This window comes from Snuella lapsa (assembly GCF_039539345.1).
Classification (GTDB): Bacteria; Bacteroidota; Bacteroidia; order Flavobacteriales; family Flavobacteriaceae; genus Snuella; species Snuella lapsa.
Genome location: NZ_BAABCY010000007.1, coordinates 1 through 84,025 on the forward strand (window position 1 = coordinate 1; position 84,025 = coordinate 84,025).

Below are 84,025 nucleotides of genomic sequence, written 5' to 3' on the forward strand. Positions count from 1 at the left end.
ATCATTGCAGGATCTCTCAAAGTGGCACTGTTTGACCGAAATACGTGGCATGGTCACGCCGAAATAGCCAAGATTTAAAATTTCATTAGCAAGTTTAGAATTAATTCACTTCAGCAAAGTTGCAGAAGAATGTGAAAAATACTTATCCCTTTCTTTGGAAACAGAACTTATAACTAAAACCACAGAGGGTTCACCTCATAAATCAATTACTAATTTTAATAAAGACCTGGAAACAGGCAACAGCAAAATGAAAACAAATCGAGAAGTTAAAATCAAAGCCGCAACAGTTATTGGTATCAATGTAACTGCTGGGGTATTGCATTTAGGGTTTCAATCTATGGCAGATCTAATCTGCTATGGTGAAGCTAAGCTCATTGAACAGATTAATGTCTTTGATAAGACAGTAGAGGAAATTATGAAAGCCCGAAAGGATAAAACTCTGGAAACCCAGCAATATCTTCTAAAGTCACCACAAAAGGCAAAACAAAAAGCTAGTCAATTCTATTGCCGGTTCAAGGAGATAAAGGACAAGGCAAAGTCAGAACATAATCAATTTCAAACCTCGTAACCATGATACTATTTAAAGAAGAGTTGAGAGAGATAATGAAGTCTCCTCCTAAAGAGAATAAACCGAAAAAGAAACCAAGGTTTAAATTAAAGAAAGCTCCCAAGGTAAAACCCATATCATTTACTAAAGGAGCTTTACTATTTATTGGGCTTTGTTGGTTTGGTATGCTATTAAGTGCTGCCATTGCCACCTATGTATTCTTTGGTGTTGCAACCTTGGCTGGATTAATAGCAATTGCCGAAAGCAATACTTATATAAGGCATTGCATCATTAAGAGTAATAGATTGGTTGATGTCCTAATCTTCTTATTGACTATTTACTCCACTTTAACACTAGGAGTAACCATTACGGCTTCTTTAACCATAGCTGGCTTAGGCTATTCTCTAGTTTATGCACCATATTTAAGGTCGAGATTTAAATAATTTCATATTAATTCAAATCATTATGGAATCAAGTGAAGAAACACAAGTTATCTACTTATTGGAATCAGTAGATCTTGTTAGAAAAACCGGTGTCCTCAAAATAAAGGAGGATAGAAAGTATGCACATTGGATTAAACTTAAAGTTTCTATTTCACCTCTTTTAATTTACAGAATTAGAAAGAAGAATTATAGAGGCTTAGGGCAAAATAAAGCCTTTATAGGCTGTGAATACAAGAGCAGCCTGAATAGTATAAAATATTATGAAAACCCGTTTAGACTGGTTGAATTCGCTCCAGATGAGCATTCAGACATTCCATTAAATTATAGATTGGAATTAGTATTTGAAATGCTTTCCGAAAAGATAGAAAGATTGAACGCTTTTCATAAACCAGTGGTAGTGGGGTATAAGAATCGATTTTTAAAACCATCTCAATATATCCGATTCATTCAAATACTTGTTACCAAAAAGCAATCAGAGTGTAAATGGAGGCTTTCATCTGTAAGTTAAGTTAGAAATTATTTTTAATCGCCCTCTCTCTTAACTATTCCACAGTCCCTTTTAAGCAAATTGACTTAGGCATTTAACTACTAATATTTTTGATAAAGCATGGTTCGGTATTGACCATTCTGTTCAAAAGGTTGTCAAAAATGTTTTCTTTCATGACGCTTCTATTAAAGCGATAACAATATTCGTCCAAATAATCTTGTAGATCATTTACATGATGATGTACTCCTCTAAGCCATGCCTTGAGGTTCATAATGGCTCGATGTAATTCAGGAAAGTTTTTCCCTTTCTTTCCAGAATATATTTGTGTTAGCTTGCCAAAATCCTTTTTCAAAGGTTGATATCCTGTCCATTTATCAGTTGTAACTTCAGCCTCTGTATCAATATGGTCTTTCATAAAAGCTCCAAGATTTTCTGCATTCGCTTTTTCAATCACTCTGGCATAGATCCTGCTAATTCCTTTCTTTTTCTTCTCAATGCCTACTACCACTAGCTTTTTGTTGTGGTTCAATCTCCCTCTAACCCCAGTTTCTTGACCACCAAAAACAGCTTCGTCAACTTCTGCTTTCCCAGTAATAGGATAGTTTCTTGAGCTTTTCATAGCCTTCATTACTTTACGTTTAAAAGACCAGCATGTCTTTTGTCTTAAATCTAACTTACGGCTCAATTCGGTAGAAGTAATGCCCTTCTTATTAGTGCTTACAAAATAGACAATGTAAAATGCTTTGAGCAGATCAAACTTAACTTGATGGAATAAGGTGTTCGCGGTAGGAGATTCAACATAACGACAAGATGTGCATTGACGCGAATGTAAAACTTTACCTGAACAACTATGATGATGACCACATTTTTTACAGCTAAAACCATTTTCCCATTTAAGATCTGAGAGGTACAACAAGCAATCTTCCGAACTTGAAAAACGCTCTTGAAATTCGAATAAGGATAGGCTTTTGAATCTTTGCTCCATAAGTTTATGTATTAATCCCTTAAATTTACTCATATTATTAATATTTACAAAACGCCTAAGTCGATAAGCAAAAATAGCTTTAAAAACAGCTATATTTTAATCAAATATTTGGCATAACACCCCTATGGTGGTTGGTGTTATCTAATTTTGACATATAATTTTGTGGATATATGCTTAATTAACTACCCAAAAAGGCATGATTTTAGGTACTCTTATAAAGATTTTAGGTTAGATGAATACTGGGCTAAGCGACCCCTTAAAGATTTTAGGACGAATAACAATCAAATCCAATTATAATGATAACAAAAACAATTCAAATCAATGAGATCACTTTTGATGAATTAGCAGATAAAGTTGCTGATAAACTTTTGATTAAAATTGAGGATTACCTTAAGCAACTGCACGAGGATCAAAGCGATGTTTACATGACTCGTTATGAAACAGCAGAATTCTTTAAGGTCGATATCTCAACAATTCATAACTGGTCAAAAAAAGGCAAACTAAAATCTTACGGATTTGGACATCGTGTCTATTACAATAAAAAAGAACTAATTGATCAGATGCGTGCAAATCAATTAAGTTAAAATTCAAAGTTTACACCTCTACTTACACCTGAAAATAAAAACCCTTGTATATCAATCGATACCAAGGGTTTAAGCGGAGAAAGAGGAACTATCCGTATAATCAATTTTATGAGGTTTTATAAGGGTTAAAAGAAGATGAAAAATTTAGTGACTCCGAATTAGCCCCTTTTTATGAAAACTTTAACATTTATACTGTTATTTGGTAGAATTTACCTTCATTTGATGCCTTTCGGATTCAAATTTACCGATTTGATAGCTACTTGAGAAATAATGTTATTTATTATCCATTTTTGTCATAGAGACAGAAAATAATATATCCATCCAATATTCCCGAAAGCTAAACGTCGCAAAATATTTGCGTTCAAATTTATCTGCCTAAAAAATCGGTACCCCCAGAGGTTCCCCCAATTTTTCACTTAAAAATTTGAGACAAAATTTTGTCTTCCGTTTGTGTTGTGCTCAAATATTGTTTAACATAAAAATTTCATTATCATGGAAACAAAAGCAAAACAAAACGGAACAGCAAAAAGACAAAATGCAACCGTAAACAAGGAAGTCCAAAAGAAACTGACCGAAGAAGCCATCGGTAAAACCGTAGTCCTGGAAAAAAAGCCAACAATTGAAAAGCCTGTTATCAATCTGGATGACCGCATCCAAAAGTTTGAAAAACTTAGAGGGTTAGCCACCCAACGGGAACGCCTGACACAAACATTGAGCGAACTGACAAAATTTAATTATAATCAAAGTGGTTCAGCTTCGTTCCACATCAGGGACTCCCATAATCTGGAATTCAAGACCACCAATACCAATCTGATCAAATTGGTCACGGAACACCTTCAGTCCACTTTGGAACAGCGTAAATCAGAGATAGAACAAGAGATCGTGCAATTTGAACTCTAAAGCACTTAAACGCTACAACCCTAAAGGCCTGCTCGCAAGAGCGGGCTTTCTTTTTTCAATAACTAAAAAAATACCATCATGGAAAACCCTAAACTATTACAGCTCGATTTTGGTTTCGACACCAATCCTGTCCAAAATAAAAAAAACATAAAGATCAATCCCAAAAAAGCAAAACGAGATTTTGTATTTGAATTAATGGATGCCCTAACAAGCCCAGTTATCATATACAGTACAGCATGGCAAGATGCCATACCAAAAGATTTATTGAAAAAAATCACGATGAGCCGAATGCTATGCCTTATGAAAGGCGAGAAAATGGCATCCGTTACGGAAACAGTGGCCTATATGATGCCAAGAACCTTCGAAGCCCCCATGTCTTCAGAATGGTGCAATATCTATACATGGTGCGGACTGCAATATGCCACGCAATTTAATAGCGAAAGCAAAAGTATGGTAGAAGCTATGGAAGATATAGCTCCGAAAGAACTATCTAATTACGAACAGACCCTTTTAAACCGACTGAGACTTTGGATCTATGAAAAACGGCGTAAAGCATTAAAAACGTCCATGAAGAATGATAAACTAAAGAAACTGGAAACTCCAGAGATAGAGCAAAAATGCCTATTCCACTGATTACAAGATTTAAAGGAAATCGGAAAGCCAAAACCCAAATGGCCTTAACCGCACTATCGGCAAAACCTTCTTGGGGTTTTGCTCAATACTGCTGGGACATCCGGATTTTGCCTAGGACAATTTTAAGGGGTTTTATAATAAAAGAAGCCTTTAGTTGTTTTTCGGGGCATCGAAAAACAGGCAGTGCATAAGCATTTCTAGTTTAAGCCCATCCACTACGCTCGCTTAACTTCCCGTACGCTCCCTTGCGGACAGGCTTAAAAGAACCTGCTAATGCCCTATGGAACTTGTCAAGACCATGGCAGGTTTTAGGAAAAAATAAGGTTTCTGCCGCCTTGTTTTTAGCCCTTCGGTAAAAATGACGTTGCAGACACTCCTGATTTTTCCCTAAAAGTCTTGACAAAACCCACTTCGTTTATTGTGCTGCGCACGAAAGAAATCATACAACGCACCCCTTAAAATTTAGAGCAACCTAAATCGAGAAAGGGAAATTATTAACCCGTCTGCCAAAAGTGGACATTTAAAAATCTTTTATCATGAGTACATTAAAGAACAAAGTACAGCTGATTGGAAACGTAGGACTGGATCCTACCATTACAAACCTTGAAAACGGCAAGAAAGTAGCCCGCCTGTCATTGGCGACCAATGAACATTACAAGAACGGACAGGGCGAAAAACAGACCGACACCAATTGGCACACCATTATCGCCTGGGGCAAGACTGCCGACATCATAGAAAAGTATGTTGCCAAGGGCAAGGAAATCGCCGTAGAGGGCAAACTGGGCACAAGAGCCTATGATGACAAGGACGGTAACAAACGCTATGTAACCGAGGTCATCGTATCGGAAATCCTATTGTTGGGAAATAATAATTAATCTAAAAATATAAAGAGGGCATACCGTGGAAAAGTGCTGCCCTCTTTTTCATCATTCACGTTAAAATCTAGAACAATGAAGAACAAAGTTAACGAAATACGAATAAGTTACCGAGAAAAATTGAGCGTTTCAAAATCCGCTTCCATAAATAGCTCTAAAGATGCAGCAAAATTACTGTTCGGCAATTGGAACAAACAGACCATAGGACTGAACGAAACCTTTAAAATATTGCTGTTAAACAACTCTAATAAAGTCAAGGGCATTTATCCACTCTCTACAGGTGGCATTACGGGAACCATTGTCGATATCAGGATTTTGTTTGCCATAGTGCTAAAAACACTTTCGGTGGGTATCATATTATCGCATAACCACCCTAGCGGCAAACTAAAACCCAGTGAAGCCGATACCAAACTGACAAAGAAAATCAAATTGGCAGCAGAACTTTTGGATATTAAGGTACTTGACCATTTGATTATTACCCCGAATGGAGAGTACTATAGCTTTGCAGATAACGGGGATCTATAATTTAAAACAATAGAACAATGGTACATTTAAATTATAACAACCTCGATGAAGCTACCCAAGAACGTTTGCTTAACATGTCCAAAAAAGATGTGGAAAAACGATTTGGAGAACAGCTTAAGAACTATGCCAAGAAGCATTATGTAAATTACCAAAGCCTTTTGGAAGAAGAAGCCATACGGAATTTGTACAATTACAAATATGTTTTCAAAATCTAAAATTTAAAACCAAGCACTAAAGACCTTTGGTAAAAAAATCAAAGGTCTTTTCTTTTCATGAGCCCACATCTGACATCCATTTCAACCCATTTTGAAAAAATCATACAATTCGATATCAAAACGGTTCATTTGGCAACAATCCACGTTTCATGGTTACCGTTTAAAACAATACCTTTAAAAGACGCAGGTAAGCTTAAAAAAGGGCAATCTGATTTTTAATCAGGTTGTCTGAAAATTTTTGTCCCTGCGGGACGAAAAGGAGAAGCAAGAGGGTAGCGTGCTTTCGCACCGCTACAAATCTCATTTACTGCGTAAAGCCTTTATTTATAAAGGTTTTAAAAGGTTGGGTAAAAAGAATAAAAAAGGTGATTTGACGCAAAAACGCTCGTAACCCCTATAAAATTGTCATTTTTTGCGTCAAAAAGAGCCAGAAAATAAAATTATGGACACATTTTCTACTGTACGATTTAAAATTAAGGTTGCCAACAGGTTCAGAAAGTTCTCTATACAAGTTGCCCGTAACCATACCGAAGCCTTGGAATTAATGCTGGACTTTTTTGAGATACACGAGTTGTCCCCAACGGATTCCATCGATGGCAACTTACGATCCATCGAAATACGGATCAAAAAAAGGATAAACAACGCCATAGCCATTATAAAGAGCATAGAACAGAGTCAGACCCTACCAACAGCAGCTATGCTTCAATCCCTGTTCGAACAGCAATTGGAGCAGGGAGATGACGACGATTATTTGGGCGAGCATTTGGAATACATAGAAAAGAAATTTGAGCATGTCGAAACGGGAGAAGAAAAATTATTGGTAGAGACCACTGTTCCCAAAATCAGGTATGAACGATTGGAAGAAAACATGAAAAAGCTAAAAGCTGATTTCAATTACGTTCTAAACAAAGTAAAAATGGTCAATAGCCCTTTCGGGAAAGGTTACCTAAAGCTGGAGATCACACCAGAAGAACTTGAAAAATATAATCGCACCATAAAAAACCCGTAAACTTATGTATATAGCCATCAGTAAACAGCACCAAGGAGAAAACTTTAGCGGCAGCGTCCGCGATTTTGTAAACTATCTTGAAAAAGAAAACCAGGAACAAAGTTTGGAGCAACATGAGTATTTCTTTGATCAAAACAACGACCGGATAAACGCTGAAGAAGTTATCAAAGAAATAGATAACAATACCACAAAGCTTAACAAAAAAGACTCCAAGTTCTATTCCATGGTGGTCAGCCCCTCTCAAAGCGAACTAAAGGCCATTGACAATGATCCCGAAAAATTGCGCCAATACGTTAGGGAAATGATGAAGGATTATGCCGCCTCCTTTTACAGGAACAAGGCCGTTACCGTAAACGATATAAAGTACTATGCCAAGATAGAAAAAGAGCGTACCTATAAAGGTACGGACAAAGAAATCCGGGAAAACCAGCCCTATGCCACAAAAATACTGGAGCTCAAAAAAGAAATACGACAGATAGAACAAGGTAAATCAAAAGAACAAATTAAGACCATTAAAAAAGAGATAGAACGTCTGGAACGTGAAGCTCCACATAAAATTGACGGCAAACGCATCGTACGGGACATGAAAAAAGAAGGCATGCAAAACCATATCCATATTATCGTAAGCCATAAGGACGTGACCAATACCTTTAAGCTGTCCCCATTATCACAACATAAAGAAGCCGAGACCATTTTAAATGGCAAGACCATAAAACAAGGCTTTAACAGGGACAAGTTTTATGAAGCCGCAGAAAAGACCTTTGACAGAACCTTTAACTACAAACGGAACTTTATGGAAAGCTATAAAGCAAGGAACGTTTTGGACAAAGATCCCAAACGTTTTCTGGCCATGATAGCAGGGTTGCCAACAACAGAAAAACAGGTAGCACTCAAAACACTTTACAAAGCAGGCGTAAAAGTACCGACCATACCAACGAATAAAGTACAACTGGCCTATAAAGCCCTGATGAGGCTCAAAAGAGGCGTGGAAACCGCCATCAATTCAGGTTCCATAGGCATTTAAATCCTAGTATTATGACAGATATACCAATATATACACTGATAGCATCGTGGAGCTTGGGAGGGCTTATCTCCTATGTGACCATTAAATATATCCGACAAGGATTTTTAATGATACTGTTAAGCTTGATTATAGCTACGATTATTATAAACCATAAAGTAGGATTTCTATTCCTGTTAAAAGCCATGATGCTAATGGTTTTACCATTACAATTTATTAATGTCGTTATTTACGCCTATTGTGATCCAAATGCTAATGACCAAGACATTAGAAAGGAATATAAAGTAACCATGAGGACCAAGGGCAATAAATTAACCTTGGAAAATATTCGAAGAGGCATTTCGGTAATAGCCTCGGCAGGGAGTGGAAAGACCGAAAGCGTCATCTACAATTTGATGGAACATTTTAAGAAGCACAAGTTCTCTGGGGTGATCCATGACTACAAGAATTTTGAGATTACAGAAATGGCCTATCCCATGTTCCAAAACGGAAGAAACCAGTTCCATATTGTATCCTTTGATCCCATATATAGTAGGGTGAACCCCATAGCCCCTAAATACCTACCAGATGAAGAAAGTGTATATGAGGTTTCAAGAGTCCTTTTGGAAAACCTATTGGAAACCAAAGAATCTGATGACAACAGTACCTCACGGTTTTTTAAGGATGCCGTGGAAGGGCTTATAAGTGGGCTCATATGGCGTTTAAAGACGGATTATCCTGATTATTGCACCATTCCGCATTTGATAGCTCTTTACCAAGAGGTAAATACCAAAGGGTTAATAAAATTTCTAAAGGGTAACTTGATTTCCAAATCCATGGCCGATGCTTTCATCAGTGGCGTGGGATCGGAGCGACAAACTGCAGGAGTAAAGAGCACCCTGGCCAATGCCTTTAAGAAGATCAGTACGCAAAGGATATTCATGGTGCTTTCTGCGGATGATATCCCCCTAAATATTAACAGCCCAGAAAACCCGTCAGTTATAGCTGTAGTCAATAACCCTAAAAAAGATGCCTCGCTTTCACCGGTCATTGCCACAATCATACACACCATTACCAAACAAATGAGCGAACGGAACCAACTGCCCTCATTTGTACTGTTGGAAGAGGCTCCGACCATTAGGTTGCCCAACATGCACCGTATACCCGCAACGTTGCGGAGCTACGACATAGCCACCGTTTATGTGATGCAGGATAAGATACAGAACGATATGCTTTATGGCGAAAAGGCTAGTAAAGCCATACTCAGTAACCTTTCCTATCAGTTCTTTGGAAAAGTAAACGACCCTGATACCGCAAAATATTACGAACGGTTCTTTGAAATTATAACGAACCCAACAAGAAGCGTCAGTAAGGGCACAGGGCTGTCATGGGAAGCTCGGGTAACGAAGGGAGAACGGGAAGTGCCCAAACGCAGGGCAGAAATCTTTTTTAGGCTGAAACAGGGGGAATTTGTTGTGTTTGCAGATGGAAAGGATAGAAAGGTGCAATTTAAACGTCCTAAAATACAAAGAGAGTTAGCTTTACCAATTATTTTAGCCCAGCAAGATTTAGAAAGTAATTTTGCTAAAATACATGATGAGATAAAATCTATATTTAAATAGTATGGATCATTTGCCTAAAAACGGATATTGTAAAAAGAATCATCCAAAGCTCTTCAACAGCACATGCAACTGTAAATAAAACGTACCAGTTCTGAAGTTTTTTTTCTTTTCAAAATGTAGATTTATTATTTCACCGAACTTGGTTTTTTGTTCCAGCTTATGGATAAGTCTGACCATGTTATTGTAATCCCCCTCTAGAGTAAATTGGTAAGTATTTATGGTAATATCGTTATTTACAACCTTGTGGGGTTCTAAAAAATGAACCACTTTAATGTTCGTACTATCGGCAAAAGTATTGATGGATTTTAAAAGGTTATTTTGAACGGAATTCCCCTGTAACTGGTATTTGGTAAGTAGAGAATCGTAATAATGTTGTTTTTGTTTTAATAAGGACATTTGTCTGGGAGCATTCTTATATAAAGCTTCCTGTTGTTTTAAATCCTTGTAGGTAACATTGAGCTCTATGGTTTTTGAAATGGCCAATTGATAGCATAAGGTCAAGGTTAATAAAAAACCAAGTAGTAACAGTATGATTTTAGTTTTGTTGGTCATTTGTTATATCTAGTTTAATACTGAAATCGGAGACGGATTCAGAAACGTCTTCATAGTTTGCTATATTGACCTTATCTACCCAATTAAAACTTTCAAGGTTTGTCATCCATTTGGAAAACGTGCTACTGTCATTAGATATACCGGAAATGACGATTGTATGGCGATCCACTTCGATAAGCTGGTCTTTCTTAATACGCTTTAGTATTGGTTGGTAATTGAAACCTGACAACAATATGGTACTGGGCAAACCTTGGATGATCGCATTAAGGTAAAACGCACTTTTGGATTCGCTGCTTTTAAGCATGTCATCAACCATTTTTTCCGATTTGCTAATCTGCTCGTTGAGTTCCAGAACTTTTTGTTTGGCTACTTCATTAACCTGGGAGGTTTGCTGTAATGCATTCACCGAATTAAAATAGTGGTTAAAAATAAAGAAATTGATCAGCAGAAGTCCGAGAATAAAGATCGCTGCAAATTTTAGAAACAGCGTGTAAAACCGGGTATATTTGTAGTTATTATTCAGCGATTGTTGTAACGCACCGGCATTGGTTACCGAAATGCCATGTTGCAGCACCAAATCTAACGCACCGGCTAAAGACAGTAAGTGGTTGCTGTTTATCTGTAAACCGTTAATATAGTAGTCTATTGTTTCTGGGCTAGCAACCTTATCAATAGCGCTTATCACACTTTCCTCTACAGCAATGTGGGCATTAGATGTGGTAATGCTTTCGGTGTTTATAAAGTTACACAGTCCGGAAACAATTAAATTGCCCACGGATATATTGATTACGGGAAGTCCTTGTGCCTTATAGGTTTCCAGTAGGGTTTCAATGTAGGCCTTTCTACAAATGGATACAAAGTGTACTATTCCGTATGAAATGACCTCATAATAAAAATCCTCCAGGTTGATGTTGGGAAAAGCACCATAAGCTAGTTTACCAGCATCGGTTTGTGTGCTTTCCAGGCGTTTGGTTAACACATTATCATTGTTAATAGTGAGAAAAATGTGTTGCTTTTTGGGAAGCTTGGTAGCCAGTATTTCAAGGGAGGTCTCTTTAAAGGTGTCGGACACATCAATTACCTTTTTAGACTTTTTGAGCAGGGTTGCAAAAATAACATCCTTTCCATTTTGGACAGTATGTTCAACGCCACAGAAACGATTTCCAAACGTAAGATATGATTTGAACTGACTCACCATTAGTAAATAACTGTGGGTTTAATGAGTACGGTCAATTTTGCTTTGGAATCGGTGCGCTTGCGACTACTGAACAACCATTTAATAACAGGAATTCGTGACAAAAACGGGACGCCGGAACCGGAATCGTTCTTCTCCTGTTCTTCCAGACCTCCAAGTACCACAATATCCTGATCCTGCACCCTGATAATGGAGCTGAACTCCCTGGAGCTTAAATCCGGTGGGGCGTCGTCTGCAACACGCAGTCCGAAACTGGATTGTACCACAAAAATATCGAGGGTTACCTGTCCGTCGCCCGATACCAGCGGTTTAATGGTAAGCCCCAATTCGGCATCAATAGGTTCGTAATTGGTAATTTCGGAGGTTTGTGGGTTATCGGTACCGTAAATGTTACGTTGTGTCACCGCATAGTAAGATGTTTGTCCGTTTGAAAAGGTAGCCCGGTGCCCGTTTAATGTCGATAACTTGGGAGTTGACTTTATCTTTACGTTGCCGTTATTTTCCATGGCCTTTATGGTAGCAAAAAAATTGGGAACCACTTTTCCTAAATTAATATGTCCGAAGCCATCAAAACCGTTAAGAACTTTATTGATCGTTTTGGCACCTAGAGTCAGATTCGTTGTCGGGTAAATACCGCCTTTTGTTTCCACAGGTTCATCGCCAATACCCCAGCTAACACCTGATTCAATGGAGGCATTCCGGTTTACTTCAATAAGCATGACCTCAATAAGGATAACTGGCACGGGTTGGTCTATTTTTTTTATGAATTTTTTGAAGCGTTCTATTTTTGCGGCAGTTCCCGTAACATAAAAGCTATTGAGTTCGTAGTCAATTGTAACTTCTAGGTCTTGTTGTATCTCTTCCGGTAGTATACTTAACAAAGCTTCGACTTTACTACCCGAATCGCTAAACCCACTCTGGTAATTCATGTTGACAGGTTCCCGGTTGTTCCTGTTTATACTTAAGTTAGTATTATATTGTCCATTGGAGTTGTTATTGTAGGAGTTATACCTGTTATTGTTGTACCCACCATAACTACCGTACCCCCTTCCATAGCTTCCATAAGTTCTTCCAACGGTTCTGTTTCTACCGGTTCCACCGGTTGGATCGGACAGCAGCTCTACCGAGCGATGTTTTAGGTGTACAATTTCGACCGTACGGACACTCAGTTGGTTTTCGGTTCCAAAAAAGTAGACGTTGCCTTCTTTTTTAAAGGTAAACAAGCCAGGGCCCATTGATGTGGGGTCGGTTTGGGATTGGTTCTGGGCATTTCTGTTTTGATTACCATTGTTTTCACGCGAAGTTGTAGGGACGTATCCTGTTCCTGACTGCGATTCGAATATCTTGATCAATATGTCGTCGAAGCTTATGGATTTGGTCTTAAAAGTGGCCGCACCTGCCATGGATAAAGGGGTGGCCGTAAAAATATCAATATCGAGATCGGCACCAATGTCATTAACAATATCGGCTATGGGGGTATTGGTAAAATCCACTTCCAAAAGTTGTTTGTCAGCATCCAGTATTTTATAGTTTAATCCCGATCTTCTTCTGCCGGATCGCGATCTGGCATTGGGCTTGTTTGCATCGATTACGGCATTATCTTCAAACACATAAAAATGATCCTCTGTTTTTTCTACCAGTAAATTGTTTGCCAGGGCCAGTTTGTCCATCGTAGCTTCAAAAGGGGTGTCTTTGGTGTAAAAGGTGATGGATCGGCTTTCCATCCCGGGCGTGAATACCAAGTTTTTACCACTTTCGTCCATAATGCGCTTAAAGACATCGTACAATTTGTCGTTTTTGGCATCGATACTAATGCTTTCGTCAGAGGGGTTGAATTGCACGGGTATGGTATGTGGCTCGGGCGTTACCACCGGAGGCGCATATTTTTTAATGGAAAGGATATTTCCCGTAAAATCAATGGTCAGGTTATATTCTTTACATAGAAACACCAGTAGGTCGGCTACTGTAACATTTGAGAAGTTATTAACGATACTTATTTGGTTGAGATCGGGTGCAAGATTCATATTAACCTTATGTAAATTAGAAACGGCCAGTAAAAAATTGGACAGGCTAATATTGCTTACGTTGATCTCTGTTTTCACCTGTTCGGATAGTCCAGAAGTATCGACTGACAAAATCTCCAATTGGTTCTTAATGGTCTCTATGCGCTGGTTATGCCCAGATTGTGAAATCCCTAAATAACAGGTTAATAGCAATATATATAGTAAATACTTCATGAACGGTTCTTAAATTTTTAATCAATTAGCAGGGCATAGACTTCCTCCACAGAAGTGATGCCTTGCTTCACTAAATTAATGGCGTTGTGCTTTAAAGTTGAAATATGATGCTCATCTAAATAATCACCGATTTCAAGGTCGTTGTGTTTTATATGGGGTACCAGTGCTTTAGTAATGGGGATGATTTCGTAAATGGCCTTACGTCCCGCATATCCCGTGTGATAGCATTCAGAACATCCCACAGGTTTAAAATGGGTCATTAAATCCGCTGGGATACTAAAGTGTTCCGGGAAGACCATTTTGTTTACAGGAGTTTCCTGTTTGCATGAATTACACAGCTTCCTGACCAGGCGTTGTGCCACACTGATATTTAAGGTACTGGCTATGAGAAAAGGTGGGATACCCATATCGACCAATCTGGAAATGGTGGCCCAGGCCGAATTGGTATGAATGGTCGATAGTACCAAATGTCCGGTCAGGGCAGCGCGGATGGCCATATTGGCTGTCTTAACGTCCCGTATCTCACCCACCATGATAATATCAGGATCCTGACGCAGGAAAGTCCGAAGGGCACTCGAAAAGTCCAGACCTATATTCTCCTTTAGCTGAACCTGGTTAATACCTTCTAGGGTATATTCTATAGGGTCTTCAATCGTCACAATGTTGGTTTTGTCATCGTTAAGTAATTTTAAGGTGGCATATAATGTGGTTGTCTTTCCGGAACCTGTAGGTCCCGAGATCAACAAAATCCCATTGGGGTTTTTAATCCCTTCACTATAGGTTCTCAGTTCCTTTTCCGTAAAACCTAGATCCTTGATGTCAATATGATTGGCATCCTTGCTCAGGATACGCAATACCATTTTTTCACCATGTAGGGTTGGCAAGCTCGATACTCGGATATCAAACTCGTCCTCCTGTGCTTTTACCGTGATGCGCCCATCCTGTGGTAAACGTTTTTCCGAAATATCCAAGCCCGCCCTGATTTTGAGTTTGTTGACAATAACCGGGTATTCCGCCAGGGTAATGACAAAGTGCTCTTTTAGTTTACCGTCCAATCGAAAGCGCACACGGCATTTGTGTTCATAGGGCTCGAAGTGTATATCACTGCTTCCCATATCCTTCGCGGACAATAAAAGCGTTTCCAAAAAATCATTGGTATAATGCAGGCTTTTGGTATTATTGGTATCCCGCTTTCTAAAATTACTGGAAAGATACAAATTGATATTTTCTGGTGTCTCCGGGATCAATTCGATCTGTTTGCCAAATACAACGCGCAATTCGCGCTTGAGGTCTTCGGAAGGCGTCTCTGATTTAAAAGTCAGTGTACCGTTATGTGCCTGTACCGGTACAATCTTGTAGTGATAGGCCTGTTCACTACTTAATAATTGCAACAAAGGGGTTGGTATGTTATAACTATCGGTCATGTCATTAAAATGTATAAACAATGTTTCCGTAGCCTGACCAAACGATCAAATGACTGATTAAAAAAAACAGGCTCATATAACCGGCCAAGGGTACGGTTACCCCTTTTCGTCCTTTGGATAAGTACAAGTGCAATATTAAAGAAAACACCAAGGCCGCTACAAATAAGGTGATGAACGATAAAGGTGCAAAGGAAACAGAAAGCCCCATAAATAATAGTAAATCCCCTAATCCTATGACTTTTAGAAGTCCTGTCCTGAGTTTTATTCTTGCGTATACCATAATAACAAAAAGAAGGCTTAATATAAAGACAGTGTTCATCGCGATGGAAACCATAAATAGTGTCCGCTCAGAAGACTGATAAAAAAGGATACCCCCAAAAACAGCGATCAAAGGAAACAAGAACCAATGGACCAATCGTTCTTTATAATCCTGAAAGAAAACTATTAGAAAACAGATTGTCAAAAAAAGCTTTACAAGAGTCATATCAATCTTTTATCAGTTGTTTGGGGGTTCCGTTCTCGTCTATTTCCCATACGTTAAAAATGCCATCTCCATCAAAATCGGTAATGGCCGTCGCTTTGGCTTTGAACGTATTGTTATCGGCACTTACAATCTCATAGGTATAGTTGCTGGTACCGTTTTCGTTGACTGTTTTGGGCGCTTCAAAATCGATCTCGATCAAGTCATGGCTATATTTTGAGTACATATACCTATAGGAGGTCTGTGAATTATAAATATACTTGAGCTGTGTTTGGGCCTCAACACTCTTTGTCTTGCTTATCAAGGGCATTAAATTGGGCAGTGCCAATAACAATAATATACCAATAATGACAAGAACGATTAAAATCTCTTGGAGGTTATAGGCGTGGAGTTTCGCTGATTTTATTTTAGGTTTCATGTGTTTTTTGTTTAGATATATCCTTTTTCCTTGGCAATTTGAATGAGTCTTTTATCGCCTTTGCCTTCCACGTCAAAGACTTCCTTTAAATGCCGTTTCCGTTTTTCTACACCACCCTTAGAGAGGTTTACAAAGTTGGGGAGGTCTTTGGTCCTTGTCCCCTTGGATAACTCGTACAACAAAAGCCTGTCAATGTTATCAATGACGAAATCACTCGATATATGTTTCCGGATTAAATTCAATATGGTATTACTATAATAAGGGGGGCTATCCACAACTTTCATTATGGCCTCGACCAGGGTTTTATATCCTATATCGCTCTTTATTAAAAAACCATCCGGATTGATGGTGTGTAAAATATTATTGAGCCGATAATTGTCATTATTGGAAGTGTATATGATAATCTTAATTTTGTTAAAGTAGTTTCTTAACTCCATGGCAATATCCTCCCCGGAGAGAATATGCATATCTTTTGATGCCGGAATGTTAACATCCACTAATGCCAGGTCAAAAGGTTTACCAAGAACGGCCTGTTCGATCTTTTGAATCGCAGCATCGCAATCTAAAGCTATATGAAGTTTAAAGTCCTTATCATGGTCTTCGCTCAGTTGTTTGAAAATTTGCTTTAACAGATCGGTTATTAAAGGTTCGTCCTCTACTATTAGTACATTAATTGTCCCCATATTTAGTTTCTCGTATCAAGGCTGTAAATATCTTTCGAAAATAGGCATTTCAAAGTGTCTGCCGGTAAGCTTAAAACTTACTTTAAGTAAGGTAAAACCTTAACTCACAGTAATGTATATTCTTTCAATGAGTGCTTTTCTATGGTAATCTGCCTACAAAAAAGCTTACTTAAAGTAAGGCTTATATGCTATTTTTTATAATAATCGACACACTTTAGCTTACCAATTGTAATAGGATAGCTTACCAGATTCTCACAAGCTCCCAATAATTTTACAGGGTATTAAACAATTAAAACCATATAATAAAATGGAAATAATTATGTCCTCTAAACCCAAAATACCCAAAGCGCTACTACTTATCATTTTTTGCCTGCTTACAACCGTACGCATGTTATCGCAGGGCGTACCGGAACTACCCGCGGTTATTGCCCCGACACCGGCTGTTGCCGAACTGGGCAAGTACGGTACCTACCCCGTATCCATGAATACGGGCATCCCTAACATTAGCTTCCCATTGTTTGATGTGAGCGTGGCAGAGATCTCCCTGCCCTTTAGCCTGTCCTACCATGCCGGAGGGATCAAGGTTAACCAGGAAGCCACCGAAGTGGGCCTTGGCTGGAGCATTAGTGGGAACATGGTTATACACCGTAATGTTCTGGGAACACCGGACGAAGCGACCCAGGGCAATTTTAATATGGCTGTAATGGATATAAACGATTATTATGACAAATGTTCACATGCATCTTCAGAAAGAGAGGAAGATTATTATGAACTTAAAGCAACAGCTGACGGAGCGGGAGAAGATTCCAGACCCGACATGTTTAACTACAACATTGCCGGTAAGTCCGGACAGTTTATCTATGCTTCTGACAGATCCTATATGACCTTTCCTTACGAGCCCATTAAAATAGAACGGGATGTTTCAGGGAGCAACTACTACTTTGCTATTACCGATGAAAAAGGCACCAAATACAGGTTTAGGGATATCAATAAAATTCTTATCGATGATAATCCAAGCCCAAAGACGTATCATATTACAGATTGGTACCTTACAGATGTTATATCACGTAACAAACAGGATACCATACATTTCGAATATGAAACGTGTGGATATGTTAAAGAACAAAAAGAGTATTACCAGATTATGGGTAGGGCATTAGAGTTTAGTGGCTCCACATTGGTACCAGTGCAAACCTCTCCTTTAGAGGATATTAGTTACTCCAACATTGCCCAAGAAGAGATGAGAATTAAAAGGATAACCTATCGCAACGGCGAAGTAGTTTTTAATTATAATACGCAGCGATTGGATCGACCACAAACTTCCGCAAAAATGCTAGACGACATAAAAATTTATGACTCCAATGGCATACAGGTTAAGGAATTCCATTTTTCCTACAATTATTTTACAGCCAACTTTACCGGCTCTTCCGGATATCCTGACATTGACAAGAAGCGGCTCAAACTTTTGGGGTTCTCGGAGGTATCCATTGCCCAACCTAATCTGAAAAAAGAACACACTTTTGATTATGAAACAGCCATTAGCATACCACGCAAAGGCAGCTTTGCCCAAGATTACTGGGGTTATTTTAACGGCAAGGCAAATAACAGCTTAATTCCGTCTGTTACCGTACAGGGAAGTGATTTCTATCTTAGTAACTTATTTGAAAAAGCAGCATATTACCCTAACCCGAATGTTACCGACCAAAACACCACCTGGAGTATTGGTTCTGCCAACCGCGCGGTAGATACCAGTAAGATGCGTATGTGCATGCTCAAAAAAATAACCTATCCCACAAAAGGGTATACCAAATTTGAGTTTGAACCCCACGCCTATACTTCCGAACTAGGAGGTTCTCCTACTACAGTGTATGGTGGCGGGTTACGGATAGCAAATATCAAGAACTACCTGTACGATGGAACACTGGCCTCATTTGAGGAATACCGTTATGGCATCAATGAAAATGGACTGGGAGAAAAGCTCTTTGACGAGGAATTATTCTTTAAAAATTATGACGACTACACCTTGGAATCCTGGGAAGGACCACTTAGTGGATCAAATCGTGCTTGTGCTAATTGGGTAGCTGCCTGGCAGCGTAAGTACCTGGGCATAGATGTCTACGCTTCAGTCAATTACAATGGAGGTTCTCTGGTTTATAAAGAAGTTAATCATTACCAGGGAACAAATCCATCAAGCTTGTTAAAAACCAAATATGAATACAACTTGGTTTCTGAAACTACTCTAACCGGAATTTACCAACCTGAGAATTACTTTAACAGTAGCAACTATGGCAGCTTATGTCATTCATGGACGGACTCACAATTATTAACCAAGACTACCTACAAAAAGAATGGGGCCTCTTACACCCCTGTACATCTAGAAGAAAACACTTATAGTACTATTTTCTCGAAAAATGATTACGGATTGTTGGTTAAAGAAAGGCAGCGTTACATAGAACCTACAACCTATAGTCCCCCATTATGTGAAAGTTATGGTCCTGGTACAGCAGGCGATCCCCTTTTTATAATTGCTGGTCAGTTCTTTTATAAAAGCCGAGCCTACCGAATGACCCAGAAAAAAGAAACGTCCTACCTACCAAGTACATCCGACGCAGTGGTGGTAACCAGCACCATGGGCTATGGCAACACGACCCATATGCAGATGACCACATCGACCACGACTAGCAGCGACGGAAAAACCACGATCAACAAGATGTTCTATCCCAACGATATTACCTCTACCAATACACTTCTGGGACCAACATTGAGCAGTCCCCAAAAATTGGCCGTAGACCGGCTAAAAACCACCGGGGACCTGCACCGTCTTATCACACCGGTACAAACCGAGGTTTACAGTGACGATAACAGCAACGGAACGGCCGAAACGGGCGAGTTAGTAGCATTGCAACGTACCGACTACAAAGACTGGGGAGGCGCCCTGGTCCTGCCGGAAGCTATCGGCACTCTTAAAGGGGCCTATAACAGCAGTACCAACACCTTGCAGGATCGCATTGCCTACCATAGTTATGATAGCTTTGGTAACCCTATTGAGGTAAGCAAGGCCGACGGTTCGCATATCTACTATGTTTGGGGCTATAACAAGCAGTACCCCATTGCCAAGATCGAGAACTTTGATGCCTCTATAGATATGACCCCTACGATCCAAAACCTGATCGCTTCCGCTCAGGGTGCTTCAAATGCTGATGACGACACCTGTCTGGATGGAGAAAGTTGCGACGAAGCCAATCTACGGGGTGTCCTGGGTACATTAAGAAATGCATTGCCAGAAAAATCTTTAGTAAGTACCTATACCTACGATCCTTTAATAGGCATTACCAGCATGACCGATCCCAGGGGCTATACCACCTATTACCTGTACGATGGCTTTAACCGTTTGGAATACGTTAAAGACAATCAGGGCAAGGTGCTTAGCGAAAACGAATACCATTATAAAGGCCAATAATTAAAAACCAACACAACAAGATGAAAACGATACAAACCCTGGCACTGCTATTTGTGCTTAGCATAACTTCCATACAAAACCTTACCGCCCAGACGGTCGAAGCACAACTTACAGGCAACTGGAAGCTGGATTACACCGCTACCTATAACCATACAAGTACAGCCATGCGTGCCAAATTGGATGCTTTACCGCTTGAAACACGCAGCAACATAACATCGGCTTACCGTAACCGGACAATGACCTTTAAAACGGATAACAGTTTTGTTATGACCCTTGCCGACGGCAGGAAGGTTACCGGTTCCTGGGCGCTTGACCAGGCCAATAGCCTTCTGGAGGTAACCACACCCAATGGCAAGGTATTTAACTATAAGATAAACAGCCTGGACAGTGCTCTGCTGGTTATTGTTCTTGAAGCCCAGAAAAGTGCCAATGCCCTGTTTCCTGAAATGCATTTTACCAAAATACAAAACTAAAAACCATGAGAAAGACAAACACCTATATACATACACTACTGGTTACCGCATGCTTTCTTTTAACCCTTAACCTGTGGTCGCAAACCTATTATATTAGCGGCCCCACATCGGTAAGTTCGGGTCCCACATATACCTATACCGTCATGGACCCTACTTATAACGGGATCTCGGGTATTAACTGGAACAACACTTACGGAACCATTTCGCCAGCTTCGGGGAACAGTGCAAACGCCACTTTTTATAATGGCAGTTCTGCCACGATCGCTGCAGACGTTTACGATAACATGTTTAATTACCACCTGGCAACCCTTGCTGTGTCCATTAGTTCCGGTGCCCCGTCGACACCCCCGGCACCGACCATCCAGAGTACCAACTGCGGGAATACGGTTCTGGCCAGGAGCACACCGCCCAGTGGTGTGACCTATTACTGGCAAAGCAGTAGCAGTGGCACCAGTACCTCCAACTCTGCCAGTACCATTACCAAGACCAGTAGCGGCACCCAATACCTCAGGGCCCGCAACAGTGGCGGTACCTGGAGTACTTCCTCCAGCAGCAAGGCCTATACCGTTACCCAGCCCACCATCTGGTACCAGGACCAGGACGGCGATGGGCTTGGCGACCCTGCCAATACGCAATCGGCCTGTAGCCAACCAGCGGGATATGTGTCCAATAACAGCGACCAGTGCCCCACACAGGCGGGAAGCTCGGGGCACAACGGCTGTCCACTTAGCGACGAGAACTACGTCTATTCCATAAACTATCAGGAGGCCTATACCGAAGCCCAGTTGGTATCTGCTCCCAACAGCGACAAAATAGAAGCGGTTACCTATTTTGATGGCCTGGGCAGGCCCATGCAAAGCGTGGGTATCCGAGCCGGAGCTGATAAATTAAGGAATAACCTCATTAATTGGGAGGACAACTGGACCCTCGGCAGTGGTTCGGCACCATTCTTTGATCAAAATGGGGCGACCTCAGAGAACGAACGGGTAATGGGAACAGATGCCTATGGCAATACCTCCATGCTCTGGCGCTGTGGCAACGATAGCAGTAGTAATGGAGATGGAGGATGGAACTCCAAATATATGTCCGTAGACCACACCGTGGGTTACAGGTATACCGTATGGGTCAAACGTACCGTGTCGCAAAACGGAACGACCTATCACGGTACCCATAATGTGGCCAACCTTAGTGGTACGTCACAATCGAACCCCTACTTTTGGTCTGGCGACACCCCACAGTTAAACACCTGGTACCTGATAGTAGGCATCATTCACCCCAGCAATTATGCCGGTGCCGATACCGGGGTTAGCGGCGTATACGATACCAATGGGACCAAGGTGTTGGATGGCAACGAATTTAAGTGGTTGTCCTCTACGGTCACATCAAACTTCAGGAGTTATCTCTACTACAGCACCGATGTTAATGTCCGGCAGTATTTTTACGACCCCATCGTGCAACGCCTCGATGGCAACGAAGCCTCCATCACAGATATTATAGAAGGGCATATAGGTAAGGACATTATTACCCATACGGGCTATGACACCTATGGCCGACAGGATGAAGAGTATTTGCCCTATACTGCCAGTAGTAACGGTGGGTTATATCGCAGCAGTGCCGAAAGTGCTACCAAATCCTTTTATGATGCAGCTCAATATGAGGCCGATTTTCCTGGGATGAGCACCGCCACCATCAATCCGTATTCTGAAAAGCACTTCGAGGCCTCGCCGTTAAACCGTGTCCTGGAGCAAGGCGCCCCGGGCAAAGACTGGCTGGTCAACAAAACAAGCGATACCGACCGTACTATTAAATTTGATTACCAGACCAATACCGCCAGCGAGGTGCGCTTCTATATGGTGAGCCTGAGTTTTACCAACAATACCTATACGCCCACGCTTACAGGGGGCAGCACCTATTATGCCGCCAAGGAGCTTTATAAGACCGTGACCAAGGACGAGAACTGGACCAGTGGCACCAACCATACCACCGAGGAGTTCAAGGACAAAAAGGGACGGGTAGTGTTAAAGCGCAGCTATAATAATGGGGCACATGACACTTATTATGTATACGATAAATTTGGGAACCTCACCTATGTATTGCCTCCCAAGGTGGTGCACGACGGTAGTATCTCTGCCACCGAACTTGACGAGCTGTGCTACCAGTACAAGTACGACCACCGCAACCGCCTGGTGGAAAAGAAAATCCCCGGTAAAGGCTGGGAGTATATTGTCTATAACAAATTGGATCAACCGGTACTTACACAAGATGCCAATCAGCGTGTGCCTGCCACAGACCAATGGCTCTTTACCAAGTACGATGCCCTTGGCAGGGTGGCCTATACGGGGCTGATTAACAATAACAGCAGCCGTACCAGCCTGCAAAGTACCGTTGATGGCATTGCTACGCCCTGGGTAACCAAACTGGGCTCGGCAACGAGCATAGCTGGCACTACCATCTACTATAACAACGGTGCCTATCCGACCAGTATTGCCGAAATACATACCATTAACTATTACGACAACTATACCTTCGATAAGGTTTCCGGGAACTCCGAGTCCTCCTATGGGATTACCCCCATTACCAACGTTAAGGGACTGGCCACAGGCAGTAAGGTGAGGGTATTGACAACCAACGAGTGGATTACCTCGGTAACCTATTACAACGCTAAGGCACAGCCCATTTACGTGTACAGCTTTAACGATTACCTAAACACCACCGATAAGGTAAAAAGCAAATTGGACTTCACAGGTAAAGTGGAAGAGACTACAACGACCCACGCCCGAACCAGCTTTAGTACGGTAACCACCGTTGATACTTTTACCTACGATCACATGGGGCGCTTGCTCTCTCAAAAACAGAAGATCAACAGCCTGGCGGACGAGCAGATCGTACAGAACAGTTACGACGACCTGGGACAGCTTATTAGCAAAGGGGTTGGTGGTAAGGCCACCCAGGGCAGATTACAAAATGTAGACTACAGTTATAATGTAAGGGGTTGGTTAAAACAAATTAACAACCCGGGAAGTCTGGGGAATGACCTCTTTGGGTTTAAGATCAACTATAACTCTACCGAAATGGGAGTTTCTGGTGTAGCTGCACTGTATAACGGGAACATAAGTGAGACTATATGGCGCTCGGCTAACACCGGATCCTATGGCAACAGAAAGAGGGGTTATGCTTATCAGTACGATGCCCTAAACCGTATAACTGCAGGGCAATTTAGACGGGCAAACAGTGCAGGTGCCAGTTTTAACGAGGACACCAACAGTTATAATGTAACTGGTATACAATATGATAAGAACGGGAATATAGAATTCTTAAATAGACGAGGCGTTGTAAACAGTTCTAATAGCATTGGTGATATGGATAAGTTGGCATACGATTATTTTCCGAATACCAATAGGTTACGATCGATTGACGAGCTAAGTGGGGGTAATACGACCTATGGGTTTAAAGACGGTAGTACCGCATCCCAAGAGTATTATTACGATACCAATGGCAACATGCTGTCCGATGACAATAAGAAGATAACCAGCATCTTGTACAACCACTTGAACTTGCCGACCGAGGTAAAATTTGAGAACAACAGCAACAAAAGGGTCACTTATGTCTATGATGCTGCAGGCATAAAGTTGAAAAAATCGGTATACAACAACAGTAGTACGCCAACGACTACCACGGACTATGCATCGGGCTATGTCTATGAGAACAACGTATTGCAGTTCTTTAACCATCCCGAAGGTTACGTTGACGTGGCAGGTGGCTATAAGTACGTGTACCAATTTAAGGATCACTTGGGAAATATTAGGCTCTCTTATATGGACGATGACAATAGTGGTAGCGTGGACAGTTCCGAGATCATCAAGGAATCGAATTACTATCCATTCGGGTTAAGGCATTTGGGGTACAATAGCAATGTGTCATCATTCGGCAACAGCGTGGCCAAGCGGTATATGTTCGGTGGCAAGGAATATCAGGACGACAATGTTGGCGGCAATTACCTGAATTGGTACGATATTACGGCACGTAACTATGACCCTGCATTGGGTAGGTGGATGAACTTAGACCCGTTGGCGGAGCAGATGAGAAGGCATAGCCCTTATAATTATGCGTTTAATAATCCAATAAGTTTTATTGACCCAGATGGAATGGCACCATACTGGATTAATAATGGTGATGGCACATGGACAGCAGAAGCTGGTGATAGTGCTTCCACATTGGCAGAAGACGCAAATATATCTTTTGAACAAGCCAAAAAAATAATGGCTAGCACTAAGAAAGAAAATTCTTCTTTGGGTAATATGGGAACATATATTGATCCAAAGGATGGTGTAGAGAAATCAGCTGTAGATGAAGGCGATGTTGTTGTCGTTGGAGAAATAGAATCACATGATGCTGGAGATATTAGAATAGTTTCTGATGATGCTGATGTTGAAGAAAGTGACCTTAGTAATTTTAACACTGGAGAAATTGAGAAGGACAGGACTAATGAAAAAAAATTAGAATTAATATTAGAAGTCTCTAGGTTGATTACGCCTGACCCATTGGATATTATTCTAAGAGGAGCAGGAGATATTACAGCACCTAAATCAAGTCGTAGTAATACAAGAACGACTAGTCCAGCACCTTCTACAAAACAACAACAAACACAACAACAAACACAACAACAAACACAAATACAAAAACAAGCAAGAAGAAAAGCAAAAAAGACTCTTAAGACAGGAAAGAGACAATAGATATCATTAAATAGTCTAGTAAAAATACTGTATCGTTTAATATGATGCAGTATTTTTGTTATGTAGTCTATTAATTTCGAACTAAAAGGTGCATAATAAGAAAACAATTGTATCATTAATTATTTCAATAGCTTTTTTATTGGGGAGCTTTTTATATCTTAGGAAAAGAGAAATAAATTATACTCCAACGGCATATGAAAAAGAGCTAATTAGTTATTTTAAAGAGATAGCCTTACACTCTGAATATGACGACAACCCTAATAAAGTAATCAAGTGGGCAGAACCAATGGCACTTTATATAGTAAAAGAAGAAGAGTTTAAGCCTCAAATGTCCTTTGTAAAAAAGACTATAAACGAAATAAACCTATTAGCAACTGATGGATTTAAAATAGTATTAACCGATAATCCTTTAAAGAGTAATTGTATTCTTTATTTGTGTAAAAAAAATAAAGTTGCTGAATTAGACCAATATTTTTACGAAATGCTAAACGATGGTATAGATTATGACATTTCTGGTCTTGCATATTCTGAGTTTGCAACAAATACAAATATCATAGACAAATCTTTAATTTTCATAAATTCTGAATACTCTTTGAGTGTTCAAGAATCTACAATACTAGAAGAAATAACACAAAGTTTAGGCTTAGCGTTTGATTCTAAAGTATACCCAAACAGTATTTTTTATAAAGATAAATCTAAACAAAAAAATAGAGTAAGGGAATATTTACAATTAGATAAAGACGTTATTAGATTATTATACCATCCCAAAATGAAGCCTGCACTAGATTCATTTGAAGTAAATAGAGTAATTAAAAGAATATTGAAATCAGAAAAGGATTGAATTTAGAACTTGACTATGCTTATTTTCTATAATAGTCTTTAGTTTTTTAACTGTCCCTTTGTTGTTGTTTGATCAACAGGAAGCTTAGAATTATAATAATACTTATTCCGATTACTAATAATCCATATTTAAATAACCCTGTGAGGATAAATGCAGCAAATCCTTTATAGCGAAATTTATTCGCTTCTTCAACGAGCTCAGGTATTATGTTAGAATTCTCCAAAAAGAAATAGCAGACAATACAGAATAAACCAATTATGTATAGTCTAACTATTTTTAAATTCTTTTTATTCATTAGTTTTTCTTCAATATACTGCGACAATCTGGCTCTTATGTTAAACTAGCCAAACTTAATAAGCATTAAAAATAGTGAATTTTGGTGATGCGGTGAATTAAGAGCATGTAAAAAAAATAAACGCATAAATAATCCATTCTATATCACACACACCATAAAAGGTCTAGGTCTAAATTAGTTAACCAATTAATTACTTAAAACATAAAGCAGGTATATTTCTATACCTGTTTTTCTTATGTTTTAGAGAGTAAAAACTCAGAAAATGCCATTTTGTAACTTACTGACAATCAGTAAACTAATTTTTTGCATGTGCAATTTTTGTAATTTTCTAATAATCAAGTATTTGAGTTGAAAAAGGTTGCTATAGTGCAACCTAGGAGTACATGTTATATAGGGCGTACTTTAATAACTTTAATTTGTGATGGTTTTAGGCTTACGAAGAGTATGCTTTTTTGGTCTTATGGTAACTTATAGCCATATCTATTAAGTCGTAAATTTTGGCTTTTTCTTCGTTAGTAAAACTCTCAATGTCCTTAATTTTTTGCAGTAGTTCCTTGTCCATTATTATATCATCCCCGCCAATCAGGAAATCAATAGTAACACCAAGCGCATCTGCTATGGCCTTAGCTGTATCAATTGAAGGCTTAATCTCGTTACGCTCGTAACGTCCAATGATAGGTGCAGACGTACCAACTTTTTTAGCAAGTTCATCCTGCGACCACTTTAGTCGCTTCCTTAAAGACAATATACGTTCTCCAAAAGTCATATAAAAGTATTGTAAATAACCTGTTTTAAGGGTTTAGAGCAAATGTAAGTCACTTATTAGTGTTAAACAAGTCAAATAAATGTTGTTTTGTTAGAACCTATTTATTAGTTTTGTTACCAATTGGTACTAAAAAATATTTTTTAACAATGCTCAACACATCCAACCCGAACAACTACGAGTACACCACCAAACATTTAGAAGTCCACATTTTAGGGGGCATCAAGACCACAAAGCTCGAAACCCTACGCATCACATTAAGTGTGCAGAAACCCAAACAGCATAATGTGTTACGCCATAGCATTGACCTGTACAACGACAACCAAGTAGAAAAGTTGGTGCGTAAAATAGCAGAACGCCTCGAAATAGGAACAAGTATAGCACGTAGAACGGTACAGGATTTAACGAAGGAACTTGAAAATTACCGTTTTGTATTGTTGGAGCAATCGCAAGTTACAGCCACAGGAAAACAACTAACGGCTACGGAAATAAAAAAGGCGGAAGCGTTTTTAAAATCTAAAGACCTATTGAGCAAAACAAACGAGCTTATTGGCAAAAGCGGCGTTATAGGCGAAACCACCAACAGGATTTTAATGTACCTGATATTTACGAGCAGAAAAACCAATAACCCATTACATTGCATCAGCTTGGGAAGTTCCGGAGTTGGTAAGACACATTTACAAAGTAAGGTTGCAGAACTCATCCCGGAAGAAGACAAAGTAGAAATAACCGTTTTAAGTGCCAATGCCTTTTATTACTTCAACCGCACAGAACTACAACACAAACTTATTTTAATAGAAGATTTAGACGGCGCAGAATCCGTACTCTATCCACTCAGGGAGCTACAATCCAAAAAGCGTATCACAAAAACCGTGGTACATAAAGATACCAAAGGCACAACCAAAACCATACACCTAACGGTCGAGGGGCCTGTAAGTGTAGCAGGATGCACCACACAGGAAAGCATTTATGAAGATAATAGCAACCGTAGTTTTTTACTGTACATAGATGAAAGCACAGAACAAGACCAACGCATAATGAACTACCAGCGGAGAGCCTCCGCAGGCAAGATAGACAAGCAAGGTCAAACGGATGCCGTACAATTACTGCAAAATGTACAACGATGCCTAAAGACGGTTACCATCATAAATCCTTATGCAGAATACTTGGAACTCCCACAAAGTGTGTTTAAACCACGGAGAACCAACAGCCATTATTTACAGTTCATTGAAGCCATTACTTTTTACAAGCAATACCAACGAGAAAAGAAATATGACGAGCAAACAGGCGAGGAATATATCGAAACCACCATCGAAGATATAGAAGAAGCCAACCAACTTATTATAGAAGTGTTATTGCGAAAATCCGATACCATTACAGGAGCTTGCAGAAACCATTTAGAAAACTTGAAACAGTATTTAAAAGAGAACAATCAAACAACCTTTACCAACTCTGAAATCCGCAGACGGTTACGCATCAAGGAAACGACCTTAAGGCGGTACAACAAACAGTTGTTGGAAGAGAATTATATACAAAGAGTAAAATCTAAAACTAAGAGTTACTGTTTTGAAATCGTGGACGTGGACGAATACAGCAACCTCAAAGAGCAGATAAACAGCGCATTGCAAAACTGTATCACACAGATAGAACTCGCCATATCGCCACAAAGTCACCACGGGCAAAATGGCGAGGTTAAAACAAAGAAAGCCAGTTGATTACATGCAACTCGCCACAAAATCCCAAAAGTATAACCAAGTGAAAAAACTAAAATTAAAAAGCAAAACGTATAAAGCCCTTTTAGTGTCCTTTAAGGACTGGTTGGATATATTGGGTTATAGCAAGGGCATTATAAAATACTCACCTATTTTTTTACGGGAGTTCTTTTACTGGCTAGAACAGAACGGGCATACCAACATAACCACAATCACACGAAAGGACATTACAGATTACTACCAATATTTAAAGCAAAGACCCAATGAAAATTATGGTGGAGCGTTAAGTAACCCATCCTTGAATGGTCATATCAGCACACTCAAACGCTTTAACGAATACCTGAAAAAGCACAATGCTAAAAGCCTGTCCATACACCTGCGTTTTGAACGTACCGACAAGCTGAACGAAACCGATATACTGACCCAATACGAAATAAAAGAGCTGTTTAAAGCAACGGATTACACAAGCCCATCACGGAAATTTAGGTTACGGGATAAAGCCATATTGGTAGTACTGTACAGTTGCGGACTACGAAGAAACGAAGCAGTAAACCTGAATCTTAACGATGTTCTTTTTGATAAAGAGCGTATCGTGGTCAGAAAGACCAAGAACAACAGGGAGCGTTATGTACCAATCAATCCGTACAACCTGCGAATACTGGAAGATTATATTTACGATGCCCGACCAGAGTTCTACAAAGCCAACCAAAGCGAAGCATTGTTCGTAAACTCGCAAGGTGGCAGATTGGGCGGTATGAGCTTTAAACTGCGGTTGCGTATAATCATAAAAGCTGCAAACGATAGCGGGATTACAGAAAAGCGCATCACGCCCCACAAATTAAGGCACAGTATAGCAACACATCTGCTCGAACAAGGCGTAGCCATAGAAGCGGTCAGCCAGTTCTTGGGGCATACCTCTTTAGAATCCACACAAGTATATACCCATTTAATCAAACAAGAACTATGAGGTCGAGAGCCTCGACACGCAAACATTAAACCTATATTATGGAAAACTACGAAGCATACCTATTACAGAACCAGTACAGCCAAAACACGGTTACAATCCACAAAAGGCGTATCAAGCGTTTTAAAGGTTGGCTCAAAAATTATGGCATAACGGCACAGGAATTAAGTTACAGCAACCTCTTGAAATACGCCAAATATTTACAGACGGAAAAGAAATATGAACGTTCCTCTACCAACAATGAACTGCGAGCGGTCAAGCTCTATTACGATTACCTGATGGCCAAAGGAGACATGATGGAGAACCCTGCCGAGGATATGGCCATACGTGGCAAACGTATCAAGGTGTTAAACAACCTGCTTAGTGAAGAAGAACTGGAAGACCTTTATTACAGTTATGATATTGAGCATCACGACACCTTTTTCAAGGCCACCAAATTACGGGATAAAGTGGTGTTGGGCTTTATGGTATTCCAGGGCATCACGGAAGTGGAGCTTTACCATTTACAGGAAGAATACCTGCAACTAAGCAAAGGAAAAATAGATATACCAAGTACCAGACGTAGCAATGCAAGGACTATAAAATTGCAACCTTGCCAAATGATGGACTTAATGAACTATACCAGTTCCACGAGGCAATATCTAGCCAACAGGATAAAGACCACCAATAACGAACAACTCATTTTTGGAAGCACATCACAGATACACAGCATAGCGCACAGGATTATAAAAAACCTAAAGCAGTACAACCACAAGGTAACAAATGGTTCACAGTTAAGGGCAAGCCTTATAGTAAACTGGCTATCAAAACATAACCTTAGACAAGTACAGTACCTAGCAGGGCATCGTTACATAAGTTCTACCGAAAAATACGTACAGGACGATTTAGAGAACCTGCACGAGATAGTAAACAACTTCCACCCAATAAGTTAAAAAAGCATCCTATGAAAACATATATCAGAAGTCCATAGAATTAAAGAAAACACCGTACATTTATCTCAAACAGTTACAAAAATAAATTACAATTTTTGCCCGTAGGCTACGAAGTGGGAATGCGAAAGCTCCAAACGCTGTAACTGGCGTGAGACTTCTAAGGCTTACGGGTTTTATATTCTCAAAATAGTTACAAAATGAATCCACACGAATTTAAGTCAAGGTATGGCCATACCCTGCAAACAGACCCCGAGACCAAACAGCATTATATAAAACTACCAATCAGCAACTTGAACGAGCTTGCCTATATGCACGAATCGTTACTTGAAAATATATTGCTGTTAACGCAATTAGAGAAAAGGCACTATAAAAGAGAACAGTTGCAAAGCGTGATGTACTGGCTCTGTAAAATTGTTTTACTTAGCTATCCGCATGATGAAATTAATGGATTAACCGAATGGTTGAAATCTGAATAAACTAAGTCCACGCAAAGCAAGTCCAATATTATCGTTCCTCAAAACCCTCTGTACTTGCTTTGCTTCCTATCCTCGCTCCGCCCAAGCTATGTTTACATAATTGGCATTATAATACTGCCGACATCATCCACGCCGAACCAAAGCCGTAGTTATAATGGAAATTATGTAAAATATCCGCTAATCCGACGCACAAATACGAACTGAAAAAGGACAAAAATTAATACTTCAAGATGTGTGCGTGTGGCCACAAATAGCCCAAAGCATTACGGGACGTTCAATCGGCACTTTGCCTATCATTTTAAAAAGCTGAAGATTGCCGTTGCGCTCAATAATCCACTTCTTAAATCTTCATCTTTTTAAAACGTTTGCTTCCGATGCAAACGTTACGATAATAGTTAAAAAAGAGGCTGGTCTGTGCGGTGGATTTTTAACTGTTATTGGAATGCAACAAACGAAGTGCGTTAGTGCGCCAGAGTGAGCAAAAGCGTCGGAAGCTCGGGCGAAGGGAGTATTTTACATAAAACTGGTTATAGCTACGCCATTGACGGTGCGAGGAAGTACTATAACCCGTTTTATGTAACTTGACGAGGGAAAGGGAGCAAGTAATATACAGGGGTTTTTGAGGCACGAGAATATTGGATATTACTTGCGTGGGAATAATCATAAAAACCATATATTTACGGGTAACAAAACGTTCTTTAAAATATTTTTTAAGGGTTCGCCCTGAAAAAAAGCGACCGAGTTTTTATTTTTTGTATTAGCTATGATACTAATGGCAATATGTTGCGGGATTACAACAAGGGTATTTCATCGAATATTGCATACAACCATTTGAATTTACCGACCAACGTCCCATTGAGCGGAGGAAATATTTCCTATATTTACGATGCAACAGGTATAAAACTTAAGAAAACAGTGAGTAACGGAGCCACCACGGTCTATGCTGGCAATTATGTTTACGAAAAGCCCTACAACAGTGCCGAGACCTTAGAATTCTTTAACCACCCTGAGGGCTATGTGGATGCCGTAAATGGTTATAAGTATGTGTACCAGTACAAGGATCACTTGGGGAATGTTAGGTTGTCCTATATGGATAGTAATGGAGATGGACAGATTACTGCTTCTAGTGAAATTTTAGAGGAGAACAATTATTATCCTTTTGGCTTGGAACATAGGGGTTACAACAAGGACAATGTTCTAAGCACCAATATAGCACAGAATTATAGATACAATGGGAAAGAGCTTAACGATGAGTTAGGTCTTGACTGGTATGATTACGGTGCTAGGAACTATGATGCTGCATTGGGTAGGTGGATGAATATTGATCCGTTGGCTGAGCAAATGCGAAGACACTCACCTTATAATTATGCGTTTAATAATCCATTGCGTTTTACTGACCCAGATGGAATGGCACCAATTGATGAAGTTGATGAACCTCAAAATCTTGACCCTTTTGGTAATGAATATGGCGATGAAGGTAGAGATTATGATGACCCTGTTGATTTAGGAAAAATGTTGGGAGATGATTTCTTTAATAACAGACCCGGGTATTATACTGAAAGTACAGGAGATGATGATAATTCTGGTTCATCCGAAGAAGGAGGGGAAGATGAAGATTGTTGTGGTGGAAATTCAGAATCCACGCAGATTTTAGGCTCGACATATTTAGTATGGAATGCCGATGGAACAACATCTTTAGCAAGTATGACTCCTGTTAGTTTATTATCATTAGTTGAAGAATCTTCTTCTGGATTGTCATGGAGAACTCCAGTTGGAGCTGGCTTGGTTTTATCAGGACAACCTCTATTAGGCAAAAGATTCATCACGAAAGCATTTGGTAATGCTCCTGCTGCTTCTAGGGGAACTTCCTTGGCTTCAAGATTTTTTAGCAAAGTTTTGCCTTTTAACTCTCCGGTTAGATTACCTACTTTAAATGGAGGTGTGACCACTCCATTGAGATGGACAAGAACTAAATTGGTTGGTAGATTCGTTGGTAGATGGATTCCATTTGTAGGATGGGGGTTATTAGCATATGATGGTGCTAGCATGTTGTATAATGCAAAACCCATGGGGATTCAAAATCAGACTAGAAATGGTTATGGTAAAAAGCCTCATGAAAGGACGTACATAAGGAGATAAAATTATTACTAGTTATTATTTAAAATTTTTAGTTAATCATCTACGAATAAACTCAGATTTAAGAGGTATCTTTGAATAAGGATACTTAGTCTATAATAATGTCGAATTAGTGAAAAAGAATCAGATTATTTTAGTAAATGAAATATTAGTTTGTATTATAATTTAGTAGTAATAGGATAAATGTTAGAAAAAGTCTTAAATAAAAGGTGGTATAATAGATTAAATAAAATTTTTATTAATAGACAACCATTCAGTAAAAGTAATTTTATTAATGAAGTTCTAGCAGATGATTCGTTAAAAAAAGAGTCGATAGAAGTTGTTTATGACTATATTTTTGAATATTTACCACAAACCTTAGATAAGAATTTATATCCTTCTGATGATTTAATTAATGATTATGATATAGATGATGAAGATATAGGAGATATAATGATTAAAGTTTTTAAAAAATTAGGATTGAATTTCCCCAATGTTAATGAACAAACAATGTTTTACGAACAATATGGGGATAAGTTAACTATCCTTCAGATGATTAAATTTGTTGAGTTTTTTAGACGTAATAGAGAAGACTAACGTTTAAATTTAAGGTAGTGTCTCAAATGGTCACGGTATAAATTAGTTGGTACACTATTATTTTATTTTAACTATTTGATTACAAGTAAAATACATTAAATTTAAAAATATAAACAGGTATACTTAGGTATGCCTGTTTTGTTTTAAAGCTCCCAAAGTCTTTAAAACAGATACTTATGGAACCCTCTTGGGTTAGATTAGTGGATACTTGACCCGTGTCAACCTTACCAAAAGTAAGGTTTTAGCTTATTAGTGACTTCCAAAAAACAAATACATTTACCGATATAGATAACAATTTTTTATGGAATGTAGGAGATGCCAAGGGAAGTGTAATAAAAATGGTTGCCAGGTCGATGGTGTACAACGCTATTATTGTCGAAACTGCAAATTAAGTCAACAAAAGACCTATACCTATAAGGCCTATAGGGCATCGACAAATAGAAAGATTCATACCTTATTGATCAATAGTTGTGGCATCAACGATATTTCAAGGATATTGCAAATTTCAAGACACACCGTAAGGAAGCGGCTTTTACAAATGGCCAGATCCCTAAAGCCTTTAAAAACCCATGCTTCTTATCAAAACTATGAAATGGACGAAATGCACGTCAAAGTATTGGGCATGGGAGATTATTGCTACCTAAGCTATGCCATAAACAGGAACACAAAAGAAGTCATCCATTTTTGTATTGGCAGCAGAACCTCCAAGCAACTGTATGAGATAGTACATAAAGTGTTGCTAATGTCCCCCAAATATATTTATACGGACAAATGGCTTCCCTATAAATCCATAATCCCTAGCCAAATGCACCGTTTCGGCAAGATTTTCACAAACCGTATCGAGAGGTACCATCTTAATCTACGTACCCATTTAAAGTGCCTTTCCAGAAAAACAATTTGCTATCCTAAAAGTATAAAAACTCTAGAAGCGATGGTGAGTCTATACTTTTGGGGACATACCTTAGATTTAAAAACATTATAAATGACACATCCCTTCAAAACATATAAAGGTATTTTTTATTCTGCTCTAGTAATTATTTCGTTTGTCATATTACATTCATGTGGTTCAATGCCAATAAACCGGGAAGTTCAAAGAACAACGACCCAAAGCGTCCAAATGGGAAGTGTGGCAAGTTCTAAAGATTTTATGTTACAACAAGCATATAATACTGCTGCTATTCCGGAATACGAAAAAAACATTAAGGTAGCCGTATCCATAATTCCCTTTTCCAAAACAACACACAAATCTTTTTTAAACGCCCGAAGTAGACAATCTTCTAATGTTACTATCCACTACGTGGATTCACTGGATAGTAAACCCACTTACGTACATTTAAAACTCTCTGACCAAATATCTATAATAGAAGCCTTAAACGACCAAATTAATAAAGGTGTTAAAGACTATTTGAGCTTAAACCCGGATGCGGAAGTCATTACAGGCGTGTCCATGGCATTCAATGAACCAGAAATAAAGAGACTTACAACTGCCGAATCGGTATTCCTGGTAGAGACCGAGCCGAAAGTCTATGCCCTACAACTTATAAATGAAAATGCGGCACCTCAATATATAAAGTTTAATCAAGGGGTTGTATTTGCGTATAATTCCTCCAACTGCTGTTGGCAGGAAAACAAAAAACATCGCATTAATATTATTGATTTGGTGGGCCAATACGATAACTGCCCTAACAGAACTTACCGTTCCGCCCATAGGGCTAAAAAAAGAATCAACTATTATAAACTATAAGACAATGAAACATATATCCATTTTGCTTTTGTTCATGGTCATGATTGCCTGTGATGATATCATAGAAGTAGAGGACATCTCCAATGAATCCGTCGTGCTCTTGGCTCCAATCAATGAGGCCGTTTTGGATACGCTTGGCACCACCTTCACCTGGGAGCCCTTAGCGTTCGCTGATAGTTACCTCTTACAGGTAGCCACACCGTCTTTTGAGAGTGCCTCTAAAATTGTGATAGATACCACCATTACCAAGACCTCCTTTAGCAAACTACTAAAGGTTAATGCCTACCAATGGCGGGTAAGGGCTGAAAACAGTGGATATCATACCGATTATAGCAAACAAAGTTTTAGCGTTGAAAAATAAAACCAAAACATATGTGCTTATTGTCTTGGTCTTGTGCATTTGGGGCATTATAGGCTATAGGGTTCTTTCGGCAATAAACCCCAATGCGCCACAAATAGCACAACAAAATATGGAGGTTCAGTTCACTCCAAACACCATTAAGGAAGCAGACAACTTTTCCGTTCAAACAGTGGAACGGGATCCGTTTTTGGGCACCCTTTATGTAAAAAAAGAAAAAAAGCAAGTGATACAGCGACCTGTTACCAAAAGTATCACTTGGCCTGATGTCATTTATCATGGCAGTATCTCCACACAACACAAACAGATTAAAATGTTCATTGTGTCCATAAATGGGTTACAACAATTCGTAAAACCCAAACAAACTATTGAGGGTATCAAGCTCCTAAGAGGAACATCCCAATCCATTGTAATAAGCTATAAGGGGCAAAGAAAGACCGTTCAAAAGATATGAGAGCCTTAAAGTTAAAAGCCGGAGCCTTACAATTTACCATGTTCGTGGTGGTGATTATTGCTTTGTTATTGGCGGCTTTTACCATTCTTGTCCATACTCATAAGGCATTCAGAATTCGAACGGACTTTGTTGTTGGAACTGTAGATGTGGTTAATAACACTGTAGATCAGATGCTTATTAACGATCCACAATCGAATAAAACCCAATTTCTAACTAACGACCAAGGTTATGAAATAAACATACATAATGATCATTGGGGACTGTTTAATAAACTGAGTGTAGTTTCAAAACTCAAGAACAGCACATTTAAAAAAATAGCCCTTGTGGGGGGCTCTCAACCAGAAATCAATAAAACGGCTCTTTATTTAGAAGAACAAAACAAGCCCCTCGTCGTGGTGGGGAAGACACATATACAGGGTGATGTCTATTTGCCCAAACAAGGAGTCAGAACCGGTAACATCTCGGGGCATTCTTATTATGGCTCCCGCTTAATCTATGGAAGCAACAAAACCAGTAATACGCTTCCTGACATTAACCCAAACATTTTAAAACATCTGGAAGGTATGACCGAAACGGTCAAATCCATTGCCCCGGAACAATTCATTGATCTGGGAAAGGACAGGATTTACCAAAACTCCTTTTACGATCCCGCTAAGGTCATTTTCAGTCCCATGGCTATCGACCTGTCTCGTGTATCGCTTACAGGCCATATACTGGTACAATCGGAAACCAAGATTGTTGTCGATCCCACGTCCCAATTAACGGATGTTATTTTAATGGCACCGGAAGTGGAAATTAAACTCCATTCCAAAGGAACGTTCCAGATATTGGCTAGTAGGGGAATTACCGTTGGTAATGACTGTACGTTAAGTTATCCCTCAGCCCTGATCCTGATTGAGGACAAACAGGTTAATAAACAAACACAAAACACGGAAGATACTCCATATATTAAGCTCCATAAAGGGGCTATGGTCAAGGGCGAAATAGTTTATTTGGGAAATTCAAAAAACTATCGATCACAGGTTTTTATAGATGATGGGGCAACAGTAGTTGGCGAGGTTTACTGTAATAAAAACGTGGAGCTATTAGGCTCCATTTACGGCAGTGTCTATACCAGTGGCTTTGTTGCGGCCCAATCGGGCTCTGTATACCAGAACCACATTTATAACGGTACCATTCAGGTTGACAAACTACCACAGGAATACGTAGGATTGTTATTTGAAGACCATATTAAAAAAGGCATAGCAAAATGGTTGTACTAAAAAAGATACGGGCCTCGACCCTTATGGAAACCTTGGTCGCTACTGTATTGCTTGTGGTCATTTTTATGATAGCAAGTATGATATTGAACAATTTGTTCTCAAATACCATAAAGGGTAATACCAGGGAGATGGACACCTACCTGAATGAACTGGAATACCTGTACATAAACAACAAACTGGCACTGCCCTATACAACAGATTATAAATTGTGGTCTATTACCGTGAACTCCCATTTGGAACAGAACAAACCCATGATTGTTTTTGAGGCGGTGGATCAAAAGACAAAACAAACCTTAAAAAAAGAGCGTATTGCAATCTAAGGCCAAGATATCGGCATTTACATTAAACGAGTTGATCGTCGTTATCATTTTAACGAGCGTCATTGTCGGAATGGGCTTTTCCGTTTTGACATTGGTTCACAAGCATATGTATGGCATCCAGGCTAATTTTAACAGGAACACTGAACTTAGCAAACTTGAACAATCCCTATGGCTGGACTTTAACCGCTATTCCAAAATAACATACGATGCCCTAGAAGATAAACTGACCTTTACCACTGCGATAGATACAACCTCCTATACATTTACGGAAAGGGGGATTGTTAAAGCACTGGACACTTTTAATATCCGATTACAGGGAAAAACGATGTTCTTCGATGGCAATAGCGTAGGGAACGGTACCATTGACGCATTGAAATTAAAAACATCTAAAAACTTTCAGCAGCAGGAACTGCTTGTATTCAAGAAGAACGATGCAACCTTATTCATGAACTAATGGCATTTCAACTGGACAACATAAAGACTACCGATTCCCAAAGGGGCAAAAACGCGAAAAAAAAGGAAGAATCTTTTTTAAAGCAGGAAATAAACCTGTTCAACAAGGCCTTTCCCAACAAGGTAAAAGAAGATTTCTATACAGAACTTAGCGTACTTTTAAAAGCCGGTATTTCATTAAAGGAAGCTCTGGAACTCATAGAAAAGTCCCAAAAGAAAAAGCAGGATACAATGATACTGCATACCATATCCAAGGACATTGTTGCTGGGCAGAGCCTTTCAAGCGCCATGAAAGCCCATAAACATTTTACCGACTACGAGTACCATTCCATAGCCATAGGTGAAGAAACCGGGACATTGGCCCAGGTTATGGAACAACTGGGCGAATTTTATGCCAGAAAAAATGAACAGCGCAGAAATCTGGTCAGTGCCCTGACCTACCCCATAATCATTTTGAGTACGGCCGTTTTGGTGGTATTCTTTATGTTGCACTATGTCGTCCCGATGTTCCAAGATATTTTTAAGCAGCAGGGCGTGGAATTGCCCGGGATTACAAAATTCATCATCAGGATCTCTGAATTTGTTAAGGCCTATGGGTTGATATTGGTTCTTATGGTATTTGGAGTGTTTGGCTTACAGACCTTTTTAAACAAGAAAAAACGGTTCAAGCAGTTAAAGGACCTGTTGGTCTTTAAACTGCCCTTTATCGGAAACTTTGTCAAAACGGTCTACCTGTCCCAGTTTGCACAGGCGGTATCCCTGTTAACGGCCTCCAAGGTGCCAGTGGTCAACAGTATCCAGCTCGTTAAGCAGATGATCAATTTTTACCCCTTAAAGCAAGCCCTTGAAACCGTCGAGGGTCATATTTTGAAGGGAGAATCCCTAAGCAATAGCTTAGGCCAGCACAAATTGTTCGACGATAAAATGATTGCCTTGGTCAAGGTTGCGGAAGAGACCAACCAAACGGAGTATATTTTCGAAAGGCTCAATAAGCAATACCATACCCGGGTGGAACAACAGTCCAAAATGCTGTCCACCTTAATGGAGCCCTTCATCATACTCATCGTTGGTGTCCTGGTTGGGATCATCCTGATTGCCATGTACCTACCGATGTTCAAGTTGAGTAGTGTTATGGGCTAAGTTAACAAAAGAAAAACCATGACTATGGATGAAGAAAAAACAAATTATGTGTTATTGACCAGCACAGATGTTATGTTATTATATTAAGCATCCATAGGTCGATTAATGCTGTCGGGCAATTATGATTTTTTGGTCTACCCGTTTGCCGATTTGAACGAAGTCATAAATGACTTAGAAAATGGGAGTATTTTAGAATCATAGATGAAACCTCTTATGCGCAATTGCATGGAAACCTTTATGTTAAGTTCAAGGAACTTTTGAAAGGATATCAAGTTATTCAGAAGTTGGTTATATTGATTCTCACCCACTTTATGTTCTGTGTTTAAAGAATGAATATAGGATTTATTGACTGCACAATTAATTGAATATGTTGAAGAAAAGACTTTTATTGTATAGTTATACAACCATAAAAGTTTGTAAGAATTCATTTAATCTTGTTTTTTTAACAAATCATCAGAAAAATTATATAAATATCAGTGAATTTTACTTCTTTTGACTGATAATGAGTAATATATAATTTAATTTTACATATTTTCAAATAAAACAGGTTTAAAATAGTCGATTCTAGTATTGGGGTATCTAGGATGGTAAAGTGATTTTAACATATTTATAATATGAGGTATACCCCAAATATTAAAATCAAGCATCTCTGTCTCCTTATAGCTGTATTTCTAATACTTCAGGCTTTTCACGGAAACTATGCACAGGATTCCCTTTCCAATAAATCATATCAAGAACTGAGCAAGCTTTCAGATGATGCCTTTTACAATGGGGATTTGGAACGACTTTCCATTTACAGAACCTATTACCTTGATAAAGCAAAAACAGAGAACAATAATCTGGAAATGGCCCGTGCCTACCAATATTTTATTACCTGGGAAGATTTGGAAACAGACCTAAAATATTGCGATTCCGTGATAAAGGTTACCAAGGACAGTGACCATGAAGCCTACCCGACCAACGGCTATTTGCTCAAGGCCAATATGTATTATTATGGTTCTGATTTCGAAAAGGCCCTGGACAACTATATCATTGCCAGTGAGTGGGCTGACGCTAAAGGTTATAAACCGTTACAGATTGAAGCTTCAATGGGCATTGCCGCTATAAAGAACATCTGGGGTCTCCACGAAGAAGCATTGGAAATCTACAAAACCAATTATTTGGACGTAACAAGTACCACTGACTACATGGCAGACCGTTACGAGGATTATATACTGTTTGCCAATAATTTGGCCCTGTCCTATATCCGGAACCAAAAGCCTGATTCAGCCTTGGTCGTATCAAGCAGAGCCATGTCACATGCAAGATCAGTAAACGATAGTCTTTCCTATTATGATCTTGGAAAAGTACAGGCCACGGCCAACTATTACCTAAAGAAATACCCCCAGACCCAGGATTCTCTGTTAAAATTCCTGTCACACTATTCAGGGCTAACGCGTTCAGATAGTTATTACATGTTGGGTAAGATAGCCGACTACCAAAATGATCATGCCCTAAAAATGGATTATTTCAAAAGAATAGATTCGATCCATCAAACGATCGGGGATCCATTTCCCGAACTAAAAGAGGTATACAACGAACTGTACAAGGATGCCGGTAATAAAGGGGACAAAGACCGGCAGCTGTACTATATCGACCAATTAATAGCAGTTGACAGCACATTGGATATTAACTATGCAACAGTTAACAATAAAGTGCGTTTGGAATATGACATTCCCAGATATAAAAAAGAAAAACGGCTGCTGACAACCGAATTAAAAAATAAACGGCAACAATTACAGATATTGACCATAGTTTCGTTTATAATATTGGCAATACTGCTAGTCTATATTAACCACAGGCATCGCAAATTCAAAAAGCGATTGCAGCAGCTATTGGACAATGACCCTGTTGAAACGACCGAACCGAAACCCAAAAAAGAAAAACCTGCCCTGGACATATCCGAGCATATCATAAATACCGTTTTGGAGCAGTTAAAACAGTTCGAAGCCGATAAAGCCTATCTGGACAAGGATATAACGCTCAGTTCGCTGGCAAAGGACTTCAATACCAATTCATCCTATATGTCTAATATCATAAATCATTACAAACAAATGAATTTTTCAAGCTACCTAAAAGACCTACGGATCACCTATGCCATTAACAGTATCAAGAAAGACCACCAATATCTGAAATATTCTATTAACGGACTGGCCGATGAATTTGGGTTTATAACGGCGGACTCCTTTTCAAAGGCTTTTAGGGAAAAGACAGGGATCAAGCCCTCTTATTTTCTGGGCAAGTTAAGGGAAGAGAACAATACATAATTCCCCCCAATTTATAAATGCAGGGCACAGTTACAAGGATTGCAAGAAGTGCTTTGTTACTTTTAACCTGAAATTAATCCAATAAATATTAAATACCATGAAGACAAAAACAAAACAACAACAATTATCATTAAAACACTACCAAAAAAATGAAATCAAAAATCCCGAAACCATTTTAGGAGGTGTTGGAGATGGTCCAATTGAAAGGGACAAAATTAAAAGGGCAACAAGGAGATAAAATGTTTTGATTAATACAGAAATACACTTTTAAAGATGTTTTTCTACATAAACTACCTTCACTAACTTTCCAAATATGAAATGCACTAAAATACTTCTTTGCATAATAACAATAACCTTTTTGGGTTGTTCAGGGTTTACCAAGCAAAAACATTTTCAGGATTATCCGCGAACCGATAAATCTTCAACAGAAGATAGCTATTACGGTACGATAATCAAGGATGAATACAGGTATCTGGAACATTTAAAAGATACTGCCGTTGCCCAATGGTTCAAAGATCAGGATGTCTATGCAGAGAAGTATTTGAACAATTTCCCTGGTCAGGAACAGATAGCTAACCAAATCAAGGGTTACCATAGTGAAGGCCAGCCATCGGTTTCCAATATCAAATATTCGGATAACGGACATGCCTTTTTTCTGAAAAGTGAAGGAAACAATTTGGTTCAAAAACTGTTCTACAGGGAGTCAAATAGCTTAGCTGATATTGAGCTTTTTGATCCCTCAGGATTCCAAAAAGACCTGAACCGAGAGTATACCATAAGTTATGTGCAACCATCCTGGGAAGGGCAATATGTGCTGTTATCCCTATCCTATAACGGTATAAAAGGATCGGAACTTATTACCATAGATGTAAAGAACAGGAAACCATTACCGGAGATCATTACCCATGCAGAACCCGAATACTATCTGGGCGTTTCATGGCTTCCCGATTCCAGTGGCTTTCTGTACCTGTACATTCCTGTATTGGATCCGGACAATGAAGCTTATATGCTAAATTCCAGTACAGTGTTGTACAAATTAGGGGAAGACCCCGAAAAGCGGCATGTCGTGTTTTCGGCGGAATCGGACCAGTACATCACCCAGGAAGATATCCCAATAGCCAAAGTGCTGTCAAAAAACGATAAGTATATCATAGGGTACAAAGCCTCATCGGAGAATTATTGGTCGGCCTATTACACAACCATGGAAGATTTAGCTACCGAAACAATGCACTGGAAACCTTTTTATGGCACCGATGAAAAGATTTTTGCTGACTACGGCTTCTTTATGGAGGCTGCATTTGTTTTCGTATCGGGCAAAAATGCCGATAACCGCACCATATCAAGTTTTGACTTAAAAACGGAACCCCCATACCAATCCAAGGTTTTAGTGCCAGAAAAAAAAGACGAGGTGATCAATATATTGAACGTAGCCAATAATGCCCTGTACTTTACCACCTCCAGATTTGGGGTAGAAGCCAATCTGTACGAATATAAAAATGATCAGGAAACCAAACTTAAACTGCCATACCAGGCAGGAGCCATTGACCTTTACAGCAGTTCAAAAGACAGTCCAAACCTTTATGTCAATATCGATGGATGGACTACAAACTATACCCGATACATCTTCAGCGGAGGCACGTTTAGCTTGGACCCTTTATCAAATAACAGAAGTTATCCGGAATTTGACGACCTCGTAGTAAAGGAAATTCAGGTCGCTTCGCATGACGGTGTCCAAGTGCCCCTGTCCATAATTCACCAAAGCGATATGGAATTTAATGGGCAAAGCCCAACACTAATATATGCTTATGGAGCCTATGGAGAGTCTCTCACACCATACTTTTCGACCATATTCCTTAATTGGGTGAAAAACGGAGGGGTGCTTGCCGTGCCCCATATCCGTGGTGGTGGTGAAAAAGGAGATTCCTGGCATGAACAGGGCATGAAAACGACCAAACCCAATTCATGGAAAGACCTTATTACCTGCACCGAATACCTGATTAGCAATAAATATACCTCACCCGAAAAAACCGTATTGTACAGCAGCAGTGCCGGAACCGTTGCCACGGGCATGGCCATGGTAGAACGACCAGAGCTGTACAAGGTGTTCATAGCAGAAGCCCCTATGCTCAATCCGTTGCGTAATGAAGCCAGAAGCAACAATGCCAGCAATTATTTGGAGTACGGCACTATAAAAGATTCCTTGGAATGTATGGGACTCATCAAAATGGATCCCTATGTCAATCTAAAGCCCAATACCGAATACCCGGCCGCCTTGATCATTGCAGGGTATAACGATTCCCGTATAGACCCATGGATACCCGGTAAATTTGCGGCTAAACTGCAAGAATGCTCTACGTCAGGGCTTCCCGTTTTTTTGGACGTAAACTATAACGTAGGCCACGAGGGCGGGGATACCTTTGAGGAAACTATAGCCACCTATTCACGCATGTTCGCCTTTGCCTTCTGGCAGACCGACCATAAGATAAAAGACTAGCCAAGTGTTCCCTAATTATGTTCAATTGGATGCCAAAGACTGTGGCCCCACATGTCTTAAAATTATAGCTAAGTATTATGGCAAGACCATTTCAACACCTAAACTTAGAGAGCTTTCAGAAACCACAAGAATAGGGAGCAACCTTAAATTTTTGGCACGGGCAGCCGAAACCATTGGTCTAAAATCGCTACCTGCAAAAATAGATTTCAACCAACTGAAAGGTGCGCCATTGCCCTGTATCCTGCATTGGAACAAAAATCACTTTGTCGTATTGTATAAGATCAAAAAGGATACCTGTTATATTTCAGACCCGGCACAAGGCTTGATAAACTATAACAAGCATACATTTTTGGAACGTTGGATTGGAGCCAATGCCAACGACCATACAGAACAAGGCGTGGTTTTACTATTGGAACCAACATTGGATTTTCAAAGCGATACCGCTTCCACTAAAGAAAACCCTTTAAACTTAGGTTTTATTTCAAAATACCTGATCCGTTATAAACCGTTTTTAATACAGTTAGGTTTTGGATTGCTTGCAGGAAGCCTGTTGCAGCTTATTTTTCCTTTCCTGACCCAGAGTATAGTTGATGTAGGGATCAAGAACCAGGATATGCCCTTTATATACCTGATATTGGTAGCCCAGTTGTTTTTGTTTGTAGGACGAACCGCAGTAGAAGTTATCAGAAGCTGGATATTGTTGCACTTAAGTTCACGTATCAATATATCCATGCTCTCTGACTTTTTCGTCAAGCTCATGCGTTTGCCCATCGCATTTTTTGATACCCGCTTGACAGGAGATATATTACAACGTATCAATGACCATGAGCGTATAGAAAAACTATTGACCACATCTTCGCTACAAGTCTTATTTTCATTGGTCAATCTTTTGGTATTTGTACTGGTGCTTATCTATTATGACCTATCCATATTTATGGTGTTCTTAATAGGAAGCCTGATGTACCTGGGTTGGATAATTCTATTCCTTAAAAAACGAAAAACATTGGATTATGAGGAGTTTGAGCAGACAGCCGATGAACGCAGTAAGGTTATAGAACTGATAAGCGGTATGCAGGATATAAAACTGCATAATGTAGAACAGGATTTTCGTTGGGATTGGGAACATGTACAAGCACGATTATTTAAAATATCAATCACACGAATGACCTGGGACCAGTACCAAAGCATCGGTTCTTCGTTTATCAATGAACTAAAAAACATCCTGATCACAGTTTTGGCAGCAAAATTGGTCATAGAAGGCAGTATTACATTGGGAATGATGTTGGCCATAAGCTATATCGTGGGGCAACTAAATGCACCCATAGTGCAGCTTATAGATTTTCTTAAGGATTTACAGGATGCCAAAATATCTTTAGAACGTTTATCCGAGATCCACAGTAAAAAAGATGAAACGGATTTAAAAGACCTGCCCCTAAGAGAGCTAAAAAAATCAGATATTCTATTAGAGGACGTTAGTTATAGATATCCGGGAGTAGAAGTGCCAACACTAAAAGAGCTGCAACTGACCATTCCAAAAAACAAGGTTACTGCCATTGTGGGTTCCAGTGGTAGTGGAAAGACAACGCTCATGAAACTACTCCTAAAGTTTTATGAACCCCAAAAAGGACAGGTCAAAATAGGAAAAACTCCATTGGCACAATTATCACCTAAGTTGTGGAGAGACTATTGTGGCGTCGTGATGCAGGAAGGTTATATTTTCAGTAACACTATCGTTAGAAATATTACGATGAGCGAAGCTGATATAGATCAGGACAAATTGCGAAAAGCAGTAGAAATGGCCAATATCAAGAATTTTATAGAAAACCTCCCTTTATCTTACAACACCAAGATAGGCGTAGAAGGTATGGGACTTAGTACAGGACAAAAGCAACGCATACTTATTGCACGGGCTATATATAAAAACCCGGAATATTTATTCTTTGATGAAGCCACATCGGCATTGGATGCTAAAAACGAAAAGGAGATCATGGAAAACCTAAATACCTTTTTTAAAGATAAAACGGTTGTCATTATCGCCCATCGCCTGAGCACCGTAAAGCATGCAGATCAAATCGTCGTATTGGAAGAAGGCTGCATAAAAGAATTAGGAGACCATAAAACATTGACCGCCCAAAGAGGACGGTACTATGAGCTTGTAAAAAACCAATTGGAATTGGGCCATTAATAAAAATGAAGACACAGGAAAAGGACATAAAGAATATGGTTATTAGAAGCGAATCCCTGAACGATATCCTAAGTCGTGTACCACCAAAGCTTATACGTTGGGGGAGTCTTCTGTTTTTAATGCTCATTATCCTTATGCTGTTCCTTTCATGGCTGATAAAATATCCTGATGTTATCACGGCTGAAGCCTATATGACCACAGCAACACCACCACAAAAGGTATATGCAAAAATAACAGCCCGAATCGATACCCTATTAGTGACGGATAAGCAGCAGGTAAATAAAAATACCATATTGGCCATTTTGGAAAATACTTCTGACAATGAAGATGTACTGTATCTAAAATCCATTACAGATACCATTACAATCAATAAGGACCAGATACTTTTTCCATTTGAAACATTGCCCATTTTGTTTTTAGGCGATCTGGAACCGCAATTTGCAGCCTTTGAGAACAGTTATTTTCAATATATTATAAATCGTGATTTAAAGCCACATAACGAAAAAATAGCAGCCAATAGCTTTGCACTAGTAGAACTAAACCATCGTCTTAAAAACTTGGTAAACCAACAAGCAATCAATAAAAAAGAAGTGGAGTTTATCAAAAAGGATTTAAAACGGTATGAACAATTATTGGAAAAAGGGGTTGTCTCACAGCAAACCTATGAAGACAAACAAATAAGGTATTATACAGCTTTGCGGGGTTATGAAAACACGAGTCTTATGATTTCCCAACTAAGCGAATCCTTAAACCAGACCAAAAGCAGTTCAAAAGATATAGGCTTTAACAAACAACGTGAAGAAACACGGTTGTTAAAACAAGTATTATATACATTCAGGGAATTGAAAAAGGCCATAAAGGATTGGGAACTGACCTATGTGTTAAAATCAAACAATACAGGTGTTGTTGAATTCCTGGACTATTGGAGCCGTGGACAGACCCTTAAAGAGGGTGAATTGGTATTTACCGTTTCACCAGAAAACATTCCATTTTATTTAGCAAAACTAAGGACACCAAAGACCAATGCCGGAAAAATAAAAATAGGCCAACAGGTAAATATTAAACTAAATGATTATCCAGATTATGAATTTGGTGTGCTTAGAGGGCAAGTAGAACGTATCTCCAATGTCTCCAATACAGATGGCACCTATGTGGTAGATGTCAGAATCCCCAGAGATTTAAAAACTACCTATGGCAAGCTTATAGACTTCAAACAAGATATGCAGGGAACAGCGGATATTATTACCGAAGACCTAAGATTGATAGAACGTTGTTTTTACCAGTTTCGGGAACTTTTCTCCAGATAACCTTACCGTTCAATTGCCCATATACTTTTAACTACGTTAAACTCACTGGTTATACGTTGGTTTATAAATCAAAAGAAAAGATTCATAAATCGGTATCAAAAGCCCTTTTTAAAATAGCATTTTATGACGAATTTTAACAAATAAGTACAAATAAAAACAAATCGTGACAAATTAAATTGCGATGGTTTTTTTGGGTATTATGTTGACTTTCAAAAATATAAAATGGATATTCCCTCACTCATAGCCAATTTTCAAAAAGAGATACAGGATGTAGAACATTCAGAATGGGACATTATAAAACGATCCCAAAAGGCCATTGCATTGAGCCGAAAGGTGCTTGTAGGGCTTAAAACGGAATTGGCAAGGAAAGATTTTGGTTCCATGGACCAGGAAATACAATTTTTTAAGGTAACCAAGCAAATTCCGTTAACCAATCTCATCTATTATTTGGAATGCTATGCGTTTGAGGCACACTTTCCCAAAATTGGCGAAAAGCAACAGCAAAAACATATAGCAAAGACCAAGGATAAAATACAGATGTTTTTCAACAGGCATGCTGAGTTTATCAATTACATGGGCCAAGGATGTGGCCATTTGGATATTTGGTATTTTACCAGGCAAACTAACAATGACATGAAGGTTGTCCCCGAACAGGATTATACCTTTGACATGGATTTTAGCGCCCCATATGATATGCTTTTGGGAAAGCTGTACGCCTACGAACGTTTTATCAAATACTTGGAAGGGCGATTAGGGAAACAAGAGCAAGAGACGACCATAGAAAACCTAGGCGAACACTATAACTTAAAATGGACCTCAAGCAAAACGGCATTGACCGAATTGATCTACGCCCTGTATTATAGCCGTGCCATTAATCATGGGAATATAGATAAAAGGGACATAGCCATGGTCTTTCAAAAACTTTTTAACCTCGATTTGGGCGATTTCTACAAAACCCTATCAGAGATCAAATCCAGAAAGAAAAGCAGAACCCGATTTTTAGATGAACTTTCCATGGGCTTTATATATGAAATGGAAAAATCCGAACGATAATCATTTCAAAAAACTGTTAAAAAACAACCGAGTACGGTACTACTCTGGTTTTTGTATTTGCACAAAGCCAATCCTGTTTTTTGAGCATTTTTATATCCAATATTAGCCTTGTTGACAATCAAACAGCACCAAAACCATACAAAAAATAAAATGTTAAAATTTCACCGAGGTCGGGTGATATGGTGAATAAAGTCCAACAAAGCAAAACATCTTTGTCGAACGAAAGTCAAATCAAGGTAAAAAACACCTTTTACCGCAGTCCCCGCGAAAGCGGGGACCTTTTAAAAACAAAAACATGTCAGCAAACATTATTACAACCGAAGACCTTATGGAATTTAAGATTGAATTACTTGATGGGATCAAAGAGTTACTGAACAGCCAACAAGGCAACCATAACAGGAAATGGTTAAAATCACCTGAAGTCAGGGAACTTTTGGGAATCTCACCAGGCACGTTACAGAATCTACGGATCAATGGTACCATTCCCTATACCAAAGTAGGAGGGGTGCTGTATTACGACTACCATGAGATCATGGAAGTTATGGAAAAGAACCGTGTACATAATAAATTCTAATTACCATTTTGGAAGACATCAATTATATCAAGCACCTCAATAAGGTGTTTATCCATATTTCCAAGGACTCCAGGTTAAACCCCACCCATATCAGCTTGTACTTTGCATTGTTCTATTTGTGGAATGTAAACTTTTTTCGGTACGAGTTCTATATTAATCGTGATGATGTTATGAAACTCTCAAAAATTGGCTCAAGGACCACCTACCATCGCTGTATAAAAGAACTGAACCATTGGCGTTATTTTGAATACTCACCATCACACAATGCATTTCATGGGAGTAAAATAAGGATGTTCAATTTTTGTACCAGTGGTGGACAAGCAGTAGACTCCAGCCAGACTAAAATTTGTACCAGCGATGGACAAGCGCTGGTATCTATAAACAAACATATACAAACAGAAACAAACCCAAAAAACAATAACAAACAGCCAAATTTTAAAAATTCAAATTTTCAGGATTTGAAAAACGGATACAAACAACAAGATGTTGACCAATATTTGGACAACTTAAAGACCAGTTCCGATAAAAATTATGACGATCCCCTATGATTAAATCCAGGCCACATATCATTACAGAAGGAGCTATGGAATATGCACTCGGTACCATAAAAGGCAATCAAATTCTCTATGATTTTGATAAAATGCTAATCTATTTGGAGGCTAAAGGTAAACTGTTATTCGATGAAAAATTTAAAATCTATAAGGAAGACCGAACCATTCTCTATAAGCTATGTCTGTATATTATTCAAGATGAAAAAGCTTGTAAAGAACTTGGAATTGACATTAACAAGGGTATTTTGCTTTCCGGCCCTGTGGGCTGTGGCAAAACATCTATGTTACGATTGTTAAAATATTTGGTGCCCCATCGTAAGCCTTATGAAGTGGTGCCAACCCGGAACATCGTTTTTGGCTTTAATCATATCGGTTACAAAACTATTGAGGATTATGGTAATACCCAGTTTTTTTGTTTTGATGATTTAGGAGTCGAGCCTATTGGCAGGCATTATGGCAAGGACTGTAATGTAATGGGCGAAATTTTATTATCACGTCATGATTTATTTTTAAAAAATAAAATTAAAACACATGCAACAACTAACCTCAATGCAGCAGAGCTTGAAGAACGATATGGTAGTCGGGTTAGGTCACGGATGCGGCAAATGTTCAACTTGATAAGTTTTGATGCCAAGTCTATTGACAAAAGGTGTTGAACATTCACGAGTACCTTTAAAAACAATAAGGATGACACGAGCTAATTGTTCAATTTGGTGGCTTTTGATAAGGCGAGTAAGGATAAGAGAGTGTAGTCCTGAAAAATGTAATTATAATTGTGGAAAAACGTAAGAAATTATGCTGAAATTTTAGTATTTTTATTTACGATTACAAAATAGAGTAATGTTAGAGAGCGTAATGAGTATTCATTAGCTTTTTTTATAAATAATACTAAAAATAACTTGAAAAGGAATGATGTTTTCACCTGAAGACTTTTTATCAAATTTAAAAGAAAACCCTATTGATAAACATCAGTTTTGGAGAGATATAAACAAATTTTATAAAGAAAATAAAATACAAGATTCTCAGCTATTTGTAAGCTGTTTTTCAATTTTCAATGAACTTTTCAAAACTGATTATGCAAGTGGACAGTTTTATACTTGGCTTGAAAAATATGCAGAATCAAATCTCAAGTCTGCTGAAGAAATTAAATCAGAAATAGAACGTAACCCCTCAAGGGATACATATGAATTTTGGATCAGTATTGTATTTGGGTTGTCAAAACTTGGAAAAGATTTTGAAAATGAGATAATAGACAATATTAAAGCTAATGATGGATATAAGATTTCTGTAGGACTACGTGCCGCCACAATTATAGATTCTAAAGACAAATTATCTTTATGCGAAACTATTGATGCCTTAATAAATTTAGATCGGTGCAAAGAGCTTTTTGATGAAATTGATTGGGCTTACCTTATGAATTTTTATACTCATCATTTACATAGATATCCAAAGTTTGATAATCGAATACGCGAACTCTGTGAAATTGACTCTTCATATATTTATTCTGCACTTGCTCGTGCTTTGAATTCATATATAGAGTTAGGCAAAAATGAAGAGCTTTTTTACTTTTCAATTAAGCACCTTGCAAGGACTCCTCTTGAATATTCAGGTATTTATAATACTTTAAATTTTTCCCTTGACACATATTTCGAGTCTGACCCAGAAGTAATTAAATGCTTACTCGAAAGCTGGATTGATTATCACTTGCCAAGCGCTAATGGAATGGAGGTATTGGAGCACCTTTTAAACAATTTCAATGATAAAAACCCAAAATATTTTCATTTGCTCATTTCAAATTGGCTACTTAAATCACATAACTACGGTCTTGCGGTTCAGTTTTTAATAAGTGAAATCAGGTCAGGAAGAGATGCCTTGAAGCTCGATGTTAATTTGTTAGAAAAATTGAATGAGCCAGACACTATTTTATTGACTTTGAGAATAATTGGCTTCGCTTGGGATAAAGATGTAATATACGGAATGCTATTACAAATATTGGAATCAAATCTAGACTCCCAAGAAGTTATAAATAATACTGCTAGTTTAATATATTCCGAGCTGCTTCTTAATTATCCTTCATTGATAAAAAGGCTTAAAGAAGAAAAAACATCTAACAAAATATATAAATCTATAATTGATCAAATTATTGCAAGAGCAGATGAATACTTTGAAAGACTTAGTGGTCTTCCCGTTTATGACGAATTCAAGCCATCGGATAAAAGACTGATTTATTATAATAAAATTCAATTTAAAGGTTTGGGTGGTGAGGCACTTGAAAATAGAAAATCATCTTTTTTAGATTTTGCAGATAAAACTCAACTAAGAGCAGGCAAAGGTTTCTTTTCCAAAACCGAATATGGATATTCTAATGTCATGGAACCGAAACGAATTTCCCACTCTATGGAAATGCCTCGATTAGAATTTATAGACCCAATAGGGCAACAAGCAAAAAGACTACATTTCAGATACATTTCAAAGGATGAACTTCATAATTCGTGAGTATATATCAATTTTAAAAGAAGATGGAGAGTTAGATTCACTACTAACTGATTTGTTTTTCGAACAAGGTTTTACAATCAAGTATAAACCTGAAAAAGGTAGGCAATATGGTGTAGATATATTGGCAGAAAAGAAAGAAAAAGGAAAAACTTCTGAATTAAAAATCGTTACTGTAAAAAGGGGAAATATTAATCGCAATGCCTGGGATGGAAATTCAAACGCTGTTAAACAATCCATCGAGGATATCATTGATACTTATATTCCAACTCATTTGACTAAAAGGGAGCAAAAACTTCCGATAACTATAACCCTCTCGACCAATGGTAATATTTCTCAAAATCTAAATTTGGTGTGGACTTCATTTAAAGAGAAGTATGCCAAAAAGAATATTACAATAGATTTTTTGGGTATTGATGATATCTCAAGTCAAATAAATGAGGAGTTTTTATTTGACACATTACTTGATAGTGAAAATCAAGCCTTGTTTAGAAAAACATTGGCTTTTGTGGACTTAACCGATTATCATTTCCACCACTATATCAAGTTATTAGACAACCTTTTAAATGCGATACCATCAAAAAAACGTGACCTTCAAAAATTACTCCGCTTAATAAAGCTCTTACTGGATTTAATGTTTAAGTGGAGTGAAGACTTAAGGAATTTAAAGTCAGCCGTTACACTCAGCCATATTACATTATTGAAATCTTATAGTTATTTATTAAGAGATAAAAAAATGGATCTCAAGTATGTTCAGGAAGAGTACTTTAAAATTTATAATTTAAGTAGATTAATCGCAGTAGGGTATTTTAATAAAGTAAGTGACCATTATTTTGTAGAACAAAGTATTCAGCGGTATTCAAGAAATCATTTCGAATATGGGTTAAGAAGCTGGGAAGAGCTAGGTATGATTTCTTTATTAGGACATTTTGAGATACAACAGTATTGGGTAAATCTTCAATCAAAAAACGAGGAGGGACAAAGAATATTTTTGGGTTCTATGTCGAATGTAAGCAAAGCTTTAATAACTTTTATTGATGAAAACCCGTCTTTGAATTATCCCCTTTATGATGACCATTTAATAGAATTTAATTTAGCAATGCAGTTTTTAAGAATGTATCAAAAAGATGAATTCTGTCTTAAATGGATAAATAAAATTTTAATATCACTGCACAACCAATATCGCATTAAAAACTTGTTTCCTTTATTTAGACAAGACTATGAAAAATTAGTAGATATCTATTTTGGTAAATCTGAACAAAAATTGGAGTCATCAATGTTGTTTGCTAATATTTTTGATTGGTGTGTGATATTGAATTCCGAAGATACCTACAATAAAGTAGTAGAGCTAATTAATTCATTGGAAGAAAAGATAAGTATTCAAACTTGGTATCCAACATCGGATACAGTAGATATTTGTTTAATGGAGAATTATAGCCGTAAATCTGGGAATGTTTTCTCATTTAAAGAAATTCCTTCATTTCAAGAGTATAAGAAGACTTTGATAGAACTAAAGGAGAAATTCGTAAAAGCAGAAGAGTTTAATCCTTTTGCTTCCGGTCTGGAAGTTTTGCATCACATTTCATCATTTCATTTTAAGGAGCTTCCTTTACCTTATTTTGCTCATCGTTATGTTGAAGATTAATATATTTTTTAATGACATTGTAAAAATTAAATTTATTGAGTAATAATTCTTCAAATATAGGTCCACGAGATTATAAAATCTCAGAAATAAAAAGACTTTTCGCCGAATCAAATAATCAATGTGCTAAGCCAAATTGCCATAGATCTTTAATAGCTGAAGATAATATTACAGTTATTGGAAAAATATGTCATATTGAAGCTGCTAATAAAAATGGTCCGCGATTTAATGAGGATATGAATAATGACCAGAGACGGTCATACGACAATCTAATTTTACTATGTGATGAACATCATCGTATGATAGATAATCCACAAAATGAATCTAAATACAAAAAAGAAAAATTACTGGAATGGAAACAAAACCACATATCTGAAAATAGATCTTCTTTATACAAAATTTCAATTGATGATATCCAAAAGTTTATTGAAGAAACGAAGAAATATTATCAAAAGATTGATAGTCTAGATGGTCCATACCAGCCAAGGGTTTCTCTTGAATATGTAGAAAGAGGTATAGAATCAGAATTAACTCAAGTCTTAAAAGAAAATAAAGTGCTTTTACTTACTGGAGTTTCATTTTGCGGTAAATCTCAAACAGCCTTTAATATTGCAAATGATTTTTATAAGGATGGATATTTATTTAAAAGAGTTTTAAATACTCGTGATGCAGCTTCATTTCTAGAGTCAACAGGTACAAATCGCATCTGTGTACTAGAAGACCCATTTGGTCACGCCTTTGGTACTGAAAAAAAAGCAGAACTGAAACTTGTTAAGGATATGCTTGAAGCTTTGTCCCCAAACAATCTTTTAATAATCACTTCAAAGAAGGAAATTATTTTATCTATTAATAATCAAACTAAGTTGGAGGACTGTAATATCAAGGGACATAAATGGTTTGATCTGACATCAACTGATAAATCATTTCTTTTAGATGTATGGAAAGGGCTTACCTTAAATTCAGAAATTTTAAGTGAGAATATTACTCAAGTCGAAACCCTAATTATAAACGAAAATGAAATACAAGCAGGCCAATTAGCCTACCTTTCAAAAAAAAAAGAGCTTCAATTCAAAATTATGCAAGCACAAGAACTTTATCAGTTAGCGCAAATTGATATTGATGATATATGTAACGATATTTTGAATAATAGAGATTATAGTTGGAAAATATTGTCAATACTTGGTTTGGGAGCAAATACAAGAGATGGTCTAACATTACAAGATTTTGATTACATACTTCAATCAAATAAGTGCACATTATCATTAGAAAAGCCTGATAGGGGTACTACTTTGAATCCATTAGAAATGGATGCAGCGTTTATATTACCTAGTTATAAAACGGCTTATAATAATATATCGCAAATAGAGTCAACATTAGAATATCTAGAACAAAGTGGATTTATCGAATTTGAGAATGAACAATTTGTGTTTCGGCACCCACATTATCAAGAAATCGGTAAGAATATTTTAAAGAAACTCTCACGTTTAAAAAGAAAGGATTTAATTGTATGTATATCAAACTTATTAACTTGTTTGAATCAAGAAAGTGCCTTTATATGCGCAAATAATCTAAAAGTAATTTTCAAATATTTTCAGGAACACCAAGAAATAATTATTGAGAATGCCTATCAAGTAAGTGAACGAAGTTTTTTTCCAAAGGTTTCAGATAATTGCGTATTGTTTTTATTGAATGTTTATGATGAAACCCTTATGGAAACCTATAGGTCAAAGATGGTTTTTAGACTACAAAGCAAATCTGAAGAGTATGGCATACTATTTCAAAACCAAAAACCCTATAGATATTCTAGTGCCGGTTTCTTCGAGGGGCTTGATTTATTGTCAGTTGAGCAGTACGAAGCTAGTATTGAAAGCATTATGAGGGATGAATCGTTGAGCCTTAAAAATATTTGGGGTGGTTTATTAACAATAAACAATAGCAGTTTAAAGCCAAATGTAGAATTTTTAGAGTACGCCTTTAAGAGTAATGAGGTATTTGTTAGAAACCTTTGCGCATATATATATTTTCTTAATTTAAAAGAACTGTATGATTCTTATCTCAAGGATAAAATTTTAACTGATGAGCATCCGAGTGTAATTTTCTTCGCATTGAAAGGTTATTTTCAAGGTCTCCACCAAAATGGACTTTCTATAAATAAAGAAATTAGTAAACGATTCGAGCATTTTTTTAAATCCGATAAAATATTTTGCATTAGAGCCAGTACATTGATGACCAATTTTAATACTGATTATGCTAATGATAGCATTAATTGGGAAAAAATTCCAAGAGATAAGCATGTATGGCTCTGGCGAATTTGGGCTAAATATTTCGTTCAGTTTTTAAAGGTTTTTCCTAAAGATGTCACTTACTTTCATAATGCTCGTTTTTCAGGAACAATGAACAAGGCTAAGGATATGGTTTATCCTAGACAAGGACAAATGATATCTAAGTATATGCTAAAGCGTTTAAAAGAAATTTCAAAAACTAGAATACTCAATCATTTTGAAATGCATTTAATTGAGTTTTTCATTATTTCAACATCAGAAGAACCTGAATTACGTAAAAAATTATTCAAAAATTTCTTTGACAGTAAACTGCCTACATATTTTGTTGGGTATAACCTTGTTTGGACGTTTGGAGTTTGGGATAGTCTTACTCATTCTGAAAAGGAAATAATAGGTGAAACCATCAATGATGGCAGCAGGGTAGACAGAATATGGCTCCAAGCTATGATATTAAACAATCAATTCTTACCACCACCACAATTAATAGAAGTAATTTTTGGGAATTCAGAATTTTTATCTCAAGATGTTTCCATCATAATTAATCAAATTGACAAAGACCTTTTAAATAAAGTTATTACTGTTTACCTAGGTAAAGAAGATGTATTTGAGGAATTAGGTGTTTCCAAAACAAGTGATAAAGTTAGAGATATTGTTTATTATATAGCTGCTAACCACCTGCCTATTAAGTATGAAGATTGTTTATCTTCCTTCTTATTACATTTTATTAATGGTATTAGAAGGGAAGAACATGAAATGTATAAGAATATATGGAAGAAAACTTACACAGTGGCTGAAAACAAATTTAAATTACTAGACACAGTAATTAGAAATGTAGGTAAGTCATCTTTCTGTTTTAATGAAACAACATTTTTATTTGAAGTCATTATCAAATATCATTTAGAGAAAAATGAAGCTGAAAAATTAGCAAAAATACTCGCAGATAATTTTGAATACCTATGCTATTCTTCCACTGATAAAGACCTTTTTCGGGTATTAGATTTTCAAGAGTTTCTTAAGACAAATCTGATTCCCGAAATGAAAAATCAGTTTGAGATTTTTGGTTTGTTACTTAGTCTTAAAGAAAGGGAGTTTGTACCCAATGAACAGGAACAAATAGTTGAAAAGATAACGAATATTACAAACCAAGAGGATGTAAAATTGTTGTCTATTTTTCGATTAATAAATGATCTGGAACAATCAAATACTTTGGAGGATGAACTTTTAAGAAAGTTACAACAAATTCCAGATAACATAAGAGAGAAACAGAAGGAGTATTTTCATATAAAAGCAAATACACAAAAACTTGATGGCTTTATAAATAATTACAATGTCCTATCCGTAAAATTATAAGTAAAAGGCTTAAGTAATAATATCAGTAGTTGGGAATGCTTAGTGTTAGTTATTTGCTCGGTTCAAATTACAAGGACAATTTTTTATAGTCACTACCTAATCCATGATATTTAGATTTGCCCAAAAACCAAACACATTTTCAGCAGTAAAATTGCAAAACAGACATTTTTGAGCGTCGAGCTATTGAAATGTTTTCGAGTTATTAACATACTCATTTCAATTTTTAATACAATTTGATGCCAATTGATACCATTGGAAATCAATCCGTTATAAATAATATTTTATTAACAAAATACTGAATATCAGCATCTTAAAATACAATATAGTGTATTTTTCAATCCCGATAGTTATCGGGAAAAAACACGTAAAATTTAAAACCATTTTGACATGAAAAAATCACTATTACTGACCGCCTTATTACTATTAGCTTCCAATACCATTTTTGCACAGATCGGAGGCATTGAAGATTCCGTTAATGATGTATCCGATACCATCAGGGCCATCTTTCCCATTATTTTAGGCGTTATCTTCCTAATAGGCTTCCTGTTTAATGCTGGGCATTTCTTTGGAGAAAATGCCGACCTCAAAAAAGGTATTACCCGAGTGCTCGTATTTGTGCTTATAGCCGGAGCAGTCGTAGGTATCTTTACTTACCTAATAGGCATCGTAGTCTAAACCGACCTGCCTGCCGGCAGGCAGGTAATCGGCATTTAACAAGTTATCTACAAAGACTGTGAAGAAATACCAAGTCTATAAAGATATCAGAAAGCGTGCAATGATAATGGGCTTGCCCATTTCATTGTTCGCTCTGCAAATGACTGCCGTCATCGGGTCGTTACTATTTATCATCTTTTCCTTTAACCTTTTGGTCATCATTTTGGTATTCCTCTTTAATGGAGGCCTTTATATTGCATTGACACAACTGACTAAGTATCCAGCCTTACTGCATTTTAAAAAAGTATTCCCAACAACCATCAGTAACAAAAAGGCCTGCATCGCAAGCATTTTGGCAAACCATGAGAACCCAAAAAAATATGAAGAAAATTAACCTATCCGCATACCATCCTATCTTAAACATCGAAAAGCATATCATATTTGCCAGTAACGGTAATGTGGTATTATGCTATAAAGTAGATTTACCAGAAATCTACTCGCTATCAGAAAAGGATTTTGAAGACATACAAGGTTCATGGTTCCAGGCATTTAAATCCCTGCCGACAAGTACCGTCATCCATAAACAGGACATTTATCAAAAAAAGAACTATACCGCGGATAAATTACCAAACAACACCTTTTTACAGAAAGCTACCCACAACCATTTTAAAGGCCGTGGCTGCCTTCAACACAACAGCTACCTGTTTTTTATCCTGCCATTGGATAAAGCCTTGAACGCCTCCAAGTTTACCAATCCGTTCCGCAAAGTAGAAAAGGGCATCCATAAACAAATGGATCATAACGTACAGGAGTTTATAGCGTCTGTAAATGATGCTGTTTCGTTCATTAATAATAGTAGGAAGGTATCCTTGAAACCTCTAAACGAAAATCATATACTAAATATATGCAATACATACTTTAATGGTTTTAATGAAGGCTTTACAACCGATATTCAACTAAAAGGAGACTCAATAGAAATCGGCAACAACCATTTTGATGTGCTGGCAGTAAACAGTGAACTGTGCTTCGGTGATGTAGTACAGAGCAGCAAGACCAACGACAAATTTACCTCAGACGATTTTACCTTCCACCAAGGCTTTATAGATGGGCTGGGCTTGAACCTGAACGAAAACCATATCATTAACCAAATCATTTATCTAGATGACAAGCACAAATGGCGAAAACTACTGGACAAGAAAATTGAAGAGCTTAATAAAAGCTCCAACTTCGGAACACAGAACAAGGTCATTCAAAAAAAGATTGAGTCTATTGTTGCTAAAATTAATGAAGACGACAGTTCAAGAATTATACGCGGGCATCTCAACATTGTGTTTTGGTCCCAAGAAGCCCAGCAGCTAAACCATATTGCTTCGAAGATTAAGACCGAGTTCAAGGAACTGGACATTATCCCTCATTACCCAAAAGGCGAGGAACGGAAACATTATTTTTTAAATTCCTACCCATGCTTTGCATCCAATTTTTCCAATGAAGATCTGTATGTCACCGATTTAAAACATGCCCTGTGCCTATATATCAACAATAGCAATTATAAGTCGGACGAACAAGGTATCATTTTCAATGACCGACAATATAACATTCCCGTATTAAAGGATGTTTGGGACGAACGTAAAAAACGAATCAAAGCACGGAACTTTGCCATTTTCGCCCCAACAGGAGAAGGAAAATCCTTTTTGGCCAACAACATATTACGGCAATATTTTGAGCAGCAGGTCCGACTGGTCATTATCGACTTGGGGGGTTCTTATTCCAAATTCGCCAAACTCTATCCCAATGACCATATCATTCTAAAATATGAACAAGGGAAAAATTTGGGCATCAATCCATTTTATATATCAAACAAAGAAGACCTGACACCGGAGCGGTTAGAAGATCTGGCCCTGTTCCTATTGGAACTAATGGCAGAGTCCAGAACCACCAAAGCGAAGGAAGTCGCTGTAAAAAAAGTACTGCGCTATTATTATAATAACGGCATCAATGCTGCTTCTTTGGAGTCACTATATCAGTTTGTAGATGATAAAAAAGACAGCCTTATCGAGACCCTTAACATTAGGGAAGAAGACTTTAGCGTCTATAACTTTCTGCATATCCTATCCGAATATGTCGATGACGGACTTTACAGTTTCCTGTTCAACGTCAGCGAAGACCAAACCTATAAAATGGAGGACAAACGCATGATTGTTTTTGAACTGGATGAAGTCAAGGACAATAAGGAAATACTATCGGTGATGCTAAAACTTATCAAATCGGCCATCCAACGCACGATATGGCGTAATCGAAGTGAACGGGGCATCATCCTGTTTGATGAGTTTGCCAAACAGTTGAAGTTTGACAATGTTCTGGAGAGCGTTGAATTCTATTATCAGGCCATTAGAAAACAGAATGGTGCCATTGGAATCATTCTACAGTCCATTAACCAATTGCCGAACAATTCTACATCGGCGAGTATTCTGGAGAACACACAGGTCATTTACAGCCTTAGAAATGAAAAGGGCTATGAAGAACTTCAAAAGCGATTGAACCTCTCCAGTCATGACCTGAACCAATTAAAATCCATTCGTAACAACCTCACTGGAGATAGAAAGTACACGGAGATGTTCATCAAGATAGGCAAGGAGAGCAATATTTTCCGTTTGGAAGTCCCAAGGGAAGTCTATGCAGCATACCTCACCGATGGCAACGAAAGCGAGGCCATAATGTCCATTTATAAAAGTACGGGTGATATGGAGCAAGCCATTAAAGAGTTCATTAACAAAAAAGAGTAACAATAATTATTAATAAAAAAAAACGAACATTATGAAACACAAAATCAAAATTTTAGTATTAGCACTAACCTTGGTCATTTTATTGCCTGCCCGTGCTACGGCCCAGGGGATGCCGGTTTACGACAATACCAATTTTATCAGTTTTACCAAATCCCTGATAGAATCCGCAAAACAGACCTCACAATTGTTGAAGACTGTGCAGTTCCTAAAGACGCAAAAGGAAAACATCGAAAAGGTCAACAATGTCATCAAACAGCTAAAGGCCGTACGGGAACTGGCAAGGAACAACCAAAAGCTGTTCAAAATTGTTCAGGATGATTTAAGGGAGATCCTCAATTCGCCCTATATCAAATCCGATGAAGTCCAACGGGTATCCGAATCGTTCAATTCAATTATTGAAAATTCTTTAGAGGGATTGGACTATATCGAACAGATACTGTCCAGTGATAATCTTAAAATGACAGATGCTGAACGGGCAGAAGTATTGAAGGATATGGAACTCAAGTCCAAAGAGATGGTAGCAGAGATAGAGGTCAAGACCAGACGTTATCGTGAGATCATTGCCTTTAGGGAAATGCAGGACAAAATCAACAATAGGGAAACCAATTACTAATGGCAGGCATTTTTTTGGGCATAGGATTGGAATATGTAGATGCGGTCTTTACCACTATCAAGAACAGTGATTTCTCCCAGTACACCATTACCGGGATGAAGACGCTGGCCATTCTGTTCTTTCTAATTAATATCCTGAAAAAGTACAATGAGGGCGTTGCCAATAATGAGGGCTATACCTGGGGACTGACACCAACTGAATTGGCCAAGAATTTTGCCGTGGTTATTTTGGTCATTTTCTCAACCCAGGTCTTGGGTGTTTTTGATGCCATTTTGGTAGCCATTGAGACCCAATACCGGGATACGGCTCCAGCGCTCCTCCCACTTCAGATGCAGGACATCGACCTGGAGCAGGATGTGGGCGCATTGGAAGCCGCCAAAAAAGCGATGGCCATGTTATACGAAGCTTTGGTAACGCCATTATATGGATTGAAGATGCTGGCCTTTATCGTTGGTATATTTTTATGGCTATTGGATCTGTTTATTTACCCCTTGTTTTTGGCAGAGCGCTATTTTCTGCTAGGTATTATGCAGGCCTTTTTCCCTTTGGTCATCAGTCTGGCGGTATTTGAAAAGTTCAGGACATTGGCATACAATTTTTTCAAGCTATATGCCGGGGTGTATATGTTGGTACCGGCTTTTTTTCTGGTCAACGTATTTGTAAACAATCTCTATACAGAAATCAATACCAACTTTTGGAACGACCTGTTCGGTACGGATTGGGGCAGTAATTTCTTTGCGCCATTACTGCAGTTTGCTTCCATTGGTTTTATCGTGCTGCTCAAGTTCAAGCTCTACCGAAAAGCTATATCCTTTACCCTGAGACTATTCTCGGGTGCTTAAATTAAACAAATCTAGTAAGGACTTAAAACCAAAAATCTATATGAAAACACCTTATAAAAATATTTACAGCGTATTGAAGCTGAACCGCTTTATTGTTTTGGCTGTGGTCATAGGAGCTGTGCTGACCTGTATAGTTTCTGTACTAATGGTCATAAAACTCCACAATGAAACGGTCAATAATGCCTTTGTGGTCAATACAGATGGGAGTGTGATTCCCTTAAAAATGGTAAAGCAACAGGAGAACCTAGAAGTAGAGATATTATCACATTTAGAACTGTTCCATACCTACTTCTACCATATTGATGCCAGCAATTATGAAAAGCATCTGGAAAAGGCATTATGGCTAGGGAACAGTTCTGTCGATGCACTTTACAGACAGAAAAAGGCGGATGGGGTCTATAACCGATTGTTACAATACTCTTTAGTCCAGAAAGTACTGAAGATTGAATCGAAAATCGATGTCCAGCACGAACCCTATCGTTTTGAGACTACCACCGTTTTTGAAATCAACCGAGGGACGGTGACCGATACCTATGAGCTCATGACAACAGGTAATCTTATAAAAGTAGATAGAAACTTTCCCAAGAACACCCATGGATTACTGATTACCAATTTTTTTGAAAGCACGTTACGAAAAATAGAAACTCAATAGCCTATTCCATAAGGCTATTTAAAATGAACAAAAAATGAAACTAGAGAAGAACAAAATTGTATTTGCATCAGTAATAATATGCATACTCCTTTTTATTGGTGGCTATGGCATTATGGTTATGGGGCCTGAAGACCTTCCAGAGATCGATAGCAATAAAATTCCCATTCCAGAATTGGAAGATGGACAAAAGGAATACCATTCTAAAATCGAGGCATTGGACAACTTGAAAGAAGAACGGGAAAAGACCGTGCCCTCACTTTACCCGGAGCATATGATTGACGACAAAGGGTATTTCAACCCAGATTATATGGAACTGGAAAAACAGCGTATCATTGACAGTGTTTACAGTAAAGGGCGGATTAGCTATTCGGAAAAGCGTTTTAGAAATCTGGATATTACGGAAGCACCAAGAAAACTTCAAAGCGATTCAGTTATAATAATGGATAAAAGGGAAGTTCAAGACATGGAACCCGAATTAACCACTAAAGAACTGTCATTAGAACATCAGCTGTTTTTTGCATCGAGTCCATTAGAAAATGAAAATGTTGTTTCACAACATACAGACCCGTTTATCTATGTTTGGGTAGATGGCACGCAAACAGTACGAAATAATTACCGCTTACAAATGCGCTTGACCAAAGAAGCAATAATAAACAATATAAAGGTTCCAAAAAACACACCTATTTATGGATTCGTAAGTTTTAAGCCGAATAGGACGATTGTAGAAATTGAAAATATCAATCACAAACCTGTTAAGTTAAAGGCTTTTGACCTTCAGGATAGCAGTGAAGGCATTTATATAGAGAACAGCTTCAGGGGCGAAGCAAGGCAGGAAGTGGTAGGGGATGTGGTGGACGACATCAATATTGTTGGTGTTCCACAGGTAAGCGGCATCAAAAAGATATTCCAACGAAATAACCGTACTGTAAAAGTTACCATAACCGACAATTATCAATTAATATTAAAACACATAAAATGAAATCAATTATAACTTTAATAATCTTAACCATCTGCCTTTCATTAAATGCACAACAAAAATTGGATACCATTTATGCTAATAATAAAAAGAATGTAGCCCTGTTTTTTCCTGAACCCATTCGTCAGGGTATTACTGGAACGGACAATTTTGTATTCACTTACAATCGGGAGAAAGAACAATATTTTGGGTTACTTCAAGCGACTCCAGGAACGGATAGCAATTTATTAGCCGTAACAAAAAATGGTCAGGTGTATTCCTATATTTTGAAATATAAAGAACAGCTTACTAAACTGAATTATTTTATAACTTCAAAAGCAAGCATTGGAAATGAGCAGCCCAAGAACATAAAAGAAAAATCTATTGTTCAGACAGAGAATGCATCTACAGACAGATCCGTTTATATTCAGAAATTTAGCGAATATTTGCTAAAGAGGAAGTATGAGTCTATTGCTACCAAAAGAAAAAAAGGTATAAAATTGCAATTAGAAAAAATGGTATATAATTCATCCGAAGTCTATTTAGTCCTGGAAATCAAAAACAACTCTGAAATTGATTTTGAGGTGGATTACCTTAAAGTTTATAGAGCCAATGGGAATAATAAACGTAAGGCTTCGTTTCAAAGATTGGAACAGGAAATAATTTACCAGCATAAAATGGCCAATCAAATTAAGACTGAAGAAAATAAACGGTTTGTTTATGTGCTTCCAAAATTTGTGTTGGGGGATAATGAAAGGTTAATTATTGAGTTGAAAGAGTTGAAAGGAAATAGAAAGGTTCTTCTTAAAACTTAAATAACTTCATCCAAATTTTCTTTAAGCGAAAGCTTATTTTTAAGGGTTTTCATATCATCACTTACTTTTCTGTCCAATATTTTTGCATAATGCTGGGTCGTCTTCAATGATTTATGGCCCAGCATTTTGCTTACAGATTCAATGGGAACGCCATTGGTCAATGTTACGGTTGTAGCAAAGGTATGCCTTGCCAAATGGAAAGTCAGATTTTTAGGTATTTTGCATAAATCTGCAATTTCCTTTAGGTATGCGTTCATTTTTTGGTTGCTAAGAATCGGCAGAATTTTATCGCTGTCTATAATATCGGAATGTTCGCTGTATTTTTTTAGGATAGCATCAGCTATAGGCAATATAGGGATATTGCTTCTTGTATCTGTTTTGGTTCTTTTGGTCTTAATCCAGCGTTCCCCATCAATACCAATAACAATGTCATTTTTTGACAGCTTTTGGACATCAGCATAGGCTAGGCCGGTAAAACAGCTGAAAATAAAGATGTCTTTGACTAAATCTAATCTGGGTGTGTGGAGTTCCTTTTCAACTATATTTTGTATTTCATCCTCGGTCAAAAATTCCCTGTCCACTACCCTTAATTTCGCCTTCCAATGAAGAAAAGGATCTTTGTCTATCCAATCATTTGCATATGCGATACGAATAATCTTTTTAAAATTAGTTATGTATTTAATTGCGGTATTATGGCTGCAACTTCTTTCCGTTTTTAAATAGTATTCGAATCCAGTAATAAATTTATGGTCAATATCCTTAACTAAAATATCTTGAGCCCTATATTCTTTTAAGATATATTCAGCTACATGTTTTTTAGCGGTACGATACCTTTCAGCTGTTCCTAATGCAAAATCACTTCCAATAAGTTTGTTTACTTTTTTATTATGATCTTCGAAGATTTCAAGTAACATTTTCTTATTAGAATCTTTACCTAAATATGAATCCCTTAGAGATACTGCTGTAATAGGTTTTCCATTAGATATATATTGTTGTTCAATAGAGTATATCTTATTTTTAATGGTAGTTATATATCTATTGATATCCTGAGATTCTTTAGAATTCCCCTTAGCTAAATTACTATCAGCATTCCAAAAGTTTACTAATATTTTTCTACGAATGCTTAATTCCGCTCGCTGACCATTTACCGTTATTCTTAAATAAATATTTGCTCTTCCAGTACGATCAGCTTTGCTTTTTTTTATAAAGAAGAGTAAGGAAAATGTATTTTTCATGGATTTTGCTTGTTTTTTGTTTGAATTTACAAAAAAAATAACAAAGGAGTCTGTTCGTAAGTGGTTAATATTCAAATAATTAAAAATTAATCGGTGTCAGTTGGAGAAGGGTGGAAGTGACACCGAATTAGTCCCTTTTTATTTGTGTTTTTATGCCATTATTTGGTATTAAATAAAATTAAAAAAGCCCATAAACATAGTGTTTATGGGCTTTTGGTGGAATTTAGTTAATTCCTAGCGGAGAAAGAGGGATTCGAACCCCCGGAGGTGTGACCCTCAACAGTTTTCAAGACTGCCGCATTCGACCACTCTGCCATTTCTCCTTGAGTGCCTCATCAGCTATTTGCTGAATGCGGGTGCAAATATAGAATCCTTTTTTAATTCTTTCAAGTAAAATTCAATTTTTTTGAAAATATTTTTTTCTTTATAGCATAGGATTTATCTATTAAAATAGTTTATACGTTCAGCTTTAGTGAGTTATTTAAACAGACTCTAAACTTATTCTAAAAAGTTTGATTTGCATATACCAGAAACTTGGCGCTTTACGTTTTTAGAATCAGAAAAAACTTTATTTTATAATGTATAATGCTAGAAACCGAACTTCAAAATCTTACTTTTGCATAAATATATCAGTACTAATGGATACGATAAAATATTTGGAATGGCGTTACGCCACTAAAAAGTTTGATGCCACTAAAAAGTTGTCTGATGCTAAGTTGAATGTTTTAAAGCAGGCCTTTAACTTAACAGCAACTTCCTTTGGTTTGCAAACTATCAAACTCGTTATAGTTGAAAATAAGGAAAAAAGAGAATCATTGGTGCAATATTCCTATAATCAAAAACAGGTTTTGGATGCGTCCCATTTGCTAGTTATTTGCATTCAGAATGACATTATTGAAGCAGATGTTAATGACTATTATAAGAATATAAAAGCAATACGTGATACTTCAGAAACGATATTGGAGCCTTACAAGAAAGCACTTATTAAAACGGTTAGCAAGATGTCTGTGGAAGAACGCCAGCAGTGGTCAAAAAATCAAGCCTATATAGCTTTGGGGAATTTGATGACGGTGTGTGCTGTAGAAGGTATTGATTCTTGTCCTATGGAAGGTTTTATTTCCGATAGTTATGACGATATGCTTAAGCTAGGTGAAAAAGGTTTAAAATCGGTTTTATTGTTACCTGTTGGCTATCGTGCCAGTGATGATATGTTTGCAGACTTTGAAAAAGTAAGAAAGTCGTTAAAAGAAACCATTATAGAATTATAAATATTTAGAAAACTAATAGAATATGCCCGGATTTGAACTATTTGGTAGCGCAGAACGTAAAGAAATACACGATGTTTTAGATACAGGCGTGTTAATGCGCTATGGCTTTGATGGTATGCGCAAAGGCCATTGGAAAGCTAAGGAATTGGAAAGTGAGTTAAGCAGTGCTTTGCAATCAGATTATGTGCAACTGGTGTCTAGCGGAACGGCAGCTGTATCTGTCGCTTTAGCTACTGCCGGGGTTGGGGCTGGAGATGAGGTTATTATGCCAACCTTTACATTTGTTGCGAGTTTTGAAGCTATTATGATGTTGGGAGCAATTCCTGTTTTGGTAGATATTGACGATACACTGGCTTTAAGTCCAAAGGCTGTAGAGAAAGCTATTACCGAAAAAACCAAGGCGATTATGGTTGTACAAATGTGTGGCAGTATGGGGGATATGGAGGCTTTGAAAGATATTAGTAAGCGACACAATTTAGTTTTGGTTGAAGATGCTTGCCAGGCTATAGGAGGGACTTATAAGGGAAAACCTTTGGGTAGTATTGGCGATTTGGGATGTTTTTCTTTTGATTTTGTTAAAACCATTACCTGCGGTGAAGGTGGAGCGGTTATTACCAATGATAAAGCCTATTACACGCATGCAGATCATTACAGCGATCATGGGCATGATCATATTGGGGCTGATAGAGGAGCTGAAACCCATCCGTTTTTAGGGTATAATTTTAGAATTTCGGAACTGCACGCAGCAGTTGGATTGGCACAGGTAAAACGCTTACCCGAATTTTTATCAATTCAGAAGACTAATTACGATATTTTGAGAGCTGCACTTTCAGAAATTCCTGAAGTTACTTTTAGAGCAGTCCCCAATGGCGGAGTGGAAAGTTATGCGTTTTTAAGTTTCTTTTTGCCCAATTTGGAGCTAGCACGTAAAGCATCAAGTGCCTTAAAAGAAGCTGGTGTGGATGGTTGTTTTCATTATTATGATAACAATTGGCATTATGTGCGTAAATGGGACCATTTAAAGGAATTAAAATCTTTATTCCCAATAGCTGCCGAAGTTAAGGCTGGTCTAGAGTATCTTAAGACCAAAACGTTTGCTAAGTCCGATCATTATATCGGTAGAAACATTTCTTGCCTGATAAAACTATCATGGACAGAAGCAGAGGTTAAAGAAAGGGCAGAAGCTATGGTTAAAGCTATAAAAGATATTTTAATAGTTGCTTAGCTTAATAATTGACATATTCAATAATTTCCAGCCCATAACCTATTAAACCTACACGTTTGGTTTGCTCGGTATTTGAGATTAAACGCAGCTTGTGAATGTTTAGGTCATGAAGAATTTGAGCCCCAATACCAAAATCCCGATTATCCATATTTATTCGTGGTGCTTTAGCGATTTTATGTGGCTGCTGATTGCTCCTTAAAAAGGATAGGCGCTTTAATAGGTTCATAGACTGTGACTCCTGATTAATGAATATAATGGCACCGCTGCCTTCATCGTCAATTACCTTAAACATGTCATCTAATTGCTTGTCGGCATTATTGGTTAAGGTACCCAGAATGTCATTATTAACCAGCGTAGAGTTTATTCTGGTGAGTACAGGTTCGTCGTCTTTCCACTGTCCTTTTGTTAAGGCTATGTGTACCTGGTTATTGGTGGTTTGCTGGTATGCTCTTAATCTAAAGCTACCAAAACGGGTTTCAATTTGAAAATCTTCTTTTTTCTCAATCAAAGAATCGTGTTGCATTCTATAGGCTACCAAATCTTCGATGGAAACAAGTTTAATGTCTAGTTTTTTTGCTACTTCAATGAGTTGAGGTAAGCGCGCCATGGTACCGTCGTCATTCATAATCTCAACGATCACACCAGCAGGGGTTAAGCCAGCTAATCTTGCAAAATCTATAGCGGCTTCGGTATGTCCGGTACGTCTTAATACGCCCCCTTCTTTAGCAACCAAAGGAAAAATATGACCAGGACGGGCTAATTCAAAGGGTTTGGTAGATGGATCGGTAAGCGCTTTAATGGTCTTTGCCCTATCACTGGCAGAAATCCCAGTGGTTACCCCATTACCTCTTAGGTCTACCGATACCGTAAATGCCGTTTCCATGGGGTCGGTATTGTTTCTAACCATCATGTTAAGCTCTAAGTCCTTACATCTGTTTTCTGTAAGAGGAGCACATATAAGTCCTCTACCGTGTTTGGCCATAAAGTTTATCATTTGAGGGGTTACCTTATCGGCAGCCGCTACAAAGTCACCTTCATTTTCCCTATTAGCGTCGTCTACAACTATAATTACCTTTCCGTTTCTAATATCATCTATTGCGTCGTGAATGGTATCTAATTTAAAATTAGCAGTGTTATTGTTTGTCGTCATGGTATCTGTAATCATGGTGCAAAGATATTCTTATTTTAAAGAATCTAAACAATTAAATTTTAAGTCTTCCTTTATTTTAGAATTTAAAAAGGGATGACTAATCATATATAAAGGAAATCCTATTATTAATAGGGCTAGATTAGGCCGTTTTCTTTTTTTGCTTAGATGCGTATAAAAAGAAGATATGTTTAATAGTGATTTTACATAATAAATTATAAACAATAAAAGGGAAACAAAACTAAGTTGGATTGATGCTGTAGCTAATGAAGGTAGCTTATTATTTCTAAATACAAAAAATAGAACGAGTAGAACAACACCAACGCCATATAATACTATGGAAAACTTAGCATGATCTTTATAGTTTTTAACGGTTGTTTCTGAAGTGAGATAATCTTTGTTAAGAGGAAGTCCGTTTGCAATCAATTCTTTGGTTGAAATGCTTCGGTTATTTAAAATTTTAATAGCTTCGAAACGACAATTTTCTTCATGACCAAGTGTCTCATAATTTTTAATGACATCAATTAATTGGTCATTGGTATGAGAATTCAAGAATTTATAATCAACACTATTCTTTTCTTTTATATTTAAAACCTTTTTTAAAGGTTCTATAATACTATCTATATCAAATAAACCTTTATCGGCCGTAGCACGCTTGGTTAAAAATATACCTAAGGGGAGCATAACAAGTGTGGAAAACCAACTGGCCAATACGGGGTTGAAACTACCATTTTTAGCACTATTAGTGGCAAAAATACCTATGAAATGATAGGTTAAAAAAAGTAAAATAGCTATAACCATTGGTAAACCAATGCCTCCTTTTCTAATTAATGCACCAAGAGGAGCGCCAACAAAAAACAGGATGATACAAGCAAAGCCTAGTGCTAATTTTTCGTGAAATGCTATTATGTGTCTGTTAAAAGATACTTTAGCTAATTTTGAGGTGTTTTTTTTGGTCGTAATAAGTTGTTGTGTAGATACAACCGATTTTTGAGCTACGTCTACAATTTGCGTTTTTGTTTTTGTGTCGAAAAGCTCTAAAATTTCGCCGGTATAAATGGAGTCGTTTTTTTGTTCTGCGGCTGTTTTTTTTACCTCTTTTGCTACTGGAGCGCGTTTAGGTTTTACTTTATAAACATTAGACCGCTTGTATAAATTAGATACAAGTGTCTCATGGTTCTCATATTGCTTTGTTATAAGTGAATCGATGGTGTAGTCCAGATCTTTTATGTTTAACATATTGTATCTGTCGTCGTATGATTTCTCTTCAAGGTCTACTTTGTTGAATTCCGTCAGGTCAATATTAAAATCATACTTTTTGAAAGACGCTTTAGCAAATGGGTGCTTTTTTCTTTCCGATGTATTCTTTTTGGGGATGTCTTCATAGTAAAAGCCATCAAACAGTATTAGCTTAACCACATTAGACTTCTCTTCTCCAACAAGTTCACCTGTTTTAGATGTTATGGTAGCAGCGTTGATTCTGCCATTTGCATCCTTTTTGTGTATAATAACGTCTTCTAGGAATTGCCCCCTGTCTCCACTCTTTTTTCTTACTTTAATGTTATAGTTGTCCCCTATATTGGTAAACTGCCCTTCGGCTATGGCCATACCCGGCTTTAGTTTTGCAATGTTTCTTCGGAGGTTATACGAATTGTATTCGGCCCAAGGTATGACGTTATTGGAAAAGAAAAAAGTTGTAATACCCAATATTATTATAAAAACGCTTAAGCCAGACATAGCCCGTTGTAGTGAAATGCCCGTAGATTTCATTGCTGCAAACTCATAGTTTTCGGCAAAGCTACCAAAGACCATAATCGAGGATAGCAGGATAGTGAGAGGTAGTACTAGAGGAATTAACTTGGGGGTAAAATAGATTAAAAACTTTGCAACAACAATTATGTCCAAATCTTTTCCAGCAAGTTCTTTTATGTAAAGCCAAATGGTTTGTAAAATAAAAATCATTATGAGTATAATAAATACACTCATAAAGGTTCTTAGGTATGTGGTTAATATGTACCGATCTAGTATTTTCACAGGTTCTTAATCTTACTAATTATTTGTTCAACAAATTAATTATAAAATTGAGAACGTGAATAATCACTGCGTTCTCGAATTGGATGTTCTAAAAAAAGATAATAATCTTTATAAACTATAATGTGCTTCAATGTCAAATTAATCGAGTTTATTGATATAGTAATCTTTGTATTTATCGGCGTCAAAGTTAAATAGGCTTTTCGATATTGGCTCATTTGTTTTAAAAGAATTGACCGTAAGTGTAGTTTTTGTACCGTTTTTACCTATTTGTATTAAGTTGTATATGTGTTTTGTTTGTACATCTACACCTAAAAGAATATGTTTTATTTCAGAATTTGAATCAATTGGCGTTAATTTTACATATTGTATTTTTCTGCCTTTAACATTTTGTTCAATATCTAAATTGTAGGTGTAGCCATCTTCATAAAAAGATAGCATTTTACTGGGTGTAATACTGTCCTCTTCGTTGTCACTTTCTGAAGAAATGGTTACTTCTTCGTCTTCTGGGCTGATATTGTATAAGGTTTGTCCATTAAAAAGTCTAGTGATACCAAGAATGTTTAATTTGTATTTGTCGCCTTGTAAGATGACGTCACCACGAGTCTCTTGTTTAATATTTTCTGAAGTATTCTCCAGTATATACTTGAAGTCTATGGCTATGTTATCATAGCTTTTTACTTTATCAGAAACTTCGTTTAAAAGGGCTTTGCCCTTGTTTTGGGAAAAAGCAGTAAAGGTTAATGTGAAAAATAATATAGTAATAAAGGTTCTCATTGTTTTCTTCAATTATATTTCGTTTTCTAAAAGCTGTTCTAGAGCAGCTAAATCTGTTACTAAAACCTGACGGGCTTTACTACCTTCAAAGGGGCCTACAATCCCAGCGGCTTCTAATTGGTCTATTAATCGCCCGGCTCGATTATATCCTAATTTTAGCTTACGCTGTAATAAGGAAGCAGAGCCCTGTTGGGCTGTTACAATTACAACGGCGGCCTCTTTAAATAGCTTGTCCCTATCTGAGATTTCTACATCAAGACTTGTGCCATTTTCTTCTCCAACGTACTCTGGTAATAGATAAGCATCGGGATATGCTTTTTGGGAGCCAATATAGTCTGTAATCTTTTCAACTTCTGGGGTATCCACAAAAGCACATTGTACACGAATAACGTCATTGCCTTGGGTGAACAGCATATCACCACGACCTATTAACTGGTCAGCACCAGAGCCATCCAAAATGGTTCTGGAATCTATTTTTGAAGTTACACGAAAAGCAATACGTGCCGGGAAGTTGGCCTTGATAATACCCGTAATAACATTCACCGATGGACGCTGCGTGGCAATGATTAAATGGATGCCGATAGCACGTGCCAATTGGGCTAAACGCGCAATAGGTGTTTCTACTTCTTTTCCAGCGGTCATAATCAAATCGGCAAATTCATCAACTACCAAAACAATGTAAGGTAAAAACTGATGGCCATCATTAGGATTTAGTTTTCGAGCCTTGAATTTCGCGTTGTATTCGGCTATGTTTCGACACATAGCATTTTTAAGCAGCTCATAGCGATTATCCATTTCGATACAAAGCGAATTCAATGTGTTGATAACCTTGGTGTTATCTGTTATGATAGCATCTTCACTATCTGGTAATTTAGCTAAGTAATGGCGTTCAATTTTGTTGAATAAAGTGAGTTCTACTTTTTTGGGATCTACTAAAATGAACTTTACTTCAGCCGGGTGCTTTTTGTACAAAAGTGATGTTAATACCGCATTCAATCCAACCGATTTCCCCTGTCCTGTGGCACCTGCCATAAGCAAGTGGGGCATTTTGGCGAGATCGACAACAAAAGTTTCGTTGCTAATGGTTTTTCCCAAAGCTATGGGTAATTGCATTTCGGAATTTTGAAACTTTTTAGAAGCTATTACCGAGCGCATGGAAACAATGGTCGAATTTTTATTGGGCACTTCAATACCAATAGTGCCTTTACCAGGAATAGGAGCAATAATACGTATGCCTAATGCGGCAAGTGATAAGGCAATATCATCTTCTAAATTTTTAATTTTTGATATGCGAATCCCTGCATCAGGAACAATTTCGTAAAGTGTAACCGTTGGGCCAATGGTTGCTTTTATGCTTGCAATACCAATTTTATAATTGTTAAGGGTCTCTACAATTTTGTTTTTGTTCTCCTCTAGTTCTTCTTGATTAATAGTAATACCTTCGGTATCGTATTTCTTTAGAAGCTCAAGTGGTGGGAATTGGTATTTGGCGAGTTCTAAAGTGGGATCGAATAAGCCAAAATCTTCAACTAGTTTATTGGAAAGGTTATCTGTTTCGGAAAGTTCTTCTGCAACTTGCTCTACTTCTATTTTCAGTTCAGATGTATCACCATCGATAGCTTCTTCTTCTTTTTGGGAAACATTAACCTCAAATGTTGTTGGTTCTTGTTTGGAAGTTTCTTTAACAATTGGATCATCATTATCTAAAGGGATTTCGAATGCAGATTTAATAGCTTCAGCTTCTTCGGTTAGGTTGTTGTCGAACGCTACGGTAAGGTCTTCTTCTATGTCCGACAGTTCATTTTTAATGTTCTTTCTCGCAGATGAAAATAAGTTTGTAATACTTTGAAATGTTACTTTAAAGCGTATTGCTAGGTAACTTATCAAAGCAAATAATAATAGGAGTGAGGTTCCAATTTTTCCTATATAGTCTTGTAAGAATACATTAATTTCAAAACCTACCGAGCCACTAAGCGTACCGTTGATATTGCCAAAGAAACCAAAAAAGACAGATAGCCATAGCATTACTAAAAGACCCCAAAACCAATGTTTTCTTAATTTGGCTTTATTGCTGTTAGTGAGTACAAATATGCCTGTTAGGGCTGTTAGGCCAGAAAGTATAAATGCAGCGATACCAAAACCCTGTTGTATAAAAAAATAGCTTAACCAGGCACCACTTTTACTAAGCCAATTTTTGGCTTTTACACCTCTGGAGGTAAATTCGTTTAGGGTACTTTGGTCAGCATTGCCAGTAAACAAATGGGATATAAATGCTATACATAAAAGTAAGCCAAAAAGTACTAAAAAGCTCCCAACAACTAACTTTTGCTGGTTGGATAGCTTAAAACTTGGGATTCTTAATTTTTTTCTAGGTGTTTTTTTAGCCTTGGTCTTTTGTTTTGCCATTAATGCCTTTTAGTTTAAACAAAAATACAAATTACAAACGTTTATCCTAAGTGAAATAGTATTTTAAAAAATCTTGGGAATATAGATTATCAAGCCAATTATAATAGCAAAAAGCGCTGCTATAAAAACCGCTCCGGCAGCTATATCTTTTATAAAACCTATTTTGTTATGATGTTCGGGATGGATAAAATTTGCAATCTCCTCTATGGCCGTATTGATGCCTTCTACGCTCATAACAAGTCCTATAGCCAAGAGTTGAACAATCCATTCGTTAGCAGAAATATGATAAAAGAACCCTGCAGCAGTAACTAAAATTGCAATTGTAAATTGAATTTTAATACTGGCTTCGGTTTTTACAAGTAGAAAGGCTCCTTTAAAGGCATACCCGATACTTTTTAAGCGGTTGACAAAAAAGGAGTCTTTTTTTGACATCTATTTGTAATGAATTATTTTAATGCGTTTAAAGCAGATTCGTAGTCGGGTTCTGTAACAACATCGTAAACTTGTTCGGTGTGTAATACCTTGCTGTTTTCGTCCAATACGATAATGCATCTGGACAATAAACCTCTAATGGGGCCGTCAACATATTCCAAATTGTAGTTTTTTCCAAAATTACCGTTTCTAAAATCAGAGAGTACTTCTAAATTATCTATGCCCTCAGCTTCACAAAATCTGCCATTGGCAAAAGGAAGGTCTTTAGATACGCATAAAATTTTAGTGTTTTCCAGTTTACTGGCTTCTTCATTGAACTTTCTGACAGAATTAGCACACGTGCCCGTATCTAAGCTATGGAAAATGTTTAAGATAACTTTAGATCCTTTATAGTCATTTAACGTTACGTCGGATAAATCTGTTTTTGTTAATTCAAAATCGGGAGCTATCGAACCTACCTCGGGAAGTGCTCCTATTGTATTTATTGGGTTGCCTTTTAATGATACTGTTGCCATAATATTAAATTGTTTTAAAAATTTAAAAATAGGAATATTTAATCTTTTAAAGCCGTTTCTTATTTAAAAAAATACACAAATAAAAAACGCTTTGCTTAATTATTCAAGCAAAGCGTTTTTATTATTTGTTTAAAGTTGTAAAAGATGTCTTAGGAGTCAATAGAACCAAGTACCCGTTTCATAAAGCCGTTTAATGCTTCTTTTTTGGGAGTACCCTCTTTTATTGATTTATGAACCTCTATAGCTCCATACATATTAGAAATAAGTTCGCCAATAACATCTAGTTCTTCGTCTTTAAGAGATGGTGCCTCGGTTAAATTTTCGAGGGTTTCGATGGCTTCTATTACAAAGTCCTCATCGTTATCTTCTATAAACTGAGTGAGATGCTTAATTACTGGTAACTTCATTTACTAATTCTTTTAAAACTTCGAACTTATTGGTTTGAACCTGATTAACAAAAGCCCCATTTTTAAAAGTGGCAAATGTTGGCAAATTATCAACTCTTGCTAACTTTCTTGATTCAGGAAATTTTTCAGCATCAGCGATGATAAAAGTCGTGTCTTCATTCTCGGAAGCCAATTTTTTGAATTTAGGCTTCATTATCCTGCAATTCCCACACCAAGTTGCTGCATATTGAACAACTACAGTACCATTGCTCTTTACAATATCTTGCAGGTTGTCTTGCGATAATTCTTGCATGTTCTATAATTTTTAGTGAGATGCCAAGTAGTTTGCTACACCGTCTCTGTTAGCATTCATAGCGTCTTTACCTTCTTCCCAGTTAGCTGGACATACCTCTCCTTTTTCTTGAACGTGGGTTAAGGCGTCAATAAGACGTAAAAACTCTTGAACATTTCTACCTAACGGCATGTTGTTAATGCTTTCGTGCTGTACAAGACCATCTTCGTCTATTAGGTAAGTTGCTCTGTACGTTACATTGTCACCTTCTACTTGAACAGTGCCAGTTGCTTCATCGTAGGTTTCGTTTGTGATATCCAAAATACCTAGGACACTGGAAAGGTTTCTATTGCTATCAGCCAAAAGCGGGTAGGTTACACCTTCAATTCCTCCATTATCTTTAGACGTGTTTAACCAAGCAAAGTGAACTTCTGGAGTATCGCATGATGCTCCAATTACGATGGTGTTGCGTTTTTCAAATTCAGCTAAAGCAGCTTGAAAAGCATGTAATTCTGTTGGACAAACAAAAGTGAAATCTTTAGGATACCAGAAAAGTAAAACTTTTTTCTTGTTGTTAACTGCTTCTTCTAGAACGTTCACTTTAAAAGTGTCGCCCATTTCGTTCATTGCGTCAACGTTTAAATCTGGAAATTTTTTTCCTACTAATGCCATGTGTTTTTATATTTAATTGTTATTAATTTTCGACACCGCAAATATAAAACACAAAGAAAGTTTTTAATACTATTTAAATTTTAATTTCTTATCGATATATAGAAATAAACTATATAGAATACTTAGAAGTATAATTATTAGTTATTTAGAGGTTAGCTGTTTAATTTTTATTGAAAAAGCAGCAAATAATAAAGTCATAAATGGGCTCAACCAATTAAATATTGCAAAGACGAAATAATCGGCAACAGGAACTCCCAATACACCAGATTGGTAAGCACCGCAAGTATTCCAAGGGACGAGTACACTGGTTACGGTACCGGAATCTTCTAGGGTTCTACTTAGGTTTTCGGGAGCTAAACCGCGATCCTCATATGCTTTTTTAAACATTTTACCGGGAACGACAATTGCCAAATATTGATCGGATGCTGTAACGTTTAAGGTAAGGCAACTAGCCACTGTACTTGTAAATAGTCCAAAGGTCGTGGTTGCCAGATTTAACAATGCCTGACTTATTCTGGAAAGGGCTCCGATGGCATCCATAACGCCACCAAAAACCATAGCACAAATAATTAACCAAATGGTGCCAAGCATACCGCTCATGCCTTTTCCAGATGCCGAAAACAAATCTTTCAAGGTTTCGTTTTCTGTTGCGATGCTAGTCTTTACAGTAATTGCATCCATAATGCCTTTGTAAGCAGACCTAAAGGTGAGGCTATCTGCTTCTGCTATTTGCATGATAACTTGAGGTTGAAAGATAACAGCAAATAGGCCGCCCAGTAAAGTACCTATTAAGAGGGCTATTAGAGGCGATGTCTTTTTTACTATAAGCACGATTACTATTATTGGAACTAAGAATAGCCAAGGTGTAACATTAAAGGCTTTATTAATGTCATTTAGTAACTGGGATGTGTCTGCTACGCCAGTAGTGTCTTGAGCAAATCCTAAAAGAATAAATACAATTAAAGTTACGCTTATAGTAGGTATGGTAGTCAATGCCATGTATTTAATATGTGAAAAGAGTTCGCCTCCAGCCATGGCCGGAGCTAAATTTGTGGTGTCACTTAAAGGAGACATTTTATCTCCAAAGTAAGCACCAGATAAGATGGCGCCAGCTGTCATGCCAAGTGATACGCCCAAAGCTTCCCCAATACCTATTAAGGCTATTCCAACAGTAGCTGAGGTTGTCCAGCTACTTCCAGTAGCGACGGATATAATAGCACAAATAACAACACAGGCTCCCAAGAATATGGTAGGGTTTAAAATTTGTAAGCCATAATATATCATAGAGGGGATAACGCCACTGATAAGCCAAGTACCTGCCAGAGCTCCTACCATTAATAAGATTAAAAGGGCACCGGTTGTTGATTTAACGTTTTCGGCTACTTCATCAATCATTTGGGTAAATGATACTTTGTTATAAATACCAACAACAGCAGCTACTGCTGCACCAAGGAGCAATATAAATTGATTACTTCCGCTTAGGGCATCATCTCCATAAACAAAAACATTGTAGGCTAACATGCCTACTAGGGCAATTACGGGAATTAGTGCTTCCCATATATTTAATTCTTTATTTTCAATAATGTTTTCGTCTTGTGGTTGCTTAGGAGTAATGTCTTGGCTATTCATAAATGAAAGAGTCGTTAAATGATTTAATCATGTAATGTTACGATTTTGATTATTAATGTGCAAATACCATGACTTGTGTACATTTGTATTTTATATTAATTGAGATTATGGATTCTTTAACCCAGATTGTACTTGGTGCTGCTTGTGGCGAAGCCGTTTTAGGAAAAAAAATAGGTAATAAAGCATTATTGTTTGGCGCCATAGGGGGGACTGTTCCAGATTTGGATGTGTATGTGGGCAACTTGTTGTATGGTAATGCTATTGACGCTATGCTTTTTCATAGGGGCTTTATGCATTCTGTTTTGTTTTCTGTTGTAGGAGCTTTCGGCTTTGGATGGTTAGCTCATAAGTTTTATAATTCGGGAAGGCGTTTAAATACAACAACGCAAAAAGATTGGATATGGATGTGCTTTCTGGCTCTATTTACGCATATTGTATTAGATTGTTTTACTCCTTATGGAACACAAATGTTTGTGCCTTTTTCCGAATCCAGAATAGCTTTTAATAATATTGCGGTGGTAGATCCTGTTTACACTTTACCGTTTTTGGTGTGTACGATTGTTTTAATGTTTTTTAAAAGAAACAGTAATAGGCGAGGTGTTTGGTTAAAGTTGGGTGTTGGAATAAGTACAGTGTATATGGTATTGACACTTTGCAATAAGTTGTACGTAAATTTTATTTTTAAGCAATCGCTAATTGAAAACAATATACCTTTTTCAAGATACAGCACGCAACCAGCTATATTTAATAATGTATTGTGGTATGGTATAGCCGAAACGGATACAACTTATGCCATGGCAAATTATTCGTTGTTGGATACTAAAAATCGTTTTTTGGATTTTAAATATTTACCCAAACAACGTGCCATTCAAGTTGCAAGATATAAGGATTTAAAGCGTTTAGTTAAGTTTAGTAATGGGTATTATAGCATCTATAAAGTAGGTGAAAAAACATATCAATATAATGATTATCGTTATCCCTTATTAGATAGCAACGACCCAAATTCTTCTGTATTTAGTTTACAGCTTTTTGAGGAAAACAACCGATTCAATATGAAACCTTTTGAGCCTAAATTTGATAACTTTAAAGTTATTATGCTAAAATTGTGGCAACGTATAAAAGGGATTTAGATGTTAGGAAACTATATTAAGAACTTCCATACACTGGTACATCATTTGGAAGGTACGTTCAATATCGGCATCCAGCCCTATAGAAAAGCGTATTAATCCGTCACTAAGTCCCATTGATTGTTGTTCTTCAAGCGGAATTTCGGATGATGTTGAGGTGCCTGGTGCACTAAACAAAGTTTTATAAAAACCAAGACTTACAGCCAGATAGCCCAAGTTTTTGTCCTGCATCATTTCCATGAGTTCATTTGCTTTTTCCAAAGATCCAACATCAATTGTTAGCATGCCCCCAAAGCCATATTGTGCATTCATCATACGTTTAAATAGTTCATGTGAAGGGTGTGACTTTAGACCTGGATAGACTGTTTTTAAACCCTTAGTTTCAAATTTTTCGGCAAGATACATAGCATTTTTACTGTGCTGTTGCATTCTTATGTGTAAGGTTCTAAGGTTTTTTAAGATGGAAGCAGCTCTTAAGCTATCCATAGTTGGTCCGAGGAGCATAGATGCACCATCATTAACATTTCGTAAGGTGTCAATAAACTCTTGAGAACCACAAACAACCCCTCCAACGGTATCGCTTGAACCATTAATGAATTTGGTTAAACTATGTATTACAATATCGGCTCCAAGGATTGCTGGTGATATGGATAAGGGGGAAAACGTGTTGTCTACAACGAGTTTTAAGTTATGCTTTTTAGCAATAAAGGATAAACCTTTTATGTCTGCAACTTCTAATAGCGGATTGCTTACAGATTCACAATACAGAATCTTAGTATCTTTAGTAATAGCCCGTTCAACAGCTTCCAGCTTTGTAATATCAACAAAAGACGTTTTGATGTTAAATTTTGGCGTAAAGTTTTTCAAAAATGCATAGGTACCCCCGTAAATCGTTCTACTCGAAACGATATGGTCACCAGCATTGCATAATTGCAAAATAACAGGTGTAATAGCTCCCATTCCAGAAGCAGATACATTAGCTGTTTCGGTGCCTTCCATGGCGGCTAAAGCTTCGCCTAGATATAGATTGGAAGGTGATGAGTGACGGGAGTATAGATAACAGCCGTCTGCATTGCCTTCAAAAGTATCGAACATTGTTTTGGCAGAGAGAAAGGTATAGGTCGAAGAATCTGAAATCGATGGATTGACTCCCCCGAATTCTCCAAAGTATTGTAAGTCCTGTATATTATTTGCGGGTTTAAAAGTCATTGTGGTAAAGTTTATTTTATAGCAAAATTAATTTTAAGTAAATAAAAAATCAATGATATATTTGTTTGTGTGAATATAAATCTATTTAATTTAATTTTTTTAGATATATTTATTGTTTGTAAAAGAAACAAGTGGGTTTTTAAGAAAATAAATCAATTATGGTATTTGATGAAACAGATAAAAGATTATTGGCTTTATTACAGCAAGATTGTAAACAAACCAATAAAGAGCTTTCTAATAAATTAAATTTGTCGGTTACAGCTGTATACGAGCGGATAAAGAAACTTGAAAAGGGTGGTGTTATAAGTAATTATGTTGCTTTAATTAATAAAGAAACCATCGATAAGTCTTTTATGGCATTTTGTCATATTAAGCTGATACAACATAGTAAAGATTTTGTTATGCGTTTTGAAAAGGAGGTGTCTACTATTGATGAGGTACTGGAGTGTTATCATATTAGTGGGGATTACGACTATTTGTTGAAGGTGATTGTAAAAGATATGGCATCGTTTCGTGAATTTATGGTTAAAAAACTAACGACGATTAACCATATTGGTAGTACCCATAGTATGTTTGTAATTAATGAAGTGAAGCATACTACAGCAATTACTGTGTGAATATGAATGGTGTAAGTTATAAAGGATTAGAGTTTTTTACCTTATTTGTTTTACTACCAGTAAGCTTTACGGTACAATATCCTATATGGATTAAAATGTTGCTTGGCATTATAGGGTTTGTTTATGTTGTATACGTGTTATTAAAGGTTGAAAACCTAAAGTTTAAAATAAATCCGACACTTCGTTGGAGACTGTTTTGGAAACTAGTATTAGTTAAGCTGTTGCTAATAGTTGTGCTTACAAGTAGTTTTGTTTGGTTTACCAATAGGGGAAAACTTTTTCAGGTATTGTTGGAAAACCCGCTTCTTTGGTTGTTTTTTGTATTTGTTTATAGTGTGTTTTCAGTATATCCCCAAGAGTTGGTGTATAGAACGTTTTATTTCCAACGGTATAAAGTTTTGCTTAAGAACGAATCCTTATTTGTGTTTTTAAATGCTGTCGTATTTGCCTTAGGACATCTGTTTTTTAAAAATAATTTAGTGATTGTATTGACTTTTTTAGGAGGTCTATTGTTTGCTATAACTTTTAACAAAACAAAATCGACGTTGCTGGTTTCTATAGAGCATGCCATTTACGGTAGTTGGTTGTTTACTGTGGGGATGGGGAGTATGTTGGGGTTTCCTGTTTGATCAAGAGCTATTTAGAGGAAATCTTAAAGGATGTTTAATTTTAGGAGTAGAAAATTTCGTTTATAAGCAAGCGTCCCATAGTGCGTCTTTTGGCAAAGGAGCTGTAATAGCAATTGGTTCTTTCTTTACTGGATGCATAAAGGTAATTTGTCTAGCATGCAGGTGGATGCTTGCATCGGTATTGCTTCTGTCGAAACCATATTTAAGATCTCCCTTAATAGGGCATCCAATGCTTGAAAGCTGGGACCGTATTTGGTGGTGTCTACCAGTTTCCAAATTTATTTCCAATAAAAAATAGTTGTTAAGCTGTTTTGTAAGTTTGTAATGTAGTATAGCTTTTTTACTGTTGTTGACTTCTTTTTCAAAAGCCATAGACTTATTGTTTTTTGGATTTTTTCTTAACCAATGCGTGAGTGTGCCATACTCTTTTTTTGGTGTGTTCTTTACGATAGCCCAATAGGTTTTTTTTGCTTCTTTGTCGGCAAATAGTTTGTTGAGTCTTGGTAAAGCCTTGCTTGTTTTAGCAAATACGACAATGCCGGTAGTGGGTCTGTCCAATCTATGTACGACTCCTAAATATACATTCCCTGCTTTGTTGTACTTTTCCTTTAAAAATTCTTTAACAATGTCACTCAGTGGTTTGTCCCCGGTTTTGTCGCCTTGTACAATATCACCAGCACGTTTATTTACTACGATAATATGGTTGTCTTCGTAAAGAACCTGTAAGTTTGATTTGTTGGATACAACTTTAGACGTATTAGACATTTTAGAACTGTTAGATTTTTAGATGGGTTAGAGGTATAGATCAATTAGTATGGTTAGATTTTTAGATGGGTTAGGAAACTGGTTTTATGTTAGTGTTTTAGCGTTGATTTAAATTTTGAAATCATCTTTATCATTATTGAATATCCGTTTTTCGTCATAATCCTGTGATATTAGCAATAACCAACCTATCGAAGAGTTTGTCCTC

Annotated in this window: 79 protein-coding genes and 1 tRNA gene; 56 read left to right on the forward strand and 24 right to left on the reverse strand. The window is 37.4% G+C overall.

All coding sequences use genetic code 11. The features are described 5' to 3' along the window. Positions 1 to 154 precede the first annotated feature (154 nt). Genes ABD792_RS00775 through ABD792_RS00785 form a run of 3 tightly spaced genes read left to right on the forward strand, consistent with a single transcriptional unit; the run spans position 155 to position 1,498 of the window. The gene (locus ABD792_RS00775) at positions 155 to 568 is read left to right on the forward strand and encodes a hypothetical protein (RefSeq protein ID WP_345003793.1); all 414 of its coding nucleotides are present in this window, start codon (positions 155 to 157) and stop codon (positions 566 to 568) included. Positions 569 to 570: 2 nt separating this feature from the next. After that, a complete protein-coding gene (locus tag ABD792_RS00780; RefSeq protein WP_345003794.1) occupies positions 571 to 990 on the forward strand; it encodes a hypothetical protein in 420 nt (139 codons plus the stop codon). A 22-nt stretch (positions 991 to 1,012) separates the two neighbouring features. Next, entirely contained in the window at positions 1,013 to 1,498 is a 486-nt protein-coding gene (locus ABD792_RS00785) for a hypothetical protein (protein WP_345003795.1), read from the forward strand. A gap of 73 nt (positions 1,499 to 1,571) precedes the next feature. Here the strand turns inward: ABD792_RS00785 and ABD792_RS00790 are convergent, their stop codons facing one another. Beyond that, complete coding sequence (locus ABD792_RS00790) at positions 1,572 to 2,462, reverse strand: IS1595 family transposase (RefSeq protein WP_425568089.1); 891 nt, start codon at positions 2,460 to 2,462, stop codon at positions 1,572 to 1,574. Between the two features lie 296 nt (positions 2,463 to 2,758). On the opposite strand from ABD792_RS00790, the gene ABD792_RS00795 reads away from it, so the two are divergent. The 3 genes from ABD792_RS00795 (at position 2,759) to ABD792_RS00805 (ending at position 4,579) form a co-directional block, all read left to right on the forward strand. After that, entirely contained in the window at positions 2,759 to 3,046 is a 288-nt protein-coding gene (locus ABD792_RS00795; protein ID WP_345003797.1) for a helix-turn-helix domain-containing protein, read from the forward strand. Between the two features lie 492 nt (positions 3,047 to 3,538). Then, on the forward strand, positions 3,539 to 3,946 hold the full coding sequence (locus tag ABD792_RS00800) for a hypothetical protein (RefSeq protein WP_345003798.1): 408 nt from the start codon (positions 3,539 to 3,541) through the stop codon (positions 3,944 to 3,946). A 78-nt stretch (positions 3,947 to 4,024) separates the two neighbouring features. Continuing rightward, positions 4,025 to 4,579 carry a hypothetical protein gene (locus ABD792_RS00805; RefSeq protein ID WP_345003799.1) on the forward strand — a complete coding sequence of 185 codons (555 nt, stop codon included), beginning with the start codon at positions 4,025 to 4,027 and terminating at the stop codon, positions 4,577 to 4,579. Between the two features lie 202 nt (positions 4,580 to 4,781). On the opposite strand, the gene ABD792_RS00810 is transcribed toward ABD792_RS00805, so the two are convergent. Then, complete coding sequence (locus ABD792_RS00810; RefSeq protein WP_345003800.1) at positions 4,782 to 4,982, reverse strand: hypothetical protein; 201 nt, start codon at positions 4,980 to 4,982, stop codon at positions 4,782 to 4,784. Between the two features lie 133 nt (positions 4,983 to 5,115). On the opposite strand from ABD792_RS00810, the gene ABD792_RS00815 reads away from it, so the two are divergent. The 7 genes from ABD792_RS00815 (at position 5,116) to ABD792_RS00845 (ending at position 9,825) form a co-directional block, all read left to right on the forward strand. After that, positions 5,116 to 5,454 (forward strand): single-stranded DNA-binding protein, encoded by a 339-nt coding sequence (locus ABD792_RS00815; RefSeq protein ID WP_345003801.1) that lies wholly within the window; start codon positions 5,116 to 5,118, stop codon positions 5,452 to 5,454. A 75-nt stretch (positions 5,455 to 5,529) separates the two neighbouring features. After that, entirely contained in the window at positions 5,530 to 5,979 is a 450-nt protein-coding gene (locus ABD792_RS00820; RefSeq protein ID WP_345003802.1) for a JAB domain-containing protein, read from the forward strand. A gap of 17 nt (positions 5,980 to 5,996) precedes the next feature. Then, entirely contained in the window at positions 5,997 to 6,194 is a 198-nt protein-coding gene (locus ABD792_RS00825; RefSeq protein WP_345003803.1) for a hypothetical protein, read from the forward strand. A 57-nt stretch (positions 6,195 to 6,251) separates the two neighbouring features. Beyond that, on the forward strand, positions 6,252 to 6,413 hold the full coding sequence (locus ABD792_RS00830) for a hypothetical protein (protein WP_345003804.1): 162 nt from the start codon (positions 6,252 to 6,254) through the stop codon (positions 6,411 to 6,413). 223 nt (positions 6,414 to 6,636) lie between these two features. Beyond that, on the forward strand, positions 6,637 to 7,203 hold the full coding sequence (locus ABD792_RS00835; RefSeq protein WP_345003805.1) for a BfmA/BtgA family mobilization protein: 567 nt from the start codon (positions 6,637 to 6,639) through the stop codon (positions 7,201 to 7,203). 4 nt (positions 7,204 to 7,207) lie between these two features. Further along, on the forward strand, positions 7,208 to 8,227 hold the full coding sequence (mobB, locus tag ABD792_RS00840; protein WP_345003806.1) for a MobB family relaxase: 1,020 nt from the start codon (positions 7,208 to 7,210) through the stop codon (positions 8,225 to 8,227). Positions 8,228 to 8,238: 11 nt separating this feature from the next. Beyond that, the gene (locus ABD792_RS00845) at positions 8,239 to 9,825 is read left to right on the forward strand and encodes a type IV secretory system conjugative DNA transfer family protein (protein WP_345003807.1); all 1,587 of its coding nucleotides are present in this window, start codon (positions 8,239 to 8,241) and stop codon (positions 9,823 to 9,825) included. Between the two features lie 39 nt (positions 9,826 to 9,864). Here ABD792_RS00845 and ABD792_RS00850 read toward each other — a convergent pair whose 3' ends face one another. From ABD792_RS00850 to ABD792_RS00880, 7 genes are read right to left on the reverse strand one after another with little or no spacing between them, the layout of a single operon-like run. After that, complete coding sequence (locus ABD792_RS00850; RefSeq protein ID WP_345003808.1) at positions 9,865 to 10,377, reverse strand: hypothetical protein; 513 nt, start codon at positions 10,375 to 10,377, stop codon at positions 9,865 to 9,867. Next, positions 10,361 to 11,575 carry a PilN domain-containing protein gene (locus ABD792_RS00855; protein ID WP_345003809.1) on the reverse strand — a complete coding sequence of 405 codons (1,215 nt, stop codon included), beginning with the start codon at positions 11,573 to 11,575 and terminating at the stop codon, positions 10,361 to 10,363. The genes ABD792_RS00850 and ABD792_RS00855 overlap by 17 nt, the downstream gene beginning before the upstream one ends. After that, positions 11,575 to 13,809: a type II secretion system protein GspD gene (locus tag ABD792_RS00860; protein WP_345003810.1), complete on the reverse strand. Its 2,235-nt coding sequence runs from the start codon at positions 13,807 to 13,809 to the stop codon at positions 11,575 to 11,577. The genes ABD792_RS00855 and ABD792_RS00860 overlap by 1 nt, the downstream gene beginning before the upstream one ends. 17 nt (positions 13,810 to 13,826) lie before the next feature. After that, on the reverse strand, positions 13,827 to 15,233 hold the full coding sequence (locus tag ABD792_RS00865) for a GspE/PulE family protein (RefSeq protein ID WP_345003811.1): 1,407 nt from the start codon (positions 15,231 to 15,233) through the stop codon (positions 13,827 to 13,829). Between the two features lie 4 nt (positions 15,234 to 15,237). Continuing rightward, positions 15,238 to 15,696, reverse strand: a complete 459-nt coding sequence (locus tag ABD792_RS00870; protein ID WP_345003812.1) for a hypothetical protein — start codon at positions 15,694 to 15,696, stop codon at positions 15,238 to 15,240. 22 nt (positions 15,697 to 15,718) lie between these two features. Continuing rightward, the gene (locus ABD792_RS00875) at positions 15,719 to 16,132 is read right to left on the reverse strand and encodes a prepilin-type N-terminal cleavage/methylation domain-containing protein (RefSeq protein WP_345003814.1); all 414 of its coding nucleotides are present in this window, start codon (positions 16,130 to 16,132) and stop codon (positions 15,719 to 15,721) included. Positions 16,133 to 16,143: 11 nt separating this feature from the next. Then, positions 16,144 to 16,815 (reverse strand): response regulator, encoded by a 672-nt coding sequence (locus ABD792_RS00880; RefSeq protein WP_345003816.1) that lies wholly within the window; start codon positions 16,813 to 16,815, stop codon positions 16,144 to 16,146. 307 nt (positions 16,816 to 17,122) lie between these two features. Here ABD792_RS00880 and ABD792_RS00885 point away from each other — a divergent pair, with 307 nt between their 5' ends. From ABD792_RS00885 to ABD792_RS00900, 4 genes are all read left to right on the forward strand, one after another. Continuing rightward, positions 17,123 to 20,275, forward strand: a complete 3,153-nt coding sequence (locus ABD792_RS00885) for an RHS repeat domain-containing protein (protein ID WP_345003817.1) — start codon at positions 17,123 to 17,125, stop codon at positions 20,273 to 20,275. Positions 20,276 to 20,295: 20 nt separating this feature from the next. Beyond that, the gene (locus ABD792_RS00890; protein ID WP_345003818.1) at positions 20,296 to 20,748 is read left to right on the forward strand and encodes a lipocalin/fatty acid-binding family protein; all 453 of its coding nucleotides are present in this window, start codon (positions 20,296 to 20,298) and stop codon (positions 20,746 to 20,748) included. Positions 20,749 to 20,753: 5 nt separating this feature from the next. Next, complete coding sequence (locus tag ABD792_RS00895; protein WP_345003819.1) at positions 20,754 to 25,481, forward strand: DUF6443 domain-containing protein; 4,728 nt, start codon at positions 20,754 to 20,756, stop codon at positions 25,479 to 25,481. An 88-nt stretch (positions 25,482 to 25,569) separates the two neighbouring features. Then, on the forward strand, positions 25,570 to 26,322 hold the full coding sequence (locus tag ABD792_RS00900; protein ID WP_345003820.1) for a DUF2927 domain-containing protein: 753 nt from the start codon (positions 25,570 to 25,572) through the stop codon (positions 26,320 to 26,322). A gap of 728 nt (positions 26,323 to 27,050) precedes the next feature. Here the strand turns inward: ABD792_RS00900 and ABD792_RS00905 are convergent. Next, on the reverse strand, positions 27,051 to 27,383 hold the full coding sequence (locus ABD792_RS00905; protein WP_345003821.1) for a helix-turn-helix domain-containing protein: 333 nt from the start codon (positions 27,381 to 27,383) through the stop codon (positions 27,051 to 27,053). Between the two features lie 146 nt (positions 27,384 to 27,529). On the opposite strand from ABD792_RS00905, the gene ABD792_RS00910 reads away from it, so the two are divergent. The 34 genes from ABD792_RS00910 to ABD792_RS01075 all read left to right on the forward strand — a co-directional run bounded on the left by ABD792_RS00910 (position 27,530) and on the right by ABD792_RS01075 (position 65,458). Next, a complete protein-coding gene (locus tag ABD792_RS00910; protein ID WP_345003822.1) occupies positions 27,530 to 29,095 on the forward strand; it encodes a hypothetical protein in 1,566 nt (521 codons plus the stop codon). Positions 29,096 to 29,135: 40 nt separating this feature from the next. Continuing rightward, positions 29,136 to 30,059, forward strand: coding sequence for a tyrosine-type recombinase/integrase (locus tag ABD792_RS00915; RefSeq protein WP_345003823.1), 924 nt, complete (start codon positions 29,136 to 29,138; stop codon positions 30,057 to 30,059). A 38-nt stretch (positions 30,060 to 30,097) separates the two neighbouring features. Continuing rightward, positions 30,098 to 30,988 (forward strand): tyrosine-type recombinase/integrase, encoded by an 891-nt coding sequence (locus ABD792_RS00920; RefSeq protein WP_345003824.1) that lies wholly within the window; start codon positions 30,098 to 30,100, stop codon positions 30,986 to 30,988. A 197-nt stretch (positions 30,989 to 31,185) separates the two neighbouring features. Beyond that, positions 31,186 to 31,464, forward strand: coding sequence for a hypothetical protein (locus ABD792_RS00925; protein ID WP_345003825.1), 279 nt, complete (start codon positions 31,186 to 31,188; stop codon positions 31,462 to 31,464). Between the two features lie 780 nt (positions 31,465 to 32,244). Beyond that, positions 32,245 to 33,603 (forward strand): RHS repeat-associated core domain-containing protein, encoded by a 1,359-nt coding sequence (locus tag ABD792_RS00930; protein WP_345003826.1) that lies wholly within the window; start codon positions 32,245 to 32,247, stop codon positions 33,601 to 33,603. 180 nt (positions 33,604 to 33,783) lie between these two features. Next, positions 33,784 to 34,176 (forward strand): DUF1493 family protein, encoded by a 393-nt coding sequence (locus tag ABD792_RS00935; protein ID WP_345003827.1) that lies wholly within the window; start codon positions 33,784 to 33,786, stop codon positions 34,174 to 34,176. Between the two features lie 301 nt (positions 34,177 to 34,477). Further along, positions 34,478 to 35,158: an IS1 family transposase gene (locus ABD792_RS00940; RefSeq protein WP_345003828.1), complete on the forward strand. Its 681-nt coding sequence runs from the start codon at positions 34,478 to 34,480 to the stop codon at positions 35,156 to 35,158. Beyond that, positions 35,159 to 35,920, forward strand: a complete 762-nt coding sequence (locus ABD792_RS00945; protein ID WP_345003829.1) for a hypothetical protein — start codon at positions 35,159 to 35,161, stop codon at positions 35,918 to 35,920. A 4-nt stretch (positions 35,921 to 35,924) separates the two neighbouring features. Beyond that, a complete protein-coding gene (locus ABD792_RS00950; protein ID WP_345003830.1) occupies positions 35,925 to 36,281 on the forward strand; it encodes a hypothetical protein in 357 nt (118 codons plus the stop codon). Then, the gene (locus ABD792_RS00955; protein WP_345003831.1) at positions 36,271 to 36,732 is read left to right on the forward strand and encodes a hypothetical protein; all 462 of its coding nucleotides are present in this window, start codon (positions 36,271 to 36,273) and stop codon (positions 36,730 to 36,732) included. Before ABD792_RS00950 ends, ABD792_RS00955 begins: the two co-directional genes overlap by 11 nt. Then, positions 36,729 to 37,994: a hypothetical protein gene (locus ABD792_RS00960; RefSeq protein ID WP_345003832.1), complete on the forward strand. Its 1,266-nt coding sequence runs from the start codon at positions 36,729 to 36,731 to the stop codon at positions 37,992 to 37,994. The genes ABD792_RS00955 and ABD792_RS00960 overlap by 4 nt, the downstream gene beginning before the upstream one ends. Next, positions 37,982 to 38,314 carry a hypothetical protein gene (locus ABD792_RS00965; protein ID WP_345003833.1) on the forward strand — a complete coding sequence of 111 codons (333 nt, stop codon included), beginning with the start codon at positions 37,982 to 37,984 and terminating at the stop codon, positions 38,312 to 38,314. The genes ABD792_RS00960 and ABD792_RS00965 overlap by 13 nt, the downstream gene beginning before the upstream one ends. Continuing rightward, positions 38,304 to 38,768 (forward strand): hypothetical protein, encoded by a 465-nt coding sequence (locus ABD792_RS00970; RefSeq protein ID WP_345003834.1) that lies wholly within the window; start codon positions 38,304 to 38,306, stop codon positions 38,766 to 38,768. The genes ABD792_RS00965 and ABD792_RS00970 overlap by 11 nt, the downstream gene beginning before the upstream one ends. Next, positions 38,768 to 39,907, forward strand: coding sequence for a type II secretion system F family protein (locus tag ABD792_RS00975; RefSeq protein WP_345003835.1), 1,140 nt, complete (start codon positions 38,768 to 38,770; stop codon positions 39,905 to 39,907). Before ABD792_RS00970 ends, ABD792_RS00975 begins: the two co-directional genes overlap by 1 nt. A 614-nt stretch (positions 39,908 to 40,521) precedes the next feature. Beyond that, entirely contained in the window at positions 40,522 to 42,213 is a 1,692-nt protein-coding gene (locus ABD792_RS00980; protein WP_345003836.1) for a helix-turn-helix domain-containing protein, read from the forward strand. A gap of 97 nt (positions 42,214 to 42,310) precedes the next feature. Further along, positions 42,311 to 42,451, forward strand: a complete 141-nt coding sequence (locus ABD792_RS00985) for a hypothetical protein (protein ID WP_345003837.1) — start codon at positions 42,311 to 42,313, stop codon at positions 42,449 to 42,451. Between the two features lie 75 nt (positions 42,452 to 42,526). Further along, positions 42,527 to 44,707 (forward strand): prolyl oligopeptidase family serine peptidase, encoded by a 2,181-nt coding sequence (locus ABD792_RS00990; protein WP_345003838.1) that lies wholly within the window; start codon positions 42,527 to 42,529, stop codon positions 44,705 to 44,707. A gap of 4 nt (positions 44,708 to 44,711) precedes the next feature. Further along, on the forward strand, positions 44,712 to 46,892 hold the full coding sequence (locus ABD792_RS00995; RefSeq protein WP_345003840.1) for a peptidase domain-containing ABC transporter: 2,181 nt from the start codon (positions 44,712 to 44,714) through the stop codon (positions 46,890 to 46,892). 5 nt (positions 46,893 to 46,897) lie between these two features. After that, a complete protein-coding gene (locus ABD792_RS01000) occupies positions 46,898 to 48,199 on the forward strand; it encodes an HlyD family secretion protein (RefSeq protein WP_345003841.1) in 1,302 nt (433 codons plus the stop codon). A gap of 222 nt (positions 48,200 to 48,421) precedes the next feature. Beyond that, on the forward strand, positions 48,422 to 49,252 hold the full coding sequence (locus ABD792_RS01005; RefSeq protein ID WP_345003842.1) for an RteC domain-containing protein: 831 nt from the start codon (positions 48,422 to 48,424) through the stop codon (positions 49,250 to 49,252). 295 nt (positions 49,253 to 49,547) lie between these two features. Further along, positions 49,548 to 49,826 (forward strand): helix-turn-helix domain-containing protein, encoded by a 279-nt coding sequence (locus ABD792_RS01010; RefSeq protein WP_345003843.1) that lies wholly within the window; start codon positions 49,548 to 49,550, stop codon positions 49,824 to 49,826. A gap of 170 nt (positions 49,827 to 49,996) precedes the next feature. Then, on the forward strand, positions 49,997 to 50,374 hold the full coding sequence (locus ABD792_RS01015) for a hypothetical protein (RefSeq protein ID WP_345003844.1): 378 nt from the start codon (positions 49,997 to 49,999) through the stop codon (positions 50,372 to 50,374). Beyond that, positions 50,371 to 51,033 carry a P-loop NTPase family protein gene (locus tag ABD792_RS01020; protein ID WP_345003845.1) on the forward strand — a complete coding sequence of 221 codons (663 nt, stop codon included), beginning with the start codon at positions 50,371 to 50,373 and terminating at the stop codon, positions 51,031 to 51,033. The genes ABD792_RS01015 and ABD792_RS01020 overlap by 4 nt, the downstream gene beginning before the upstream one ends. 253 nt (positions 51,034 to 51,286) lie before the next feature. Then, the gene (locus ABD792_RS01025; RefSeq protein ID WP_345003846.1) at positions 51,287 to 52,873 is read left to right on the forward strand and encodes a hypothetical protein; all 1,587 of its coding nucleotides are present in this window, start codon (positions 51,287 to 51,289) and stop codon (positions 52,871 to 52,873) included. Then, complete coding sequence (locus ABD792_RS01030; protein ID WP_345003847.1) at positions 52,854 to 54,515, forward strand: hypothetical protein; 1,662 nt, start codon at positions 52,854 to 52,856, stop codon at positions 54,513 to 54,515. Before ABD792_RS01025 ends, ABD792_RS01030 begins: the two co-directional genes overlap by 20 nt. 35 nt (positions 54,516 to 54,550) lie before the next feature. Continuing rightward, positions 54,551 to 58,144 carry an nSTAND3 domain-containing NTPase gene (locus ABD792_RS01035; RefSeq protein WP_345003848.1) on the forward strand — a complete coding sequence of 1,198 codons (3,594 nt, stop codon included), beginning with the start codon at positions 54,551 to 54,553 and terminating at the stop codon, positions 58,142 to 58,144. A gap of 387 nt (positions 58,145 to 58,531) precedes the next feature. Beyond that, the gene (locus ABD792_RS01040; protein WP_345003849.1) at positions 58,532 to 58,819 is read left to right on the forward strand and encodes a hypothetical protein; all 288 of its coding nucleotides are present in this window, start codon (positions 58,532 to 58,534) and stop codon (positions 58,817 to 58,819) included. Between the two features lie 58 nt (positions 58,820 to 58,877). Next, positions 58,878 to 59,192: a hypothetical protein gene (locus ABD792_RS01045; RefSeq protein WP_345003851.1), complete on the forward strand. Its 315-nt coding sequence runs from the start codon at positions 58,878 to 58,880 to the stop codon at positions 59,190 to 59,192. Then, positions 59,179 to 61,581 carry a TraG family conjugative transposon ATPase gene (locus tag ABD792_RS01050; RefSeq protein WP_345003852.1) on the forward strand — a complete coding sequence of 801 codons (2,403 nt, stop codon included), beginning with the start codon at positions 59,179 to 59,181 and terminating at the stop codon, positions 61,579 to 61,581. The genes ABD792_RS01045 and ABD792_RS01050 overlap by 14 nt, the downstream gene beginning before the upstream one ends. A gap of 31 nt (positions 61,582 to 61,612) precedes the next feature. Continuing rightward, positions 61,613 to 62,194: a TrbJ/VirB5 family protein gene (locus ABD792_RS01055; RefSeq protein WP_345003853.1), complete on the forward strand. Its 582-nt coding sequence runs from the start codon at positions 61,613 to 61,615 to the stop codon at positions 62,192 to 62,194. Continuing rightward, positions 62,194 to 63,036 (forward strand): hypothetical protein, encoded by an 843-nt coding sequence (locus tag ABD792_RS01060; RefSeq protein WP_345003854.1) that lies wholly within the window; start codon positions 62,194 to 62,196, stop codon positions 63,034 to 63,036. Before ABD792_RS01055 ends, ABD792_RS01060 begins: the two co-directional genes overlap by 1 nt. Before the next feature lie 40 nt (positions 63,037 to 63,076). Then, entirely contained in the window at positions 63,077 to 63,688 is a 612-nt protein-coding gene (locus tag ABD792_RS01065) for a conjugal transfer protein TraK (protein ID WP_345003855.1), read from the forward strand. A gap of 34 nt (positions 63,689 to 63,722) precedes the next feature. Then, a complete protein-coding gene (traM, locus tag ABD792_RS01070; protein WP_345003856.1) occupies positions 63,723 to 64,667 on the forward strand; it encodes a conjugative transposon protein TraM in 945 nt (314 codons plus the stop codon). After that, positions 64,664 to 65,458: a DUF4138 domain-containing protein gene (locus ABD792_RS01075; protein WP_345003857.1), complete on the forward strand. Its 795-nt coding sequence runs from the start codon at positions 64,664 to 64,666 to the stop codon at positions 65,456 to 65,458. Before traM ends, ABD792_RS01075 begins: the two co-directional genes overlap by 4 nt. Here ABD792_RS01075 and ABD792_RS01080 read toward each other — a convergent pair. Both ABD792_RS01080 and ABD792_RS01085 read right to left on the reverse strand, forming a co-directional pair. Beyond that, positions 65,455 to 66,693 carry a site-specific integrase gene (locus tag ABD792_RS01080; protein ID WP_345003858.1) on the reverse strand — a complete coding sequence of 413 codons (1,239 nt, stop codon included), beginning with the start codon at positions 66,691 to 66,693 and terminating at the stop codon, positions 65,455 to 65,457. The genes ABD792_RS01075 and ABD792_RS01080 overlap by 4 nt on opposite strands. Before the next feature lie 238 nt (positions 66,694 to 66,931). Beyond that, positions 66,932 to 67,016, reverse strand: a tRNA-Ser gene (locus ABD792_RS01085). Positions 67,017 to 67,331: 315 nt separating this feature from the next. Between ABD792_RS01085 and ABD792_RS01090 the strand changes: the two genes are divergently transcribed. Next, positions 67,332 to 67,961 carry an NAD(P)H-dependent oxidoreductase gene (locus tag ABD792_RS01090; RefSeq protein WP_345003859.1) on the forward strand — a complete coding sequence of 210 codons (630 nt, stop codon included), beginning with the start codon at positions 67,332 to 67,334 and terminating at the stop codon, positions 67,959 to 67,961. Positions 67,962 to 67,983: 22 nt separating this feature from the next. Then, complete coding sequence (locus ABD792_RS01095; RefSeq protein ID WP_345003860.1) at positions 67,984 to 69,186, forward strand: DegT/DnrJ/EryC1/StrS family aminotransferase; 1,203 nt, start codon at positions 67,984 to 67,986, stop codon at positions 69,184 to 69,186. A 1-nt stretch (position 69,187) separates the two neighbouring features. Here ABD792_RS01095 and ribB read toward each other — a convergent pair whose 3' ends face one another. The 10 genes from ribB to nhaC form a co-directional block, all read right to left on the reverse strand. Further along, positions 69,188 to 70,351, reverse strand: coding sequence for a 3,4-dihydroxy-2-butanone-4-phosphate synthase (gene ribB / locus ABD792_RS01100; protein ID WP_345003861.1), 1,164 nt, complete (start codon positions 70,349 to 70,351; stop codon positions 69,188 to 69,190). Positions 70,352 to 70,366: 15 nt separating this feature from the next. Further along, positions 70,367 to 72,367 carry an LptF/LptG family permease gene (locus tag ABD792_RS01105; RefSeq protein ID WP_345003862.1) on the reverse strand — a complete coding sequence of 667 codons (2,001 nt, stop codon included), beginning with the start codon at positions 72,365 to 72,367 and terminating at the stop codon, positions 70,367 to 70,369. 138 nt (positions 72,368 to 72,505) lie between these two features. Next, positions 72,506 to 73,141: an outer membrane lipoprotein periplasmic chaperone LolA1 gene (lolA1, locus tag ABD792_RS01110; protein WP_345003863.1), complete on the reverse strand. Its 636-nt coding sequence runs from the start codon at positions 73,139 to 73,141 to the stop codon at positions 72,506 to 72,508. 12 nt (positions 73,142 to 73,153) lie between these two features. Next, complete coding sequence (locus tag ABD792_RS01115; RefSeq protein ID WP_345003864.1) at positions 73,154 to 75,547, reverse strand: FtsK/SpoIIIE family DNA translocase; 2,394 nt, start codon at positions 75,545 to 75,547, stop codon at positions 73,154 to 73,156. A 63-nt stretch (positions 75,548 to 75,610) separates the two neighbouring features. After that, complete coding sequence (locus ABD792_RS01120) at positions 75,611 to 75,979, reverse strand: diacylglycerol kinase family protein (RefSeq protein ID WP_345003865.1); 369 nt, start codon at positions 75,977 to 75,979, stop codon at positions 75,611 to 75,613. Between the two features lie 14 nt (positions 75,980 to 75,993). Then, positions 75,994 to 76,494 carry a thiol peroxidase gene (tpx, locus tag ABD792_RS01125; RefSeq protein WP_345003866.1) on the reverse strand — a complete coding sequence of 167 codons (501 nt, stop codon included), beginning with the start codon at positions 76,492 to 76,494 and terminating at the stop codon, positions 75,994 to 75,996. A gap of 149 nt (positions 76,495 to 76,643) precedes the next feature. Continuing rightward, positions 76,644 to 76,901 (reverse strand): DUF6952 family protein, encoded by a 258-nt coding sequence (locus tag ABD792_RS01130; protein WP_345003867.1) that lies wholly within the window; start codon positions 76,899 to 76,901, stop codon positions 76,644 to 76,646. Further along, positions 76,882 to 77,193: a thioredoxin family protein gene (locus ABD792_RS01135; RefSeq protein ID WP_345003868.1), complete on the reverse strand. Its 312-nt coding sequence runs from the start codon at positions 77,191 to 77,193 to the stop codon at positions 76,882 to 76,884. The genes ABD792_RS01130 and ABD792_RS01135 overlap by 20 nt, the downstream gene beginning before the upstream one ends. A 12-nt stretch (positions 77,194 to 77,205) precedes the next feature. Continuing rightward, on the reverse strand, positions 77,206 to 77,844 hold the full coding sequence (locus ABD792_RS01140) for a peroxiredoxin (RefSeq protein ID WP_345003869.1): 639 nt from the start codon (positions 77,842 to 77,844) through the stop codon (positions 77,206 to 77,208). A 141-nt stretch (positions 77,845 to 77,985) separates the two neighbouring features. Further along, positions 77,986 to 79,473, reverse strand: coding sequence for a Na+/H+ antiporter NhaC (gene nhaC, locus ABD792_RS01145; RefSeq protein ID WP_345003870.1), 1,488 nt, complete (start codon positions 79,471 to 79,473; stop codon positions 77,986 to 77,988). Positions 79,474 to 79,580: 107 nt separating this feature from the next. Here nhaC and ABD792_RS01150 point away from each other — a divergent pair, with 107 nt between their 5' ends. Further along, positions 79,581 to 80,603, forward strand: a complete 1,023-nt coding sequence (locus tag ABD792_RS01150; protein WP_345003871.1) for a metal-dependent hydrolase — start codon at positions 79,581 to 79,583, stop codon at positions 80,601 to 80,603. A 3-nt stretch (positions 80,604 to 80,606) separates the two neighbouring features. Here the strand turns inward: ABD792_RS01150 and ABD792_RS01155 are convergent, their stop codons facing one another. Next, positions 80,607 to 81,809, reverse strand: a complete 1,203-nt coding sequence (locus ABD792_RS01155) for an aminotransferase class V-fold PLP-dependent enzyme (protein ID WP_345003872.1) — start codon at positions 81,807 to 81,809, stop codon at positions 80,607 to 80,609. Positions 81,810 to 81,967: 158 nt separating this feature from the next. Here ABD792_RS01155 and ABD792_RS01160 point away from each other — a divergent pair, with 158 nt between their 5' ends. Together ABD792_RS01160 and ABD792_RS01165 are read left to right on the forward strand one after the other, a co-directional pair. After that, the gene (locus ABD792_RS01160; RefSeq protein WP_345003873.1) at positions 81,968 to 82,426 is read left to right on the forward strand and encodes an Lrp/AsnC family transcriptional regulator; all 459 of its coding nucleotides are present in this window, start codon (positions 81,968 to 81,970) and stop codon (positions 82,424 to 82,426) included. A gap of 2 nt (positions 82,427 to 82,428) precedes the next feature. After that, on the forward strand, positions 82,429 to 83,055 hold the full coding sequence (locus ABD792_RS01165; protein WP_345003874.1) for a CPBP family intramembrane glutamic endopeptidase: 627 nt from the start codon (positions 82,429 to 82,431) through the stop codon (positions 83,053 to 83,055). A 60-nt stretch (positions 83,056 to 83,115) separates the two neighbouring features. Here ABD792_RS01165 and ABD792_RS01170 read toward each other — a convergent pair whose 3' ends face one another. Next, entirely contained in the window at positions 83,116 to 83,820 is a 705-nt protein-coding gene (locus tag ABD792_RS01170) for an RluA family pseudouridine synthase (RefSeq protein ID WP_345003875.1), read from the reverse strand. Positions 83,821 to 84,025: the final 205 nt, after the last annotated feature.

Excerpts from the sequence above, each read along its gene's own strand:
- ABD792_RS00875 (WP_345003814.1), bottom strand. The coding sequence starts at position 16,132 with ATGAAACCTAAAATAAAATCAGCGAAACTCCACGCCTATAACCTCCAA.
- ABD792_RS01155 (WP_345003872.1), bottom strand. The coding sequence starts at position 81,809 with ATGACTTTTAAACCCGCAAATAATATACAGGACTTACAATACTTTGGA.
- ABD792_RS01040 (WP_345003849.1), top strand. The coding sequence starts at position 58,532 with ATGAAAAAATCACTATTACTGACCGCCTTATTACTATTAGCTTCCAAT.
- ABD792_RS00895 (WP_345003819.1), top strand. The coding sequence starts at position 20,754 with ATGAGAAAGACAAACACCTATATACATACACTACTGGTTACCGCATGC.
- ABD792_RS01015 (WP_345003844.1), top strand. The coding sequence starts at position 49,997 with ATGAAACTCTCAAAAATTGGCTCAAGGACCACCTACCATCGCTGTATA.
- ABD792_RS00835 (WP_345003805.1), top strand. The coding sequence starts at position 6,637 with ATGGACACATTTTCTACTGTACGATTTAAAATTAAGGTTGCCAACAGG.
- ABD792_RS01140 (WP_345003869.1), bottom strand. The coding sequence starts at position 77,844 with ATGGCATTAGTAGGAAAAAAATTTCCAGATTTAAACGTTGACGCAATG.
- ABD792_RS01010 (WP_345003843.1), top strand. The coding sequence starts at position 49,548 with ATGTCAGCAAACATTATTACAACCGAAGACCTTATGGAATTTAAGATT.
- ABD792_RS01060 (WP_345003854.1), top strand. The coding sequence starts at position 62,194 with ATGGCAGGCATTTTTTTGGGCATAGGATTGGAATATGTAGATGCGGTC.
- ABD792_RS01160 (WP_345003873.1), top strand. The coding sequence starts at position 81,968 with ATGGTATTTGATGAAACAGATAAAAGATTATTGGCTTTATTACAGCAA.
- ABD792_RS01120 (WP_345003865.1), bottom strand. The coding sequence starts at position 75,979 with ATGTCAAAAAAAGACTCCTTTTTTGTCAACCGCTTAAAAAGTATCGGG.
- ABD792_RS01020 (WP_345003845.1), top strand. The coding sequence starts at position 50,371 with ATGATTAAATCCAGGCCACATATCATTACAGAAGGAGCTATGGAATAT.
- ABD792_RS01050 (WP_345003852.1), top strand. The coding sequence starts at position 59,179 with ATGAAGAAAATTAACCTATCCGCATACCATCCTATCTTAAACATCGAA.
- ABD792_RS01075 (WP_345003857.1), top strand. The coding sequence starts at position 64,664 with ATGAAATCAATTATAACTTTAATAATCTTAACCATCTGCCTTTCATTA.
- ABD792_RS01150 (WP_345003871.1), top strand. The coding sequence starts at position 79,581 with ATGGATTCTTTAACCCAGATTGTACTTGGTGCTGCTTGTGGCGAAGCC.
- ribB (WP_345003861.1), bottom strand. The coding sequence starts at position 70,351 with ATGATTACAGATACCATGACGACAAACAATAACACTGCTAATTTTAAA.
- ABD792_RS00815 (WP_345003801.1), top strand. The coding sequence starts at position 5,116 with ATGAGTACATTAAAGAACAAAGTACAGCTGATTGGAAACGTAGGACTG.
- ABD792_RS00940 (WP_345003828.1), top strand. The coding sequence starts at position 34,478 with ATGGAATGTAGGAGATGCCAAGGGAAGTGTAATAAAAATGGTTGCCAG.
- ABD792_RS01130 (WP_345003867.1), bottom strand. The coding sequence starts at position 76,901 with ATGAAGTTACCAGTAATTAAGCATCTCACTCAGTTTATAGAAGATAAC.
- traM (WP_345003856.1), top strand. The coding sequence starts at position 63,723 with ATGAAACTAGAGAAGAACAAAATTGTATTTGCATCAGTAATAATATGC.
- ABD792_RS00975 (WP_345003835.1), top strand. The coding sequence starts at position 38,768 with ATGGCATTTCAACTGGACAACATAAAGACTACCGATTCCCAAAGGGGC.
- ABD792_RS00860 (WP_345003810.1), bottom strand. The coding sequence starts at position 13,809 with ATGAAGTATTTACTATATATATTGCTATTAACCTGTTATTTAGGGATT.
- ABD792_RS00920 (WP_345003824.1), top strand. The coding sequence starts at position 30,098 with ATGGAAAACTACGAAGCATACCTATTACAGAACCAGTACAGCCAAAAC.
- ABD792_RS00825 (WP_345003803.1), top strand. The coding sequence starts at position 5,997 with ATGGTACATTTAAATTATAACAACCTCGATGAAGCTACCCAAGAACGT.
- ABD792_RS00910 (WP_345003822.1), top strand. The coding sequence starts at position 27,530 with ATGCTCAACACATCCAACCCGAACAACTACGAGTACACCACCAAACAT.
- ABD792_RS00980 (WP_345003836.1), top strand. The coding sequence starts at position 40,522 with ATGAGGTATACCCCAAATATTAAAATCAAGCATCTCTGTCTCCTTATA.
- ABD792_RS00950 (WP_345003830.1), top strand. The coding sequence starts at position 35,925 with ATGAAACATATATCCATTTTGCTTTTGTTCATGGTCATGATTGCCTGT.
- ABD792_RS01095 (WP_345003860.1), top strand. The coding sequence starts at position 67,984 with ATGCCCGGATTTGAACTATTTGGTAGCGCAGAACGTAAAGAAATACAC.
- ABD792_RS00855 (WP_345003809.1), bottom strand. The coding sequence starts at position 11,575 with ATGGTGAGTCAGTTCAAATCATATCTTACGTTTGGAAATCGTTTCTGT.
- ABD792_RS00780 (WP_345003794.1), top strand. The coding sequence starts at position 571 with ATGATACTATTTAAAGAAGAGTTGAGAGAGATAATGAAGTCTCCTCCT.
- ABD792_RS00885 (WP_345003817.1), top strand. The coding sequence starts at position 17,123 with ATGGAAATAATTATGTCCTCTAAACCCAAAATACCCAAAGCGCTACTA.
- ABD792_RS00930 (WP_345003826.1), top strand. The coding sequence starts at position 32,245 with ATGTTGCGGGATTACAACAAGGGTATTTCATCGAATATTGCATACAAC.
- ABD792_RS00805 (WP_345003799.1), top strand. The coding sequence starts at position 4,025 with ATGGAAAACCCTAAACTATTACAGCTCGATTTTGGTTTCGACACCAAT.
- nhaC (WP_345003870.1), bottom strand. The coding sequence starts at position 79,473 with ATGAATAGCCAAGACATTACTCCTAAGCAACCACAAGACGAAAACATT.
- ABD792_RS01170 (WP_345003875.1), bottom strand. The coding sequence starts at position 83,820 with ATGTCTAATACGTCTAAAGTTGTATCCAACAAATCAAACTTACAGGTT.
- ABD792_RS00905 (WP_345003821.1), bottom strand. The coding sequence starts at position 27,383 with ATGACTTTTGGAGAACGTATATTGTCTTTAAGGAAGCGACTAAAGTGG.
- lolA1 (WP_345003863.1), bottom strand. The coding sequence starts at position 73,141 with ATGAGAACCTTTATTACTATATTATTTTTCACATTAACCTTTACTGCT.
- ABD792_RS00845 (WP_345003807.1), top strand. The coding sequence starts at position 8,239 with ATGACAGATATACCAATATATACACTGATAGCATCGTGGAGCTTGGGA.
- ABD792_RS00800 (WP_345003798.1), top strand. The coding sequence starts at position 3,539 with ATGGAAACAAAAGCAAAACAAAACGGAACAGCAAAAAGACAAAATGCA.
- ABD792_RS01030 (WP_345003847.1), top strand. The coding sequence starts at position 52,854 with ATGAACTTCATAATTCGTGAGTATATATCAATTTTAAAAGAAGATGGA.
- ABD792_RS00785 (WP_345003795.1), top strand. The coding sequence starts at position 1,013 with ATGGAATCAAGTGAAGAAACACAAGTTATCTACTTATTGGAATCAGTA.
- ABD792_RS00890 (WP_345003818.1), top strand. The coding sequence starts at position 20,296 with ATGAAAACGATACAAACCCTGGCACTGCTATTTGTGCTTAGCATAACT.
- ABD792_RS00960 (WP_345003832.1), top strand. The coding sequence starts at position 36,729 with ATGAGAGCCTTAAAGTTAAAAGCCGGAGCCTTACAATTTACCATGTTC.
- tpx (WP_345003866.1), bottom strand. The coding sequence starts at position 76,494 with ATGGCAACAGTATCATTAAAAGGCAACCCAATAAATACAATAGGAGCA.
- ABD792_RS01055 (WP_345003853.1), top strand. The coding sequence starts at position 61,613 with ATGAAACACAAAATCAAAATTTTAGTATTAGCACTAACCTTGGTCATT.
- ABD792_RS00865 (WP_345003811.1), bottom strand. The coding sequence starts at position 15,233 with ATGACCGATAGTTATAACATACCAACCCCTTTGTTGCAATTATTAAGT.
- ABD792_RS00965 (WP_345003833.1), top strand. The coding sequence starts at position 37,982 with ATGGTTGTACTAAAAAAGATACGGGCCTCGACCCTTATGGAAACCTTG.
- ABD792_RS00795 (WP_345003797.1), top strand. The coding sequence starts at position 2,759 with ATGATAACAAAAACAATTCAAATCAATGAGATCACTTTTGATGAATTA.
- ABD792_RS01135 (WP_345003868.1), bottom strand. The coding sequence starts at position 77,193 with ATGCAAGAATTATCGCAAGACAACCTGCAAGATATTGTAAAGAGCAAT.
- ABD792_RS00985 (WP_345003837.1), top strand. The coding sequence starts at position 42,311 with ATGAAGACAAAAACAAAACAACAACAATTATCATTAAAACACTACCAA.
- ABD792_RS01065 (WP_345003855.1), top strand. The coding sequence starts at position 63,077 with ATGAAAACACCTTATAAAAATATTTACAGCGTATTGAAGCTGAACCGC.
- ABD792_RS00790 (WP_425568089.1), bottom strand. The coding sequence starts at position 2,462 with ATGGAGCAAAGATTCAAAAGCCTATCCTTATTCGAATTTCAAGAGCGT.
- ABD792_RS00925 (WP_345003825.1), top strand. The coding sequence starts at position 31,186 with ATGAATCCACACGAATTTAAGTCAAGGTATGGCCATACCCTGCAAACA.
- ABD792_RS01080 (WP_345003858.1), bottom strand. The coding sequence starts at position 66,693 with ATGAAAAATACATTTTCCTTACTCTTCTTTATAAAAAAAAGCAAAGCT.
- ABD792_RS01025 (WP_345003846.1), top strand. The coding sequence starts at position 51,287 with ATGATGTTTTCACCTGAAGACTTTTTATCAAATTTAAAAGAAAACCCT.
- ABD792_RS01000 (WP_345003841.1), top strand. The coding sequence starts at position 46,898 with ATGAAGACACAGGAAAAGGACATAAAGAATATGGTTATTAGAAGCGAA.
- ABD792_RS00850 (WP_345003808.1), bottom strand. The coding sequence starts at position 10,377 with ATGACCAACAAAACTAAAATCATACTGTTACTACTTGGTTTTTTATTA.
- ABD792_RS00935 (WP_345003827.1), top strand. The coding sequence starts at position 33,784 with ATGTTAGAAAAAGTCTTAAATAAAAGGTGGTATAATAGATTAAATAAA.
- ABD792_RS00945 (WP_345003829.1), top strand. The coding sequence starts at position 35,159 with ATGACACATCCCTTCAAAACATATAAAGGTATTTTTTATTCTGCTCTA.
- ABD792_RS00880 (WP_345003816.1), bottom strand. The coding sequence starts at position 16,815 with ATGGGGACAATTAATGTACTAATAGTAGAGGACGAACCTTTAATAACC.
- ABD792_RS01115 (WP_345003864.1), bottom strand. The coding sequence starts at position 75,547 with ATGGCAAAACAAAAGACCAAGGCTAAAAAAACACCTAGAAAAAAATTA.
- ABD792_RS00820 (WP_345003802.1), top strand. The coding sequence starts at position 5,530 with ATGAAGAACAAAGTTAACGAAATACGAATAAGTTACCGAGAAAAATTG.
- ABD792_RS01165 (WP_345003874.1), top strand. The coding sequence starts at position 82,429 with ATGAATGGTGTAAGTTATAAAGGATTAGAGTTTTTTACCTTATTTGTT.
- mobB (WP_345003806.1), top strand. The coding sequence starts at position 7,208 with ATGTATATAGCCATCAGTAAACAGCACCAAGGAGAAAACTTTAGCGGC.
- ABD792_RS01005 (WP_345003842.1), top strand. The coding sequence starts at position 48,422 with ATGGATATTCCCTCACTCATAGCCAATTTTCAAAAAGAGATACAGGAT.
- ABD792_RS01090 (WP_345003859.1), top strand. The coding sequence starts at position 67,332 with ATGGATACGATAAAATATTTGGAATGGCGTTACGCCACTAAAAAGTTT.
- ABD792_RS00990 (WP_345003838.1), top strand. The coding sequence starts at position 42,527 with ATGAAATGCACTAAAATACTTCTTTGCATAATAACAATAACCTTTTTG.
- ABD792_RS00830 (WP_345003804.1), top strand. The coding sequence starts at position 6,252 with ATGAGCCCACATCTGACATCCATTTCAACCCATTTTGAAAAAATCATA.